Raw genomic sequence first — 115343 nt, forward strand, 5'->3', positions numbered from 1 at the left:
CCTATTTGTTGTACCCTTTTTTATCTGTTTTCATTGAAATCTTTTTTTATCACCTCTTGACATATCACCAAATTGCTATAATAGATAGTAAAATCAAAAACAAAAGAGGAATTTGGTATGAATTTTTTAGAGGAACGCATTGTAAAGGATGGAATTATTACAGAAGGGAACGTGCTGAAGGTGGACAGCTTTTTAAATCATCAGATGGACATTGAGCTGTTTGACCAGATCGGGGCGGAGTTCAAGAGGAGATTTGAGGGCAAGCCCATCAACAAGATCCTCACCATTGAGGCCTCCGGCATAGGCATCGCCTGCGTGGCGGCCCAGCACTTCAAGGTGCCGGTGGTGTTCGCCAAGAAGACCCAGAGCATCAACCTGGAGGGAGAGATGTACGTGGCGGAGGTAGAGTCCTTTACCCACCGCTGCAAGAACCAGGTCATCGTGTCCCAGAAATTCCTGAGTGAGGAGGATCACGTGCTGATCATCGATGATTTCCTGGCCAACGGCTGTGCTCTCCAGGGACTGATCCAAATCGTCCAGGCGGCGGGTGCCACCGTGGAGGGAATTGGAATTGTCATCGAGAAAGGCTTCCAGGCAGGAGGCAGCATTATAAGAAATCTGGGATATCAGCTTGAGTCCCTGGCCATTGTGGACGCCATGGATGAGAAGACCGGAACCTTTGTATTCCGGGAACAGAAATAGGAATAGACGAAAAGGAGCAAAGACAGAATATGAACACATCAGTGCAGCTGGAACAGCAGCTTATGAGCATACACAGGAAAAGCTATCCGGCATACAAGAGCCTGGCCGGGAGCTGGCAGTTCCCCGGCTTTATCCTCCACATCGACCACGTGCAGGGAGATCCCTTTGCGGCGCCCTCCAAGGTGAGCGTGGAGGTGTCCCAGAAGACGGCGGCCTTCCCGGAGGCGCTTTTTGACAGAAAGGACAAGAGGATTGCCCTGCAGGATCATCTTACAAGGGAGTTCTCCCGGCAGATCGGCGAGTACATGTTCCAGGCGAAGGGCTCCGGCAAGAGCGGTCTTATCAGCATCAGCCGCTGCGGCCAGGAGGTGCTGGAGCGGACAGCCCTGGAGATGAACGGAAAGCGGATCCTGGTGCGCTTTGAGGTGGGATTTCCCGCAAACGGCCGGACCATCAACGCTCCGGAGCTGAAGAAGATCCTGTTTGACTACGTGCCCCAATGTGTGAAGAGAGCCCTGTATTACAAAAATCTCAATCCGAAGGTGCTCCGGGAGGTGGCGGACCTGGCGGAGGACCAGACCTTTATCCGGGAGGAGCTAAGAAAGAGAGGCCTGGCCGCCTTTGTGGCCAACGGCTCTGTCCTGCCCCGGCAGAGCGGCGTCTCAGACAAGCCCATGAAAGGGGCGGTGGTGTTTGAGAGCCCGAAGAGCATGGAGGTGGAGCTTTCCCTTCCCCATAAGGGTGCGCTGAAGGGGATGGCGGTGCCAAAAGGCATCACCCTCATTGTGGGCGGCGGCTATCACGGCAAATCCACTCTCCTGAAGGCGCTGGAGCTGGGCGTGTACAACCATATCAGGGGGGACGGAAGAGAGTACGTCATCACAGACGACACGGCTATGAAGATCCGGGCGGAGGACGGAAGGGCGGTGGCCCATGTGGACATCTCGCCTTTTATCAACCATCTCCCCAACGGGAAGGACACGGTGGACTTCTCCACAGAGGATGCCAGCGGTTCCACCTCCCAGGCGGCCAATGTGGTGGAGGCTGTGGAGGCGGGAGCAGGCGTGCTCCTCATCGACGAGGACACCTCGGCCACAAACTTTATGGTGCGGGACGCCCTCATGCAGTCCGTCATCGCCAGAGAGCAGGAGCCCATCACCCCCTTTATCGAGCAGGCCAGGAAGCTCTACGAGGAGAAGGATATCTCTGTCATCCTTGTGGCGGGCAGCTCGGGAGCCTACTTCTACATCGCGGACAAGATCATCCAGATGGACACCTACCGGGCATACGACATCACGGATCAGGTGAAGGATATATGCAGCCGGAATAAAGAGGAGATGGATTTTGTGACAGCCCACAGGAAGGAGTCCGAGGGTATCGCCAGATGGGGTGTCATGTCCCGCCATCCCCGCCTTGGAAAGATCGACAAAAAGCACGGCCAGATCAAGGTAAAGCAGTATGGAAAGGACAGCTTCTCCATCGGAAAGGACACGGTGGAGCTCAAGTATGTGGAGCAGATCACGGACAGCGAGCAGACCACTACGCTCAGCTATGTGCTGAAAAATGTCATCGAGGAGATGGAGACAAAAAAGAACGCCAGCCTGGAGGAGCTGGCGGAGAAAATCTGGAGAGAGATAGAAGGCAGGGGACTTTCCTGCCTGGTGAAGGGCTCCTATATCCCCTCCTCCCTCGCTATGACGAGGAAGCAGGAGATCTATGCGTGTCTGAACCGTTATAGAGGGTTCCGCTAGGAGCCAGCATGGACAGGTACTTTTCGTAATTGACGCCGTCATTGCGAGGTACCTGTTCTTTTATGGAGTCAGCCATGGCCAGGCTGATGAATTTCCCGGCCAGCCGGACCGTGTCCTCCACAGAGTCCCCTCTTGCCATGCCAGCCGCGATGCAGGCGGCAAAGAGGTCCCCGGTGCCGGAGTAGCTGCCCCCGATGAGGGGGAAGGGGAGCAGGGTGTGACCGCCAGCGGTCACGGTCAGGTTGCCCATCATGGGGACGCCGTCCCCGTCCGTGTAGCGGATGCCAGTGACGAGCACCTCCCGGAGCCTCTCGTGGAGGAGAGAGCGGGCCAGCTCACTGATTACCTCCATGAGGAGAGAGATATTTTTGATGGATCCCAGCTCCTCATAGTCGGCTCCTGTGAGGAGGCACAGCTCAGTCAGGTTTGGGGTGATGATGTCCGCCCTTTTGCACAGCTCCTGCATTTTCTTCAGGAGCCCTTCCGTGAAGAGGCCGTGGGGCTTTCCGTCCCCGCCCAGGACCGGATCCACCAGGAGAAAGGTGTCTTCATTCAGGAAACTGTCCAGGAACATCTGGATCTGCTTCACCTGTCTTTCATCTGCCAGAAAGCCGGTGCAGATGCCGTCGAAGCGGACCCCCATCTTTTCCCACTCGGAGCGGATGAGAGGCATCTTGTCTGTATAGCTGTCAAAGTAGTAGTGGGGATATCCGGTCTGCCCGCTTAAGATGGCTGTGGGCAGGGGACAGGGCTGCACTCCCATGACAGAGATGACGGAAATAGCGGCTGTGAGAGAGCATCGCCCAAATCCGGAGAGGTCGTTGATAACGGCTATTTTTTTTGTCATTTTCTTCAGTCCTTTTCATTTGATGTAGAATGACTCTCGTGTCAATTCATTCTATTGTATACCAGGGGAAGAGGGCAAGTCAAACAAAAGGGCATAAAAAGACCAGAGTGAAAACACTCTGGCCGGAGGGGGAAATTATGAAAAAGAAAATTGAATAAAGGTTTCATTCCTTTGTTCGATTATTACTATACCGGGAAAATGTGATGAAAATGTGACTGCGATATTAAATAAATGTGAAATGAAAATGAAGGTTTTCTGATGAAAAGCATCCGACAGGAACAAAAAAACGGGCTCCATCCCGGAACCCGTCTCCAAAGCGTGGGCAAGAGGATTCGAACCCCCGACCTTCTGGTCCGTAGCCAGACGCTCTATCCAGCTGAGCTATGCCCACATTGCTGCGTATCTCTCACAGCAAAAATTATTATATTATACTTTGGCAGGCCTGTCAAGAAAAAAATGAAAAAACTTGGCAGGCCGTCGAAAGAAAAGGGGAAGGCCTAGCTGTCCGCCGCAAACTGGCTGTAGTACAGGTCCGCGTAGAAGCCCTTCTTTGCCAGAAGCTCCTGGTGCGTCCCCTGCTCGATGATGTGCCCCTGGTTCATGACAAGGATCACGTCTGCCGTCTGGATGGTGGAGAGGCGGTGTGCTACCACAAAGCTGGTGCGCCCCTTCATCAGCGTCTCAAAGGCCCGCTGGATGCGGATCTCCGTCATGGTGTCGATGGAGGAGGTGGCCTCGTCCAGGATCAGCATGGGGGGCAGGCAGAGCATGATCCTGGCGATGCACAGGAGCTGCTTCTGTCCCTGGGACAGGTTGCCGCCGCCCTCGGAGATGATGGTGTCATACCCCTCCGGCATACGCATGATAAAGCTGTGGGCGTGCGCCTTTTTGGCTGCCTCAATGATCTCCTCCTCTGTGGCGTCAGGCCGGCCGTAGGCGATGTTGTCCCGGATGGAGGCGGATTTCAGCCAGGTCTCCTGGAGGACCATACCGTAGCTGGTGCGCAGGGAGTGGCGGGTGATCTGGCGTATGTCGTGGCCGTCCACCTGGATGGAGCCCTTCTGCACATCGTAGAACCGCATGAGCAGGTTGATGAGAGTGGTCTTTCCGCAGCCTGTGGGCCCCACGATAGCAATCCGCTGCCCCGGCTCTACGGACAGGTTCAGCCCCTGGATGAGAGGCACCTGGGGCATGTAGGAGAAGTCCACATCCTGCAGGAGAATGCGCCCCTCCGGCTCGGTAAGGACAATGGCGTCCGCAGGCTCAGCCGGTGCAGACGGCTCGTCTATGAGCTCAAACACCCGGGCGGCGGAGGCGATGGAGTTCTGGAACTCGGTCAGCACGCTGGTGATGTCATTGAAGGGCTTTGTGTACTGGTTTGTGTAGCTCAGGAAGCTGGAGAGCTGTCCCACGGTCAGCATGCCGCCTATGACAGAAAAGCACCCTGCAATGGCCACGCCCGCGTAGATAGCCGAGTACATGAAGCGGGTGGCGGGGTTGGTGATGGAGGAGAAGAAGGTGGCCTTCAGAGAGTACTCGGAGAGCCTTCTGTTGATCTCGTCAAACTCCTCATTTGCCTCGTCCTGATAGCCGAAGGCCTGGACCACCTTGATGCCGCCCAGCATCTCGTTTGTAAAGCCTGTCAGCTCCCCCCGGGTCTCGGACTGTTTTTTGAACATGGTGAAGGACTTCCTGGAGATGAAATTGGCTACCAGGAAGGACATGGGGCTTAAAATCACCACGATCAGGGTGATCCAGGGGTTGATGCCCAGCATGAAGATGATGGTTCCCACAATGGTGGCCACCCCTGTAAAGAGCTGGGTGAAGCCCAGGAGCAGTCCGTCGGAGAACTGGTCGATATCCGTGATGACACGGCTTAACAGGTCTCCCGAGGAGTGCCGGTCCACATAGGACAGGGGCAGCTCCTGGAGATGGCCAAAGGCTTGGATCCGAAGATCCCGGACTATACGGTAGGTGATCTTGTTGTTGATGTGGTTCATGATCCACTGGGCTGCCGCGGTAATGGCGATGGAGATGAGAATCCCCGTGATCACGGCCATGAGCCCTTTGAAATCCACCTGTCCTTCTCCCACGATGTAGTCCACGCCCCGCCCGGTCAGGATGGGGATGTAGAGTGTCAGCCCCACGGTCAGAGCTGAGAGAAGGAGGGAGAGGATGACGAGAGCTGTGTAGGGCCGGATATAGAGGAGGATCCGTTTCAGCGTCTTCTGGCTGTCCACTTTTTTTTCTGTTTTTTCTTTATGCATTTGCAGATGCCTCCTTTCCGGCAGACTGGGATGCGCAGATCTCCTGGTAAACGTGGTTGGAGGAGAGAAGCTCCTCGTGGGTGCCGTACCCGACGGGACGTCCGTCGTCCAGGACAAGGATGTGGTCCGCGCTGCGGATGGCGGACACCCGCTGGGAAATGATGAACACGGTCATATTTCCGGTATTCTCCCTGATAGCCTTCCTGAGCCTTGCGTCTGTGGCGAAATCAAGGGCTGAGGCGCTGTCGTCCAGGATGAGGATATCAGGCTGCCCCGCCAGGGCGCGGGCGATGGTGAGCCGCTGCTTCTGTCCGCCGGACAGGTTGCTGCCGCCCTGCTGGATCATCAGATCCAGGCCCTTCTTCTTGCTGTCCACGAACTCCCTGGCCTGGGCGATGTCCAGCGCCCGGTAGATCTCTTCGTCCGTGGCGTCCCGCTTGCCCCACTGCATGTTTTTCCTGAGCGTGCCGGAGAAGACTGTGGCCTTCTGGGGCACGATGCCTACCCGCTTCCGGATGGCGGAGGGCTTAAGAGACCGCACGTCCTGTCCGAAAAGGCGGATCGTGCCGGAGGTGCAGTCATAGAACCGGGGAATCAGGTTCGCCAAGGTGGATTTCCCTGAGCCTGTCCCCCCGATGATGCCGACGGTCTCGCCAGGCATGGCGGAGAAGCTGATGCCGTGGAGAGTCTCCTCCCTGGAACCGGCGTAGGTGAAGCCTACATTTTCAAAGGAGACAGCAGGCTGGCAGGTTCCCTGGCCCGGGACAGAGGATGCTTTCTCCCCGTCCGGGACAGAGGGAACCACCCCCTCGTCTGGGATGGAGGGCTCCACGTCGAAGATGGCGTCTACCCGGGCAAGGCTTGCCAGAGCCCTTGAGAGGAGGATGATCAGGTTGGCCAGCTTCACCAGCTCTGTCAGAATCTGGGACATGTAGTTGATGAGGGCGATGACCTGTCCCTGGGTCAGGTCTCCCGCATCCACCTGGCGCCCTCCGAACCAGAGGACCGCGATGATCCCCAGATTGATGATGACGTAGGTGAGGGGATTTAAGAGGGCTGAGATTTTTCCCACGAAGATCTGCTTTCTGTACAGCCCGTCCGCCTCCCGGCTGAACCGCTCCTTCTCCTCCTCCTGCCTGGCGAAGGCCCGGACCACCCGGATGCCAAGAAGGTTTTCCCTGGTCGCGAGGAGCACTCTGTCAAGCTGCTTCTGGACCTTATGGTAGAGGGGCATGCTGGTAAGAAGGATGGCAAAGACCACCACCAGGAGCACAGGAATGGTGACGGCAAAGGGAAGGGCTGCCCTGACATCCACTGTGAAGGCCATGATCATGGCGCCCAGCACCACAAAGGGGGAGCGCAGGAACAGGCGGAGAAACATATTGACTCCGTTCTGCACCTGGTTCACGTCGTTGGTCATCCGGTTGATGAGGGTGGAAGTGCCGATGGTGTCGATCTCCTGGTAGGAGAAGGTGCCGATGTGGGCAAACAGGTCGCTGCGCATGGCCATGCCGGCACTGACGGCAGATTTGGCCGCAAAGTACTGGGCGGTCAGTGAAAAGGAGAAGCCCACGATGCCAAGGAGAATGAGGAGTGCGCCCATTCTCCAGAGATAGGGAGTATTGTTCCCGGCAATTCCCACGTCGATCATCTGCGCCACTACCAGGGGGACAAAGAGCTCGAAGGTGGCCTCCAGCATCTTAAAGAGAGGGGCCATGACCGTGATGATGGGATGGGGCCGCAGGTAGCTTAATAATCGTGTCATTGTATGTTCCTCCTTCGGTAGTCACGCGGGGTCAGACCCGGCATTTTTCTTTCAGTTTCCTGTACATGTCCGCAGATACCGGAGCATCTACTCCAAGGCGCCGGGCCTCCCGGACGATATAGCCGCTGAAGGTCTCAAGCTCTGTAGGACGCCCGGCGCCTACGTCCCGCTGGAGAGAGCTGGTGGCATCGTACTGCAGCTTGTAGTAGAAGCGGTAGATGATGGCGTCCCGGTCTGCCTGCGTCACGTGGATGCCCTTTGCCAGAGCCACCCGCCATGCCTCGTCCACGAGAGCTTCATAGATGGCGGCCTTCTTGGGGTCCTCCCGGAGCTGCCCGATGGAGTTGTCGTAGAGAGCTGTCTCTACATTGTAGGCGCAGTTCAGTATGTATTTTTTCCAGATCTCAGCCTGGATATCCCGGGAGGCGGTGCAGTCCACGCCGGCGATGTTCAGCAGGTCTGTCACATCACAGCATTTTTGCCAGCAGGGAGCGCTGGCATCCTGGATGCCCACGTAGAGGTTGGCAAATTTGTCCTGCTGGGTGATGGAGAAGTCGGCGTTTGCAAAAGCCACGATGTAGATGAGAGAGTCGACGACCGTGCCTTTTGGCAGGTACTCCCGCACCCGGTCACCGGGGTCTGCGCCGTTCATGACAGGGACGATGACCGTATCCTCAGACACGCAGCCTGTGAGGGAGCGGCAGGCCTCCTCCAGGGAATAATTCTTGACGCAGATGAAAATGTAGTCCTGTATCTCCAGGCCCTCTGCTGTCTCCACTACTCTCTCCGGGCGCACGGTGCGCTCTCCCCGGTAGTCGCTGTGGAGGACAAGGCCGTTCTCCCGAATAGATTTTCCCCGTTCTCCCCTGGCCACAAAGGTGACGTGGGGGTAGGCGTCCGCCAGCAGGGCTCCCACGTAGCCGCCTACGCCGCCCAGCCCCAGGACTGTGATCTTCTTGTCGTCTGATGCTCTCATAGGTACATGCCTTCTTTCCCGTTTTTTCTTTATTAAAATGAAAGTCCGAAAGCGCCGCCGCGCCTTCTGCCTGCATTTACATACGCATGAATTATAACACAGGCAGGGGCCGGCGGGGAATATTTTTTGGAAGGGGGAAAAGAGCGCTTGCAATTCCGGGCGGCTTGCCATATACTATATGTAATCCTTTCGGGCCATTCCGGCCTGGAAAAGCATTCTGTATGAGATCTGATCGTATCTGACTGTCAGAAACATCTTTCAGAAATCCAAAAGAAACCAGGTCAACCAATTAAAAAGAGAAACGCTCCCTGGCAGTTGGCAGAAGGCGGGAGATACAGGGGATAAAAACTGTCTTGTTTTTCCTGAGTTATGTTGATACAATGGCACTGTAGATATGTCCCGGAATGTGCTCCCGGCAATCCTGCCTGTCAGGAGAAGCTGTGAAAGGAGGAGCAATGGGGGACGCAAACAACAGAATACGGAACATGAAGCCAAAAGACAGCAGTGCAAAGCTGATCTTTGACGACCATGTCCTGTGTGCACAGTTCCTGCAGGACTATGTAGACGTGGGGATACTAAGAAATGTGGAGCCGGAGGATATTGAGGACATCTCGGAAAGATTTCTGTGGATATGGCAGGAGAACAGAGACTCTGACTCTGTAAAGAAAATCCGGATAAAAGATGTTCCCGGTATGGAGGAAGTGTATGTGATCGCCATGATCGAGCATCAGTCAAAGGTGGACTACGACATGTCGTTCCGGACACTGCGCTATTCTGTCCAGATCTGGACGGATTACGCCCAGGAGCAGGAGGCGAAGAGGAAAGGTGCGACAAAGCTGAAAGATTTCCGCTATCCACCTATTCTCCCGGTAGTCTTTTATGATGGCCCCGGTGGATGGACGGCATCCGCTGATTTTAAGGAGAGAGTGTATCTGGGTGATGTGCTTGGAGAATATATCCCGTCATTTCGCTATATGGTGGTGCGCCTGTCGGGATACTCGAACCAGGAACTGCTGGACAAGAGAAATGAGCTGTCGCTGATCATGCTGGTGGACAAGCTGCGGAGCGCAGCGGATTTCCAGACTCTCAAAGATATCCCGGAGGAATACTTTGAGGATATCAGCCAGAAAGCGCCTGAGACTGTCTTAAAACTGATCGGGAAGATCATTTCTGTCCTTTTGCTGCGGCTGAATGTTCCAAAAGGAGAGGTGGAGGAATTCACCGATCGTATTGAGCGGAGGGAGTTTCATATGCTATTTGAAAATTTTGAGGCATACGATGTGCAGGAGACCCGGAGAGTCAGCAAGGCAGAGGGAAAAGCAGAGGATGTGCTAGAGCTTCTGGAAGAGCTCGGCCCTGTGCCGGAAAAGGTCAGGGAGCAGATCATGAAAGAACAGGATCTGCCGACTCTCAGCAAATGGCACAAAGCAGCGGCAAAAGCCGGCAGCGTGGAGTGCTTTTTGGAGGAGATGGGGCTGGAGTGATCCACTCTTTTGATCCCGGCGCTGTGGAAGCGGGATAGACCAGGCGGGAAAACTGCCGGATAGACAAAGAGAGATGCCAAATGGACAGTCTGCATTGACGGCTGTCCATTTTTCTTTTACTTTATGCAGATAGGTGCCGGGACTCAAGCGCTGCAAGGAGACATATCGCCCCCCTTTTTTGGAAATCAGTTATCTTTGCAGACAGATGCTCCCGGCATCTGGACAATAGGATAAAGATTGCAAAAGTAATGACACAGTAAGGAGAAAAAAGGATGGACCTGAAAAGACAGAAGACAGAGCAGGCGGCTGCGGCCCACGGCTTTGTCATAGATACAAGGAGAGAGCTGCCGCAGATAGGGGCTGTTCTCTGGCAGATGCACTTTGCGAAAAACGGCGCCCGGCTTTTGTGGCTGGAGCGCAGGGAGGAGAACAAGACATTTGCAGCGGCGTTCAAGACGCTGCCGTCGGACGACACAGGCGTCTTCCACATATTGGAGCACTCGCTTTTGTGCGGATCCCGGAAATACCCGGTGAGCAAGCCCTTTGTGGAGATGATCAAAAGCTCCCTGCAGACCTTTATGAACGCCTTTACCTTCCCGGACAAGACCATGTATCCGGTAAGCAGCCGCAACCAGAAGGATTTCCTCAATCTGGTGGACGTGTACCTGGACGCTGTGCTGCATCCGCTCTGCCTGGAGAAGGAGGAGACCTTCCGCCAGGAGGGCTGGCACTACGAGCTGGACAGCCAGGAGGGAGAGCTTTCTTGCAACGGCGTGGTGTACAACGAGATGAAGGGGATGTACGCGTCGCCGGACACGCTGATCGACAGCGCCTTGAACCGGGCCCTCTTCCCGGACAACTGCTACCAGTTCCAGTCCGGCGGGGACCCTGCCTGCATCCCGGCGCTCACCTACGAGGAGTACAAGGCGCAGTACCGGGAATACTATCACCCGTCAGGCGCATGGTTCCTCTTGGACGGGGAGATGGAGATCGGGCCGGTGCTGGAGAAGATCGGGCAGGTGCTGTCCGGCTTTGGACCCCAGCAAAAGGATCATCCGATCCCCTTCCAGAGCCCGGTACACCCAGGGGAGGTACGTATTCCCTATGAGGCCGGGGAGGAGGACGTGGAAAGGAAGACGATCCTGGCAAAGGGATGGGTCTACGGGCGGTTTGATGAGCCGGCAAAGGACTTAGCCTGCCAGACCTTATGCGAGATGCTCTGCGGCTCTGACGAGGCGCCTCTTAAGAAGGCGCTGCTGGAGAGAGGGCTGGCTGAGAATGTGGAATTTTCCAAGGTGGACGGCGTCCAGCAGCCCTTTGCCGTCCTGGTGGTAAGACATGCCGCCAAAGAGAAGGAGCAGGAGATCTGGGATACCGTGCGCACAGTGCTGGAGCAGCTGGCCGCCCAGGGGCTGGACCACAGAAGGCTGGAGGCGGTCATCAGCCGGATGGAGTTCCGCTATCGGGAGAAGGAGACAGGAGGCTTTCCCCAGGGGCTTTTCAACTGCATGAAAATGCTGGAGAGCTGCCTCTACGGAGGGGATCCGGCCCAGAATCTCTGCCTGGGGGACGCCTTCTTGCGCCTGCGGGAAGGAATAGAAGACGGATATTTTGAGCAGTTTATCCGGGAGAATTTCCTGGAGAACCCACACTGTGCCCAGGTGGTGCTTTTCCCCTCCAGGGAGCTGGGAGAGAGGAAGAGAAAGGAGGAGGCAGAGCGTTTCCGCAGGATAAAAGAGAGCTGGAGCAGCCAGGAGAGGGAGCAGGTCATCCAGAAGCTGGCAGCCCTTAGGGCCTTCCAGAATAGGCCGGACCGCCCCCAGGACCTGGCCGCGCTTCCGGTGCTGTCCCTTGCGGATATAGAGGAAGAGACGCCGGACATCCCCCAGCAGGTGACAGAGGAGGCGGGGGTCAAGGTCCTTTGTCATCCTCTGGAGACAGAAGGCATCGCCCATCTTGTCTGGTACTTCCTGGCCGGGGACCTGACAGAGGAGGAGCTGCACCTTCTTTCCTTCCTGCAGACCCTGCTGGGGCAGACCAGGACGGCGCGTTTTTCCGTCCTGGAGCTTGCGGCGTCTCTGGAAGGAGAGCTGGGGCGTTTTCAGACCAGTGTGGAGGTGTTCGCGCCAAGAGGGGAGACGGCAACGTGTAAGCCCTGCTTTGCCGTCCATGTGTCAGCCCTGGAGGAAAAGCTGGAGGAGGCAAAGGAACTGACAAGGGAAGTGCTGCTGGACACGGATTTTGGTGATCTTGCCTACCTAAGAGGCCGTCTGCGCCAGCTCAAGCTGTCGCTGGAACAGCACGTCCTCATGCACGGTGACAGCTATGCCTCCCTGCGCATCGCCGCCGGGTGCTCGGCGAAAGGCGGGGCCAGGGAGGCGCTGCGGGGCGTCAGTATGCTGGACTGGCTGCGGGAGATGGACAGCCAGTTTGAGGAGAGAGGCGCGGAGCTGGCAGGCAGGCTGAAAGAACTGTGCAGACGGCTCTTCGTGAGAAGGCGCGCCGTCCTTTCTGTCACAGGACAGATGCCAAGAGAGGAGCTTCCCGGTCTGGCCTCCTTCCTGCCAGAGGGACGGGCCCCGAAAGAGGCGGTCTCCTGGTCTTGGGAAAAGCCGGCGAGGAAAGAAGGTATCCTTGTCCCGGCCGCGGTGGGCTTTGCCGGCAAGGGAGGACATCTGGCCCAGTGCGGGGCCAGGTACAGCGGAGCTATGGCAGTGGCAGCCCGCATCCTGTCCTACGGGTATCTGTGGAACACCGTCCGGGTCAAAGGGGGAGCCTACGGCACCCGGCTTGCCATCACGCCTGGCGGGGACGTGGCCTTTACCAGTTTCCGAGATCCTTCTGCCGCCGCCTCCCTGGCCGTCTTTGACAAGGCCGGGGCCTCCCTTCGGGAACTGTGCGCCAGCGGGCAGGAGCTGACCTCCTATATCATCAGCACCATCGCGGCCACAGAGCCTCTTCTTACAGCAAGGCAGAAAGGGATGCAGGCAGCGGAAGATTACATGGAGCAGGTGACAGGGCAGATGCGCCAAAGGGACCGCAGGCAGATCCTTTGTACGACCAAAGAGGATTTAGAGAAGGTCAGCCGTATCCTGGATGAGATCTGTGAAAAAGGAGGCTCGTGCATCGTAGGCGGCCAGGAGATCCTGGAGGCGGCAGACGGGGCCTTATCCTGCAGAAGGGACCTGTAAAACTGCCGAACAGACAACAAAAACATCCGAATAGACATGTCGTATTGTGCGGAAAAATGGAGACGTGTTAAGATTGTTAAAATTATTTCAGAAAGAATATGTGCAGCACAGAGGATACAGTTGTCTAAGGAGAGTGGCAGAAGTGGAAAAAGAGGAAAAGGTCCAGGTACAGGAAGGACAGGAGAAGAAGCCGGCAGGGCAGAAGAAGAAAATGAAGACCAGGACAAAGGTCATTGCAGGCGTGGCACTGGCCGCCCTGGCCTGCGGAGTAGGGACAGGCGCTTACCTGATCTCTAAGAACGGCGGGATAGAAGAGCTCCTGGAGGACTCGCCCCTGGCCGACCTGGCGGACAAGATCAAGGGAGATGACGTGGACGCCGGGAGCGCAGGAAATCAGGATAAAGACGGAGCCGACGGCGCGTCGGGAGCCGGCGGGGCCTCCGGAACAGACGGAGCTGTACAGCAGACAGGCTATGTGGACAACGGGGGCGCACAGGTGGGAGGCACCAGCGCCAGCAACAGCTACCCCATCAAGATGAGTGATCTTTGTACGTTCTCGGATCCGTCCGGGCTCAGCTTTGACACCAGGTACGTGCTCCATGGAGGCTCCGACTGCATCCCGGCCAAAAGAGCGAATGCGCAGGGGTATAGCTGCAAAGAAGCGTATGTGGTCCTCTATGCGAAGGGGGGCCAGGCGGCAGGCGAATATGTCTGTTACGTCATGAGTAGCGAGGCGGAGGCACAGAGGATGGCTTCGGCCTATGCGGGAGTATATAATGGAGGCGGACAGAGCGCCGGACGCTGGGGGGATGTCGTGTATGTGTACTCATCAGGAGACTACGTGCAGACTTCGATCCGGACATATTACGATCAGGGCGTTATCAAGTCCGAGACTCCGGCAGCTTACCTTGGCATGCAGTTCTACTTTGGCGGCATGAGCGAGTACCAGCCGCCTGCATCCTCCGGAAACGGCAGCGGCGGCAGTGGCGGTGGAGGCGGCGGAAGTACGCCGGGCGGCTCCACGCCAGGGGGAACTACACCGGGTGGTAATACGCCGGGAGGAAATACGCCGGGAGGGGACACCCCGTCAGGCCCGGAAGAACCTGACCAGCCAGATAAACCGGACGACCCGGATACACCAGATCCCTCCGGGGAGACGAGCGTGGCCGTGACGGATGAGCAGCTTACCGACAAGCTGGAGGAAGCTCTGGCGACGGCGGACAATTCCTTCCCTGTGGAGATCACAGACAAATATACCTTTGAAGATCCAAAAGGACTGGAGTATGATACAAGGTATGTGCTCTACGGCGGAGAGGACAGCGGGGCGGTCTCGGCAGCAGGCCAGATCGGAAGTCAGGTTAAAGGGGTCTATGAGATCTATTACTTGAAAGACGGAAAACTGGCGGCCGTGTACCGGTGCTACGATGCGGCCAGTGCAGATGACGCGGCCCAGATCGAGAGCATGTACGGCGGCATGGGAGAAGTCGAAGTCACAGGCAGAGTGGCCTGCATCGATATGGATCTTGCCATGATCGAGAGCATGATGGAGATGTACGTGCAGATGGGCTATGCGGACGAGGCGACCCCGGAGGCATATATGGCGGCTCTTTACAAGAATGAGGGCTATCAGTATTTCCGCAATCCCAACCCGGCAGAGGAGCCGGAGGAGCCATCTGGCGGACTGACAGGCACCACGCCGGATGAGGCGTTCAGCGTGAAAGTGAGCGACAGCTACACGTACGATGAGGCGCAGGTGCTGCCGGGTCCAGAGTATGACAGACGATATGTACTGTATGGAGATGAGACAAACGGATTTGCGGCTCAGCAGGGAGCCAATGCATTCTATGAGGTCATCTACGAACAGGACAGCCGTGCGCTTTACGAAATCAAGATTTACGTCATGCCGAGTGCAGAGGAAGCCGGAGTTCTGGCAGGGCAGTTCGTGGACGCGGGCCTGTATGCGGTGGCAATGCCGGGGACAGATGCGGTGCTGGTGATCGGGACGGATCTGCAGGACACGATTGATATGTATGCACAGTACGGACAGATCGCAGAGGCAACGCCCCGGGCCTACATAGAAGGATTTTTGATGAAGCTGGGCATGACCGAGGTGACGGCAGACGGAAAAGCGCTTACCTGCATCTGCCTGCCTCAGGCAGATATGAACCGCCTGCTCTACGAGGCGGAGGGACTGCTGGATACGGGAGCCGCGCAGTGGGCGGAGACGGAGCCCACGCCGGTGATCCCCGTGACGGGCGTGCTGGACCCGGAGGCGGATCTGTCGGCAGAGAGCGTAGCCCGGACCGCCAGGGAGGCGGAGGCCTTTGACCCGGCAGACGCAGGGACCGTCGCAGGCGAGACCGGGCAGCAGGAGGGATTTGACCCGGCAGCAGCCGGAAATGCGGCTCAGGCGGCAGATGGTCAGCAGGCAGATGGCCGGAGCGAAGCAGGGCAGGCAGAAGACAGCTTATCACAGGCAGGGACATTTGATCCCTCCACGGCAGGCAGTATGCCGGCAGGGACTGACGGGACAGGAGATGAAGGAGCGGCGTCCGGGGCCGGAAGTGAGACGGCGGCAGACGGCGGGATGGCCGGAGAGTCCGGCGGGACAGCACTGACGGTCGGCAGCACGGCACAGTGGAACGATGCGGACTTTGACGACGCGGCGGACCGTCTGAGAGCTGGCAGCCCGGCAGGTCCCCAGGAGCTTACTGTGGGGGAGGGTGTCTGTTTTGCAGATCCCCAGGATCTTGATTTTGACACGCGGCTTGTGTATTGGGGAGACGCCCGGAGCGCTCTGGCGGCCCAGGCGGCAGGCCAGGGCCAGATAGCAGTGACTCAGGTGTACGAGATCCTTTACGCGAAGGATGGCCAGGCGGTGGCCCAGTACCGGTGTATCGTGGCGGGAGATCATATCTTCTGCCAGAGGATGAAGCCGGAAAAGCTGGCGGAGCGCATCAGCGCCCTGCCGGCCGGACAGCCGGCCTTTGAGGCCTCCTTGCAGGGATACACAGGATGGATGAAGCAGATAGAACAGCTTGAGGAATATAAGGAAGGAGAGGAAACAAGATGAAGAAGAAACTGATCACAGTCCTGCTCTGTCTCACCCTTGGCCTGGCGGCCACAGCCTGCGGCGCCGGCAAAGACAAAGGGAGCTCTGACGCGGGAGACGCGGGGCAGGAGACAACGGTGGACAAGGATTTCAGCCTTGCCATGACGGACACCTATACTTACACAGACCCCCAGGATCTGGACTTTGACCAGCGCTTTGTGCTGAAGGGGGATGAGAGCTGCAAGCTTCTGTCAGATATGAAGAACTTTGGCTATACCGCTACGAATGTATACCAGATCATCTACGCCAAGGACGGGGAGGGCGCGGCGGAATACGACTACTACGTGACGCCGGACGAGGCGTCCGCCCAGGCGCTGGCCCAGTTCTACACCTCCCAGGGGCAGCAGGTGACGCAGGAGGGCAATGTACTCTACTCGGTGATGGACGGCGACACACTCCAGGCGACCATCATTACCCTGTCATCCCAGGGGGCTATGTCCGGTGACACAGTGGAGGACTATGCGGAGATGATGAAGAATTCTTACGGACTGACAGATTATTAGGCACCTTCCGGACGGCGGGCAGAAAAAAGAATGTTCTGTCTGCCGTCTTTTCATATACGGGATCTGAAAGGAGATACGACAGTGAGTAAAGTTAAAAAAGAGGGACACAAGGGCGGGGGAAACTGGAAGGATTTCTTCCATGTGATCCGGAAGATGCGCCTGCCGTGGCACTGGATCATCATTGCCTTCCTGTGCAATTTCCTGTACAACAGGGTCATGCTGGACCTTCCCACGGTGACAGCAGGCCTGATGAGCGGCAGCACGGACAGCCAGGCTCTGGTGGACGCGGTCTGGTTCTATGTGCTGTTCACCCTGGTGCTCTGCGGGGATGTGGCCCTGCGCTCGCCCGCCAGGCATGTGGCGGCCAGGAATATAAGGAGGGTGATTTGGAAGAAGATGCTCCGCATCCGCATGGATTACTATGACGGACACAATCCTTCGGATCTGATGAGCACTATGACAAACGACGCTACGACGGCGACAGAGTATCTGGTGGAGTTCCTGGTGGGCTTTCTCCCCACGATCTACTATGTGGCGGCAGCCCTGCAGACCATCTCCTCCTACAATGTGTGGCTGATGGTGTCGGTCTTTCTCCTCCTTCCTCTGAAGCTTATTTACGCAGTCTTTGTGGGAAGATGGCAGTACAGGACCCAGTTCGGCGTGTTTAAGGAGATCGGCAGCCTGACCGCGTACCTGGCGGAGAGGGTGCGCAACCTGATGCTCATCAAGACTTACACCAACGAAGAACGGGAGCTGAAAAACGGGGAGAAGACCTCTTACGGGCTTTTTGACGCCAACATGAAGGTCAATAAGCTGAACTGTGTGATCACAGCCCTCACCACCCTCCTTGGCATGGCCCAGGTGATGGTGGTCATGGTGTTCGGCGTAGTGCTCCTGAAAAGAGGGGACATTGACATCCAGCAGTGGGTGGCTTTCTATATGTTTTCCGGCACGCTCTCCACTTCCTTCAGCAATCTGATCGACTATTGGATGAAGCTTAAAAGCGTGCAGGGAGCCATGGCCCGCACGGCGGAGCTTTTGCGCGCCCCTGAGGAGGAAGAAAAAGAAGGGCAGGGGGAAGGAAAAAGCGCTGGCACCGAGGTGCGTTTTGACCATGTCTCCTTCTCCTACGGGGACAAGGAGGCCCTAAGGGACGTGTCCTTCACTATCCCGGAGGGCAGCTCCGCGGCAGTTATCGGCCTGTGCGGCAGCGGCAAGACCACCTCCCTGAGTCTGCTGGAGCACTTCTATGAGCCCCAGGAAGGGACCGTGTCCTTAGGCGGAGTGCCGGTGGCGGACATCCCGCTTCAGGCGCTGCGGGGGCGTATGGGCTATGTGCAGCAGGGGGCGGATGTCTTCAGCGGCACCGTGCGGGAGGCTCTCACCTACGGGCTCCACCGGGAGGTGCCGGATGAGGAGATCTGGGAGGCAGCCCGCAAGACGGGCTTTGCGGAAATCCTGGAGAAATGGGACGCAGGCCTTGACACGCCGGTGGCCCCAGGCGGCACTTCTATGTCCGGCGGACAGAGGCAAAAGCTGGTGCTCACCAGGGAGTTCATGCGGGGCGCAGACGTGCTCCTGTTTGATGAGCCCACCTCAGCTCTGGACGCTGCGGCGGCCAGGATGGTACAGGATACGATCTTTGATACATTTCCAGATCAGACGAAGATCATCGTCACTCACGACCTGTCTCTTATCAGGCGGGTGGACCAGATCATTGTCCTGGACAGAGGCGTACTGGCCGGGTGCGGGAGCTACAATGACCTGTATGGGAAGTGCGGGGCTTTCATGGAGCTGATCGCAGCCTGTCAGGCAGAGAAGGAGGCGGCGCAATGCTAAGACAGATCAAAGACTACACAAAGATATTTAAGGGCATCCGGCTGCCCTGGTTCCTCATCCTCCTGGTGCTTGTCATCTCCATGATCAAGTCCCATGTGAAGGTGGAGGCCATCACGATCACGGCCTCCATCATCGACGGGACCCAGAACTCCATCAAGACAGACGAGCTGATCCGCTATATCGAGTTCCAGCTCATTACAGGGGGCATCACCATCGCTTTTACCTACCTGACCGGACTGCTCCTGCAGAAGATCAACCTGGCGGTGAGGCTGCGGATGTGGAACAAGATGATGCGCCTGCCCACCAGCTATTATGACTCAGACAATGTGAACGAGCTGGTGACCCGTGTGACTACGGACGCGGAGAGTGCGGGAAACTATTTCCAGCTGCTGATCGACATTTTCACTGCTGTGTACGCAGGCATTGTGGCCTACCAGAAGCTGTTCAGTTTCCAGTTCCAGATGGCCCTTGCCAGTCTGCTGGTGATCCCGGTCATGGTGTTTATCACCTGGCTCTACGGAAGGCTGACCTACACGGCGGGAGCTGCCGCCAGGACAAGGCTGGCCTCTGTCATGGGGTACCTGGCAGAGCACGTGCGCAGCATCCGCCTTATGAAATCCTTCTGCACGGAGGGAGAGGAGCAGAAAAAGGCAAGGGGACTTTTTGGAAGACAGTGCAAGGCGGACATCCTCCTAAGCTACACATCCATGATCCAGCTTGCCGGCATGGAGGTCATGGGATGCCTCAACATCGTCATCTCCTTTGTGCTTGGAAGCCGCATGATCGCCTCCGGCGACCTGACCGTGGGCAAGCTGATCGGTTTCTACACCCTGTGCGGCCTGGCGGTGACCCGGCTTGCTACCTTGTGCACCAGCGTGGGGACTTTCTCCCAGAACGCGGGTATCATGAAGAAGATCGGGCAGGTCTTAGATGTGCCTGACGAGAAGGAGGAGGGCTGCGAGATGGACGTGGCGGACGAGGACATTGTCCTGGACCACGTGGACTTCTCCTACCAGAGCGCCAAAGTGCTGCGGGATCTAAGCTGCTCCATACCAAAGGGGAAGGTCACGGCCATCGTAGGGACCAACGGCGCCGGCAAGACGACCCTCTTTAAGCTGCTGGAGCGGATGTACGATCCCACAGAGGGGACTATCCTCTTTGGGGACCGGGATGTCAGGGACTTTAAGCTGTCCGCCTGGCGCAAGAGCTTTGCCATCGTGTCTCAGGATAAGCCTCTCCTATCTGGCACTGTGCGGGACAATATCCTCTACGGCGTGGAGCGGAAGGTGACGGAAGAAGAACTCATCCACGTGGCGAAGATGGCCAATGTCTATGACTTTGTCATGGACACGCCGGGACAGTTTGACGCCCAGGTGGGGCCGGGAGGCTCCAACTTCTCCGGCGGCCAGCAGCAGTGCATTGCCATCGCCAGGGCCATGATGCGCAACCCGGATTACCTGCTCCTTGACGAGGCTACCAGCAACCTGGATGTGAAGAGCGAAAAGACGGTGACAGAAGCCCTAAGCAACCTGATGAAGGGCCGCACCACCATCCTCATCGCCCACAACTATTCCGCCACTGTGTTCGCGGACCAGGTGATCGTCCTGTGCGACGGCCAGATTGAGGCCTGCGGCACGCCAGAGGAGCTGCTGCGGACAAACGACTACTACCGGACCTTTGCCCACCAGGCGGCAGAGGCGGGGAAATAATATAGACAGACGGAAGGCGAACAGCAGAAAGGAAAGGATACAAGATGAGATCAAAGTTGACACAGTGTTATGACTACCGGCAGCTTGCGGTGCCGGAGGAGTTAAAGAAATGGCGTTTCCCGGAGAGCCAGATCGACGAAGAGCTTGAGGCCCTGGCCAGGGACCACTCCAGCGAACAGCAGATGGAGGGGCCTGTGAAGGACGGGCACAGCGTGCAGTGCACCTGTCTGAAGGATGAAAAAGGAAACTGGGAGGGGCGCACGGTGCTCCTCTATCCAGGCCGCAGCCTGCCGGGGGCCCAGGAGGCAGAGCAGGCTGTGCTGGGCAAAAGACAAGGGGAGACCTTCTCCTGCCAGCTGAAAGCAAGGACCCTTGTGCTCAAGGTGGAAAAGGTAGTGGAGAAGCGCACCCTCACAGTGGGCGATACGCTGGTGGGCCTTTTGGGACTGCCAGGCGTGGAGACCGTGGAGGACTACCGGCGCTGGTACCACGAAAAGCACGACCAGGCGTACCGGGACAAGGCCAGCATCCGCATCTGCCAGTTCTGGCTGGAGGCGATCCTAAGGGAGAGCACCTTCGATGTGGACGAGGCAGAGAAGGCGGCCTGGTGCCATCACCAGGCCAAGACCCGCTACGACGCCCTGGAGGCGGCAGGTGTGGACCCGAAGAAACAGCCGGACGGCACATCCCTCACAGAGGAGGAGACTATGAAGGTCATGGAACAGGAGCAGGAGAAATACTACCTTCCCAATGTCATCTACTGCTATTTCTGTGAGAAGGATGGCTTTTCTGTCACAGAGGAGGACATGGAAGAGATGGTCCGGCAGATGGCGGCAGAGAGAAAGGAAGATGTGGAGGAGCTTAAGAAACAGGCGGATTTTGAGATATTTAAGAGTGTGAAGCTCCAGGAGCACACATTCCATATGCTGATGAGAGAGGCCAATACATATCTGGAGGTGTAAGAAGATGGCAGTGATAGAAGCGACAGAGGAAAATTTTGACCAGCTGGTACAAGGCGCAGAGTACGTGATGGTGGATTTCTACGGGGACAACTGCGGGGCCTGCGTCGGCACGGCTCCCTACTACCGGGAGGTGGCGGACGATATGGCGTTCATCCGCTTCATCCAGGTGAACACGTCTGTGTACCGGAAACTGGCCAGGAGATACAAGATCATGGGCATCCCGGCCTTCCGCTATTTCCACAACGGGCAGGTGGTCCACCAGTCCGTGGGGGGCATGGACACAGAGCGGATCCACAGGGAGTTGGCAGAGCTCCTCTACCACGATGAAAAGATTGAAAAGTAGCAGAGGGGATGCTATACTAAAACATATTTGAGGAAACGATCACAGAAGAAGGAGGAGGTACCATGCTGTTTGCCGATTACGCACTTCTTGGACTGGGCGGAGCCGTGTCATGCTTTGCGGCTCTGCGCTGGGAGAGGGAGAGAGTACGGCGCAGCCTGGTACTTTCTTTTATAGGCGGAGCTGTCTGCGGGCTGGCCTGGTGCCTGGACGCAGGGATCCGTCTGGGCAGCGGGGCCTGCCTTCTCTTTCTGGTCTCCTACATGGCGGTGCTGCTGCGCCATGGGGCGGAGCAGGAGAAATCCCTGGTCGATATCCTGGCAGCCGTGTCTCTCGCCTGCGGCTGCTTTGGCATGCTGCGGGTGGTGTCGGGAGCGCTCCTTGGGATTTCTTACCTCTCCCCTTTCTTCCGGACGATGCTGGCGCTGATGTCCGTCCTGGGTGTCTGCGCAGGCCTGGCTTATTTGTCCCGGGAGTTCCCGGAGGAGGGATGGCAGCAGTACTTCTGTAAGGAGGGGACGCAGGATGGGGACAGGCCGGGGAGGCGTGCGCTGCTCTTTGCAGCCTTTGGCCTGTGCCTATCGCTCCCCGTCCTGGGAAAATGCTCTCTGCCCACGGCAGCCCTCGCCCTTTTCGCCTTCTTCGGAGGCCTGCGGCTTTTCTGCCTGGTGGTGGCAGCCAGCAGGGAGAGGGAGTCCCTGCGCACGGAGAAACAGTACCGGGATGACATGCAGACCTACATGAGCGTGGTCCGCTCCCAGAGGCACGACTACAATTTCCATGTGCAGACTCTCCACGGCCTGCTCCTCAGGAAGGACTACGAGGCCTGCGAGAAGTATCTGGAGGAGCTTTTGCAGGATTCGGTGGCCATGAACCGGTTGCTGCCGCTAAAAGACGCCGCGGTCAGCGCCCTCATCCTCTCCTTCCAGAGCCGGGCCCAGCAGGAGGGCATCCGCCTGGAGATCACGGTGGAGAACGACCTGTCCCAGATCGCCACCAATGTCTATGAGACAAACAAGATCATCGGCAACCTTCTGCAGAATGCCCTGGACGAGACGGAGCGGCTGCCGGACCGATCCTTTGGCATCCATCTGACGATCCTAAAAAGGGGCGAGTTCTGCATCATCAATGTGGCCAACAAGACGCGGCAGGGGGACCCCATGGCATCCTACCAGGCAGGCGCCTCCTCCAAGAGCGGGCACGAGGGCATCGGCATCGCCTCCATCCAGGCCCTGGCGGCCAGGTACGGGGGCGTGGTGTACTCCCGCATGGAGGGCCAGGTCATCCATTTCGTGGCAAAGATCCCGCTTAGACTTGTGAAGGAGGCATCGTGATGTTTGAGGGAAAGATACTTCTGGTGGACGACCAGCCTGTGGCGGCGCAGGACTCCATCGCCGCCTTAGAGCATTTTGCAAAGCCGTCCCAGATCCTCTTTGCCGAGGACGCCAAGGCGGCCAGGCAGATTCTGGATACGGAGCCGGTCCGGCTGGCCTTTCTGGATATAGAAATGCCTGGCGGGGACGGCTTTTCCCTGGCGGCTTACATTGAAGATAGGCATCCGGGTCTGCCCTATGTATTCCTCACCGGGCACGCGGATTTTGCCTTGGAGAGCTACGAGTATGAGCCGGTGGATTTCCTCACTAAGCCAGTGGATATCCGGCGGATGGAGCGGACCTTTGAGAAGGTGCGGAAAAAGGCAGGTGTGCCGAGAAAAGAGAAGATTGCTGTCAGGAGCGGGGCAGACTATCTGTTCCTGGAGCCAGATCAGATCCTCTACATATGCAAAGAGAAACGGAAGGTGCAGATCCACAGGAAGGACGGAGGGACCTGGCAGACCTCCCACACGCTGGAGGAGCTGGAGCGGATCTTCCTAGACTACCATTTCTTTCGCTGCCATCAGTCCTTCCTGGTGCCCCTTGCCAATATACGGGCAGTAGGCGCCAGCCGTTTCGGTCAGACTTACGAGGCGAAGTTAGAGGGAGGGACATCCGTCCCGGTCAGCAGAAGCCGGTACGGAAAGCTTAGGGAGGAGATGGAAAAACTGGGTATCTCCTTCCTAAGAGGAACAGGAAGAAAAGGAGAGACAGGGCAAGGTGGACCACATACTGATCATAGACGATGACACAAATATCAACAATCTTTTAAGGGAGGCCCTGGAGAAGGGCAGTTACACCTGCAGCCAGGCCTACTCCGGCACTGAGGCGCTTTTGCGCCTGGACATGGAGCCCTTTGACCTGGTCCTCCTGGACCTGATGCTGCCGGGCATGTCCGGGGAGAGGGTGCTGGAGGAGATACGCAGAAAGAGGGATATCCCGGTCATTGTGCTGACTGCGAAGGACCGGCTGGACGACAAGGTGGACCTCTTAAAGAGCGGGGCGGACGACTATGTGACAAAGCCCTTTGAGATACGGGAGGTGCTGGCAAGGATCGAGGTGCAGCTGCGCAGGCGGGGGACAGCCGAGGCTGCCGGGGACACTCTGAGCCACAGGAAGATGACCCTGGACAAGGAGACCTTTAAGGTCTTTGTGAGGGGAAGAGAGCTGCCCCGGTTTACACGCCAGGAGTTTGCCATCCTGGAACTCCTCCTGTCCCACCCGGGGCGGGTCTACAGCAAGGAGGAGATCTTTGAGTACGCCTGGGAGGAGCCCTACATGGGGGAGACCAAGACGCTGGATGTGCACATCAGCAATATCCGCAGGAAGATAAAGAAGGAGACGCAGGAGGAGTACATTGAGACTATATGGGGTATCGGCTACCGTATGCCCCGGTAAGCTTTACCTTTTCTTTAGATTTTATTTGCGAAGGATTAAGGAAAGGTCCTTAGAATGTAAGACAGATCGAGAGAAAAGGAGTGAGACATATGAGTGAGCTGCTGCTGCAGACAAGAGCATTGACAAAACAGTACGGCAGGCACAGGGCAGTAGACCAGGTGAGCATGCATATAAAGAAGGGGGCGATATACGGTTTTATCGGCAGGAACGGAGCGGGCAAGACCACTACCCTGCAGATGATCAGCGGTCTGGCCTCCCCCACGGCGGGAGAGATCGAGCTGTTCGGGTGCAGGGGCCGCGAGCTGAGCCGGATACGCTCCAGGGTGGGCTGCCTTATCGAGGGGCCGGGCCTCTATGGAAGCATGTCTGCCAGAGACAACCTGAAAATGAAGAGCATGCTCCTTGGCGTGTACAAGAGGGGATACGAGGAGGAGCTTCTGGATATCGTGGGCCTTGGGGGCGTGGGCAAGAAGCCGGTGAAGAGGTACTCCCTGGGCATGAAGCAGAGGCTGGGCATCGCCCTGGCCCTGGTGGGAGAGCCGGACCTGCTGGTCCTCGACGAGCCCATCAACGGCCTGGACCCACAGGGGATCGCGGAGGTGCGGGATACGGTGCTGAAGCTGAACAGGGAAAGGAATATGACGATCCTCATTTCCAGCCATATCCTGGAGGAGCTCTCCAAGATAGCCACAGACTACGGGATCATCCACAACGGGACTCTTCTCCAGGAGTTGACGAACGAAGAGCTGATGGAAAAATGCAGCGAGAGGCTGGAGGTCACACTGGATGACCCGGAGCGGGCTGTTCCGGTGATGGACCGCCTGGGAATAAAACGATACCAGGTGGCAGACAGGGAGCACATCTATATTTTTGAGAGGCTGGAGGAGAGCGCGGCGCTCAACATGGCCTTCGCAAAGGCAGGAATCCCTGTGCGGGGCATCTCTGTCACAAACGAGGAGCTGGAGACCTATTTCTTAAAACTGACAGGAGGCGGGGCAAATGCTTAATATGATAAAAATGGAAACATACCGGATGCTCCACACAAGGAGCGCCTATGTGATCCTCATCGTGCTGACGGGGTGCGTGCTTTTTACTAATATCATGAGCCGGGATGAGTATCGGGCAGACACAAGGAAGGCGGCCGAGGCATCGGTGGATATGGTGCAGGTGAGTCCCTCCTCGCCGGATGAGAGCGGGGAGGAGACGCCCAATCTGGGTATGACTGTCACTCTCCCCACCACACCTGGAGAGCAGGTGACTGTGTTTGACCTGTTTGCGGCAAATATACAGGGGCGATTTATAGCTCTTTTTATTGCTATATTCACGATTTTGTTTTCCGGGGCGGACATGAGCAGCGGCTATGTGAAGAACACAGCGGGACAGGTGAGGAGCCGGGCGGCCCTTGTGGCGGCCAAGGCGGTGGCTGTGATGGTGTACACAGTGTTTACCATCCTCTTTTTCGTGGCCATTGAGGCGATTTCTGATGCCTTGCTTTTTGGAGCTTTGGCCTGGGGTGACCCGGGCGAGTTCCTCCCTTATCTGGGAGCGCAGACAGCGCTGCACTGTACCTTTATGGTGGTCCTGTGTGCCCTTACAGTGATCATACGGAGCAGCGTGCTGAGCATGGTGCTGGGGGTGCTGCTCTGCCAGAACCTGGCTATCATCCTGTACGGCGGGGCGGAGACACTGCTGCGCAGGATGGGGGCTGGAGATGTTGACATTATCTCCCACACCATCACGGGAAAGATTGCCATGCTCCCCCTGGCGCCCTCCGCGTCAGACGTGACAGGAGCGCTGCTGACAGCGGCCCTGTTCCTTGTCCTGTCGGCAGGCCTGGGGGCTCTTGTGTTCCAGAAGAGGGATGTGTAGGGGACAGGAGAAGTCAACAGGAGGAGCATTTACAGAAGGAGAGAGACAGGATGCTGACTATTATCCTTATAACAGGTATCGTGATCCTGGCGGCAGTGCTGTGGAAATACCAGCGGCAGATGAAAGACATCTGCCGCCAGATTGCGTTCCTGCGGGAGCACGACAGCAATATGCTCATCACGACCCAGATCCGGGCCGGCGGGGTGGGCGAGCTGGCAGAAGAGCTCAATGAACTATTGCTGGAGATGAAAAGTGAACATAGAGAGTACATGGAAAAGGAGGGAGAGATTGCCCGCATCTACACGGACCTGTCCCACGATATCCGCACGCCTCTCACCTCCCTGGACGGGTATTTTCAGCTCCTCCGGGAGACCAGAGACCCGGAGGAGCAGGAACGGTATATCCGCATCATCCAGGAGAGGATCGGCAGTCTGAAGGAGATGCTGGAGGAGCTGTTCACTTACACGAAACTCCAGGGCGGGCGCTATGAAATAGAGAGGACAGCCTGCCGGCTGAACCGGATCCTGAAGGAGACGCTGTTTTCCTACTACGAGGAATGGCTGGCGCTTGGGATCAGACCGGAGTTTTCCATTCCTGAGGAGGAAATCTGTGTGGAGGCAGACCCCCGTGCCCTCAGGCGGGTCATCCAGAATCTCATTAAGAACGGGATGGACCACGGCGAGAAGAAGATCCGCATTGCGCTCAAGAGGCAGGGGGACAGGGCTGTCATGACCTTTGCCAACCAGGTGTCCTGTCCGGACAAGATTGATACAGAGCATGTGTTTGACAGGTTCTACAAGGCAGATGAGGCAAGGAGCCGGACCTCCACGGGGCTGGGCCTCTCCATTGCCAGAGAGCTGGCCCGCAGGATGGAGGGAGATATCGCCGCCCGTATGGAGGAAGACTGGTTTGTGGCTGAGGTGCAGCTTGCGGCGCTGCCATGTGGAGCAAAGGGGTATACAGAGGACGTGTGAAAAGAAAATAAAAAAGGGCTTGACTTTTCTGCGTATCTCTGTATAATTTATTTCATAAATACTTTAGCACTATAAAGTGTAGAAGTTTTAAGCGATAAAGCGACAGGAGGAAAAGGACATGAAGTTAAAAAAGGTAACAGCGATCTTACTGACAGCAGTCATGACAGCCGCACTTGCAGCCTGCGGAAGCAGCTCAGGAGACAGCTCTGGAAGCAGCGGAGATGACGCAGGCGGAAGCGGTACATATACTATAGGAATCTGCCAGCAGATGGAGCATGCGGCTCTGGATGCGGCCACGGAAGGGTTTCAGGATGCCTGCCGGGAGCTGTTTGGCGAGGACAATGTAGAGTTTGACGTGCAGAACGCACAGGGAGAGCAGACTATGTGCTCCACCATCGTTAATAATTTTGTTTCTTCTGATGTAGATTTAATTCTTGCCAACGCTACCCTGCCTCTCCAGACAGCAGCCCAGGCGACGTCAGACATCCCGATCCTGGGAACTTCCGTTACTGATTACGGCAGTGCGCTGGGCATCGATGACTGGACAGGAGCCACGGGAGTGAATATTTCAGGAACCAGCGACCTGGCGCCTATCGAGGAGCAGGAGGACATGCTCCTGGAGCTTGTGCCGGAGGCGAAGACAGTGGGGATCCTTTACTGCTCCGCAGAGTCCAACTCCAAGTACCAGGCAGAGCTTTTTGAGGCAGAGCTGGAGGCGGACGGCATTTCCTACAAGGAGTACACAGCGGCAGACTCCAACGAGATTCAGTCTGTGACTCAAAATGCGGTGGAGGACTGTGATGCCATCTACATCCCCACGGACAACACTATGGCGTCCAATACCCAGATCATCAATAACATCTGTCTTCCTGCCAAGGTTCCGGTGATCGCGGGGGAGGAGGGCATCTGCAGCGGCTGCGGCGTGGCCACGCTCTCCATCAGCTACTACGACCTGGGATACCAGACGGGCGAGATGGCCTACAAGATCCTGGAGGAGGGCGCTGACGTCTCCACCATGGACGTAGAGACAGCAGCCCAGGTGACGAAAAAGTACAATCCCACGATCTGCGAGGAGCTGGGCATTACTATCCCTGAGGGCTACGAGGCCATAGAAGCCGAGTAGAGGAAGAAAGGCTATTGACTTTTCACGGGAAAATGAGTATATTGGAACATGTAAATTGCATATGGGGAGCTTGTAGACAGGCTGAGAGGAAGTTGTGAACTTCGACCCGGGAACCTGATTTGGATAATGCCAACGTAGGGAGAAAGATGAGAGACTGCGGGAAATGGCATGATGCCATTTCCCTTTTCTTATTCTATAGAGAAATCCTTTCGGCAAAAAGGGGCGGACCTGCCCCGCTTTGTCTGGCAGAAAGGTCAGGAGATTTACAGACAACAAAATACAGCAGGACTATGTGAGTGAACAGGAAATGGATTAAGACGGTTCACGAAGGGGTGCACCACCGCGGGTGTATTCTTTCGTGAACCTTTTTTCTTGGGAAATCTCGGGGAATATCCTGGAAATAGCCGGGAATAGCCCGGGGAATCTCGGAGCAATATCCCGCTTCGGTTCCGGCGCAGCGGCCTGCTTAGGGAGAAAGGAGGAGAGCTTTATGATCACAGCGCGCATAAACGGGCAGGAAGAGATATTTTCGTCTTCTCTTTCTGTCAGCGCATTTCTGGAAGAGAAGGGCTACCGGTCGGACCGGGTGGCCGTGGAAAAAAACGGAGCCATCGTACCAAAAAGAGAGCATGAGAGCTGTCTTATCGATGACGGAGATACACTGGAGGTCGTGAGCTTTGTGGGAGGAGGCTAGAGAAGATGAGGGACATCAGGATCACAGAGGAGGAGATCTCTCAGGCGCTCATTGACCGTCACACGGAGGAGGTTCAGGCCCGGATCCGCGCGGCCCGGGTGGCCGTGGCTGGACTTGGGGGTCTGGGATCCAACATAGCGGTCAGCCTGGCCAGAATCGGAGTGGGGCATCTCCATCTCATTGATTTTGACCGGGTGGATGTGACCAACCTGAACAGGCAGCAGTATTTTGCAGACCAGGTGGGCATGTACAAGACCGAGGCCCTCCGGGAAAATCTGCTGCGTATCAATCCGTGGCTTGAGCTGCGGACCGACTGCCTGCGTGTGACAGAGGAAAACGCGGCAGAGCTGCTGCGGGATGACGCCTATATCTGCGAGGCCTTTGATATTGCGGAGAATAAGGCCATGCTTGCGGGGGAGGTGCTGGAGCATTTCCCGGAGAAATATCTGGTGGCCGCCAGCGGTATGGCCGGATATGGGGACAGCAATGAGATTCGCACAAGACGGGTCACCTCCCATTTTTATCTGTGCGGGGATGAAAAGACCGAGGCGGAGGCAGGGCGGGGCCTTATGGCTCCCAGGGTGGCTCTCTGCGCGGCGCACCAGGCCAATATGGTGCTGCGGCTTATACTGGGAGAGAGGTAGATCACGCCCCTGGCAGACTATAGTAGGAGAAACAGAAGAAAAGAAGACAGAACTGAAGAGAAAGGCGCCGCCTGTTCCGGCGGCAGAAAGGAGAAAAAATGGAGACAAATACAGAAATCAAAAAGGATACGTGGAAGCTGGGAGACCATACATTTACCTCCAGGTTCATCCTGGGGTCAGGCAAGTATTCCCTGGAGTTGATCCAGGCGGCAGTGGAGCACGCGGGGGCTCAGATCGTCACGATGGCCCTGCGGCGGGCAAACGAGGGAGGACTTGCCAACATCCTGGATTACATACCGGAGGGCGTCTCTATCCTGCCCAACACGTCGGGAGCCAGAAATGCCCAGGAGGCGGTGCGCATCGCACGGCTGGCCAGGGAGGTCTGCGGAAGCGATCTTATCAAGATCGAGATCATGCGGGACAGCAAATACCTCCTCCCGGACAACTACGAGACGGTCAAAGCCACGGAAATCCTGGCAAAGGAAGGGTTTACCGTGATGCCCTACATGTATCCGGATCTGAATATGGCAAGGGACATGGCGGACGCGGGTGCTGCCTGCATCATGCCTCTGGGGGCGCCCATCGGGTCCAACAAGGGACTGTGCACCAAGGAATTTATCCAGATCCTTATCGATGAGATCGATCTTCCCATCATTGTGGACGCCGGGATCGGGAAGCCCTCCCAGGCATGCGAGGCCATGGAGATGGGGGCTGCCGCCGTTATGGCCAACACTGCCATCGCCACATCGGGAGACATTGCGGCCATGGCCGGAGCCATGAAGCTGGCCGTGGAGGCGGGCCGCGCCGCTTACCTCGCGGGGATGGGAAGCGTCCGTGCAAAAGGAGGAAGCGCTTCGTCACCCCTTACCGGGTATCTGAGAGATTAACATTGGACGCAGAAGGAGGCTTGCGAAAATGAGCGCAGAAAACCATGTAAATGAAAGCATTTTAAGCGATGAGATCCGGGAGCACCAGAGGAAGAACCGGATCGACCATATGACCTACCTGCCGGACATGGAGGACATTGGCTCGGAGGTGATGGACAAGGTCATCTCCGAGGTGAAAGGATACGACTATGACAGCTACACGGAGGCTGACGTGCGAAGGGCACTGGCAAGGGACAACCGGTCCCTGGAGGATTTCAAGGCCCTCCTCTCCCCGGCGGCCATGCCGCTCCTTGAGGAGATAGCCCAGGCAGCCCAGGCGGAGACGAGGAAGCATTTCGGCAATTCCGTCGCCATGTTCACCCCGGCCTACATTGCAAACTACTGTGAAAATTACTGTATTTACTGCGGCTTTAACTGCCACAACCGTATCAAGAGGGCGCAGCTTGACGAGGCGGAGATCGAGCGGGAGTTTGCGGCCATCGCAAAGACCGGACTTCAGGAGATCCTGATCCTGACAGGGGAGAGCAGAAAGAAGTCCACGGTGGAGTACATCGGAAGGGCCTGTCAGATTGCCAGGAAATATTTCCGGGTCATCGGCCTGGAGGTCTACCCCATGAACTCAGACGAGTACGCCTATCTGCAAAAATGCGGGGCGGACTATGTGACGGTCTTCCAGGAGACCTACAATTCAGATAAGTACGAGACTCTCCATCTGGCCGGGCACAAGAGGATTTTCCCCTACCGGTTCAATGCGCAGCAGAGAGCTCTCATGGGCGGCATGAGGGGCGTGGGATTTGCGGCGCTCTTAGGACTGGATGATTTCCGAAAGGACGCGTTCGCCACAGGCATGCACGCCTGGCTGCTGCAGAAGAAATATCCCCACGGGGAGATTGCCTTTTCCTGCCCCAGGCTTCGGCCTATCATCAACAATGACAGGATCAATCCCATGGACGTCCACGAAGCCCAGCTCCTCCAGGTGGTGTGCGCCTACCGGCTCTTCATGCCCTTTGCCAGCATCACCATCTCCAGCCGGGAGTGCGCCAGAGTGCGGGACAACCTGGTGCAGATCGCTGCCACCAAGATCTCCGCGGGAGTCAGCACCGGCATAGGGGAGCACGGCGAGGAAGTGGCGGACAAGGGAGACGAGCAGTTCGAGATTTCAGACGGCCGCTCTGTGGACGAGGTTTACCACGCACTGGAGGCCAATCATCTGCAGCCTGTGATGGCGGAGTACATCTATGTGTAGGACACACAGGGAAGAGGGCGGAGAAAATATTATGTCCCGGGTGGCGGCTGTGACAAACCGCCACCTGGCCGCCAGGCCCTTCCTTGAGCAGATCGAGCGGGTGTGCAGGCTGCACCCGGCGGCTGTGATCCTGCGGGAGAAGGATCTGGCGGAGAGGGACTACACCCTCCTGGCTGGACAGGTGCTGGAAGTGTGCAGAGCCTATCAGGTGCCCTGCGTTTACCACACCTACCCGGAAGCCGCGCTGAGAGCAGGGGTGAAGGCCATCCATCTGCCTCTGCCTTTGCTGCGCGCCTACAGAGAGCAGGGACTTCTGGAGTCCTTTGTGCATGTGGGCACTTCCGTTCACTCCGCGGCTGAGGCGGGGGAGGCTCTGCGTCTGGGAGCTACCTGTCTGACGGCCGGACATATTTACAGCACAGACTGCAAGAAGGGGCTGCCGCCCCGGGGGCTTTCCTATCTAAAAGAAATCTGCAGACTGTCGCCGGCGCCTGTCTGGGCCATCGGCGGTATCCATACAGGCCAGGGCCAGGTGGAGGAGGTGCTCTCCTGCGGGGCGGCCGGGGCCTGTGTCATGTCGGAAATGATGCGGATATAAGGAGCTGCAAGCTGTTTTGCTCTGCCTTGCGCTGCCAAACCACTTGTCAGTCCAGGGAAAAGGATTTACAATAATAACAATATACAAAAACAAGTGACAGGAGGAAGACATGGCTGAAGTCAGAAGGAGATTGAATTTTCGCGGGAGGGTGCAGGGCGTAGGCTTCCGCTACAAGGCAAAATACCTGGCAAAATCCATGGGGCTGACAGGATGGGTGAGAAACGAGATGGACGGCACAGTGACGCTGGAGATCCAGGGGCGCCCCCAGCTCGTGGACAAGCTTCTGCAGGGACTGAACCACGACAGCTTTATTGAGATTGACTGGGTCGACGGGAAGGATATCCCTGTAGAAGAGGAAGAAAAAAGCTTTAAGGTCCTGATGTGAGAAAACAGATGCAAAGAGAGGGATAAAAAGGATGAGCGAGAAGATGTGCGGGGACAGAGACAGGAGAGAGGAGCTTACGCCGGAGAAAGCAGGTGCCGGTTACGGGAGACTGCTATGGGAGGAGCTTAAGGGCCTGCTGGAGAGCGCAGGGGCGGCTCTGGCAGGCTGCGGCGATCTGAGAGGACAGGCGTATTCAGTGGGCGTTGCCGTGGCCCTGCCGGTCCCGGATCCAATCATCCGGCAGCTTCTGGAGGGCCCCACGAAGGAATATTATGAGACTTACCATGCCATGAACCGGAAGCTCAATGAGATCGTGCTCGCCGGGGAGGCTTTCCTGAGGGGAAAGGGGTTCCAGGCCTGGGCCCAGACTACGGACAGGGTCAGCCAGGACGAGGAGTGGAGAACGCCCCTTCCCCACAAGACAGTGGCCACAAGGGCCGGGCTTGGATGGATTGGAAAGAGCTGTATTCTGGTGACAGAGCAGTACGGCTCCGCCATCCGCCTGTCCTCCCTTCTCACAGACGCGCCTCTTCCCTGTGCCAGGCCGGTCACTGTCTCCCGGTGCGGGGACTGCCGGGTCTGCGTGGACAGCTGTCCGGCTCAGGCTCTGAAGGGGACGCTGTGGCGAGCCGGTATGGAGAGAAAAGAGCTGTTTGACAGAGAGGCCTGTTACCGCAAGCAGGTGGAGATCATGCGCCGGCGGACCGGAATAGAGGCAGATCTGTGCGGCAAATGCTTTGCCGTGTGCCCCTATACCCGCCGATATCTGGCCAGAAAGCAGGCAGATAATTCCATAGAATAAAGGAGGACAATTATGAAACAGTTTGTGATGGCGCTGGACGCCGGTACCACCAGCAACCGTTGCATTTTATTTGACCGCCGGGGAAATATACGCAGTGTGGCGCAAAAGGAGTTCACTCAGTATTTTCCGAAGCCGGGCTGGGTGGAGCATGACGCGGATGAAATCTGGTCCACCCAGCTTGGAGTGGCGGTGGAGGCCATGACCAAGATCGGGGCCGAGGCGGCGGATATTGCGGCGATCGGGATCACCAACCAGCGGGAGACAGTCATCGTATGGGATAAGAAGACAGGGGAGCCCATCTGTCACGCCATCGTTTGGCAGTGCCGAAGGACAGCGGGCTTCTGCGATAAGCTGATGGCGGACGGGCTGGAGGATATGATAAGGCAGAAGACAGGACTCAAGATAGACGCCTACTTTTCAGCAACCAAGATCAAGTGGATCCTGGACCATGTGGAGGGGGCCAGAGAGAGGGCGAAGAAGGGTGAGCTGCTCTTCGGGACGGTGGAGACGTGGCTGATCTGGAAGCTGACAAAGGGAAAGGTCCATGTGACGGACTACTCCAACGCTTCCCGGACTATGCTTTTTAACATCAACACCCTTCAGTGGGACGAGGATATACTGAAGCTTCTGGACATTCCGGCCTCCATGCTGCCGGAGGTGAAGCCCTCCAGCTGCATTTACGGGGAGAGCGATCCCTCCTACTTCGGCGGCAGCATCCCCATCAGCGGGGCGGCGGGAGATCAGCAGTCAGCTCTCTTCGGGCAGACCTGCTTTCAGCCCGGGGAGGCAAAGAATACCTACGGCACAGGCTGTTTTCTTCTCATGAATACGGGTGAGAAGCCGGTTTTCTCCGACAACGGCCTTCTCACCACCATTGCCTGGGGTCTGGACGGAAAGGTAAGCTATGCCCTGGAGGGATCCATTTTCGTGGCGGGAGCCGCCATTCAATGGCTCCGGGATGAAATGCGCCTGATTGACTCCTCCGAGGATTCCGAGTACATGGCAAACAAAGTGCCGGACACAAACGGCTGCTACGTGGTGCCTGCCTTCACCGGCCTGGGCGCGCCCCACTGGGATCCCTATGCGAGAGGAACCATCGTGGGCATCACCCGCGGAGTGAACAAATACCACATCATCCGGGCTACCTTGGAGTCACTGGCCTACCAGGTCAATGACGTGCTCAGAGCCATGGAGGCGGACGCAGGGCTGACCCTGAGCTCCCTGAAGGTGGACGGAGGAGCCAGCGCCAACGATTTTCTGATGCAGTCCCAGGCGGACATCAGCAACGCGCCTGTGAACCGGCCGAAATGCGTGGAGACCACAGCCATGGGAGCTGCCTACCTGGCCGGTCTTGCTGTCGGATACTGGAAAAATAAGGAGGAAGTGCTGCGGAATTGGGCCAGTGATCAGATTTTTACACCCCAAATCCCGGAGGAGGAGAGAGTGAAGAAAATAAGGGGCTGGAACAAGGCGGTCCGCTACTCCTACCACTGGGCGAAGGATGAAGAATTGTAAAAATAAACAAAAAAACCTTATTTTTATGGACATATATGGATAAATATACTAAAATAGATATATTAAGAGCCTGACAGCGGCCACATATTATGTCCGGGTTTTCGTGGCGGAAAGGATGCGCCGTGGGCAGGCAAAAAGGACGGAGGTAGCATAACATGAAACGAAATGTAATCGTAGGTCAGTCTGGCGGTCCCACAGCCGCCATCAATTCCAGCCTTGCCGGTGTGTACCGCACAGCAAAGGACCGCGGGGCGAATAAAGTGTACGGCATGCTTCACGGCATACAGGGGCTTTTGCAGGAAAGGTATCTCGATCTGTCTGAGTATATCACCACAGAGCTGGACGCGGAGCTTCTGAAGAGGACTCCCGCTGCGTTTCTTGGATCCTGCCGCTTTAAGCTGCCGGAGATCCACGAGGACAGGGGGGTATATGAAAAAATATTCGGCATCCTTGACAAGCTGGACATAGAGGCCTTTATCTACATCGGCGGAAACGACTCCATGGACACCATCAAAAAGCTTTCCGATTATGCCATTGTGACCGGACATCCGACCCGCTTTATCGGCTGCCCAAAGACCATTGACAATGATCTGGCTCTGACGGACCACACCCCCGGCTATGGGAGCGCCGCGAAATATATCGGAACCTCTGTAAAAGAAATCATCCGCGACAGCTTCTGCCTGGAGTACAGCAAGGGACTTGTGAGCATTGTGGAGATCATGGGAAGGAATGCGGGATGGCTGACCGGAGCGGCTGCATTGGCAAAGGGCGAGGACTGCGAGGGCCCGGATCTGATCTACCTGCCGGAGCTTCCCTTTGACCTGCACGCCTTCAGCGACAAGGTAAAGGAGCTCCTGTCCAAGAAGCCCTCTGTCGTAGTGGCAGTGTCAGAGGGAATTCGGACGGCCGATGGCACCTATGTGTGCGAGCTGGGAAGCAGCATTGACTTTGTGGATGCCTTTGGACATAAGCAGCTGTCCGGGACAGCGTCCTATCTTGCCAGCTTTATTGCCGGGGAGATCGGATGTAAGACCAGGGCTATCGAGCTGAGCAGCCTCCAGAGATCCGCATCCCATGCGGCATCCAGAGTGGATATCCTGGAAGCCTACCAGGTGGGCGGTGCGGCCGTGAAGGCGGCGGATGAGGGAGATTCCGGAAAGATGGTGGTTCTCCAGAGACTGTCCGATGATCCGTACCAGTGCGGCACAGAGGTGAAGGACGTGCACAAGATCGCCAACGACGAGAAGCTGGTGCCAAGAGAGTGGGTCAATGAGGAGGGCACAGGTGTGACAGATGAGTTTGTGGCCTATGTGCGGCCCCTCATCCAGGGAGATGTGTCTCCTGTTATGGTAGACGGAATTCCGAGACATCTGTTCCGGCCTTATAATTTGTAAACTCTGTAAACGAAAAAATTTCTTTTATACCATGTGAATATCTGTTATGGAGATCCCGCAGATGCTGATGAATGTATCTGCGGGATTTTTGTACGGAAAAGGGGAAGGTTCACCGGAACTGAAGACATAGAAAAACAGTCCGGCCTGCCTTTACACCTTGGTTTTGCCGCGTTATAATATTCCCTGGACATCATTGAACGACAAAAGGAGGAATATAAATTATGAAAAAGAGAATGAAGAAGATCAGCGCCATCCTGCTGGCCTTTGCCATGACCGCTTCCATGCTGGCCGGCTGCGGCAGCAGCGCGGCTGACAGCAGCAGTGAGGAGCAGACCCAGAGTGAGTCACAGAGCGGGGCTCAGGAGACGGAGAGCGAGCCTGTGGATGTGAACGTGACAGCCCTCAAGGGCCCTACAGCTATGGGGATGGTCCAGATGATGGACGATGCTGACAACGGAAAGATTGACAGCGAAAATTATCAGTTTACCATCGCGGCTTCCATCGACGAGGTGACGCCGTCCATCTCCCAGGGAGAGACAGACATCGCGGCAGTGCCCGCTAATGTGTCCTCTGTCCTCTACAATAAACTGGAGGGCGGCGTACAGGTCCTTGCCATCAACACGCTGGGTGTCCTCTACATTGTGGAAAACGGGGATACGGTTCAGTCCGTGGCTGACCTGAGGGGAAAGACGATCTACGCAAGCGGCAAGGGAGCCACACCGGAGTATGCCCTCAACTATATCCTGCAGGAGAACGGCATTGACCCGGCGTCGGATGTGACCATCGAGTGGAAGAGCGAGCACTCTGAGTGCGTGGCGGCTCTGGCCCAGGATCCGTCCGGCATTGCCATGCTGCCCCAGCCCTTTGTGACTACAGCCCAGGCCCAGAACCCGGACCTGCGGGTAGCCCTGGATCTGACAGAAGAGTGGGATAAGATCCAGGAGAATGCGGAAAATCCAAGCGCCCTCCTCACTGGCGTGGTGATCGTGAGGACAGAGTTTGCCAAGGAGCATCCGGAGGCTGTGTCCGATTTTATGGAGAGATATAAGTCATCCGTTGAATTTGTCAATGAAAATGTGGACGAGGCGGCCCAGCTTGTCGGAAACTATGATATCGTTCCTGCGGAGGTGGCAAAGAAGGCGATCCCCGCGTGCAACATCGTCTGCATCACAGGGGATGAGATGCAGGAGAAGCTGTCCGGATATCTTGCCGTATTAAACGAGCAGAACCCGGAGGCTATAGGAGGACAGCTGCCAGATGATGATTTCTACTACACCCAGGAATAAGATAAAGCTGTGGGCGGTACTTGTATGGCTGCTCATATGGCAGGCAGTGAGTATGTGGATCGGACAGGAGATACTTCTCGTATCTCCTGTCACTGTTGTCTTTACCCTCTTTCAGCTGGCTGCCACGGCACAGTTCTGGCTCTCTATTGCCTCATCCATGCTCCGGATCGTGGGAGGATTTCTGCTGGCTGTGATCCTGGGAGTGGCGCTTGCGGGTCTCTCGGCCGCTTCGGCGCGGCTTAAGGAATTCCTCCTTCCCTTTGTGGTGACCATCAAATCCATCCCGGTGGCGTCCTTTGTCATCCTCGTCCTCATCTGGGTGTCGTCCCGGAACCTGTCTGTGCTGATCTCATTTCTCATGGTATTTCCGGTGATCTACACGAACGTGCTGGACGGCATCAGCCAGATGGACGGGAAGCTCCTGGAGATGGCGCAGGTCTTTGACATCCCCTTTGGCAGAAGGCTGCGGAGCATTTACGTCTCCCAGGTCCTCCCCTATTTCCGGACCGGCTGCTCCCTGGCTCTGGGATTGTGCTGGAAGGCCGGCGTGGCGGCGGAGGTCATCGGCATCCCTCAGAATTCCATAGGAGAAAATCTCTACAATGCGAAGATTTATCTGGATACGCCGAAGCTCTTTGCCTGGACGCTGGTCATCATCTGTATCAGTGTCCTCTTTGAGAAGGGATTTTTAAGGGGTGTGGAATATCTTGTCCGTTGTATGGAGCGGATGGGATAAGGTATGCGGACGGCTGGCGGCCAAGGCGGTAAAGAGAAAGAGAGGAAAAATCATGCCTGACATCACAGATATAAATAAAACATACGGGGAACACAGGGTGCTGGAGCATTTCTCTCTTCACATAGAGGAGGGGAGAACCACCTGCATCATGGGCAGGTCTGGCTGTGGCAAGACGACTCTCCTCCGGATCCTCATGGGACTTGAACAGGCGGACGAAGATTTCGGCGGATCCAGGGAGATGGCTGCCATGAAAAAGAGCGCTGTCTTCCAGGAGGACAGGCTGTGCGAGAACTTAAGCGTCATGGCCAACATCCGCCTCACATGCCCGGACAGAACGAAAGCGCAGATACAAGAAGAGATGAGGGAGGTGGATCTGGAGGGCTGCGCGGGACAGCCTGTCCACGAGCTGTCCGGCGGCATGAAGCGCAGAGTCGCCCTGCTGCGGGCGCTGCTGGCCCCCGGTGACATCCTGTTCCTGGACGAGCCCTTCAAAGGGCTGGACGAGGAGACCCGGCAGAAGGTCATCGCCTACACAGCCAGGAAATGTCAGGGGAGGACGGTTCTCTTTGTGACCCACGATGAGAGAGAAGCCGGGCTTATGAAAGCTGCGGCGGTCATTTCCATGGAGGCCCTCTGTTGACGGCGAAATGCTGCCAGGAAAATAGAAAGATCATATGGAGAAAATAAGAAAGAACAAGCAGGAGAAAATATGGAAATGAACACAGCTGTACAAACACAGGAAAATCCGCTGGGATACAAGAGCATACCGGAGCTTTTGCGCGGCTTTGCCATCCCCAGTATCATCGCCATGGTGGTGAGCTCCCTCTACAATATCGTGGACCAGATTTTTATCGGACAGGGAGTGGGCTACCTGGGAAACGCGGCCACCAACGTGGCCTATCCACTCACCACCATCTGTCTTGCCATCGCCCTTCTCATCGGCATCGGCAGTGCCTCGCGCTTTTCCCTCCATCTGGGAGCGGGGGAGAAGGACAAGGCGCGGCTGGTGGTGGGAAACGGCATCAGCATGATGGTGGCCTTTGGAGTCATTTATGCGGTGCTGATCGAAGTATTTCTTCATCCTCTTCTGATGGCCTTCGGGGCTACAGCGGATGTACTTCCCTATGCTATCGACTACACAAGGATCACGGCGGTGGGCATGCCCTTCCTCATCGTGACCAACGGCATGAGCAACCTGGCCAGGGCGGATGGCAGCCCCAAATACTCTATGACAAGCATGCTCATAGGCGCTGTGGTCAACACCATCCTGGACCCGGTGTTCATCTTCATCTTTCACTGGGGCGTGGCGGGCGCTGCCTGGGCTACGGTCATCGGACAGGTCTGCTCCTTTGTGGCCGCTGTGCGTTATATCTGGAAATTTAAAAACATTGAACTGAAGAGGGAGGACATCCGCCTCGTCCCCCGGGAATGTCTGAGTACCGCCTCCCTGGGCATGAGCAACAGCCTGAACCAGGTGGCCATCACGTTTGTGCAGATTGTCCTGAACAATTCTCTGACCTATTACGGGGCCTCCTCTCCCTACGGGACGGACATCCCCCTGGCCGCCTGCGGGATCGTCATGAAGACAAACGCCATTCTGCTGGCGTTCATCATAGGGATTTCCCAGGGAAGCCAGCCCATCATCGGCTTCAACTACGGGGCGAGAAAATATGACCGGGTGCGCAGCACCTACAAGCTGGCGATCTGTGTCAACCTGGCAATCTCTGCGGTGGGATTTATTCTGTTCCAGTTTTTCCCCAGGCAGATTATCTCTCTGTTCGGGACAGGGGATGAGCTGTATTTTACCTTTGCGGTACGTTTCATGAGAATTTTCCTCTTTATGGTCATCGCAAACGGCGTGCAGCTTATCTCATCCAATTTCTTTGCCGCTATCGGCAAGCCGGTGAAGGGACTGCTCCTGTCCATGACAAGACAGGTCTTCTTCCTGATACCGCTGCTTTTGATCCTCCCGGTCTTCCTCGGCCTGGACGGCATCATGTTTGCGGGGCCTGCGGCAGACTCCATTGCCTTTGTGACAGCAGTTATCCTCGTGGGGAGAGAGATGGGGCATATGCGCCGGCTCCAGGAGGAGCAGCAATAAAAAATTCACATAATTTTATCTTGCATTTTCCTCTGGTCTGTGCTACTATCTGTATAAGCTTCAAAAAGCGGTCGCTTTTTTCATTCTTCGGCACTTCGCCGAGTCTATTCCTTTTCAATGCAGAGTACAGTACAGACTGGAGGTGTGCATATGGAGCAGCAGACAGAATATGACATCCTGAAACTTGTGGAAAACCAGGGGCGGTGCTATGTCAGTTCAGACTGCATGCCGGGCGTACTGCTGGCATCCTGTCTGAAATACCGGCCCAGCCTGCCCAGAGAGCAGCTTCTTGCATGGATGCGGCAGATCCTTGAGGAGCTGGAGAAATTTCACCGGTGCAGGGGAAACCCCTGTTATCAGTACGTAAATCCCTACAGCATGATCGCGGGGGAGGATGGGAGGATCCATCTTCTCGACCTGTCCGCCGCAGGGCAGCAGGAGCTCAGAAAGAAGCTGACGAGAAGGAGCGTAAGGGAGAGCTTCCTGATGCCGGACAACCAGTACTGCCAGCGGGAAAGCCTGGCGGACGACATATACGGGATCGGCCGGACCTTCCAGTATATGCTGGCAGCGGTAGAGACAGACCCGCCCATTCAGGGGGGGACAAAGCGAAAGCTGCAAAAAATCATTTTCAGATGCCTCAGTCAGACTCCTGGTCAGGAGAAGAGAGGCAGATCCAGAAAACAATATCATTCGGTTCGAGAAATATCAGAACAATTTCCAAAAGACAGACAGGAGACAAAAAAGACAAGAAAAGCTATGGTCATTGCCGCCGCGGCAGTTTCCTTTACAGCAGTCATGGTCATCACAGCAAAGGATCCCGCAGATAAAAGTGTGCAGGAAAATTCCAAGAGCCCGCAGGAGAGTTCAGAGGGCGGTGCAGGTGAGAGCCCCAGGAATAGCACAAAAGCAAAGACAGAAGGAGAGACGGAGGAGGCCGCTCAGACAGCGGATCAGCTGAAATTTGATATGGCCATGCTCTATTTTCTGGAGCTTGAGGTCTACCGGGAGAGCCGGCAGCTGTTCCGGGAGGCGGGCCAGGACAATTTTCTGGCAGCCGGTTACGCCGAGCTCTCCGCCTGCATGCTGGATGCGGATTACATGGATGCGGAGGAGTTGGAAACGCTTCTGAAGGAGCTGCAGGAAAATATGCCGGACAGGGCGGACTACAGATACTATCTGTCCATCCTGCGGGGATACGGGCTCCTGGAAAAGGACGAGGCCAAGGAGGAGATCATTCGGCTGGGGGAGCAGCTTTTTGCCCTCCGGGACTGGACGGAGGCGGACAGAGACCACGAGAAGGAAAAGGAGGCCAGGTGGATGCTGGCCGGGGCCTTTGAGGCGGCGGGGAAGCCGGAAAAGTCGGCAGAGCAGTACGGGTACATACTGGAGCTGGAAGAGGAGGAAGGGATACGGGAGCAGATATACAGCAGTCTGATCTCTCTCTGCGGGGAAAGCGGGGACATGGAGGCTGCTTGGGAATACTGCCAGAGAGGGCTGGAGGAGCTGACAGACTCTGTGCTCCTTCGCGTTCAGTATATCCGTATGCAGTGCGCCTCGCCGGAGACAGACAGGCAGGTCTGCGCCCAGACGATACAGAAATTTCTCCGTGAGGTTCCAAAGATAGCGGATGAGCCGGAGTTTAAGAAGCTGCAGGAAGAGTATGAGATCAAAGTGGAGGGTGAGGAAGTATGGGTAGGAAAATAGCAGCTCAGTTCCTTCTGCTGGTTCTTCTTCTGGCTGCTCTGTACGGGCAGCAGGAGACATTTGCCCAGGAGGACAGACAGGAAACGTATGAGGAAAGTCAGGAAACATACGAGGACGGGAAGCAAACATACGAGGAGAGGGAGGAGACAGACAGCGGAGATGAAGGTGAGGAACAGCATGAGCAGCCGAAGGGGGATACAGAGCAATCAGGAGAGGGAGGCGAAAACCCGGGAGAGGAGCAGACAGACCAGCCCCAGAAGGGGGAGGACGGTGATGGCCAGAAGGAGGATCCGCCTGTTCCGTATGAGATTACATATGGGGAGCCGGACGGGGAGGATCAGTACTATACAGTAAAGCCGCAGGTGACGATCCTGCACCAGGGAGAGACAGGGGAGACTGTCTACAGCCTGGAAAACGCCTCGGGAGTCTCGGCCGGGGGCCGCATCAGCCAGCCGGACGGGCAGGCGGTTGTGGAGCCGGAGGCCTTCGGGGAGGGGGAGAACCATCTTCGGGTCTGGATCGAGTACACGCCGCCGGGGGAAGAACTCCGGATTCTCTATGAGAAGGAGTTCTTATTTAAAATAGATACCTGTCCGCCTGCCCTGGATATGTGGGTGGAAGGAGGAGAGGACTGGCATCAGTATCAGGCTAATGTAAGATACAAAACAAGAGAAAGCAGTGATGGAAGCGGAATAAAATACATTGTATGCTATATAAATGGACAGCAACAGGAAAGAACAGAAAAGAGTGAGGGAGCCTTCTCTGTCCGCCAGGCATCCAGAGGAGGACAGGGAATCCCTGTGGCGGTTGCTGCTGTTGACCAGGCCGGCAACCGGACCTATCGGGAGAGCCAGGTGTATGTGGATGATGCCCCTCCTGCTGTGGAGATCAGAGGAGTGCAGGACTATATGATCACCAGCAGGGACGTCCAGGCTCTTTTCGAGGCATCCGATGACAACGGGCTGGCCTCCTGCAGCGTGCACACTATCTGGATTTCCCCGGAGGGGGCCAGTACTGTGCTTGAGGAGGGGGAATGGAGGGATGAAAATGGCAGCAGCAAGCTGAGCCAGATTTTCAGCCAGGACGGCATTTACCGGATGCGGATCAGGGCTGTGGACAGGGCCGGGTTCCAATCGGAGACAGAGACCCAGGTCATTGTGGACAAGCAGAACCCGGTGATCGCCTATGTGGATGAGATAGATGGAACCTGGGTGAAGGAATTTTGCTGGGACAGGCCTGTATCCGAGATATTCACGGATTTTACCAGCTACACCTACAGGCTGACACTGGACGGCGTTCCCTATCTTCCGGGACAGACGGTGAAAAAGGAAGGCAGGCGTATTCTGGAGGCCGAGGCAGTGGACGCGGCGGGCAACCGCTCCCGGGCAGCGGCGGAGTTTGTCATCGACCACACGCCCCCAAAGATCGTATTTGAAGGGGTGGAAAACGGCGTGGCCTACGAGGAGCGCAGGACCTGCACGGTCCGCCTGGGAAACAGCGCGGACTGGATAAAGGAGATCCGGGTCAATGGTGAAAGGCAGAGCCTGGCGCCGGGCACAGATGAATACACCTGCACATTTGAGGAGTATCAGGTTCACAGTATCCGCGTGACCGCTGTGGATAAGGCTGGAAATGAGAAAAAGGATTCTGTGGTGTTCCAGGTGGTGCCAAGGCAGTCGCTGGCGGGCCGGCTGCTGTCCCCTGTCAGGCAATCCCTGGGACTGGAGAAGGATGGCTTTAAGCAGCATGAGGACGGGACAGGGGCTGCTGTGGAAGGAAGGGAAGAAGAGAGCGGTGCGATGCCTGCCGTGACGGTGGCTGTCCTCCTGCTTATCTTTCTTGTCCTTCTCCTGCCGGGCTTTGCCCTGTACAGGCGTATCGCAAAAAGGAAGGGAGTGTGATAGAATGGACTAAAACAGACAGGGAGGGAGAAGCATGCAGGCAGTTGTATATAGAGGAAAAGGTGAGATAGGCATGGAAGAGCGGCCCATGCCGCACATAGAGGAGGACACGGACGCCATCCTTCGGGTGACGCTGACTACCATCTGCACCAGCGATCTTCATATAAGAAACGGAGCAGTTCCCAGGGCCGTGCCGGGGATTATCCTGGGGCATGAGTTTGTGGGCGTTGTGGAGGAGACAGGGAGGAGGGTGAAAAATGTGCGCCCCGGACAGCGGGTGGCGGTGAATGTGGAGACCTTCTGCGGGGAATGCTTTTTCTGCAAAAGAGGATTTGTCAACAACTGTGAGGACAAGAACGGCGGATGGGCGCTGGGCTGCCGCATAGACGGGGGCCAGGCTGAGTACGTGCGCATTCCCTTTGCGGACCAGGCCCTGACGCCTATACCGGACCAGGTGACAGACGAGCAGGCGCTCTTTACAGGGGACCTTCTGTCCACCGGGTACTGGGCGGCAAAGATCGGGGAGATCAAAAAGAGAGACACAGTCCTTGTGCTGGGGGCAGGGCCGGCAGGCATGTGTGCCATGATGTGTGCGGCCCTCTACAGTCCTGCCAGGATCGTGGCGGCGGATATAGATGAGAGCAGGCTGGCTTTTGCGAGGAGACACGGACTGGCGGACGATTTTCTGAACCCTGCCAATGTCTCTGTGCCGGATGCGCTGAGAGAGCGGACACAGGGCAGGGGGGCCGATGTGGTCATCGAGGCGGCTGGAGGAAAGGACAGCTTTCAGCTTGCCTGGCAGGCGGCGAGGCCTAACGCGGTGGTGGTTGTTGCAGCCATGTACGAGGAGAACCAGATTCTGCCTCTCCCGGAAATGTACGGGAAAAATCTGATCTTCAAGACAGGGGGTGTGGATGCCTGCAGCTGCAGGGAAATACTGGAGCTGACAGCGCAGGGAAGGCTGAAGGGAGAGTGTCTGATCACCCACAGAGCACCCCTGGCGGACGCCATGGAAATGTACCGGCTGTTTGAAAGAAAAGAGGACGGGGTGATAAAAGTGGCGCTGACCCCGTAAAGGGCAGCGCCGTTATAAATTGCTGCTTTCATCTGTATGGTTTTAATCTACATAGCCTGTGGCCTGGCCGATCATATAGGGAGTGCCGGTGCTGTCCACAATGTAGGCGTCTATATAGTAGACACCCAGCTTGAAGCCGTAGTTGGCCACATTGATGTTAGCGCCAAAGCTTCCGTCTTCCCGGGCCCCCAGCTGTATCCACTGCAGGTCGCTCTGGTCCTCATTGGTCCAGACCGCGATCTGCACGCTCTGCACCTCGTCCGGCAGATTGGCCAGGTCTGTCACCGTGACAGGAATTCCTCCGATGTCCCGCAGATAGGGATCCGCGTAGACAGTGCCTGTGGGAACACGCCCCTCTCGCACTTTCAGAGACTCGGAGTCATAGTCGATATCTGCCAGCTTCTCGATGAGCTGAGAATTTTTCTTCAGCTCCCTCTCCTCTGTTTCCCGCCCAAATCTCTCAGTCAGCGTGGGCTCGGAGGAGAAAAGGTTGGTACCCAGCCCCAGGCGGTTGCCCTCAATCTGCACGCCCAGGGCGGCCAGAGTGGTGGGAAACTGATCAAAGGTGGTGAAATCCCGCCTTGTCTCCGTCTCCTTCTGGGCCGCGGCATTGATGTAGGCGGTGTAGGTCTTCCGGGTGTAGCCGCTGTCAATATCCTCGCAGTAGTCGCTGTCCATGGTAGGATGGTCTCCGCAGAGGATGATGGTGGTGTTCTCGTAAAAATCCTGCTGCTGGAGCCACTGTACGAAGGCGGAGACCTGCCGGCTGGAGCAGCGCATGACATTGGAATACTGGTCATCACCGTAGAGCTGCGGGCAGCGCTCGCACACATACCCGTCCTCAAAGTGTGTGTCCACTGTCAGCATGGTGAGGTTAAAGGGCTCCGGCTGGGCGGCCAGCTCGGTCACCTTCTGCCTGGCGAACTCAAAGAGCTTCTCATCTTCATAGCCCCACCATACATGGTAGTCCTCCGGGATGAGGCCGTTTTGCACCGCGTATTTATAATCCATCATCTCGTAATTCCCGTGCTCGGTGAAGTAGAGCTCCCGCCCTCCGAAGGCTGCGTCTGAGCCGATGAGGAGAGTCTGGGAATAGCCCTGGCTTTCCAGGATGTCGCCAAGAGTCACGGCCCCGGCAAAGAAGCTGGTCTGGGTATCCATGCTGTTCCCGTCGATGGAGACGCTCAGTGGCAGGCCGGAGGTCTGGGCAAACATGGCGCCGATGGTCCAGGTAGTGCCGGGCATGGAGTATCCGCCGTTCAGGTCAGCGGTCTCTCCGGAAAAGTCTTCATTTTCCTGGGCAATCTGTGTCAGCTCAGGGATCACATTGCGATCAAAGGCGCCGCCGCTTTGTGTGTCAGCGTAGGTGGTCTCCATGGACTCAAGGAAGATGTAGATCAGGTTTCTCTTCTCCTGAGGGAAGGTCAGCTCCACATCCGACGGACTCACATAATTGTCGTCGATAAAGGTGGAGTAGGTTCCCCTGTCCGCCACATAGTTTCCCACATCCAGATCCTGCCAGGCGCCTCTCACCGACAGAGCGCCCACTGATACGGACAGGACGATAGCCCCTGCCATGACAATATAGTAGCGCTTCTTTTTCCGGAAAGCGGCAAAAAGCACGAGGAGGAAAAGAAGAACGATGACAGCCGGCACAATACATGTATCAATGTACTCCCTGATCATGGCATCGTTGGTTCCATCCAGTGGGGATGTCAGATGGTAGATGAGCTCGTCCATGGTCAGGTTGCTCCAGGTATCGAACATCCACCGCAGGCTGCAGGTGATGACAGTGGCAAGGACAGCCAGCAGCACAGCCAGGATTGTGAACAGGATGCGGAAGAAGGCTTTTACAAAAACAGACAAATTTCTCATTTTTTACACACATTTCTCCTAAATTTTACATTTGTCAACTTACTTATTATAAAAGGTTTGGGGAAGGCCTTCAAGAAAAAATCTCTAAAATGTGTGAAAATACAGATATACCTGAAAAACCCCGTAAAACGGGAGGATGCCGGGTGACCGATTTCTCAGTCCCCGGCATGTATTATGAAAAAGTTTATTCCAATAGTATTTCTACTACGAAGCGTCTTGATTTATTTGATAGTTTTAGTATAAGACAGAGCTGTGAAGAAATGGTGTTCAAGAAATGAAACTTTTTTAAATGATAAATGAACAAATTATGAACGAAGGAAATTTTACGTAGATTTTACAGGATCTTGATTTTGAGAAAAGGAAAGAACGATATACTGTAGGTAAAATATAATCCGGAAAGGGGATACTCTATGGTAAAGATTTATGTGCTTGATACGAATGTCCTGATCCAGGCACCCTACGCGGCCGAGTGCTTTGAGGACAACCAGGTGGTGCTTCCCATGGCTGTGCTGGAGGAGCTTGACCATCTGAAAAAAGCGGAAGGGGAGAGGGGCGCAAGCGCCAGGCGGGCTATCCGGTTCCTGGAGCAGCTCCGCCACAGGGGAGATCTGCTCACCGGCGTACCGCTTCCCGGCGGAGGAAGCTGCCGGGTGGAGAGAAACTATGTGGATGTGAAGCTGCCGCCGGAGCTGTCCGAGGAGGTCATGGACAACCGGATCCTGAAGGTGTGCCTGGGCCTTAAGAACACCCACGAGGAGCAGGTGACTCTCGTGACCAAGGACATCCTACTTCGCATCAAGGCGCAGATCCTGGGGATATCTGCCGAGGACTTTACGACAGAGCAGGTGTTTGACAACGAAAACCAGTACAAGGGCAGGACCGAGGTGTACGTGCCTGAGGAGATTTTCAAGGATTTTAAGAAAAAAGGCATCCCGGCCCAGTGCGTGTACGTGACGGACAGTGAGGGCAACCGGTTTGCGCCGGAGCTCACAGAAAATCAGTTTGTCATACTGCGGGCGGATCAGTCCGTGAAGAAGACCCACCTGGGAAGGGTGGAAAAAGGAGTCATCCGGAAGCTGGAGTACAAAAAGAGCGCGCCCTACGGTATCCGACCGAGAAACGCAGGGCAGTATTTTCTCCAGGAGGCTCTCATGCAGCCGGCGAAGACGGCGCCCCTTGTCATCGTCAAGGGCATGGCAGGCACAAGCAAGACCTTTTACTCACTGGCAGTGGGGCTTGAGAAGGTGCTGAACAATCCCACAGGCGAGTACAGGCGGATACTGGTGTGCAGGCCTAACGCCCAGTTCGACTCGGACATCGGCTTTCTGCCGGGGGACGAGCAGGAGAAGATTTCTCCGCTGATGAGGCCCATTATCGACAACCTGGAGCAGCTGATCGACTCCAACGAGGAGGAGCGGTACGCGGATGAGGACGAGCTGAGGGGAAAGATTGAGGAAATCTTTGCCAGAGGACTGATCCAGACAGAGGCCATGAATTATATCCGGGGCCGGTCCATCATCAAGACCTACCTTATTATAGATGAGGCCCAGAACATGACGCCCAACCAGATCAAGGGCATCATCACCAGGGCGGGAAAGGACACAAAGATTATCCTTCTGGGGGACCCGGATCAGATAGACCGGCCTTTTCTGGACGAGAGGACCAACGGCCTCAGCTACGCCTCAGAGCATATGAAGGGCAGCCCCCTATGCTGGCAGGTGACCATGACAGCGGAGGAGTGCGAGAGATCCGCGCTGGCCATGGACGCCATCCGGAGGCTGTAACCCATATGAGTTATATAGTCTGAGACAGATGGCTGTAAGATACATAGAGATATTGGAGGAGAAGAGTTTGTCAGTCACATTTAAACAGATCAGGAGTGATGAGGAGATAGGTCTCCTGATCGAGCAGGGAAACGAGATACTCAATGAGCTGGGATACACGGAGCATTCCAGGAAGCACGCCGCCAAGGTGGCGGACACGGCGGGGAAAATCTTAAAGGAGCTGGGCTACGGGAAGCACAAGATCGAGCTGGGCCGTATTGCGGGGTACATGCACGATATCGGCAACAGCGTGAACCGGCATGACCATCCCCACAGTGGGGCAGTGCTGGCCTACCAGATCCTGAAGGAGAGGGGAGCAGAGCTGTCGGACGCTATGACTGTGATGACGGCCATCGGCCATCACGATGAGGACACAGGGGCGGCTGTGGACGAGGTGTCGGCGGCCCTGATCCTGGCGGACAAGACGGATGTGCGGAGGAACCGGGTGCAGAACCCGGTTCCCGCGAATTTTGACATTCACGACAGGGTCAACTATGCGGCATTGTCGTCCACTCTCACTATAGATAAAGACAAGAGAGTGATCCGCATGGAGATTGAGCTGGACGACACTATGTGCACGGTGATGGATTACTTTGAGATCTTCCTGCAGCGGATGATCATGTGCAGGCGGGCGGCGGAGCGGCTGGGATGCAAGTTCAAGCTGGTGGCAAACGGGAGCAAGCTGTGCTGATTGTATTTTTTTCGGTACAATCCCCAAAGTGAAAAAATGATAACAAAAAGCGGTCGGAGGGACGGCATCCGGCAAAAGTTCAAAATGAACAAAAATCGTAGAGTTTCTACAGAGAGGATAACAGGAAATATGGTAAAACAGAAGATACAGAACATCTATGCGGCTCTGCGGCCGTCAGAGCGCAAGGTGGCCGACTACATTTTTTCCTACCAGGGAAAGGCGGGAGAGCTCCTTATCGAGGAGCTGGCGCGTGAGGCAGAGGTAAGCCAGCCCACAGTGGTGCGCTTTGTGAAGGCTGTAGGATACAAGAGCTTTAAGGATTTCAAGTACGCCATGCTCCAGGACGAGATGCGGGAGCGGGCAGAGGAGAAGGAGGAGGAGATCGGCCTCTACGGATTCCGGCTTTCCGGCAAGGACAGGCTGGAGGAGATACCCGGGAAGATCATCACTACCTCCATCCAGATGCTGGAGGAGACCTTAAAGAGCATACGGAAAAAGGAATTTGAGAGGGCGGTGGACGCCATCCTGGGGGCGGACAATATCGTGATCTACGGGGTGGAGAACTCCCTTTGCACGGTCAACGACCTGCTCACCAAGCTCACCTACCTGGGACTGAACTGCAGGACCTACACAGACTCCTACCTGCAGAACGTGAGCGCGGGCAATCTGACGAAGAAGGACCTGGCCATTGGAGTCTCCTACTCCGGGTATTCCAGGAACACGGTGGAGATGATGCAGACGGCAAAGAGGGCGGGGGCCAGGACGCTGGTGCTGACCAATTTTGAGAACGCCCTCATTGCAAAGTACGCGGACATCCTGCTTTGCGCCAGCCACAGGCAGTTCTTCTATGGAGATACGATTTTTTCCCGCATTTCCCAGCTGGCGCTGGTGGACATGCTCTATGCGGGGGTGCTGAACCGGAACTATCCGGTCCTTTCAAAAAAGCTGAAAAAGACAAACGAGATCGTGGCCCGGAGGGCCTACAGCCAGGATGAAGAGGTTTTGTAGAAAATCTACAAACCTCTTTTTCTGTTTTACATTCCCTTTACAAAGAGTTCACCCCGATTTGATTGAAGATAGAAAAATGAAGCTCCTATAATATGGGCGTGACAGGAACGAAACAAGAGGACACCGGCACGGGAAGAACGGGTGCCGCGGGAGAAGAAAGGAGTTTCAATATTATGCTGGAACTGAAAAATATCAAGAAGTCATTTGGTGGAAAGACAATACTGAACGACATCAGCCTGGATGTGCAGGACGGAGAGATCATTTCCATATTAGGGCCCTCCGGAAGCGGGAAGACTACACTGCTGAACCTGATCCTGGGCATCACGGAGGTGGACGGAGGCAAAATTATCTACAATGGGGAGGATATGACAAACGTTCCCATGGAGCAGAGAGGATTTAACATCGTGTTCCAGGACTACGCCCTGTTCCCCAATCTGAATGCCTATCAGAATATTACCTACGGACTAAAAAACAAGCCAGGCATCTCCAGCCAGGATGAAGTGGACGACCTGATCGAGCTCCTGGGGCTGAAGGAGCATCTGGACAAGAAGATCGAGCAGCTCTCCGGAGGACAGAAGCAGAGAGTGGCGCTGGCCCGGACCATGGTTATGAAGCCGAAGATCCTTCTTCTGGATGAGCCCTTAAGCGCCCTGGACGGCGTCATCAAGGAGTCCATCAAGGACAGGATCAAGACCATCGCCAGGGAGTATCACCTGACTACCATCATCGTGACCCATGATCCGGAGGAGGCCCTGACGCTGTCTGACCGTGTCCTTATTATAAATGAGGGAAAGATATCCCAGTACGGAAAGCCGGAGGAGATCATCAACAGGCCCAGCAATCCGTTTATCAGGGAATTTATCTTAAACCAGCTTGAGATCAAGAGAAGCAATATCTTCACCCTGTTTCAGTGTGAAGCGACAGCGTAGAGGGCGGACAGATGAAGACAAAGCTTGAGAGACTGATAAAATCTCAGATAGAGATCAAGATCATTTTCATCGCAGTGGCAGTCCTGTTTCTCTGGTTCCTGGCAGCGCCCATCATCCTGCTGCTCTTAAAATCCTTCCAGAGTACAGGGGGAGACTTCTGGGTTCACTATGTGGATGTGTTCACGGAGAACGGCTTCTGGACATCTGTGGGAAACAGCTTTAAATCAGCCGGCCTGAGCGCCGTCATCACCACGGTTCTGGCCTTTTTGCTGGCCTACACGGTGCACTACACCAACCTTCCGAAGCCCTTAAAAAAGCTGATCCACGGCGGGGCGGTGCTGCCCATGCTGCTGCCCACCATCACCTACGGATTTGCCATCATCTACTCCTTTGGGAAGCAGGGGCTCATCACCCGGCTCCTGGGCCATCAGCTTTTTGACATCTACGGGTTCACAGGGCTGCTGCTTGGCTATGTGATCTACACGCTGCCGGTGTCCTTCCTGCTGATCCATAACACTATGGGGTACATTGACAAGAAATTTATGGTGGTGTCCAGGATCATGGGAGACGGAGGGATGAAGACCTTCTGGATCACCATCATCCGTCCGCTTCTTGGCACCCTGGCGGCCTCCTTTGTACAGTGCTTCTTTCTGTCATTTACAGATTTTGGTATCCCGGCCTCCGTGGGAGGACAGTACGAGGTGGTGGCCTCTGTCCTGTACGATGAGATGCTGGGGAGCCTGCCTGACTTTAACAACGGCGCTGTGGTGGCTATGGCCATGCTGGTGCCCTCTGTGGTGAGCATCCTTCTCCTCCATTATCTGGAGCGGTACAATGTGCGGTACAGCAAGATTTCTATTGTGGAGAACCTTAAGAACAGAGGAAGAGATATTGCCTGCGGTATCTGCTGCGGAGTGGTCCTGCTGATGATCGTCATTATCTTTGCGGTGGTGTTTATCGTTCCCTTTGTCAGCGAGTGGCCCTACCAGATGACATTTACCATGGCACATGTGCGGGATGTGTTCAGTGACAGTGTGCTGGCCAGCGTGTTCAGAAACTCCCTGCTGGTGGCGGCGCTGACGGCGGTGATCGGCTCCATTGTGGCCTACGGCGCTGCCCTTGTGACGGCCAGAAGCAAAATCTCGGCGGGATGCAAGGGAGTGATTGAGAGCATCGCCCTTGTGACCAACACCATCCCCGGCATGGTCATAGGTATCGCCTTCCTTCTGATGTTTTCGGGCACATCCCTGCAGAACACATTTGCCCTCATCATCATCTGCAATGTGGTGCACTATTTCTCCACGCCCTATCTGATGATGAAGAATTCCCTGGAGAAGATGAACGCCTCCTGGGAAACGACAGCCCTGCTCATGGGAGACAACTGGATGAAGACCATCTTCCGCATCGTGACGCCCAACGCCCTGCCCACCATCCTGGAGGTGTTCAGCTACTACTTTGTGAACGCCATGGTGACAGTCAGCGCGGTCATCTTTATTGCCGGGGCCAGAACCATGGTCATCACCACAAAGATCAAGGAGCTGCAGCATTTTGCCAAATTCAATGAAATATTTGTGCTGTCCCTGTGCATCCTCTTTACGAACATTGCGGCCAAGCTGCTCTTCCAGGCAGTGGCGGCCTGCACAAGGAGTGCCAAAAAGAGGGCAAGCAGGCCGGGGAAGCCGGCCGGCAGGCTGGCCAGGGCGGCGGCCATCTGTGTGGCTCTTGTACTGGTAGCGGGCACCGGGTATGTGGTGGCCGGATCCGGAAAGGATGGCTCCAACCACACAGACCAGGTGGTTATCTACTCCAACGCGGACGACGAGGCGGTGGCAGCCATGAAACATGCCCTGGATGAGAACGGCTATCAGGGGAAATATATGTTCCAGACCTTTGGCACCTCCGAGCTGGGAGGCAAGCTCCTGGCGGAGGGGACAGACATCGAGGCGGACATTGTGACCATGAGTTCCTTCTACCTGGACAGCGCCCAGGAGGAGAACGAGATGTTCCAGGAGATCACATTTGACGCCCCCACGCTGGAGGAGACGCCCTCCTTCTACCGGCCTATTACCTCCCAGGAGGGAACAATTATCTACAATACGCAGGCACTTAGAGAGGCGGGGCTTCCCGTGCCGGAGAGTATCGCCGACCTGGCGGAGCCTGCCTATAAGGGCCAGATCTCCGTCACGGACATCAAGAGCTCTTCCACAGCCTGGCTCCTCATACAGGCTCTTGTCAGCGAGTACGGGGAGGACGGAGCGGCGGAGGTGCTGTCCGGGATCTATGAGAACGCAGGCCCTCACATCGAGGACTCCGGCTCCGGCCCCATCAAGAAGGTGCGCTCCGGGGAGGTGGCCCTTGGATTTGGCCTGAGACACCAGGCGGTGGCGGACAAGAACGAGGGTATGCCCGTTGACTATGTGGATCCAAAGGAGGGGAATTTCTCCCTCACCGAGTCCGTGGCCGTTGTGGACAAGGGGGAGAACGAAAATCCCCTTGCCATGGAGATGGCGGAGTGCATCATCAAAAACGGCCGGCAGGAGCTTCAGCAGACCTATCCGAACGCCCTCTATGAGGGGGAGACGACGGATGAGGCTAACCAGTCCGCCTATCCGAAGAAGTTCCCGGAGCCGCTGACAGCCCAGCTCCTTCAGAAGCATCAGGAGCTTTCGGAGAAATGCATGCCGTAGGGCACGCCCGCAAAAGAACGCGGACAGGCTGTGCGATGGCATTGAATTAATAAAAAACTATGTATAAAGAGAGGTAATAAAAAATGGTAAACTACAAACTGCTCACACCGGGCCCACTTACAACAACAGACACTGTAAAAAGAGAGATGCTGGCAGACCACTGCACATGGGATGACGACTACAAGCAGATTACACAAAAAATCCGCAGGGAGCTCCTTGAACTGGCTCATGTGACGGAGAAGGACTATACGGTCGTGCTGATGCAGGGCAGCGGCAGCTTTGGCGTGGAGTCCGTTATCACAAGCGTGGTGGGGGACGATGAGAAGCTACTGATCGTGGCCAACGGGGCCTACGGGGAGAGAATGGTGGATATCGCAAAGCACGCCCGGATCAGCTACGCCCTCTACGAGGAGGAGTACGACAAAATCCCCTCCGCCGGAAAAGTGGAGGAGATGCTGAAGAATGATCCCTCTATTACTCATGTGGCTATGGTGCACTCAGAGACAACCTCCGGCATTCTCAACGACATTGCCTCTGTGGCAGAGGTGGTGAAGGCAGCGGGAAAGACCATGATTGTGGACGCCATGTCCAGCTTCGGGGGTGTGGACATTGAGGTCGGAAAGCTGGGCATCGACTTTATCATCAGCAGTGCCAACAAGTGTATTCAGGGAGTGCCCGGATTTTCCTTTATCATCTGCAACAGGCAGAAGCTGATGGAGAGCGCGGGAAAGGCCAGAAGCCTGTCCCTTGACCTCTATGACCAGTGGAAGACAATGGAGAAGGACGGAAAATGGAGATTTACCTCCCCCACGCACACCGTGCTGGCCTTTGCGAAGGCGATCGAGGAGCTGAAGGAGGAGGGAGGCATCCCTGCCAGGTCAAAGAGGTACTATGACAATAACCGCCTGCTGATCCGCAAGATGAAGGATATGGGCATACAGGCCTACATTGGGGAGGAGCACCAGGGCCCCATCATCACCACCTTCTTCTACCCGGAGCACCACAATTTTTCCTTCCAGGAGATGTACCAGTTCATCAAGGAGCGAGGCTATGCTATCTACCCCGGAAAGGTGACAGACGCGGACACCTTCCGTATCGGCAATATCGGGGAGATCTACGAGGAGGACATCCTGAAGCTGTGTGACATCTTTGAGGAATTCTTTGCCCGGATGAAGAAAAAGAAAGCAAGCTAATAATAAAAAACAGAGGAAGCGAAGGAGAACGCAAATGAGCAAGATAGAGGCAGTGATCTTTGACTGGGCGGGCACGACTGTGGATTACGGGTGCTTTGCCCCGGTCAAGGTCTTTACAGAGGTATTTAAAAATGCAGGCGTGGAGCCCACTATGGAGGAGGTGCGTGAGCCCATGGGCATGCTGAAGTGGGCCCACATCCGGACTATGCTGGAGATGCCCAGGATCAAGGCGGCCTGGAAGGAGCTGTACGGAAGAGAGCCACAGGACGCGGATGCGGACAAAATGTACGAGAGCTACGAGCCCTCTCTTCTTAAGATACTGGATCAGTACTCGGATCCCAAGCCCTATGTGCTGGAGACAGTGCAGGCCTTGAGGGACAAGGGGATCAGGATCGGGTCCACCACAGGCTACACAGATGTGATGATGGGCATTGTGGTTCCCAGGGCAAAGGAGCTGGGATACGAGCCGGACTGCTGGTTCAGCCCCGACTCCACCGGCGGCATGGGCCGTCCCTATCCCTACATGATATTCAGGAACATGGAGGAGCTGAAGGTGAGCGCTGTGGACAGGGTGATCAAGGCGGGAGACACCATCTCTGACATCAAAGAGGGAAAGAACGCCGGTGTCTTCACCATCGGCATCCTGGAGGGGAGCTCCCTTCTGGGACTGTCCAGGGAGGAATATGAGTCTCTCCCCGAGGAGGAGAAGGAAAAGCTCCTGAAAGAGGGAGAGGAAAAGTACAGGGCCGCAGGGACGGACGCTGTGGTGAGAGATATCCGGGGGATCCTGGAGTACGTATGATGCCAGGGTAGGATTGTGAGAGTGCGCAGCACGGAACAATCCGTAGGCATCATAGTATCTATTTATAATAAAAAGGCAGGCAGAGGTTTCACTCTGCCTGCTTTTTCATCAGCTCCAGGAACAGCCTCATCTGGGGAGTCACGTACTTGTTCCGGTGACAGATGAGCTGACTCCACATGACGATCTCCGGACATTCCGTGTCCAGCACTGCGAGGCGGCCGGCCTGTACGTCTTCCTTTACCACGTATTCCGGGAGGAAAGAAATGCCTTTATTTTGCAGGAGAAAGCGGGTGATCACATCTGTGTTTCCCACCTCCAGCCGGGGATGGAGCTCATAGCCCTGGGCGGCCAGTGCCTGCTCCATGGCATACCGGTAGCTGATCCCCCTCTCGGTCAGATACAGAGGCTCCTGGATCAGACGGCTGACCGGAATTTGCTTCATACCCGCCAGAGGGGAGCTGGAGGAGGCCACGAAATAGATTTTCTCCGGCCGCTCCAGCACCTTGACCCACTCCGGGAAGAAGAGCTTTTTGTCCAGGAAGAATAAAATGTCAATATCGTTCTGGCGCAGCATGTTGACCAGATCAGGCACGGGAGCAGTGTGGGTGCTGATCTCCACGCCGGGACAGCGCTCTCCCAGCTCCATGAAAACAGGGGGAAGAACGCTGATCACGTAGGACTCGCAGGTGCCGATGCGCAGCTTTCCGGAGATCTGCTCCGGCTCCCTGGCGATGTCCTCCGCTTTCCTGGCAGAGTCCAGTATATTAAGAGCCAGGGGGAGAAGCCGCTCGCCGGCCTGCGTCAGCTTGGCTCTTTTTCCGATCCGCTCGAAGAGCTGTGCCTGCAGCTCTGCCTCCAGCTGCTTGATCTGCATGGTGACAGCGGACTGGGAGTAGCCCAGCTCCTGCGCGGTCTTTGAAAAATTCCGGAGCTCCGCAATGCGGACGAAGGTTATGAGATTGCGTATTTCCATGACAATGCCTTTCTGCTTTCTGACAAGAATGTTCAAAATTATTGAATGTTTCTATAAAAACTATGAATTTTACAGTGGTTTTTATTCATGTTAGCATGATAATCAGAAGCGGTCAAGGAGGTACAAGAAATATGCGTATAGACACGAGAGAACAAAATCGGGAGATTGGAGAGCTGTTGAGAGCGTTTGTTTCCAGAACCGTGGATTTTTATGAGCACATAGAAAATGAGGCTGTCTGCCGCCCAGCTGCCGAGGACAGCCTTTCGCGCATAGAAAAGCAGGCTATCCCGGCCGGAGGGCGCTCTGTGGAGGAGGTTTTCCGGGAGATGGAGCAGGATATTTATTCCAGCACACTCCTGGGGCAGCACCCACGCAGCTTTTCCTGCGTTCCGTCCACCATGTCCCTCCTCTCCTGGATGGGGGATGTGATGACCAGCGCCTACAATCCCCACGCCAGCTGCCGGGTCAACGGACCAGTAGCAGATCTGGTGGAGAAGAAGCTGATCCGATGGATGTGTGAAAAAGCCGGGTATCCGGAGGGGAGCGGAGGACTCTTCGTGTCCGGCGGCTCTATTGCCAATCTGACTGCCCTGACAGCGGCAAGAGACGCAAAGCTGGCATGGGAGGACCGGGGGAGGGCTGTAGTCTACCTGTCCGGGCAGACCCATGCCTCTGTGTCCAAGGGGCTTCACATGATCGGGTTTTGCAGGGAGCAGATCCGGATCCTCCCCGTGGACGAGAGCTTCCGCATGGATATGGCCGCGCTGCAGTCCTCGGTCAGGAAGGATCTTGCGGACGGGAAAATCCCCTTTGCGGTCATCGCCTCTGCGGGGACAACGAATACGGGGAGCGTGGATCCTCTGAGGCCGATCGGGGGTATCTGCCGGAAATATGATATGTGGATGCATGTGGACGGGGCCTTCGGGGCGTCAGCCCTCCTGTCTGAAACATACAAAAAAGAGCTGGACGGGATCCAGCTGTCGGACAGCTTAAGCTGGGATGCCCACAAGTGGATGCTGCAGACCTACGGGTGCAGCGCGGTTCTGGTGAGAAGAAGGGATGATCTGGTCCGCAGCTTTGCCGCTCATCCGGAGTATTTAAAGGACGCGGAGACCTCGGAGGGAGGCGTGGAATTCTGGGATCTGGGGCCGGAGCTGACAAGGCCGGCCAGGGGACTGAAGCTGTGGCTTACGCTCCAGACTATGGGGACAGAGGAGCTGGGACGTGTGGTGGAACACGGCTGTGAGCTGGCAGAGCTGGCGGCGGGGATCATCAGAAAAGAGCCGGAATGGGAGCTCCTGTCCGGCCCCTGGCTGGGGATCGTGAACTTCCGCTACAGGGCGGACGGCTCTCTGTCTGAGGCGGAGCTGGACGCCGTGAACCAGGAGATATCCGCGGAGATAACCGACAGCGGCTTTGCCCAGATATTTACGACAGAGCTGCGGGGGAGGAAGGTTCTTCGCATGTGCACCATCCATCCTGAGACGACAAAGGAGGATATCCGGCGCACCATCGAGAGGCTGATGGAGACAAAGGCTGTCTCGGACCGGAGACAAGAGCAGAACAAAAGCAGGACAGCGTAGCCTATGGGGCTGCGCTGCCCTGCTTTTTCTATAGCTTCTTATGGATCCGGAGCTGCCCTCTGTCCGGTACGTGTCCCTTTCTATGCCTTGCGGTAGGCGAAAAGAGGGATGCCGTTCTTTGTGGGAAGCTCCACGTGTCCCTGGGTCAGGGGGCGGACATAGTCGATGAAGGCGTCGCTGATGTCGGAGCCATCGTTTGTGATCCACTCCAGAGGTACGCATTTCTCCTTGTTGCAGATGATGTTGACGTCCGCGGTGCTGTAGGAGAGCTCATAGGGTACACTTTTGTTTCTTATGAAAGTAATCATTTTCCCGCTCTCCCCTGCAAGGGCTGCCTGTACGGCGTAGACACCCGCGTTGACAGCCTCGTCCAGATCCACCCGGGACAGGTGTGAGCAGGAGCATCTCTGGCAGACATTCAGCTCTACGGAGCGAACCTTGACGCCCAGCCGCTCCTTTACCAGGTTCTCCAGATATTTTCCGGAGCCGGTGAGCATCTTGTGGCCGAAGGTGTCTGTGCCCACCTCGCTGGCGTACTCACAGATAAAGGTGCCCTTTCCGTCGTTGATGCCCTCGGAGATGCAGACTACCAGGTTGGGTGTGGTCTCCAGGGAGGTGCGCACCTTCTCGATGAAGGCATCCTGGTCAAAGGCCACCTCCGGCAGGTAGATGAGCACCGGGTTGTCCCCCTCAAACTTCCTGGCCAGCATGCTGGCGGCTGTGAGCCATCCGGCGTGGCGGCCCATGATCTCCACGATGGTGACAGACTGCTTGTTGTCGTACACGGAGGCGTCGATGGCGATCTCCCGCACGGTGGTGGCCACGTACTTGGCGGCGCTTCCATATCCCGGTGTGTGGTCTGTCTCCACCAGGTCGTTGTCAATGGTCTTGGGAACGCCGATGAAGCGGATGGTACTGTTCATAAATCCGGCGTACCGGGACAGCTTGCTCACCGTGTCCATGGAGTCGTTTCCTCCTATATAAAAGAAGTAGCCGATATTCAGCTCCTCAAAGCATCGGAACAGCTCCGGGTACACTGGGTCGTGCAGGTCCTCCGGCAGCTTGTAGCGGCAGGAGCCCAGGTAAGCGCCCGGCGTGGTGCGCACAAGCTCCAGCTCGTTGGTTGTGTCCAGGGCTCCCAGATCCATGTAGTGGCCCTGGAGAAATCCCTCTATTCCGTTGATCATTCCGTATACCGTGTCGATGTGGTCTGTCATTTTGATACCCTCAGACACAACACCGTAGAGACTTCCGTTGATGACTGCCGTGGGACCTCCGGACTGTCCCACAATGATATTTTTTTTCATGTTCTCTCCTCCAAGCTTTTGTTCAGCGGCCAGGGCCCTGCCAGGCAGGGGCAAGGGGCCCGTCGGCCTTCTACACATAACTATACCGGAAAACCCTCCTTTTTACAATTGTGTGATGAAGATTTTGCAAAGTTTAAGTTGGAAAAACCGGAGGAATACTATATACTATAAAAGTCAGGAGGAAGAAAAATATGAAGTACATTTCGTTTGCGATCCCGTGCTATAATTCCCAGGATTATATGGCGCATGCGATCGAGAGCATCCTTCCGGGCGGGGAGGACGTGGAGATCATCATTGTAAATGACGGATCCAGCGATGACACATCAAAGATAGGACATGAGTATGCGGAGAAATATCCGGATATCGTAAAAGTGATCGACAAGGAGAACGGCGGACACGGAGACGCAGTAAACTGCGGGCTTTCCAACGCAACAGGAAAATATTTTAAGGTTGTGGACAGCGACGACTGGGTGAATGAGGAATCCCTTCACAGAATCCTTCAGGTCCTCAGGAACTTCGAGGACGAGGGCGAGGAGGTGGATATGCTCATCGCCAACTATGTGTATGAGAAGGTCGGAGTGGAGAATAAAAAATGTATCCACTACCGGAACGTACTGCCCCAGGACGAGATATTCCACTGGTCGGATATAGGGCATTTTCATCTGGATCAGTACATCCTTATGCACTCGGTGATCTACCGGACAGAGCTGCTGCTTCTGTGTCAGCTGAGGCTGCCCAAGCACACCTTTTATGTGGATAACATCTATGTATATTATCCGCTGCCCCATGTGCGGAAGCTCTACTATATGGATGAGGATTTCTACCGCTACTATATCGGGCGTGAGGATCAGTCGGTCAACGAGAAGGTTATGATCAAGAGACTGGATCAGCAGATCTTTGTCACAAAGAAGATGATCGACATGTATCAGATGAGGGAGATCACCAACAAGAAGCTGAAAAAATACATGATCAACTATCTCGCCATCATGATGACCGTCTCTTCCATTCTGTGCATCCGCTCCAAGGAGAAGGAGAACCTGGACAAGAAAAAGGATCTGTGGCTGTACCTGCGGAAGAAGGACGCCAGAACCTATGTGAAGATTCGCTACGGCATCCTTGGACAGACCATGAACCTGCCGGGAAGATCCGGAAGAAAGATCTCTTCTCTGGCCTACATGGTGGCCAGAAGGCTGATCGGTTTCCAGTAGATAGGCAAAGTGACAGCCGGGAAAACGTGGAATACAAGGTATAAAATCACTGCCATGGTACATACTCTATGTAAAAAGGTAAAGGAGTATGTATCATGGCAGTTGATTTTTGTAAGAGCAGGACAAAGGAAAATCTGATGAAGGCGTTTGCCGGGGAGAGCCAGGCCAGAAACCGGTATACCATCGCGGCGGAGATGGCCATGGAGCACCACATGTACTCGGTGGGGCAGATCTTTCTCTTCACCGCGGACCAGGAGAGAGCCCACGCCCAGCGCTACTATGAGCTCTTGAAGGAGGCCGAGGGGGAGACGATAGAGATCTGCGGCGGCTTCCCGGTGGATACCTACGACTCCCTGACAGACCTTCTGCGGGCGGCGGAGCACAACGAGACGGAGGAATATAAGGACGTGTACCAGGCCTTTGGCGACCAGGCCAAGGAGGAGGGATTTCTGGAGGCGGCATCCGCTTTTTACCAGATCGCCGAGGTGGAGAAGACCCACGCCAAGCGGTTCGGGAAAATACGGGAGCTGATGGAGACAAACACCTACTTTGAGCTGGCGAAGGAGGGAGCCTGGATGTGCCTGAACTGCGGCCATATCCACAGGGGAACAAAAGCGCCCGAGGTATGCCCGGTCTGCCGGCATGAAAAGGGCTTTTTCATTCCCCTCTCCCTGGCTCCCTACACGGACAGCGGGATCGTGGTCATGTAGAATATCATGCAAAATAACTTGTCAAAGGAGTGAGGGAAGATGGCGGGACAGAAGATCGAGGATCTTTTGAACCTTGCGCTGGATGTTACCCAGGAGGAGAGAGAAAAGTCGCTGGAGCTGGATGTGGGGTACGATCCCATCGAGAGGGAGTGGGACGTGATCGTGAAATACTCCGGGAGTCTGGATGATATAAAGGCCCTGTCGGTCCGGATGACAGAGCTCCTGAACGAGTATGCCATCGTCACTGTGAAGGAGTCCCGGCTGTCCGCCCTGGCGGCGCTGCCGGAGGTGGAGTATATTGAAAAGCCAAAGCGGCTGTTTTTTCAGACCGCTGACGGGAGGCGCGTGTCCTGCATCGATACAGTGCAGGGCGGGCGCCTTTCCCTTTTCGGACAGGGAGTCCTGGTGGCGGTCATAGACTCGGGGATTGACTATATGCTGCCGGATTTCCGGGATGAGGAGGGCCGTACCAGGATCCTTGCGCTGTGGGATCAGTCCGCGGTTCCCAGATCGGATCGGGGAGAGGGACCGCCGCCTGGATATGCCCTGGGGACGGAGTACACAAGAGAACAGATCGATGAGGCCATCGCGGCTCCCGGGGAGGCGGAGCAAAGGAGCATTGTCCCCAGCGTGGACACCTCAGGACATGGCACCTCCGTGGCAGCTATCGCGGCGGGAAACGGGGGAGGAGAGAGCAGGTACAGGGGAGTGGCCTTCCGGAGCAGCCTTCTCATCGTGAAGCTGGGCGTGCCACGGGCAGAGGGATTTCCCAGAACCACAGAGCTGATGGCGGGCATTGACTATGCGGTGAGAAAATCGCTGGAGTACCGGATGCCCCTGGCCATAAACATCAGCTTTGGAAATACGTACGGGGCCCACGACGGCTCCTCCCTTCTGGAGCGGTACATAGACGATGTGGCCAACCTGGGCCGTACCTCCATCTGCGTGGGGGCGGGCAATGAGGGGAACGCAGCCGGCCACACCACGGGGAGGCTTGCAAGCTATGAGACAAAGGATATTGAGCTGGGGGTGCAGCCCAGGCAGACGGCCATGAGCATCCAGATCTGGAAGACCTACGCGGATCAGGTGCGCATCCTACTTATCACCCCCTCCGGGGTCCGCAGCGATCCCATCCAGGAGATAAGGGGCACCCAGAGGATGCGGATCGGCCCCACGGAGATCCTCGTCTACTATGGGGAGCCCAGCCCCTACAGCCTGGTGCAGGAGATCTTCATCGATCTTCTGCCGGTGGAGACCTACATCGCCTCCGGGGTGTGGACCATCCGGCTGGAGACGGGAAGGATCGTGGACGGACGGTATCAGATGTGGCTTCCGTCAGAGGCTGTCCTGAACCCGGGCACAGGCTTTCTCCTGCCCTCGGAGGAGGCCACCTTCACCATTCCCTCCACCGCTTCCCGGGTGATTACGGTGGGGGCCTACGATGCCCTCACCTTTACCTATGCGGATTTTTCCGGGCGCGGGGGCGAGGGGGAGGGCTACCGGACCAAGCCGGATCTGGCGGCTCCCGGCGTGGGGATTATGACGCGGGCGCCGGGAGGCACAGTGACGGCAGTCACCGGCACCTCCTTTGCCACCCCCTTTGTGACGGGCGGGGCAGCCCTCCTCATGGAGTGGGGGATCATAAAAGAAAACGACCCTTATCTCTACGGGGAAAAGATAAAGGCCTATTTGAGAAGAGGAGCCCGGCAGCTTCCGGGCTTTGCTGCTTACCCCAACAACCAGGTAGGGTATGGGGCGCTGTGCGTGGAGGAGAGTATACCGGATTAAGAGGAGGGCAGCTGTACCATCTGCCCTGTCAGCAGTCTGTACAGCTGGTCTGTCAGCGCCTCCGGGTCAGCCTGGCCGCTGCGGCAGCTCTCAATCAGTACGCCGGAGATCCCGTAGGTGAAAAAGTCCAGGGCCATGGTCAGATCCCGGTAGCTTAAGGATGCGTCCAGTGCCGTGTGTCTGTAGAGGCTTTCCAGGTAGCTGTGGAAGTTCTTGTGGATGATATGTTCCATCTGCTCCCGCTGCCGGGATCGGAGCAGGTGGTGGATGAAGCTTCTGTTTTCCATGGAAAAATCAATGAAGAGGCGGAGGGCGGCCTTGGGGTCTTCTGCCTGCAGGCTGCGCCGCAGGAGTTCGTCCGCGCTTCTTTGCATGATCCATTCAATAACCTCCAGTATATCCTGGAAATGATAGTAGAAGGCCTGGCGGGAGATGCCGCACTCCTGTACCAGGTCTTTGATTGTGATCTTGTCAAAATTCTTTCTGGCGGTCATGGCCAGAAAGGTCTCCGCGATTTTTTCTTTTACGTTCTCAGCCAAAATCCTGCCTCCTGTCGTGAACCTATGTATGTGAGCCTGCACGGGCCCGTGCTGCCGTGAGGGGCTGTTTCCCGTCCATGATAGCATGGGGGAGCTGTTCTTGTCCAGCTTTACAAATCCCGGGATCTGTCTAGTCAGCTGGAAAAGATTGAAAATGGAAAAAGGGTTTCAGCTCTGGTAAAGTAAAATACGGAAAGGAGGCTGACAGAAATGAGTGTACAGCAGGGGATTTTTTCGGCGAAGCTCTGTGAGATGGAGAAGCAGTATGAGAAATTCCAGGCTCATCTGGTGACGTGTCAGCAGATGGAACACGAGGCTATCAGAGAAGAGTGCCGCCGTATGGATCAGGAGTGTATGGAAAATGAGTACATCCTGAAGCAGGGCATGAAGGGGTGCCGCTCCCGCTCTGCCAGGCGGCTGGCTGACATCCAGCTCGAATATATGAAAAAAGCGGACGATATTTTAAAGAACGAGATGGCGGACGATATGTCCGATATAGAAGACCGTGCGGAGAGGAGGGCTGAGGCCAGCACTCTGTACGCGGAGTTCAGTATGGATTTCGCCGTTCAGGCCATGAGGCACGCCATGCGGGCGGCCCTGTCGGCCATCGATGCCCAGATGAGCTGTGAGGAACAAAAGACACAGGAACAGGAGGAAGCATAATGAAAGAAGTAAAGACACCGAAGAAACCGCTGATCTACTACTATATGATCGTGATCATCGCCCTCCTGCTTTTCAATTTCCTGGCCGTGCCCTTTATCACTGAGAGGGAGATCAAGGACGTGGACTACGGAACGTTTATCGATATGACGAATGAAGGGAAAGTAGGGAAAGCGGAGATACAGGAGCAGGAGAATACGATCCTTTTTACAGACAAAGATGAAGAGCATATTTATCGGACTGCCATGGTGCAGGACGAAGGCCTGACCCAGCGCCTCTATGACGCCGGAGTGTCCTTTTCAGGACAGGAGATCCAGCAGACGTCGCCCATCGTGACGGCCATCTTTTCCTGGCTGATCCCCATCATCATCTTCATCGCCATCGGACAGTACATGTCCAGGAAGCTGGCCAAGAGGGCGGGGGGAGGCCCCAACTCCATGATGTTTGGCATGGGAAAGAGCAATGCCAAGATTTACGTGAAGTCCTCTGAGGGGATTAAATTCTCCGATGTTGCAGGGGAGGACGAGGCAAAGGAAAATCTGACTGAGATCGTGGAGTATCTCCATGACCCCGGCAAATACAAAGAGATCGGAGCCTCCATGCCGAAGGGCATCCTCCTTGTGGGCCCTCCGGGAACCGGCAAGACTATGCTGGCCAAGGCCGTGGCAGGCGAGGCAAACGTGCCCTTCTTTTCCATTTCGGGCTCTGAGTTCGTGGAAATGTTCGTGGGCATGGGCGCCTCCAAGGTGAGAGATCTGTTCAGTCAGGCAAAGGAGAAGGCGCCCTGTATCGTCTTCATCGATGAGATCGATGCCATCGGAAAGAAGAGGGACGGCCAGCTGGGCGGAAACGACGAGAGAGAACAGACACTGAACCAGCTGCTTACAGAGATGGACGGATTTGAGGAGAACACAGGCGTCATCATCCTGGCGGCCACCAACCGTCCGGAATCCCTGGATCCCGCCCTCCTGCGGCCGGGACGGTTTGACCGGAGAGTGCCGGTGGAGCTGCCGGATCTGAAGGGCAGGGAGGATATTTTAAAGGTGCACGCCAGAAAGATCAAGGTGGCGGACAATGTGGACTTCAACAAGATTGCCCGCATGGCATCCGGCGCCTCGGGGGCAGAGCTGGCCAACATTGTCAATGAGGCGGCCCTCCGGGCGGTCCGGGATGGCAGGAAGTTTGCCACCCAGGCGGATCTGGAGGAGAGCATCGAGGTGGTCATCGCAGGCTACCAGAAGAAGAACGCCATCCTGACAGACAAGGAGAAGCTGGTCGTGGCCTACCACGAGATCGGTCACGCCCTTGTGGCTGCCATGCAGACCCAGTCGGCTCCGGTGCAGAAGATCACCATTGTGCCAAGGACGTCCGGGGCTCTCGGCTACACCATGCAGGTGGAGGAGGGCAATCACTACCTGATGACCAAGGAGGAGATCGAGAACAAGATCGCCACTCTGACAGGCGGAAGGGCAGCTGAGGAGGTGGAGTTCCACTCCATAACGACAGGCGCCTCCAACGACATTGAGCAGGCCACCAAGCTGGCCCGGGCCATGATCACCCAGTACGGCATGAGCGACACATTTGACATGGTGGCCATGGAAACCCGCACAAATCAGTACCTGGGCGGGGATACCTCCCTTGCCTGCTCTGCCCAGACCCAGGCAGAGATAGATCAGAAGGTTGTAGAGCTGGTGAAGCAGCAGCATGAGAAGGCCATCCGGATCATCCGCGAGAACAAGAAGAAGCTGGACGAGCTGGCGCAGTACCTCTATGAGAAGGAGACCATAACAGGCGAGGAGTTCATGAAAATACTGACAAAGAAAGGTGAGGAGGGGCCGCAGTAACAGGAACAATAAATTACAATAAGAGAGCAGGAATTCAGATTGCACCGACCGCCGTGATAGGATACTATAGATGTAACTATCTAAAATTCTACACGGCAAAAGGAGAAAATTTCTATGAGACCGGAACTGCGATTTGAGACAAAGAAAATGAGAGTGGCAGGACTCGGAGAGGAGTCCTGCCTTCCTGATCTTCTGGGGGAGAAGATCCTGCAGAACGACCTTGTCTTCCGGCTGAGCGAGGAGGATGAGATCTATGAGGGCTACGGCAGGCGGAAGAACGCCTACCCGTACAGACAGTACAGCTGCTACACCCGAAAGCTTGAGGAGAGGGACGTAGAAAGCGCTGTGCTGGAAAATGACTTCCTGAGAGCGGTCTTTCTTCCAGGGTACGGGGGACGGCTGTGGGAGCTGTGGGACAAGGAGAAGGGCCGCAACCTTCTCTACACAAACGATGTCCTTCGGTTCAGCAACCTGGCAGTGCGGAACGCCTGGTTCAGCGGAGGCGTGGAGTGGAACATCGGCGTTATCGGCCACACGCCCCTGACCACAGAGCCGCTGTATGCGGCCCGGACGGCTCTTGAGAGCGGGGAGCCCGTGCTGCGCATGTACGAGTATGAGAGGATAAGAAAAGTGACGTACCAGATGGATTTCTGGCTGGGGGAGAAGGATCGGTTCCTGAACTGCCGGATGCGGATCGTCAATGAGAGCAGCCAGGTCATTCCCATGTACTGGTGGAGCAATATGGCGGTTCCCGAGTACGAGGGCGGGCGTGTGATCGTTCCCGCAAAGCAGGCCTTCACCTACGCGGACGGCGCTGTGTTCAAGGTGGATATCCCGGTGGTGAACGGGGTGGATATCACGGACTATAAGAAAATTCCCCGGTCTGTGGACTACTTTTTCGACATCCCGCAGGAGTCGCCCAAGTACGTGGCCAACGTAGACAGGGAGGGCTTTGGCCTTCTCCAGATGTCCACCAAAAGGCTGCGCAGCCGGAAGCTTTTCTCCTGGGGCAGCCGGGAGGGCTCGGACAGGTGGCAGGAGTTCCTGACAGACAAGGCGGGCAGATATATCGAGATCCAGGCGGGGCTTGGAAAGACCCAGTACGGCTGTATTCCCATGGCGCCCCACACGGCCTGGGAGTGGCTGGAGAGATACGGCTCTGCCTGTGTGGAAAAGAAGGTGCTGGACCTTCCCCACGCCGCAAGGAGCGCCGCCCTGACAGCGGCCATACATAAGTCCGGGGAGCCGGAGCGGATGGAGCGGCTCCTGGCAGACACAAAGGCCATGGCCAAGAGCCCGGCCTGCCTGGTTCGCGCAGGGAGCGGCTATGGCGCTATGAGAAACCAGGGAAGGTGGACAGAGCATCTTGCCTTCCAGGTGCCGGAGGGGCCGCTTCAGAGCTGGCAGCGGTTCTTTGAGACCGGGGAGCTCAAGGCGCCGGATGTGACAGAGCGGCCCGATGAATTCCTCATAGACGGGGACAGTATCGGATTTCTGGAGAGCACCCTTGAGGGCTGTAACCGGGACAACTGGTACGCCTTTTACCAGGCCGGCGTCTGGCTGGCTCAGGCCGAACAGGGGGAGAGGGCCCGGACTATGCTGGAGCGGTCCCTGGAGCTTGAGGAAAATCCCTGGGCGTACCACGCCCTGGCCTGCGTCAGCCTGAGAGAGGGGGAGGAGATAAGAGCACGGGAGGAGATCCTGCGGGGCATGCATCTGGCGGCAGGGCTGCCCCGGCGGGCGGACCGGCTCCCCTACATGAAGGAGGGCTTCCGGATGCTGCATATGATGGGCGCATCGGAGGAGATCCGGACATTTTACAGAGAGATGGAGGCAGAGCTGAAGGCGAACGGCCGACTGAAATTCATCTATATTTTCGCTCTCCACAGGCTGGGGGAGGACCGCGAGGCAGAAAGACTTCTGGAGGAGAAGGGAGGCCTTCTTTTAGAGGATATCCGGGAGGGGGAGGACTCCATCGGGAAGCTGTGGCAGTCTCTTCACCGGGATGAGGCCGGCAGGGAGGCGAAGCTGCCCCGCCAGTATGATTTCTCGGCCAGCTAGAGGAGCCGCCTCCAAGCCCTGTAAAAGAGCCCGCCGGAAGACCCTGCGTCCGGTTGAATTTCCTTTCTAAATGATGTATGATAAATAGCGGATTACGTACTGAAACAGCAGAAAGGAATATCCCTATGAAAGAAGAGAACAATACAAAAAACAGCCCGGACAGGCAGAAGGCGCTGGCCCATCTGCGAAACGCAAAGGAGCTTTTTGTCATCATATCCATGCACACAAGGATGCCCTTTGTCTTCTGCGATCCGGAGACCTTTGACGACGAGGTGCTTCTCTACAAGACGGAGGAGGAGGCCCAGAAGGGCGGGAAGCTCCTTCTGGCGCAGAAGGACCCGGTCAACATCGCAAAGCTGGAGAACAGGCATCTTTTGTCCTTCTACTCGAACCTGTTCACCATGGGAGTCAACGCCATGGCGGTGAACAAGGGGTTGGAGGATGAGATCCATCTGCAGCTGGGAGAGCTGGTAAAGAGGCCGGATATGGACAACCTTCCCGATGGGAGGAAATGGGTGGAAAACCCCCAGTTTCATCTCACCGCCCTCTATTTTATGCAGCAGATGAGAAAGGACCCGAAGCAGCAGATGACAGAGGAGCTCAAAGAGATGCAGGAGGAGCTGCTGGTTGACCTGCAGAGAGGAAAGTATCTCGTGCCGGCGGAGCCGGACAAGGGCCTCCTTGTCATGAAGCAGAAGGACGGGTCTGTGTTCCTGCCCATCTTCACCGATCCCGACGAGCTGCGCAAGTTCAACAGGGACAATAAGTACAGGACGGCGGTCATCGAGTACGCCAAGATCCCGGAGCTCCTGCCGCCTGAGGCCAAAGGGGTGATCGTGAACCCCCTGGGAGTCAATATCCCGTTCAATATCGCCCGGCCGAAGAAGACGGAGACGAAATAGGGGTCGGCGTCATATGATATATTAATCACAATGTGCGGAGGAGATAAAGGAATGATTTACGAGAATATACTTGAGGCAACCGGGAACACGCCTCTGATCCGGCTGAACCATATGACCGGACCTGAGGACGCCCAGATCCTCGTGAAATTCGAGGCTATGAACGCAGGCGGCTCCATCAAGACGAGGACCGCCCTTAACATGATAGAGGCAGCGGAGAAAAAGGGGCTGATCCAGCCCGGTAAGACTACCATCGTGGAGCCCACAAGCGGCAACCAGGGCATTGGCCTTGCCCTCATCGGCGCGGTCAAGGGCTACAGGACCATCATCATCATGCCCGACTCGGTGAGCGAGGAGAGGAGAAAGCTGGTAAGGCACTACGGGGCGGAGGTAAAGCTGATCCACGACGCAGGAAATATCGGAAAATGTATTGATGAGTGTCTGGAGACCGCCATGAAGATGGCGGCGGAGAATCCGGACGTGTATGTACCCCAGCAGTTTGAAAATGAGGCCAACAGCCAGGCCCAGAAGGAGCAGACGGGTCGGGAGATCCTGGAGCAGGCAGGTATCACTATTGATGGGTTCTGCTCCGGAATCGGAACCGGGGGCACTATCACAGGCGTGGGGGAGGCCCTGAAGGAGGCCAACCCGGACGTGGAGATCTGGGCGGCGGAGCCGGAGCACGCGGCCATCCTCTCAGGAGGAGAGGTGGGCACCCACATCCAGATGGGCATCGGCGACGGTGTCATCCCGGCCATCCTGAACCAGAAGATATACAGCCACATTGAGATCGTGACAGACGAGGAGGCCCTGGAGACAGCCAGAGAGCTGGCCTCAAAGGAGGGACTCATGTGCGGTATCTCCAGCGGGACGAATGTGGCCGTGGCAAAGCGCATGGCAAGAAAGCTGGGAAAGGGAAAGACGGTGGTGACGATCCTGGCGGACACGGCGGAGAGGTATTTTTCCACACCTCTTTTTGAGGGACAGTAGAGATGCTGCGAACACTGCTTTCCTATTTTAAGCCCCACATAGGCATCTTCCTTCTGGATATGTTCTGCGCCGTCCTGGTGGCGGCGGTGGATCTCGCCTTTCCCCTGGTGTCCAGGCACGCCATGTACGAGATGCTGCCGGATAAGCTGTACGGCACCTTCTTCACGGTCATGGCCATTGTGGCGGTCAGCTATGTGCTGCGGTCCGGCTGCAACTACATCATGACCTACTGGGGACACACCTTCGGCGTCCGGGTGGAGGCGGACATCCGGAGGGATTTGTTCCGTCACCTCCAGGATCTGGACTTTGAATTTTACGACGCTAACAGGACGGGAAAGCTGATGAACCGGCTGACGGGAGACCTCTTTGAGATCACGGAGCTGGCTCACCACGGGCCGGAGGACCTGCTGATCTCTGTCCTCACCATTGTGGGAGCCCTGGGAGTCATGTTTTCCATCGAGTGGCGGCTGGCCCTTGTGGTGGCGGTGATCATTCCGGTCTTCCTTGTGGTGGTCATGCTCTGTAAGAGAAGCATGTCGGACGCCTCCCTGCAGGTGAAGCAGAAGATGGCCTCCATCAACGCGGACATAGAGTCCTGCATCTCAGGCATCCGCACCTCCAAGGCCTTTGCCAACGAGGAGGTGGACCAGGCCCGGTTCGATCAGTCCAACGACATGTTCAAATCCTCCAAGAGCGGTTACTACAAGGCCATGGGAAGGTTTAACGCCTCCCTGGAGTTTTTCATGTGCATCATGCCCGTGGCGGTGATCACCTTCGGCGGATGGCTGATCATGCAGGGGCGGATGAACTATGTGGACCTGATCACCTTTAATCTCTACATCAGCACCTTCATCACCCCGGTACGGAAGCTCTCCAACTTTGCGGAGATCTTCACCAACGGCACGGCGGGGCTTCGGCGCTTCCAGGAGCTGATGGCCATAGAGCCGACGGTGAAGGAAAAGGAGGGGGCTTTGGACCTGACTGTGAGGGAAGGGCGGATCGATATGGATCATGTCAGCTTTTCCTACAATGGAAACGGGGAGGTGCTGACGGACGTGGATCTTCACATCGAGCCGGGACAGACCGTGGCCGTGGTGGGACACTCCGGCGGCGGGAAGACCACCCTCTGCCAGCTCATTCCACGGTTTTACGATGTGACAGGCGGCTCCATCAGGATCGACGGGATGGACATCCGGGATGTGAAGAAGAGATCCCTGAGGGACAACATCGGCATGGTGCAGCAGGATGTGTTCATGTTTGCGGACACGGTGTACGAGAACATCCGCTACGGAAAGCCTGACGCCTCCTACGAGGAGGTGGTACGGGCGGCGAAGAAGGCGGAGATCTTTGAGGATATCATGGAGATGCCAGGAGGCTTTGACACCTACATCGGGGAGAGGGGGACCATGCTCTCCGGCGGGCAGAAACAGAGAATTGCCATCGCCCGCATTTTCCTGAAGGACCCGAAGATCCTCATCCTGGACGAGGCCACCTCGGCCCTGGACACGGTGACGGAGAGCTATATACAGAAGAGCTTTGACGAGCTGAGGGCTGGCAGGACAACCCTCATCATCGCCCACAGGCTGGCCACTGTGCGGGACGCAGACCGCATCATCCTGATCGACGACGGAAGGATCCAGGAGAGCGGCACCCACGAGGAGCTCATAAAAAAAGACGGGCAGTACGCCCGTCTGTATCACACGCAGGAGCTGAAATAAAAGCTTCCGCTGAAAGAACAGCTTCCCGGAATAAATCAGATGCTTTACAGGAGATTTTGCATGATGAGTGCATAGATCTCCTGGTTTTTTTTACTCCAGTTGTTGGAGATAGTCTCCGCCTCCGCCTCAGAGGGGACGGTCAGGGTCAGGTCGATGAGAGGCTGGTTGTTCTCGATGACCTGGCAGCGGACCGTGAATTCCGCGCCGGAGCCGGGGAAATAGTCGGACTTCACGGACACTTCATTTTTCAGCTCATAGTGCTTTTCCTTCAGGAATTCGTTGATGTCCTTCTGGATGGCATCGGAGATCTTGTTCCGGAAGAAGTGGATGGTCTCCTCGCCGTCCTCAGTCAGATGGTAGAAGGTCCTGCTGTGGGTCGCCTCCTCCCGGATAAATCCGGACTCAGTCAGCTCGGAAAGAGCCTGCTGGAGTTTGAAGTAGGTGGTGTAGCCCTTGTCCAGGATAAACCCGGAGATCTGGGCGTTTGTCAGCGGAAAATCCACTTTGTCCAGCATGTACAGTATGATCAGCTTGTATAGTGTAAATGGTTCAGACATGTATATAACTCCTTCCCTGCCAGATATGCTGGCGTTTCAGATAGGCGTGGAACTGGTTCAGCACGTACCGCTTGTTTCCGGTCCACAGGGGTGCGATGAGAAGCTCCTTTGGACCGTCTCCCGTGAGCCTGTGGATGACGATGTCGGGGCGCAGCATGCCAAGGCAGCCCCCCAGCACCCGGAAATAGTCCTCCATGCAGGGGATGAAAAAGGGGTGCGACTCATAGAAGCCAGCCAGATCTGTCCCTTTTAAAATATGCAGAAGCTGCAGCTTTATGCCCTGGATATCCATCCGGTTCAGCTGACGGATGGTCTGGTACATATCTTCCTGCGTCTCCCCCGGGAGAAAGAGGATCACGTGGACGATCACATCCAGCCCGGCGGCCCGCAGGTCCCGGACAGCCTGCTCAAACACGGGAAATGTGTAGCCTCTGCGGATGAAGGCGGCAGTCCTCTCGTGGATGGTCTGCAGGCCAAGCTCCACCCACACCGGCTTGATCTGGTTTACCTCTTTGAGGAGCTCCAGCACCTTATGTCCCAGGCAGTCCGGCCTGGTGGCGATGGAGAGGGCCCGGATATCCGGGTGGGAGGCCGCCTCCAGGAAGAGGCGGCGCAGCCGGGACACAGGCCCGTAGGTGTTGGTGTAGGCCTGGAAGTAGGCGATGTAGCCGCTTCCTTTAAATTTTCCGGCTGACTGCTGCTTCCCGGACTCGATCTGCTCCGTGATGGACAGGCGCCGGTCCGAGGCGAAATCCCCGGAGCCACCCTGGCTGCAGAAGATGCAGCCCCTCTCGCCCAGGGTGCCGTCCCGGTTGGGGCAGGTGAGACCGGCGTCCAGGGAGATCTTGTAGAGCTTTTCCCCGAAGGTCTGCCGGATGTGGTAGTCCAGGCTGTGGTAGGGCCTGCCGCTCCAGTATACGGGCTTTCTCGCCAGAGCTTCCGTCAGATTTTCCACTAGATCAGTTCCTTTACGGCTCTGCTCACCACGTCTGCCACGCGGGGGTCAAAGGCCTCCGGAAGGATGTTGTCCTCGCTCAGCTCCTCGTCCGGCACCAGGCCTGCGATGGCGTGGGCGGCGGCCAGCTTCATCTCCTCCGTGATCTGGGTGGCCCGCCCCTCCAGAGCTCCCTTGAAGATGCCCGGGAAGGCGACTACGTTGTTGACCTGATTGGGGAAGTCAGAGCGGCCTGTTCCCACGACTCTCGCGCCGGCCTCCTTGGCCAGATCCGGCATGATCTCCGGAACCGGGTTTGCCATGGCAAAGAGGATAGAGTCCTTGTTCATGGACGCCACCATCTCCTGTGTCACGATGCCGGGTGCGGACACGCCCACGAAGATGTCGGCTCCTTTGAGAGCGTCTGCCAGTGTGCCGGTCTTCTTTTCCAGGTTGGTGACCTTGGCCATCTCCTTTTGCATCCAGTTGAGATTTTCAGAGTGCTCCCCGATGATGCCGTTAATATCGCACATGGTCACATGGGGGAAGCCGTAGGTGAGGAGCAGCTTGGTGATGGCCACGCCGGCGCTTCCGGCGCCGTTCACTACCACCTGCACGTCTTCCTTTTTCTTTCCCGTCACTTTCATGGCGTTGATGATACCTGCCAGCACTACGATAGCTGTCCCGTGCTGGTCATCGTGGAACACCGGGATATTAAGGAGCTCTTTTAAGCGGGACTCGATCTCAAAGCAGCGGGGGGCACTGATGTCCTCCAGGTTGATGCCGCCGAAGGCGGGGGCGATGTTGACCACTGTTTTGATGATCTCCTCCGTGTCCTGGGTGTCCAGGCAGATGGGCACCGCGTTGACGCCGCCGAACTCCTTGAAGAGGACTGCCTTCCCCTCCATGACGGGCATGGCTGCCAGGGCGCCAATGTTTCCGAGACCAAGGACCGCGCTCCCGTCAGACACCACGGCCACTGTGTTGGCCTTCATGGTGTAAGTGTAGGCCGCCTCCTTGTTCTCTGCGATCACTTTGCAGGGCTCCGCCACGCCAGGTGTGTAGGCGATGGACAGATCCTCCCGGGAGCTGACGTGGGCCTTGGCCGTCGTCTCCAGCTTTCCGTTCCATTCTCTGTGCATTTCAAGGGCTTTTTCCTGTAATGTCATATGAATTCCACCTTCTTCTTTTCGTCTTTTTATACCGCTTATAATCATAACATTCATTTATTTGCGGCGCAATAAAAAACATTTCTATAAAATTGGGGGTTTAAAAATCGGGAAAGGTATTGTATAATAAGCCTATATTTCAGTTCGGTCAAGTCAGACTAACAATCCCGAAAACATAAAGATAAACAAACAGTGAAAGAAAGGATTAGTTTATATGCGAGAAAAATATGAGTCTCTTTCCCTTGCCACGCTGAAGGATCTTGCGAAAGCGAGAGGACTGAAAGGTATCTCCGGCCTGAAGAAGGCGGAGCTTATCGAGCGTATGCTTGAGGAGGATGAAAAGGATAAACAGAAAGCGGAGAAGGCGGAGGAGAAATCTGCCGACAGACCTGCGGAGAACAGAAGCGCCTCGCGGGGGGACAGGCATGAGAGGTCTGATCAGCACCGCCAGGAGGGGCATCGCAAAAATATGAAAAATGTGAACGCAAACCACTCTGATATGAACCAGGTGAAGCTGACTGAGGACAATGTAAAAGAGCTGTCCGCCAACACGGGAGACCGGGAGATCCATGACATAGACCGCCTGGACAGCGGCATTACAGCCCACGGCATCCTGGAGGTCATGCCCGACGGGTACGGTTTCATCCGGTGCGAGAACTATCTGCCCGGGGACAACGACGTGTACGTGTCCCCCTCCCAGATCCGCAGATTTAATCTGAAGACCGGGGATATCCTGGAGGGAAACACGAGGATCAAGACACAGCAGGAGAAATTCAGCGCTCTTCTGTACCTGTCCAGGATCAATGATATCCATCCCGCCGTGGCGGCCAGAAGGCCCAACTTTGAGGATCTGACCCCCATCTTCCCCAACGAGCGGCTGTCCCTTGAGAGCGGCATGAGCAGCACAGCCATGCGTATCATGGATCTGCTCTCCCCCATCGGAAAAGGGCAGAGAGGTATGATCGTGTCCCCGCCGAAGGCAGGAAAGACTACCCTCCTCAAGGAGGTGGCCCTCTCTGTCAAGAGGAATAATCCGGAGATCCATCTGCTCATCCTCCTCATCGACGAGCGCCCCGAGGAGGTGACAGACATCAAGGAGACCATCGCGGGAAAGAACGTGGAGGTCATCTACTCCACCTTTGATGAGCTGCCGGATCACCACAAGAGGGTGTCCGAGATGGTGATCGAGCGGGCCAAGAGGCTTGTGGAGCACGGCAAGGACGTGATGATCCTTCTGGACAGCATCACCAGGCTGGCCAGGGCCTACAACCTGATCGTGCCGCCTTCAGGGCGCACCCTCTCCGGAGGTCTGGATCCGGCGGCCCTGCACATGCCCAAGAGGTTCTTCGGAGCGGCCAGAAACATCCGGGAGGGCGGAAGCCTGACGATCCTGGCCACAGCCCTTGTGGACACGGGAAGCAAGATGGACGATGTGATCTACGAGGAGTTCAAGGGAACAGGAAACATGGAGCTTGTGCTGGACAGAAAGCTGTCTGAGAGGCGTATGTTCCCGGCTATCGACATTCCCCAGTCCGGCACAAGGCGGGAGGATCTGCTTCTTTCAAGGGAAGAGCAGGAGGCCGTCACATCCATGCGCCGTGCTCTCAACGGCATGAGGGCGGAGGAGGCCGTAGACAATATCCTCAACATGTTCACACGCACCCGGTCCAACAGGGAGCTTGTGCAGCTTGTAAAAAAGACAAAAATAATCTAGACAAGAGTAAAGTTTTGTGATACAATTACAGAGCTGTTTAGAAAAAGAATAAGATTATTGCGCTCTGGCGCGAGAGAATAAAGAAGAGGTGAAAGGCAATGAAAGAAGGAATACATCCAGCTTACTATCAGGCAACTGTAACATGCAACTGTGGAAACACATTTGTGACCGGTTCTACAAAAGAAGATATCCACGTAGAAATCTGCTCCAAGTGCCATCCGTTCTACACAGGACAGCAGAAAGCCGCTCAGGCTCGCGGACGTGTAGATAAGTTCAACAAGAAATACGGCCTGGACAAATAAGATGACAGTGAAAGGGTTGAGATTTTACGATCTCAACCCTTTTTCATAGCAGGAATTAAGGAGGACATCTATGAAATCTTCGAATATAGGCGGCCAGGCGGTCCTGGAAGGGATCATGATGAAGCACAGAGAGGAGTATGCCGTGGCGGTGAGGAAGCCGGACGGACAGATCGAGGTGAGCCGGGACCGCTACACGGGGATCGCCGGCAGAGTGGGCGCCCTGGCAAGGGTTCCCTTTATCCGGGGGATTTTCAATTTTGTAGATTCCCTTGTGCTGGGGATGAAGACCCTCACCTGGTCGGCCAGCTTTTTTGAGGACGAGGAGGAAGAGAAAAAGGAGCTGACAAAGGACCAGGAGGAGCAAAAGGAGAGACAGGAAAAGTGGATCATGCGGGGCGTTGTGGCTTTCTCCGTTGTGTTGGCGGTGGGCATCTTCATGGTGCTTCCCTATTTCCTGTCCGGACTTTTGGAGCCCCTTGTCCCCTCCTATCATGTGCGAACCGTGATCGAAGGCTTCGTGCGCATCGGTATCTTTATCGTCTATATCCTCCTCATTTCCAGGACGGAGGATATCCAGCGCACCTTTATGTACCACGGGGCGGAGCACAAGTGCATCAACTGCATTGAGCACGGCCTTCCCCTGACGGTGGAGAACGTGCGGATCAGCTCCAGGCAGCACAAGAGATGCGGCACCAGCTTTCTCTTCTTTGTCCTGCTGATCAGCATCATCCTGCTGCTCCTCGTCCAGGTGGAGTCCCCGGTCATGCGGGGGGCCGTGCGCATCGCCCTTCTGCCGGTCATCGCGGGGATTTCCTACGAGGTGCTCAAGGCCGCGGGAAATTCAGACAATCCGGTCATTAATCTGCTCAGCATGCCGGGACTTGGCATACAGAGACTGACCACAAAGGAGCCGGATGACAGTATGATCGAGGTGGCCATCCAGGCGGTGGAGGCTGTCTTTGACTGGAGGGAATATGAGAGAGAAAACTTTGGCACAGACCGGGCAGCTTAGGGCCCTTGTGAGGGAGGCGGCGGAAAAGCTGTTTGAGGCCGGGATCGAGGAGGCGCACCTGGACGCCAGACTTCTTCTGGAGTATGCCGCCGGCATCACTGTCCAGGACTACATGATGGATCCCTTCCAGGTGCTGCCGGAGGAGAAAGTGCGGGCCTACCACGAGGCGGTGGAGAAGCGGGCCGCCAGGATCCCTCTGCAGCACATCAACGGGCAGCAGGAATTCATGGGATATCCCTTCCGTGTCAATGAGCACGTGCTGATCCCAAGGCAGGACACGGAGACGTTGGTGGAGTGCGCTCTGGAGAAGCTGGAGCCGGAGATGGAGGTACTGGATCTTTGCACCGGTTCCGGGTGCATCGCCGCCAGCCTCTATTTAATAGGAAAAAAGCAGGGGAAGGTGTTCCCGGATCGCTGTTTTGACGCGGCAGACATCTCGGCGGAGGCCCTTGACACAGCGAGGGAGAACTGCCGGGCGCTGGGGGCGCAGGTACGCCTGATACACAGTGACCTTTTTGAGAGGATCGAAGGCTCCTACGACATGATCGTGTCCAACCCGCCCTACATCAGGCGCGGCGTCATAGAGGGGCTGCAGGAGGAAGTGCGGCTGCACGACCCCTACATCGCCCTGGACGGCCACGAGGACGGCCTTTACTTCTATCGCCGGATTGCCGATGAGGCGGGCCGGCATCTGAAGCGGGGCGGATGGGTTCTCCTGGAGGTCGGACATGACCAGAGTAAGGACGTGTCCCGGCTCCTTGCGGAGGCCGGATTTACCTGCATCCAGGGGAAAAAGGATCTGGCCGGACTTGACCGTGTTGTCATGGGCATGTACAATAAATAAAGTGCAATGAATAGTAGGAGGAGAGAACATGTTTGATAAATTGGACGATCTGCTCGTGCGCTATGAGGAAATCATGAACGAGCTGTCAGAGCCGGGCGTGGCGGACAATCAGGACCGCTTCCGGAAGCTGATGAAGGAGCAGAATGACCTGGCCCCTATTGTGGAGGCATATAAAGAGTACAAGGCAAACAACCAGGCCATCGAGGACAGCCTGGTGATGCTGGAGGAAGAGACAGACGAGGAGATGAAGGAGCTGGCCAAGGAGGAGCTGAGTGAGTCCAAGGCCAGAGTGGAGGAGCTGGAGCAGAAGCTGAAGATCCTCCTTCTCCCCAAGGACCCCAACGATGACAAGAACGTTATCGTGGAGATCCGCGCCGGAGCGGGCGGCGATGAGGCGGCTCTCTTCGCAGCCGAGATCTACCGCATGTACGTCCACTACGCGGAGAGCCGCAGGTGGAAGACAGAGCTGATCTCTGTCAATGAGAACGGCATCGGCGGCTTCAAGGAGGTGGTCTTTATGATCACCGGCCAGGGGGCCTACTCCAGGCTGAAGTACGAGAGCGGCGTCCACCGTGTGCAGAGGGTGCCGGAGACAGAGAGCGGCGGCCGCATTCACACATCCACCATCACCGTGGCCATCATGCCCGAGGCGGAGGATGTGGACGTGGTCATCGATGAGAAGGATATCCGCATCGACGTCATGCGAGCCTCCGGAAACGGCGGACAGTGCGTCAACACCACGGACTCGGCTGTCCGTCTGACCCACTACCCCACAGGCATCGTGATCTACAGCCAGACAGAGAAGTCCCAGCTCCAGAACAAGGAGAAGGCCTTCCGGCTCCTGAGATCCAAGCTCTATGACCTGGAGCTGGAGAAGCAGCAGGCATCCCAGGCGGAGGCCCGCAGAAGTCAGATCGGCACAGGGGACCGGTCCGAGAAGATCCGGACCTACAACTTCCCCCAGGGACGAGTGACAGACCACCGGATCAAGCTTACCCTCCACAAGCTGGACAGTGTGATGAACGGGGATCTGGACGAGATCATCGACAGCCTGATCGCGGCGGACCAGGCGGCCAAGCTGGCGAATATGAACGAAGAATAGACAGAGTTTAAGGAGAATAAGGACTGATATTGTATGTTGGAATTTGATTTTAAGAGGCCCCAGCTGGAGGACAAGGAAGTGATTTCCCATTATTTTAAGCATCACACCAGCCGCAGCTGTGAGCGGACCTTTGTGAATGTATTTCTCTGGGCAAGGTTTTACAATGTGACCTTTGCCATCATTGAGGACACCCTCGTCTTCAAGAGCGAGGATGAGGACAGCTTTGCCTTCGCCTACCCGGCGGGAGAGGCGGGCAACGTAAGGAAAGCTCTGGACAGGCTGTATGAGTACAGCCAGGAGCGGGGCGTGCCCTTCCGGCTGTACAATGTGACGCCGGACCACTTTGACCAGATAGAGGGCTGGTATCCGGGACGCTTCCAGATTGAGTACAACGAGGACATTGCGGACTATGTGTACGAGTCGGAGAAGCTGTGCACTCTGGCGGGCAAGAAGCTTCACGGCAAGCGGAACCACATCAACAAGTTCAAGTCTCTCTACGAAGGGCGGTGGAGCTATGAGACCATGTCAGGCGACAATGTGGAGGAGTGCTTCCAGATGGCGCTGAAGTGGAGGAACCAGAACGGCTGTGACGACGACCCGGAGAAGAACTCCGAGATGTGCGTCACTTTGAATTCCCTGCGGCTTTTCAGGGAGCTGGAGCTGACAGGGGGTATCCTCAGGGTGGATGGCCGGATCGTGGCATTCACCATCGGGGAGCCGGTCTGTTCGGACACCTTTGTGGTGCACATCGAGAAGGCCTTCCCGGATGTGCAGGGCGCCTACACCATGATCAATCAGCAGTTTGTGGAGCACGAGTGCATGGATTACAGGTATGTCAACCGTGAAGAAGACACGGGGGACGAGGGGCTTCGCAAGGCAAAGCGCTCCTATCGGCCTGTGTTCATGGTGGAAAAGGGCGTTGTGACAGAAAAAAAATAGGGACGGCGCCGCCGGGGAGGCGGACGCTGCCTGTGCAGGATAAGGAGGAAAAAGAAATGATCGCAGATAAGATGAAGGGAATGGTGGCCAACAGCTCGGCTATCCGCGCCATGTTCGAGGAGGGCACAAGGATGGCAGAGCTGTATGGTGCGGAGAACGTGTATGATTTCAGCCTGGGCAACCCCAATGTGCCGGCTCCCGCCTCTGTGAAGAAGGCGATTATCGAGCTTCTTGATGAGGAGGACCCGGTGGTGCTCCACGGCTACACCAACAGCAACAGCGGCTACGCGGACGTGAGAGAGACAGTGGCCCAGTCCTTGAACCGGCGTTTCGGAACCTCCTTTGAGGGAAAAAACATAATCATGACCGTTGGGGCAGCAGGGGGGCTCAACGTGATCCTGAAGACATTGCTGAACCCGGGGGACGAGGTCATTACCTTTGCGCCCTACTTTGGAGAGTACCGCTCCTACACGAACAACTATGACGGAGTTCTCGTAGAAGTATCTCCCGACACAGCCACCTTCCAGCCCAAACTGGACGAGTTCGAGACAAAGATCACCCCGAAGACAAAGGCGGTTATTGTCAACACCCCCAACAACCCAACCGGTGTCGTGTACTCTGAGGATACCATCAAAAGGCTGGCGGCCATCATGGAGGCAAAGCAGAAGGAGTTCGGAACAGATATTTACCTCATCTCCGATGAGCCTTACCGTGAGCTGGTGTACGACAAAGTGGAGGTTCCCTATCTGACGAAATACTACGCCAACACGATTGTCGGCTATTCCTACAGCAAGTCCCTGTCCCTGCCGGGAGAGCGGATCGGCTACCTGGTCATCCCGGACGAGGTGACGGACAGCGAGACCGTGCTCTCTGCCGCCAATGTGGCCACCCGCATCCTGGGATTTGTGAACGCCCCCACTCTGCAGCAGAAGGTGGTGGCAAAGTGCATCGACGAGGAGACAGACATCTCCTTCTACGACAGGAACCGGGAGACTCTCTACGGCGGCCTGAAGGAGTGCGGCTTTGAGTGCATCAAGCCGGAGGGGGCCTTCTACCTCTTTGTAAAATCTCCGGTGGAGGATGAGAAGGAATTCTGCGCGGCGGCCAAGAAATACCACATCCTCATGGTGCCGGGAAGCTCCTTTGCCTGCCCGGGCTACGTGCGGCTGGCCTACTGCGTGTCCCACGAGACCATTGTGAATTCGCTTCCGGGGTTCAGGGAGCTGGCCAAAGAGTATTTCTAGAGAGGACGGACAACGCATGGAAGCATTTGAGCGAAATATACGGAAAGTGGAACCCTACGTGCCGGGTGAGCAGCCCCGGCAGAGGGTGGTCAAGCTGAATACAAATGAAAATCCCTACCCCCCGGCGCCGGGGGTGGAGCGGGCTCTTAAGGAGCTTGACACGGCGGATTTCCGCCTGTATCCGGATCCGGCCTGCAGCGTGCTGGTGGACGCCATCGCGGATTTCTACAAGGTGGGAAGAGATCAGGTGTTCGTGGGAGTGGGCTCCGACGATGTCCTGTCCCTGTGCTTCCTCACCTTTTTCAACTCGGATAAACCGATCCTTTTTCCGGACATCACCTACTCCTTCTACAAGGTATGGGCCCAGCTGTACCGCATCCCGTATGAGTGCAAGAGGGTGGATGAGCAGTTTCGGATCGTTCGGGAGGACTACTACGGGGAGAACGGGGGCGTCATTTTTCCCAACCCCAACGCACCCACGGCCCTCTACGAGGATCTGGAGCTTGTGGAGGATATCCTTCGCCACAACCGGGATGTGATCGTCATTGTGGACGAGGCCTACATAGACTATGCGGGGCCGTCGGCTGTGGAGCTGGTGGACCGGTACGACAATCTTATCGTGACCCAGACCTTCTCCAAGTCCCGGTCCATGGCGGGCATGCGCATCGGATATGCCATTGCGAATCCGAAGCTGATCCGGTATCTGAACGATGTGAAATACTCATTCAACTCCTACACTCTGAACCGTGCCTCCCTCGTGTGCGGGGCGGAGGCGGTAAAGGACCGGGCCTATTTTGAGGAGACGGTGGAGAAGATCAAAGCCACGCGGGAGAGAGCCATGGAGAGGCTTGGAAGCCTTGGCTTTTCCTGTACAAGGTCTAGCGCCAACTTCCTCTTTGCTACCCATCCGGACTGCGACGCGAGGGAGCTCTTTGAGGCGCTGAAGAGAGAGGGCATCTACGTACGCTGGTGGGATAGCGAGAAAATCCGCCAGTACATGCGCATCACAGTGGGAACGGATGAGGAGATGGAAAAGCTCTTTGCCTTCCTGGAACAATATCTTTCAAAAGGGGAATAAAACATGTTAAGACTTATATTACAGGGAGTTGTGGTCGGAGTGGCCAATATCATACCGGGAGTCAGCGGCGGAACCATGATGGTCGCCATGGGACTTTACGACAGGCTGATCCACGCCATCACCCATCTGAAGAGTGAATTTGGAAAGAGCATGAAGCTGATCCTTCCCATTCTGATAGGGGCGGCGCTTGCCATTGTGATCCTGTCCAGGGTGTTCGAGTTTCTTCTGGAGGTGTATCCGATCCCGACGAACTTTGCCTTCTGCGGACTCATCGCCGGCAGCCTTCCCTTTATCTTCCAGAAGGTGAAGGGCCACAGGCCGACCGTCAGCAGGATGATTCCGCTTCTCGTGTTCTTTGCCATTGTCATCCTGATGGCTGTCATGGGGGAGACAGGGGGAAAGGCGGCGGATGTGAGCTTTACCCTGGTCAACGAGATCAAGCTGCTGCTGGTGGGGATTATCGCCGCGGCCACGATGGTTATTCCGGGTGTGAGCGGCTCCATGATGCTGATGCTGCTGGGCTATTACGATACGATCCTTCGGACCATCAACCAGTTTATGGACGCCCTGTTTGCCTTTGACGTGCCGGAGCTTCTGGTGCGGTGCGGCATACTGATTCCCTTTGGCATCGGCGTGCTGCTGGGAATTTTTCTGATCGCCAAGATCATAGAATTTATTTTTGCCCGGGCAGAGATCCACGCGTACTACGCCATCATCGGCCTGATCGTGGCGTCTCCCCTGGCGATCCTCATCAAGATCGACTGGAGCACGTTCTCGATCCTCACACTTGCCGCGGGCATTGTGGCATTTGTGGCCGGCTGGTTTGTCGCAGGGCGCCTGGGAGGAGAATAGACTGACTCACAGAAACAGCCGGAGGTGCTTTTATGGAATATTCCCACGAGATCATAAGACCCAACGAGGACATCCCCTTCAAGCTTTTTGTGTTCGAGGGGAAGGACGGAAACTACATAAGGCAGAAGCACTGGCATCGGTCCATAGAGATATTCGCCCTCTTTGAGGGGGAGCTGACGTTCTTCATCAATGAGGAGGAATATCCCTTAAGGCCCGGTGAGTTTATGCTGGTCAATTCCAACGAGGTACACTCTGTATTTTCGCCAAGGGCAAACCAGACTATCGTGCTGCAGATACCGCTCTCTACGTTTGAAAATTACTACACTGATGAGCGGTTTATTTATTTTTCCCGCAGCTCCAGGCTCCAGGACGACGAGGTGATGAAGCTCATCGAGGATATGTACCGGACCTACAGGGCCAGGGAATGTGGCTACGAGCTGAAGGTACAGAGCCAGTTCTACATGCTGATCTACATCTTGGTGACAAAGTACCGGAAGATGGAGGTCAATCCGGAGATGGTGCGCATTGGGAAAAAGCTGAACCGCCTGTCCGCCATCACGGATTATATGAAAAAGAACTATAATAAGGAGCTGTCCCTGGAGACGCTGGCCAGAACCTTTGGCTACTCGCCCACCTATCTCTCCAGGATGTTCCGAAAGTATGCCAAGACAAACTATAAGGCCTACCTGGACGGCATCCGCCTGGAGCACGGCATGGAGCAGCTTGAGAGGACGGATCTCTCCATAGGGGAGATCGCGGTGCGGTGCGGCTTCCCAAACAGCAAGTCCTTTTCCAGAGCGTTCAGGGAGAAGTATGGGGTGCTGCCGAGCAGATTTCGAAAAGGGGACTGACAGGGAATGAAGTATTTTAAAGATAACAACCGGCTGATGTATGTGGTCATGGCAGCCACGGTCCTCCTTGCCCTGAGTATCATGGTCGGATTCAGTGTGTTTCTGAACCAGGACAGAGACGGGAAGAAGGGGGACGCGGACGATGGACAGAGATATGCCTACCATGTGGCCATGGTCAGCGGAGATACATCGGACGTGTTCTGGGAGTCTCTCTATGAAGAGGCCAGAAGCACCGGCGCCAGTGCCGGCATCTACGCGGAGAATTTCGGCGCTCTGCTGAACGAGGACTACACGGCCTCGGAGCTGATGCGCATGGCGATAGACTCAAGAGTGGACGGGATCATTGTGGAGACGGACGACACGGAGGATATAGAGGAGTTGATCGGCCAGGCGGAGGAGGCGGGCATCCCCGTCGTCACGCTGATGGAGGATATGCCGGAGAGCGGCCGTGTCAGCTACGTGGGGGCCAATGATTATACTCTGGGTGAGATGTACGGGCAGGAGGTGCTGAAGGCGGTGGGAAGTGACAGGACCAGCGCGAGCGCCGCGGTGCTCGTGCCGGTGAACGAGGAGGAAACCTCACCCAGCTTTATCTACACCGGCATCAGTGAGACGGTTGGCCGTGCCTCCGGAGCTATATCCGTGTCCACGGTGCGGACAGGGGAAGACAGGGAGTTCCTGTCAGAGGAGCGGGTGCGCAGCCTTCTGCTGGACGAGGAGAGCCGCCCGGATGTGCTTGTCTGCCTGAATGTGGTGGACACCATCAGCGCCTACCAGTGTGTCAGGGATTACAACCTGGTGGGGAAGGTGAAGATCATCGGCTACTACTCCTCCCCGGAAATACTGGAGGGTATCCAGAAGGGCATCATCGAGTCCACCATTGTGGTGGATGCCAGGGAGGCAGGGGAGCTGTGCATGCAGGCCATGGAGGAGTATCTGTCCCAGAGATACACAAGCGAGTACTTTCCGGTGTCTGTGAAGCTGGTCAATGAGGCAAACGTGGAAGAGTATATCCAGGAAGAAAGCGGGGAGTAAGAGATGGAGGGATCCCAGTCAAAGTCAATACGTGTGAAGCTGGTGGAGATATTCCTCATTGTGTCGGTCACGGTTTTTGTCATTGTGATTTTTATCTACTATAATCTGAACAGGACTATACGGGAGATGGATACGGTCTACAACAGCAATATCCAGTTTAACGACCTGTCAGAGAACGTGGGGGAAATCCAGAATTCTCTCTATCAGTATCTGAGCACAAAGAGCTCGGACTCCCTGGAGGACTATTACCGGTACAGCCAGGACTATCAGGAGCTTCTGGACGGACTGAACAATCAGGTCAGCGGCGATCCGGTGAAGCTGGCGGAGAAAAATATCTATTACCTGTCCCAGACCTATCTGGAGGTGGCGGACGAGGCGGTGGACAGAAAGAGGGGAAGGGACGCGGCGGGAGTCCGCGAGTCCTACCAGGAGACGGAGGAGATATACGGCTATATCCAGGCCAACATAAGCAGCGTCAATACCTCGACGTTTGTGAGCAACGCCAAGAACTATTCTACGCTGCGGGTGATCTTAAGCTATACCACCGGCTTCAGCATCTGCGTTCTCTTCGGAGTCATGGCGATCGCGGTGGGATGGATCATCATGATGACCAGGAGCATTACGAAGCCCCTGATCGAGCTGGCGGGCGTGGCCACTGAGATCGCCCAGGGAAATATGGATGTGGATTTCCCTATTGTGGAGACCGGCGATGAGGTGACTGCCGTGGCCAAGGCCTGCAACAAGATGATCGGCAGCATCCGCAATTATATAGAAGAGACAAAGAGAAACTATGAGAGGGAGAATGAGCTTGTGGCCAATGAGCTGCGGATGAAAAACGACCTGAAGGAGGCCCAGCTCAAGTACCTGCAGGCACAGATCAACCCCCATTTCCTTTTTAACAGTCTGAATGCCGGCGCCCAGCTGGCCATGATGGAGGGGGCAGAGAAGGCCTGTATGTTCATCCAGAACATGGCGGATTTCTTCCGGTACAATGTCCGGAAGATGGAGAAGGACGTGACCCTGCGGGAGGAGCTGCAGCTTGTGGACAGCTACATTTACATCCTGAACGTAAGGTTTGCGGGGGATATCCACTACAGCAGACAGATCGATGAGAGGCTTCTGGACATTTCCATGCCCAGCATGATCCTGCAGCCCATCATCGAAAATGCTGTCAACCACGGTATCCGTGAGATGGAGGGTGAGGGAGTCATCCACCTGTCTGTCTTTGGGAATGAGGCCGAGGTGTGCATAGAGATCACGGACAACGGAGTGGGGATCGAGCCCGAGACCGCGGCTAAGGTCATGCGGGGAGAGAGCGTCCACAGCATGAGCGGCCGGGACTCGGAGGGAATCGGCCTGGACAATGTGATCAACCGGCTGCGCAGCTACTATGGCAGACAGCATGTGTTTGAGATCAGGAGAAGAGAAGAGGGGGGAACGGCGGTAACGCTGTACATTCCGAAGAAAGGGGAGGAGCTAGAGGATGACGAGAATACTGATCTGTGACGATGAGGGAATTGTCAGGCAATCTCTTCAGTTTATGATCGAGAAGGCCTTCGGTGATGAGTGCGAGCTGGAGTTCGCGCGAAACGGAAGGACGGCCATAGAGCTGGCTGAGAGCTTTCACCCGGATATCATCCTGATGGATATCCAGATGCCGGGTATCAATGGGCTGGAGGCCATGCAGGAGATACGAAAGGAAGACAAGCATGTGGTCTTTATCGTGCTGACTGCCTATGATAAGTTTGAGTATACCCAGAAATCCATCGACGTGGGCGTCCTGTCCTATCTGACCAAGCCCATCAACCGGGATACGCTGACGGACACCCTGAGAAAGGCCATGAAGCAGGTGCGGGACCGCCGGGAGAAGGCCAGAAACGACCTGCGGATCAAGGAAAAGCTGGAGGCCGTCGTCCCCATGATCGAGAGCGGTTTTGTGTACAGCGTTCTCATGGAGGGAACCGGCAAGGAGGAGTACGTCGGATACCGGGACCTCCTCAACGTGGAGGAGGAGTACGGCTACGTCATGGTGATCGAGTGCGGTGATGAGCTGCACAGAGGAGAGCTGACCAACACGGTGGGCTCGGGCATTAAGCTGCAGAAGCATTACATGGTCTTCCGGGAGACAGTAAAGGAGGCCACCGGAGGAATCGTGGGAGCCCTCATGGCCAACAAGGTGATCGTGCTTATTCCGTGTCAGAGCGAGGAGGAGGAGTACAGCCAGCGGGTCATGAAGATCGAGAACACCCGGGCTCTCCTGCGGAAGCTGGAGCAGCAGACGGAGCTGAAGTTCAAGGCCGGTATCGGCACGGTGAAGAGCTGGAAGGAGATGGAGGAGTCCTATCGTGAGGCCCTGGAGAGCGTGCACCAGACAGTGGGAAAGGTGATCCACGCGAAGGATATCTCCACGAGCTGCGGCTATGCCGACGACTATCCCGTTGATCTTGAGAAGCAGCTCTTTGAGGCCGTCCGGGAGGGGGATGTGGAGAACACCCGAATCCTGGGCGAGCGGTATATGGACTGGATGCAGGGCTACGAGCCGAAGCTGAAGAACGTGGTCCGGCTGAAGGCTATGGAGTTTGTCCTCTGGGCGGAGCATCTTGCCTATATGCAGGGAGGCCTCTCCGAGTACCGGTTTGAGGACAGAGAGGGGTATATGGAGCTCCTCCTCTCCTTTAACTCTTACCAGGAGCTGCGGCACTGGTTTTTGAAAAAGCTGGACGAGAGCGTCTGCCACATTGCCCGGAAGCAGCAGACAAAGACAGACAGCGTGGTGGAGCAGGCAAAGCAGTACATTGCGGAGCATTTTAACAAGGAGCTGTCCCTGGAGGAGATGGCCAGGGAGGTGGGGATCAGCCCCTACTACCTGAGCAAGCTCTTTAAGGAGTCCGAGGGGACGGGCTACATAGAGTACACGACAAAGCTGCGGATGGATTACGCCAAGGAGCAGCTGGGGACCACCGACAGGAGCATCAAGGAGATCTGCCATGACGCGGGCTACCAGGATCCCAACTATTTCAGCCGCATTTTTAAAAAGTGGACAGGCATGACGCCGACAGAGTACCGAGGGGGTGTATCTATATGATGAAACTAAAAAGACTGGCTGCAGCTGCAGCCGCCCTGATCGCGGCGGCGGGTCTCCTTCTGACCGCCTGCGCGGACACCTCTCAGGAGACCTCCCAGGAGCCCTCCGGGGAGATGGAAAAGGAGACGGACGAGGGGATCCGCATCGGCATCACCTTTGACACCTTTGTGCTGGAGCGCTGGACGAGGGACAGGGATGTGTTCGTGGACACGGCCCGGAAGCTGGGAGCCACAGTGGACGTGCAGACAGCCAACGGGGACGTGGAGAAGCAGAAGGCACAGATCCGCAAATTCACGGAGGAGAACATGGACGCCATCGTCGTTGTGGCGACAGACTGCTACGCTCTGTCAGAGGAGGTCAAGGACGCCCGAAACAAGGGAATTCAGGTCATCTCCTACGACAGGCTCATCCAGGGGGAGCAGACGGATCTGTACATCACGGTGGACAACGAGATGGTGGGTGCCCTGATGGCCCAGAGCATCAAAGAAAATCTCCCGGATGGAGGAAATGTAGTCATGATCTGCGGCCCGGAGGCAGACTCCAACAGCATGGACGTGGTGAACGGCTTTGAGGCGGAGCTGGGCGAGGGGCCCTGGAAGATCGTGTACAAGAGCCATGTGAAATCCTGGACTCCGGAGAACGGCACCCAGGCCGTGGCGGATGCCTTTGCGGGGACGGAGGAGCAGATCGATGCGGTTATGTGCGGAAACGATGGGCTGGCCGGCTATGTGATCCGGTCCCTGAGCGAGAGACAGCTTGCCGGGGATGTGGTGGTGGTTGGCCAGGACGCGGATCTGGAGGCCTGCCAGAGAATCGTGGAGGGAACCCAGGCCATGACCGTCTTCAAGCCCATCAACGATCTGGCCAAGGAGGCGGCGGAGTGCACCGTAAAGCTGGCAAAAGGGGAACAGATCACGGGAGACCTGCTGGATGCTTCCGACGTGAAAGAAAATGAGGATGGACAGAAGGTTCCCTACTACGGGCTGGAGCCGGTGGCCGTGACAAAGGAGAATATGGACAGGGTGATCATTTCCTCGGGCTTCCACTCCAGGGAAGAGGTATACCTGAATGTAGAAAACTGACAAAAAGAGACGGGAACAGCACGTGTCAATAGGACATTTTTAACAGGGACAAGCACAAAAATGTGCTAGTCCCTTTTTTGAACCTGAATTTTCGTAAATTTGTGCAGACCTTTGCAAACATGTCCAGATGACATCCTGTTATAGTAATACCATCAAATAATTCTTAAATGAATGGAGGAACGATATTATGAAAAACAGAACAAAGAGACTTCTGGCAATCGGCCTGATCGCTGCGATGACAGCATCTCTGGCTGCATGCTCAAGCGAGGGAAGCGGCGGAGCTACCTCCGGAAGCGATGACAAACAGACTGAGGCCGGATCAGGAAAGATCGGCGTTGCCATGCCGACAAAGGATCTGCAGAGATGGAACCAGGACGGCGAGAACATGAAGAAACAGCTGGAGGATGCCGGATACGAGGTTGACCTTCAGTTCGCGAACAACGATATCGCCACACAGGTTTCCCAGATTGAGAACATGATCTCCGGTGGCTGCGACCTTCTGGTTATCGGCTCCATCGACGGCGAGTCTCTCGGAACACCTCTGGCAACAGCAGAGGAGCAGGGTATTCCGGTTATCTCCTACGACCGTCTGATCATGAACACGACAGCTGTTAAATACTATGCCACATTCGACAACTACTTAGTTGGCCAGAAGCAGGGCGAGTACCTGGTGGACGCTCTCGACCTTGAGAACCAGGCAGGACCTTTCAATATCGAGATCTTCACAGGTGACCCGGGTGACAACAACGTAAACTTCTTCTTCGGCGGCGCTATGGATGTCCTTCAGCCCTACATTGACGAAGGAAAGCTGGTTGTTCAGTCCGGACAGACGACAAAAGAGCAGTGCGCTACAGCAGACTGGTCCACAGAGAAGGCTCAGTCCAGAATGGATGCGATCTTAAGCTCCAACTACGCAGACAAGCAGCTTGACGCTGTACTTTGCTCCAACGACTCCACAGCACTTGGTGTTGAGAACTCTCTTGAGGCAAACTACACAGGCGAGTGGCCGATCATCACAGGTCAGGACTGCGATATGCCGAACGTTAAGAACATTGTAGCCGGCAAGCAGGCAATGTCTGTATTCAAAGACACACGTCTCCTTGCAGAGCAGACCGTTAAGATGGTAGACGCCATCATGGGCGGCGAGGAAGCAGAAGTAAACGATACAGAGTCCTACGACAACGGAACAGGTGTCATTCCTACATACCTCTGCGAGCCTACAGTTGTAACCATCGACAACTACGAAGAGATGCTGATCGACTCCGGATACTATGAGGCATCCGATATTCAGTAAGAGTGAAAATGTAACTTGTGAAAATGCAGGCGGGAACGAGTGGCCCGCCTGTTTTATGAAGGAAAGGGAGGGAGAACATTGGCAAATATCCTGTTGGAGATGAAAAATATTACCAAGACTTTCCCCGGCGTCAAGGCACTTGACAATGTAAATCTGCAGGTGGAGGAGGGCGAGGTCCACGCTCTTGTGGGTGAGAACGGAGCCGGGAAATCCACACTGATGAACGTCTTAAGCGGTATCTACCCGTACGGCAGCTATGAGGGAGATATCATATACAACGGAGAAGTTTGTAAATTTAACAAGATCAAAGACAGCGAAGAAAAAGGCATCGTTATCATCCACCAGGAGCTGGCTCTTGTACCGGAGATGACGATCGGTGAAAATATGTATCTGGGAAATGAGCAGGGAAAATCCTTTGCCATCGACTGGAGCAGAACATACGGGGAGGCGGACAAATACCTGAAGCAGGTAGGACTGAAAGAGTCCTCCCGCACACTTATCAAAGACATTGGAACCGGCAAGCAGCAGCTTGTGGAGATCGCCAAGGCTCTGGCCAAGAACGCGAAGCTGCTCATTCTCGATGAGCCCACATCTTCTCTGAACGAGGAGGATTCCCAGGCGCTCCTGGATCTTCTGCTGGAGTTCAAGAAGCAGGGCATGACTTCGATCATTATCTCACACAAATTAAATGAGATTGCCTATGTGGCAGATAAAATCACTGTAATCCGTGACGGCTCTACCATTGAGACGCTGGACAAAAAGAAGGACACCTTTACGGAGGACAGGATCATCAAGGGGATGGTTGGCCGTGAGCTGACGGACCGTTTCCCCAAGAGGGAGAAGAAAAATATCGGGGATGTGGCCCTGGAGGTAAAGAACTGGACCGTGCATCACCCGCTGTATTCTGAGAGAAAAGTCGTGGACAACGTATCCATGTACGTGAGAAAGGGAGAGGTTCTCGGTATCTCCGGACTGATGGGTGCAGGACGTACCGAGCTGGCCATGAGCATCTTTGGAAAGAGCTACGGCAAAAACATTTCCGGACAGCTGTTTATAAATGGAAAAGAAGTGCATCTCCACTCTGTAAAGGATGCTATCAAACATAAACTGGCCTACGTGACAGAAGACCGGAAGGGGAACGGACTGATCCTGAGCAATCCTATCCGTGTCAATACCACTCTTGCCAATCTGGAAGGAGTCAGCAGCCACGGCGTCATCGACAACGACAAGGAGATCGCCGTTGCGGAGGAATACCGCGAAAAGCTGCGGACAAAATGCCCCTCAGTGGAGCAGAACGTAGGGAACCTGAGCGGTGGTAACCAGCAGAAGGTGCTCCTGGCAAAATGGATGTTCGCTGAGCCGGATGTGCTGATCCTGGACGAGCCCACAAGAGGTATCGACGTGGGAGCCAAGTATGAGATCTACTGCATCATCAACGATCTGGTGGCGCAGGGGAAATCCGTGATCATGATCTCCTCCGAGCTTCCCGAGGTCCTCGGCATGTCAGACCGCATCTACATCATGAATGAAGGAAAGATGGTGGGAGAGCTGAGCGGGGAAGAGGCAACCCAGGAACTGATCATGTCACGCATCTTGAAATCGAGCAAAGGAGAATAGCTATGGAAAAGAGTAAAGTATCAGAATTTTTGAAGAAGTATACAATGGTCATTGTCCTGGTCATTGTGGTATTGTTTTTTGCATGGCAGACAGGCGGAAGGATGCTCCTGCCGCAGAACGTCAACAACCTGATCGCGCAGAACGCGTATGTATTCATCCTGGCAACAGGTATGCTGCTCTGTATCCTGACAGGCGGTAACATCGATCTGAGCGTGGGATCTGTAGTCTGCTTCGTGGGCGCTGTGGGCGCTACGGTCATGGTTAACATGAAGATGAATGTGTTCATCGGTATCATTGTCATGCTGGCGGTAGGACTGGCCATCGGCGTATGGCAGGGCTTCTGGATCGCCTACAGGCGTATCCCTCCATTCGTTGTAACTCTGGCAGGTATGCTCATGTTCAGAGGTCTCTCCAACATCGTGCTGGACGGCTTCACCATCGCGCCTATGCCCCAGGGCTACCTGAACCTGTTCAACAGCTACATCATTGACTTCTTCGGAGGTCAGGGACTGAACATTACCTGTGTGCTCATCGGTGTGATCGCGGCAGCTGTCTTTATCTTCATCACATTCAAGGGAAGAATGTCCAAGGTCAAGAAGGGCTACGCGGTGAACAAGGCAAGCAACGACATTATCCGCTGCGCTATCATCAGCATTGTTATCATCGGCTTTATGTGGAGACTGGCACAGTACAAGGGTCTTCCCAACATGCTCCTTTGGATCGCTGTGATCGTCCTCATTTACGGGTACATCACATCCAAGACAACCATCGGACGTCACCTGTACGCCATCGGTGGAAATGAGAAGGCTGCACAGCTCTCCGGTATCAACACAAACAAGGTGTACTTCTTCGCCTACGCCAACATGGGACTTCTGGCAGCAGTTGCAGGTATGGTGACCATCGCCCGTCTGAACTCTGCTAACCCGACAGCCGGTGACAGCTACGAGATGGACGCCATCGGATCCTGTTTCATCGGCGGCGCATCCGCATACGGCGGAAGCGGAACTATCCCCGGCGTTATCATCGGTGCCACGCTGATGGGTGTCATCAACCTTGGTATGTCTATCATGGGTATCGACATGAACTGGCAGAAGGTTGTAAAGGGTCTGGTTGTTCTGGCGGCTGTTATCTTCGACGTGGAGTCCAAGAAGAATTCCAGATAAACAGAGAACAAATGTTACATGCAGAGGGAACGGCAGTTTTGCAGACCGCCGTTCTCTTTTTTGTGTATCCATGTGTTATGTGAAGCTGGACATCTGCCTCTCCCTGTGCTATAATCCATTTACTCAAAAGATTTACGGCAAGGAGGTGAACAGAATATGACAAGCCAGGAATTGTTGATCTCAATAGGAGAAATGCTGGAAGCAAAAATCAGTCCCCTTCGTGAAGATATCCGTGAACTCAGGCTGGATATGAGCGATGTAAAGCAGGATATCAGTGGCCTGAAGCAGGAGATGGGCTCCATGCGGTCAGAGATTGGTTCCATGAGAGAAGAAATGGGTGGAGTGAAGCAGAGGTTGACCCGGATCGAGACCACGCTGGAGAACGAGACAAACCGCGGGATCAGAATAATTGCGGAGGGACATCTTGACTTATCGAGAAAGCTGGATGACGCGCTGAAAGTAGACAATGAGAAGGAACTGCTGCTTCTTCGGGTTACACATCTTGAAAATGAAGTACACATAATCAAAGAGCGGATGGCTCTTTAGCTTTATCCTGCCCCAAAACAGGTATCTGTTAAATATCTTTATCTTTTCGTGTAAGCGGCATATGCTGCTGTCAGATGATGTGAGTTGTTGTTTTTTATTTTCCCCAAAACAATGTGATACAAAATAGCAGAGAGAAGAGTGCAAAAAGATAAGAATTTGCCATAAAGAGCACAAAAAATTGGTGGTATTCAATAAAAAATGTTGATATACTGACTTTAGTGAATAAAAGAAGGAGGAGATGGACATGCAGATCCAGAAAGTGACGGATGCGTCCTTCAGGGCATACGGCAAGGTGCTGGAAGGCTATGATTTCGGCCGCCTGTTAAAGGAGATGGAGCACACGCCCCTGCCCGCTGACGATGTCATCTATGTGCCCTCTGTGGAGGAGCTGGAGACCCTTCCGGTGGCGGAGGAACTGAAAAACCGTGGGTTTGGCGGTCTGCCGATCGAGATCGGATACTGCAATGGAAACAATAAAAAGCTCAACGCATTGGAGTATCACCGCTCGTCAGAGATCAATGTGGCAGTGACGGATGCTATCCTGCTGATCGGAAAGCAGCAGGATGTGGAGCCGGATTACACCTACGATACATCGAAGGTGGAGGCATTTCTTGTTCCTGCCGGGACAGCCATAGAGGTGTATGCCACAACGCTTCACTACGCTCCCTGTACAGTGGGGGACAAGGAAGGCTTCCGCGTGGTAGTCGTGCTGCCTAAGGACACCAACACGGACCTGACCTTCCCTGTGGGAAAAGACGGGGAGGACAGGCTCATCACCGCAAAGAATAAGTGGCTTATCGCCCACGAGGAAGCAAAGATCGAGGGCGCGTTTAACGGATTAAAAGGAGAGAACATCACACTGTAGAATGTTTGATAAAATTTAAAGGAGGAATGAAACACTATGAACAACATGCCAGAAGTAAAAATCGGAGTTGTGGCTGTAAGCCGTGACTGTTTCCCGGAGAGTCTGTCTGTGACGAGAAGACAGAACCTGATGAAAGCCTACACAGAGAAGTACGGCTCAGAGGAGATCTATGAATGTCCTATCTGCATCGTGGAGAGTGAGATCCACATGGTGCAGGCTCTTGAGGATATCAAGAAGGCAGGCTGCAATGCTCTGTGCGTATACCTTGGAAACTTCGGACCGGAGATCTCCGAGACACTGCTTGCAAAGCACTTTGACGGACCGAAGATGTTCATCGCTGCTGCGGAGGAGTCAGGAAATGACCTTCTGGACGGAAGAGGAGACGCATACTGCGGTATGCTCAACGCAAGCTATAACCTGAAGCTGCGCAACGTAGGAGCCTACATTCCGGAGTATCCGGTAGGCGACGCTGAGGACTGCGCGGACATGATCCACGAGTTTGTTCCGATCGCAAAAGCAATTGTGGGACTGAACAACTTAAAGATCATCTCCTTCGGACCCCGTCCGCTGAACTTCCTCGCCTGCAACGCACCTATCAAGCAGCTCTACAACATCGGCGTGGAGATCGAGGAGAACTCAGAGCTCGACCTGTTCGAGGCTTTCAATAAGCACGCAGGGGACGAGAGAATTCCCGCCATTGTCAAGGAGATGGAAGAGGAGCTGGGAGCCGGAAACAAGAAGCCGGAGATCCTGTCCAAGCTGGCTCAGTATGAGCTGACTTTAAAAGACTGGGTGGAGGAGCACAGAGGCTACAGAAAATATGTGGCGATCGCCGGAAAATGCTGGCCTGCATTCCAGACACAGTTCGGCTTTGTGCCCTGCTATGTAAACAGCCGCCTGACAGCCCAGGGCATTCCGGTGTCCTGCGAGGTGGATATTTACGGAGCTCTCAGCGAGTTCATCGGAACCGTTGTGAGCAACGATACAGTCACCCTGCTTGACATCAACAACAGCGTGCCCAAGGATATGTACAACGAGGATATCAAGGGCAAATACAACTACACACTTCAGGATGTGTTCATGGGCTTCCACTGCGGAAACACAGCCTCCTCAAAGCTGTCCTTCTGCGAGATGAAGTACCAGAAGATCATGGCAAGAACGCTGCCTGAGGAAGTGACACAGGGAACTCTGGAGGGAGACATCGTTCCAGGCGATATCACATTCTTCCGCCTGCAGAGCACATCAGACAACATCCTCCGTGCGTACATCGCGCAGGGCGAGGTGCTTCCGGTGGCATCCAGATCCTTCGGAGCAATCGGCGTGTTCGCTATTCCGGAGATGGGACGCTTCTACCGCCATGTGCTGATCGAGGGAGGCTTCCCGCATCACGGGGCAGTCGCTTTCGGACATCACGGAAAAGCGCTGTATGAAGTGTTCAAATACATAGGCGTTCCGGTGGACGAGATCGGATACAACCAGCCGGCGGGCGTGAGATATCCGACAGAAAATCCCTGGAGATAAGTAAAAGAGCAGCTATATTGACAATACAACAGGGCGGGGTGACAGCATAACCCCGCCCTCTGTTTCAGGAGGTACATATGTTATATATTGGCGTGGATCTCGGCACATCAGCGGTGAAGCTCCTTCTGATGGACGAGACAGGAGATATCAAAAATATTGTGTCAAAGGAGTACCCTTTGTTCTTCCCTCATCCGGGCTGGTCTGAGCAGAACCCGGAGGACTGGTTTGAAAAGTCCATGGAGGGGATTCGAGAACTGACAGAAGGATTTGACAGGTCAAAGGTGGCGGGCATCAGCTTTGGCGGGCAGATGCACGGCCTGGTGGCCCTTGACAAGGATGATCAGGTGATCCGGCCGGCCATTCTCTGGAATGACGGCCGCACCGGGGAGGAGACCGACTACCTCAACAATGTGATCGGCAAGGACAAGCTTTCCCAGTACACAGCCAACATCGCCTTCGCGGGATTTACAGCCCCCAAGATCCTCTGGATGAAAAAGCACGAGCCGGAGAATTTTGCGAAGATTGTAAAGATCATGCTGCCCAAGGATTATCTGGCCTACAGGCTGTCCGGCTCCTTCTGCACAGATGTGTCAGACGCCTCAGGCATGCTGCTGATGGATGTGAAGAACCGCTGCTGGTCCAAAGAGATGATGGAGATATGCGGCATTACAGAGGAGATGCTTCCAAAGCTTTATGAGAGCTACGAAGTAGTAGGAACTTTAAAGGAAGACGTAGCGGAAGCGCTGGGACTTTCAGCCGACGTAAAAGTGATTGCGGGCGCCGGGGACAATGCGGCTGCCGCTGTGGGAACCGGCACAGTAGGAGACGGCATGTGCAACATTTCCCTGGGCACATCCGGAACGATCTTTATCTCCAGCGAGAATTTCGGCGTGGATGAGAACAATGCCCTCCACTCATTTGCCCATGCGGACGGAAACTACCACCTGATGGGATGTATGCTCAGCGCTGCCTCCTGCAATAAGTGGTGGATGGAGGATATTTTAAAGACAAAGGATTTCGGAAAGGAGCAGGAGGGGATCCAGAAGCTGGGAGAGAACAATGTGTTCTTCCTTCCCTACCTTATGGGAGAGCGCTCTCCTCACAATAATCCGGACGCGAGAGCCATGTTCATCGGCATGTCCATGGACACCACAAGAGAGGATATGACCCAGGCTGTGCTGGAGGGTGTTGCCTTTGGCCTTCGGGACTCCCTGGAGGTGGCCAGAAGTCTGGGCATCCAGATCGAGCGGACGAAGATCTGCGGCGGAGGAGCCAAGAGCCCTCTCTGGAAGAAGATCATTGCCAATGTCATGAATCTGAAGGTGGATGTGATCGAGAGCGAGGAGGGCCCGGCCCTGGGCGGCGCCATGCTGGCGGCTGTGGGCTGCGGCGAGTACCCGGATGTGAAGACCATCGCGGAGAAGATCGTGAAGGTCGTGGACACTGTTGAGCCGGAGGAGGAGCTGGTGAAAAAGTACGAGGAGAAGTACCAGAAGTTCCGCACCATCTATCCCACGGTGAAGTGTCTGTATTAAAAAACAGGATGAAAAAACAGCAGGCTCCAAAATCCCTCATACGGGTTTTGGAGCTTTTATACTCTTGTTATCTGTCAAAAAACGGATTATAATGAGGTCATGCGGCGGTAAAGTGAACAACAGACAAACACAGAGCCGCAAAAATAGATCAGAAAAGATTGGAGATATCATCATGCCCGCATTTTACGCACATGACCGGTTTGGGAGAAAGGTGTATTCCAGACTGGACGGAGAGATAAAACAGACGATCAAAAAGCACAGCCGGCAGTTCCGGATCGGGCTGCAGGGACCGGATCTCTTTTTCTTTTACCGGCCCTGGCATCCAAATAAGGTCTCCAAATATGGAAATCATCTCCATGAGATATCTGCCTATCCCTTTTTCCGACACGGGGCGGCTGTAGTCAGGGAGAAAGGGCGAACAAGTAAGGAGTATGCCTATCTTCTGGGCTTTGTGTGCCATTTTATCCTGGACAGCGAGTGCCATCCCTTTGTGGAGGCCTATATAAAGAAGAGCGGCGTACAGCACCTGGAGATCGAGGAGGAGTTTGAGAAGCTGCTCCTGCGGATGGACGGGAAGGATCCCTTTGCCTATCCTCTGGCAGATCTGGTGCCGGCGGACGAGACCACGGCGGAGGCCATCTGCCCCTTCTACGATGACATCACAGAGGAGACGGCCCTCACGGCCCTCAGAGATATGCGACTGGTGAAGAGAATTTTCACCGCGCCGGGAAGACTGAAGCACGACACCATCAACACAGTGATGAAGCTGACTGGGAAGTACCCCTACATGAAGGGACTGATGAACCAGCACAGGGATAACCTGCGGTGCAGAAGGAGCAGCCAGGAGCTGCTGCGACGGTTTGACGGAGCGGTAAAGATCGCTGTGGATATGATCTACAGCCTGGATGAGACGATACAGACCGGAAAGGAGCTGAACAGGCGGTTTGACAGAACATTCGAATAGGAGAGAAGGACAGAACCGCGGAATATGGAAATACAGGAGAAGAACGGCCGGCGCATATGTTCTTGCGCTGGCGGTTCTTCTCCTTTCTTCCTGCCAGAGCATACCGGAAGCTGGCTTGCCCGGGACCCCCACCGCTCCCGTCTCGTCTGCCGGCACGGTCTCTGTCACGGAGGAGGAGATCGCTCTCGGGGATATACCGGAGTACAGCGGCGACCCCTACGTGGAGGTGGAGAACGGCCAGCCGGACTTTGCGGAGGAGGAGATGACGGAGGAGCCCTACGAGTCCTACAGTGACCTGGACGAGCTGGGCAGATGTCAGGAGGCCCAGGCCTGTGTGGGACAGGAGACCATGCCTGACGGGGAGCGGGAGAGCATCAGCGAGGTGAAGCCTACCGGGTGGCAGTCCGTGGAGTATGACGGGGTGGACGGAGGCTACCTCTACAACCGGTGCCATCTCATCGGCTACCAGCTTACCGCGGAGAACGCCAATGAGAAAAATCTGATCACAGGCACCCGATATATGAACACAGAGGGAATGCTTCCCTTTGAGGACGAAGTGGCCGACTATGTGGAGGAGACAGGGAACCATGTCCTGTACCGGGTGACTCCTGTGTTCGAGGGGGACAATCTGGTAGTCTCCGGTGTGTGGATGGAGGCCGAGTCCGTGGAGGACGACGGCCAGGGCGTCTCCTTTAACGTGTACGTCTACAATGTGCAGCCCGGCATAGAGATCGACTACGCCCAGGGGGACAGCCGGGAGGCGCAGGACGGCAGCCAGGCGCAAAGCGGCCAGGCCGATGCCAGCCAGGCACAGGGGGCGGACGACGGCCAGGAGCGAACCTACATCCTCAACAGGAATACCCGCAAATTCCACGACCCGGGCTGCGCCAGCGTGGAGGATATCAAGGAAAAGAATAAAGAGGAGTATACCGGGGACAGGCAGCAGCTCCTTGATGAGGGATATGAACCCTGCGGCAGATGCTGCCCGTAAAAAAATTGAAAAAAACTCTTGTGTTATCTATCATAGGTGTTATAATATACGTGTAACAAGAAAACATACTTAACTGACCTCTTTGTTTTGCAAAGTTGAAGGCTGCTAAGCATCATCAGATTTTGGAGGAAAAGATAAATGAATACTTTAAAAGCTGAAAAGAGAAACATGCAGACAAAAGCAAAGAAATTAAGAAGAGAAGGATTTGTTACCGGCAATGTATTTGGCAGGGAAATGAAGGAGTCCATGCCGATCCAGATTTTGAAGGCCGATGCGGAGCGTCTTGTAAAGACACACGGAAAGGGAAGCCAGATTATGCTGGAGGTAGACGGACAGACCATGGACGTCCTTGTAAAAGAGATTGATTTCAACCCCCTCAAGACAGAGATTTACGAGATTGATTTTCAGGCTCTGGTGAGCGGTGAGAAGGTACACTCTGTCGCAGAGGTGATCCTGCTGAACCATGAGAAGGTCAACACAGGGCTTGTGAACCAGATGCTCCATGAGATCGCCTTCAAGGCTGTTCCCGCTGCGCTGGTAGAGAAAGTCGAGATAGATGTAGGAGATATGAAGCTGGGAGACTCCATCCAGGTTAAGGATCTGGATATCGCGAAGAATAAAGATATCGATCTGATCACCAATCCGGAGACAACGGTTGTGGCTGTCACAGAGATTCACAACCAGCCGGTGGAGGATGCCGAGGAGGACGCCGAGGCGGAAGCATAGGAGTGCGGCAGATATTCTCCGGCTACAGGATAGAATAAGGAAAAGACTGTGTGTGAAAGCACAGTCTTTTTTTGCGTTTTATGGTTACAAACCGCGGTTTCTGTGATAATATCTAAAGATAGACTGAGAAAAGGAGTACAGCACATATGGATCTGAAGAAAAAGATCATGGAGGCAGCCTGGGAGCTGTTCCAGGAGAAGGGGTACACAGCGACCACAGTCAATGAGATCATCGAGAAGGCGGGGACGTCCAAGGGCGGATTTTACTACTATTTTCATGCCAAGGACGAGCTTTTGAACTCTCTGTACTATTTCTTTGACCGGGAATATGAAAAGTATTATCAGAGCATGGACAAATCCCTGAACTACATCATGCAGATCAAGCTGCTGAACCAGTATGTGTTCTACTTTATCGAGGGGAATGTAAAGGTAGATCTTCTGGCGTCCCTGTACAGGTCTCAGCTGGCTGAAAAGAAGCAGACCCACTTTCTGGATCCGAACAGATATTATATCAGACTTGTCAAAAGACTGATCACGGAGGGGCAGAAGAAGGGAGAGATACGGTCAGACCTGACTGCGGACGAGCTGGTCAAGCATATACTCCTCGTGGAGCGGGGACTCCTCACAGACTGGTGTGTGGAGGACGGGGGGTATTCTCTGGGCTATTTCGGCGCCCACAGCTTTAATCTTTATATGGAATTTCTGGAGCCATCCGGGAAGGACGCAGAAGAGTAGAGGCAATCTTCTCTTCTGCGATTTTTTATCTATTAGCAAACCGCGGTCTTTTTTTCAAGGGTAAATATACACAAAATATTATCTGAAAATTATCTAATATTCACAAATAAAATAGAAAATATTTCACAAAAATCCATATTATAGGGACAACATACTTGTATGAAAGCGAAGATCGTGATACAATTAACGAAAATCAACAGACCACGGTTTCTAAAGGAAGGAGTGATACTATGAGTTATAGTGATATATGCAACGCACCGTGGATGTACATCTGGGTAGGAGTTTTATTGATCGCAGTGATTGTCCAGTGCCTGATCTTCATGAAAAAGGCGTGGACGAGGGCGAGGGGGCTGGGCCTTTCCAACCAGCAGATAAGAAAAGGCCTGACCACGGGAGTGACCATCAGCATTGTGCCGACTCTGCCGGTTCTGGTCGTATTTCTGTCTCTCATGCCTCTTCTCGGGGCTCCTCTGCCCTGGCTTCGGCTCTCAGTGATCGGATCCGCGTACTATGAGACCTACGCGGCTACTACCGCACTGGAGTGCGTGGGCGAGTCCCTGACGGTAAACGGGTACTCGGCTGTAGGCTGGATCGCGGCTGCCTGGGTCATGACAGTGGGAGGAAGCGCCTGTATCCTCTGGTCCACCATCATGATCAAGCCCATCTCCTCCCTTTACAATAAGGCGGAGAAGATTGATATGGGCCTTGTGCTCGCTATCGGAAGCGGCTGCCTGGCCGGTGTAATGGCATATGTCTCTGTGGCATACGGCTTCGGACAGATGTCCACCCAGGGCGTGGTCTTCCTGATCAGCTTTGCGGCGGGCGCGGTTTTAGTTATTCTACATAAGAAATTTCCACAGCTGAAATGGCTCTCTGATTATATCATGGCTATCAGCATGCTGATCGGAATGGCGGCAGCGTGCATCATTTTTTAAGGAGGGAACGGTATGAAGCTACAGTCTAGAGAAGATTTCAACAAGTGGACACACAGATTTGGCATACTGTCCAGCCTGATACTTTTTGTGGGAATGACCGCATTCCCGGTAGTGGCCAGCGCAGTGTACGGCCTGTGGCCGGACTTCAGAGCGCTGTGGCCCGGGTTTATCGCGGTGATCCTGTTCATGGCCCCCTACTGGCCGGCTGAGACCATCGGGTACATGCCCGTCATGGGACCGGGAGCTCTGTACATGTCCTATATCACGGGCAATGTCACGAACCTGAGGATGCCCGCCACGGTAGGGACCATCAATTCCCTGGGGATCAAGCCCAACACAGATGCCTGCCACACAATGGCTATCATTGCCTGCGGCGCGTCGGTTATCACTACAGTGGCCATCGTGGCCATCGGCGTTGTGGTCGCGGCGCCTCTCTCGCCGGTGCTCAACTCGCCTACGCTGCAGCCGGCCTTTGACTACGTAGTGCCTGCCCTCTTTGGAGGACTGGTGGCCCAGACGATACTGAAGGGGAAGAAGCAGTTCGGATTTTACCTTGTTCCCCTGGCGGTCTGCCTTGTGTGCTGTTATTTCACCCCTATCAGCGGGGCCTACTATATGCTGATCGCTATCGCTGTCTCTGCGGCGATCTACATCGTGGATTATAAGAAAGGAAAAGAAAAGGAGGAGTAATCATGGGAAAACTGACGTACATTATCTGCGGAAAGCTCTATGACGGCATAGACCGGGAGCTGAAGGAAAATCAAAAAATCCTGATCGAGGACGACAGGATCGTGGAGGTGGGACCGGAGGTACAGCAGCCCGAGTCAGCCCAGGTCATTGACCTGTCAGACACCACAGTCACACCGGGCATGATCGATGCCCACATGCACATGGACAATATTGACTGGCATACGATCCGCCAGGAGGTCTACTACACCTCCGAGGAGCACAAGGCGCTTGGCATTCTTCGGACGGCACAGAAGGCTCTCTCCCGCGGGTTTACGACGGTTCGTCATCCCGGCGGGATCACCTCCAATGGGTTCGGCGTGCTGGATGTGAGAGATATGATCAACCAGGGATATTTCTCCGGATCCAGGATCGTGGCGGCCGCAAGGCTGATCTGCACGGCAGGGAGCCACGGGGATCTCTCCCAGACCTTTGCCAGGAGGCCGGAGTTCTCCTTTGCTGTCCAGAATATGATCAGCTCCCTGGGGGCAGGAAAGGACTTCTTCGCAAACGCGGTCCGCGAAGAGATCAAGGCAGGATCAGATTTTATCAAGATCATGGCCACAGGCGGCTTCTTTACACCCTACGACAATCCGCGGCAGCAGCAGATGAATGACGAGGAGATGGAGGCAGTCATCCGCACCGCCCATGAGTGGGGTAAGACAGTCACCGCCCACGTGTACAGCCCGGACCATATCCGCAAGCTGGTGGGCTTTGGCATCGACGGACTGGAGCACTGCTCCCTTCTGGACGAGGAGACAGCCCAGATCGTAGAGGAGGCAGGAGCCTACATTGTTCCTACCTTCTGCCCCTACGAGGAGGCGGTCCACTATGATCCGGTGAAGATCCAGACCAAGCAGCCGGAGTTCCGGGCCAAGCTGGAGTACTACAAGGACGCTCTTCAGGCCGGGCGTGAGGTCATCAAGAACTGCAAGTGTAAGCTGGGCTACGGCACAGACCAGGTGGCTACCCACCAGAACTATGAGAGCGGCTACGAGTACAAGGCATGGCTGGAGAGCGGCATGGATCCCTTCCGGGCCCTGGAGGCAGCCACTAGGATCAACGCTGAGATCCTGCAGCTGGACGATAGGATCGGCACCATCGAAAAGGGCAAGCTGGCGGACATCTCCGCATGGAAACGGGATCTGATGACAGATCCCAAGGCGCTTCTCGACTGCGCCTTTGTCATGAAGGAGGGCGTGGTATATCCCACAGAGAGATGCGAGGATATGGACGAGGACGCATAGATATTTGCGGCATATGAAATCGGATACATAAAAGGAAACAGGATAAAAGGGCCTGCGGAGCTTTTCCCCGCACGCCCTTTTATCTTGTGCGCCGGAGAGAAAAAAGCTATAATGCAGATAAAGAAAAAAATGGGAGGTGTTTGCATGTTCCCTCGTATGGCACTCATCCACAATCAGGACTACAACAGCGTAAGACTTGGGGATGTGGAGGAAGAATTCAAAAAAAGACTGAAGGGTCTTCAGCTTTCCACAGAGGAGATTCGTGGGAAGAGAGTGGGGATTGCTGTGGGAAGCAGGGGCATTGACAAGATACATCAGATCGTCCGCATGACTGTGGAGGCGGTGAGAAAGTCAGGGGGAGAGCCGTATATCTTCGGCGCTATGGGCTCCCACGGAAATGGCACGGCCCGGGGGCAGCGGGAGATTTTGGCCTCTCTGGGCGTGACGGAGGAGGAGACGGGGGCTCCGGTGCTCTGCAGCGCCGACACGGCCCTGTGGGGCGTTACCCCGGAGCACGGCTACAGAGTCTATGGCAACGTGCTCTGTGATCAGTTTGACGCCATTGTCCTCATCAACAGGGTGAAGATGCACACGGATTTTGAGGATGTGACCGAGAGCGGCGTCCTGAAGCTGATGGCCATCGGCATTGGCGGCCCGGCGGGCTGCCAGAACGTACATGCTCTGGCCCTGAGGGATGGATACGGGACTGTGATCCGGGAGACGGCAGCCTTTATGACGGAGCGGCTGCCGGTGCTCTTCGGCGTGCTCCTGACAGAGAATGCAGTCCATGAGCTGAACGGTATCTATATGGAAAGACCGGAGAATTTTCTGGAGACGGAGAAGAGACTCTTGGAAGAGGTGAAAAGCGGCCGCATGAAGCTTCCCTCAGACAGGATCGATGTGCTGATCGTGGATGAGATGGGGAAAAATATTTCCGGCTCCGGCATGGACACAAAGGTCATAGGGCGGGTGTACGTGACCGGTCAGAAGGAGCCAAAGAGCCCCAGGGTAAAAAGGCTGGCGGTGCTGGGCCTTACAGAGGAGTCCCACGGCAATGCCATCGGGATCGGGCTGGCGGACTTTTCCACCAGGGCCGTGCTGGAGAAAATCGATTTTGCCGCCACGGCAAAGAACGCGGTGGCCTCTATGGCTCCGGCACAGGGAAAGATCCCCTGCATTTTGGAAAATGACAGGGAAGCCATCCGGGCGGCTCTGGAGACGGCCGGGCTGGAGGACGCGGAAAAGGCCAGGGTGGTCCGCATTGGGAACACGAACCAGATTGCACGGCTTTATGTGTCGGAGGCGCTGTATGAGGAGCTGAAGGACAACCCGCAGATCCGCCTGCTGGAAGGGCCGGCAGCGCTGGAGTTTGACGGGCAGGGTAATCTGAATCCCGGCCATTACGGGAAAGGAGATAAATGAGAATGGAATACACATGCGGGTACAGCTCCCCCATTGGCGAGATGACCATGGCCTCGGACGGTATACATCTGACGGGCCTCTGGTTTGACGGGCAGAAATATTTCGGAAGCACGCTGGATAAGGAGCGCGAAGAGCTGCCGGAGCACAGGGCGGGGGAGGATATCCCTGTGTTTGGGCAGACGAAGAAATGGCTGGACGCCTATTTCGCGGGGGAGCGCCCTATGTCCCGGCCTCCTCTTGCCCCCAAGGGTTCCGCTTTCCGGCGGCAGGTGTGGGAGCTCCTCCTTGCAATCCCCTACGGGGAGACGAGGACATACGGAGATCTGGCGAAGGCCCTGTCCAGGGAGAAGACAGGCATGTCCGCACAGGCTGTGGGCGGAGCTGTGGGACACAATCCCATCTCCATCATCATTCCCTGCCACCGCGTCCTGGGAAGCGGCGGACAGCTTACCGGCTACGCGGGGGGACTGGACAAAAAGGAATATCTGCTGAAGCTGGAGAGAAGGGAGAGACACTGAACCTATGACTATCAAGGAAATCGCGCAGCTGGCCGGTGTGTCCAGCGCCGCCGTGTCCAGGTATTTGAACGGGGGCTATGTCAGCGAGGAGAAGAAGGACAAGATCAGGCGGGTTATCGAGGAGACGGGCTACCAGCCTTCCGCCCAGGCCAGGATGCTGCGGACAAAGCGGGCCTGCCTTGTGGGGGTGGTGGTGCCCAAGATTAATTCCGAGTCCATCAGCCGGATCACAGCGGGCATCGAGAGCGTCCTCTCCTCCAGGGGATATCAGATGCTGCTGGCCAGCACAGACAACGATCCGGCAAAGGAGCTCACATACCTGAAGCTGTTTGAAAATTACCCGGTGGACGGTATCATCCTTATCGGCACGGTGATCACGCCAAAGCACCGGGAGTTCCTGAAGGGCGCCAGGGCGCCGGTGGTCGTGGTGGGGCAGTACACCAGATATGCCAATTGCATCTATCACGACGACTACGGCGCCGGGAAGGCCATGGGGAAGCTGGCGGCAAAGGAGGCGGCCGGGCGCGGCCGGATAGCCTACATCGGCGTGACAAGGGAGGACCGGGCCGTGGGTGTATCCCGGGAGGACGGCTTCCGGGCCGGACTGCGGGCAGCAGGCATGGAGATTGAGGATGACTGCTTTCGGCGGGCTCAGTTTACCATGGACTCGGGCTTTGCGGCGGCTCTGGATCTTCTGCAAAAAAAGCGGGATATAGGTGTTCTGTCCTGCGCTACAGACACCATCGCGGCGGGGGCCATTGAGGCCCTGCTGGCCTACACCCGGGCGGAAATTCCCAGGTCCGCCGTACAGTCCGGCGGCAGGATGGAATATATATTGAACCGCACCGGGATCCGGGTGACTGGCTTTGGGGACAACCAGTTCCTGAAGGCTGTCACAGGGGGGATTCCCACTGTACATTTTGGATATAAGACGAGCGGCATCCGGGGGGCGGAGCTGCTCCTGGACGTGATCGAGAGGGGAGAGCAGATCCCTGTGGAGATGAAGCTGGGCTTCCGGCTGGTCAGTGGTCAGGAGAATGGAAATAATATCGATTTCACAAAATAGTGCAATATGCACAAAACAGGGAAACCAAAATCGGCAAAAATTCCGTCTTTACAAACAGGAGTTTTGCCGATATTATTTTATATGGAAAATATGAAATCGATTACATATAAAGGAAGGAGAGAACTTATGGATTACAGAAAGACCGCGCAGGAAATTCTGGACAAAGTAGGCGGCAGCCAAAATATCGTGTCCGCCGCCCACTGCGCCACCAGGCTCCGACTTGTCATCGCTGACAATTCCAAGGCGGACAAGGAGGCCATTGAAAATGTGGAGGGAGTCAAGGGCGTGTTTGAGGCCTCCGGACAGCTCCAGATCATTCTGGGAACCGGAACCGTAAACAAAGTGTTTGACGAGTTTATTGAAATCGGCAACATCACAGCCAGCACGAAGGCCGAGGCAAAGGAGGCGGCGGCCCAGAGGCAGAACGTGTTCATGCGGGCTATCAAGCTGCTGGGTGACATTTTCGTGCCCATCATTCCGGCCATCGTCGCCAGCGGTTTCCTGATGGGGATCATGAATTCCCTGGACTTTATGATCAACAACGGATTTATTAACATGGATACGAGCAGCTCTATCTACGTGTTTGCCAGCCTGTTCAGCAACACGGCCTACACGTTTCTGCAGATCCTGATCGCCTTCTCGGCGGCCAAGGCATTTGGAGCCAACCCCTATCTGGGAGCGGTCATCGGCATGATCATGATCAACCCGTCCCTGCAGAACGCCTACACAGTGGCCACGGAGGGAGTGCAGCAGACTCAGTCCGTGTTTTTCGGGCTCTACGATATTGACATGGTGGGATACCAGGGCCATGTGATCCCTGTGGTCATCGCCGTGTGGCTTCTGTCCGTCATCGAGAAAAAGCTTCACAAGGTGGTGCCGGAGGTGCTGGACCTGTTTGTCACACCCCTTGTCAGCGTGTTTGTCACCGGCTATCTGACGCTGTCCATCATCGGCCCTGTCTTTGTCTGGGCTGAGAACGCCATCCTGGGAGGCATCCAGTGGCTGCTGACCCTGCCCCTTGGGCTGGGAAGCCTTGTCATGGGAGCGCTCTACGCGCCCACCGTTGTCACCGGCATTCACCAGATGTACACGGCCATCGATATCGGGCAGATCGCCCAGTACGGCGTCACCTACTGGCTGCCCCTGGCGAGCGCGGCCAACATCGCCCAGGGAGCGGCGGCTCTGGCTGTGGCGGTTAAATCCAGGGACAATAAGATCAAATCACTGGCTCTGCCCTCTTCCCTGAGCGCTTTCATGGGCATTACCGAGCCCGCCATCTTCGGTGTGAACCTGCGGTTCTTCAAGCCCTTCATCGCAGGATGTATCGGTGGAGGCTGCGGAGCCCTCTACGCCTCCATCGTCCATCTGGGGGCAAAGGGGACCGGCGTGACCGGTATCTTCGGCATCCTGCTCTGTCTGGACACACCGGTGCAGTACCTGATCGAGATGGTGATCGCTGTGGGCGTTGCCTTTGTCATCTCCTTTATCCTGTATAAGGATGCGCAGCCGGCAGATGTACAGACAGCGGACGCTCAGGAGGAAGAGACAAAGGAGGAGACAAAGGAGGAGGAGACGAAGGAGGAGGAGCTCCACAGCCCGGCCGTGGGAAAGCTGATCCCCCTCACAGAAGTGAAGGATGAGACATTTGCATCGGAGATCCTGGGCGCTACCGTGGCTGTGGTCCCCTCAGACGGAAGGATCCTGGCACCCTGCGACGCCACCGTGTCCAGCATTTACGACACAGGCCACGCCGTGTGCCTGACCACAAGGACAGGCGGAGAGCTTCTGATCCACATCGGCATCGACACGGTGAAGATGGAGGGAAAAGGATTTACAAAGAAGGTCGCTGACGGCGACCAGGTGAAGGCGGGAGATGTGCTGGTGGAGGCGGATCTTGACGCTATCCGGGACGCAGGCTACGACACGGCCACCATGATGATCCTGACCAATGCGGACGACTATGCCAGCACGCAGAAGGCCGAGCCGGGCCAGGTGGATCCGTCCAGCATTGTCATGAAGATTGAGAAAGCATAAAAAGCAGGTGAGCATATGAACGCATTGACGAGAGATTTAAAGCAGCTGGTGGAGCTGGCGGAGAAGGCAGCGCCGGCCGGGGGGCACTTCCGCCAGAAGATCCACCTGATACCCCCCACAGGGTGGCTCAACGATCCCAATGGGCTGTGCCAGTTCAAGGGCCTTTTTCACGCGTTTTTTCAGTATTCTCCCTTCAATCCGGAGGGGGGCGTGAAAATGTGGGGACACTGCACAAGCAGGGATATGGTGCACTGGGAGTACCAGGGCACAGCCCTCTACCCGGACCAGCCCTTTGACTGCCACGGCGCCTACTCCGGATGTGCTCTTGTGGAGGACGGAAGGATGTACCTCTATTACACCGGTAACGTGAAGCTGGAGGACCGGGAGTACGACTATGTGCTGGCCGGACGGGAGGGCAACACCGTGCTGGTGGAGAGTGAAGATGGCTTTAGCATGGGGAGAAAGCAGCTCCTCATGAGAAATGAGGATTACCCTGCGGATCTCAGCTGTCACGTGCGGGATCCGAAGGTGTGGAAGCAGGACGGCCGGTACTACATGATCCAGGGAGTCAGGACAAAGGAGGATGTGGGGGAGGCCCAGATCTTCGTGTCCGGTGACAGGCTGTCCTGGAGCCCTCTGAAGCGGATCCGCACAGAGGAGCCCTTTGGCTACATGTGGGAGTGCCCGGACTACATGGATGTGGACGGGCAGAAGCTCCTCTCGGCCTCCGTCCAGGGTCTGGAGGGAGATAAGTGGAGGGACCAAAATGTGTACCAGTCCGGTTATTTCTATATAGAAGGGGATATCCTGGGAGAGTACAGCCTCTCAGAGTACCAGCTCTGGGACTGCGGATTTGACTTCTATGCGCCTCAGAGCTTTGTGACAGAGGATGGCCGGGTGGTCGCAATGGCCTGGATGGGCATGCCGGACTGCCCGGAGTACGGCAACGAACCGGCTCTCGCGGAGGGGTGGCAGCACTGCTTCACCTTCCCAAGGGAGATTTTTATCAGGGACGGCGCTGTGCGCCAGAGGCCCGTCCGGGAGCTGGAGAAGCTTAAGAGAAAGGTGAAGGAAGCGCAGGACCGCCTTGAGGCGGAGTGCCCGTCGGCCTGGGAGGCAGACATCACAGGCATCCAGGGCGGAGCCTTCCGGGCGGTGCTGGGCGGCGGTCTGGCGCTGACATACACCGGCAGCCGCTTTGAAATGCGCTTTGAGGGCCCGGAGGGAGAGAGGATCTCCGGCGGAAGGAGACTCAGGTATCAGGAGATGAAAAGCCTGGACAGCGTGAAGATACTGGGGGATGCCTCCTCTGTGGAGGTGTTCGTGAACGGCGGAGAATATGTCTTTACCACCAGGTACTATCCGGAGACTCGCACCCTGGAGGCGGAGGCAGACGGGGCAGAGATTTCCCTGTACTCTGTTGAGTTGTAAAAAAAGAAAAGGGATGGGAGAGGCGATGTGCTTTCTCCCATCCATTTTTTATCTCTTCTTCTATTCTTAAAGAGCTATCCCGCGCTTCTGGCCTGTGCCGGCTCCGGCGCCCGGCGCACCGCGTTATCCTGGAACCGGAAGTAGTCCGGCCGATGGCGGGACTGAGTGAACTCGAACATGACGCCGTCGCTGTTGTAGGTGTGGCTGCTCACCACGGCCACGCAGTTGTAATCGTTGACATCCATCTCCAGATATTTCTCATCGATCTGTGTGATCTTCTCTACCGTCATGACCCGCTGGCTGTTGGCGATGGTCATGTGGAGCTCCTTTTCCAGATACTCGTAGATGGAGTCGGAGGCGATCTGGGGTGTCAGTCCCGGAACCGCGTCCTTCAGAAAGTAGTTGTGGTTGATGATGAGGGGCTTCCCGTCCAGGTAATGGAGGCGCTGTATGTAGTACAGCTGGGTCCCCGCGGGGAAGCCGGTGCGCCTCTCGATCTTCTCGTCTGATGTCAGCTCCATGAACTGGAGAACTCTGGTGACGCCCCATTTGTGGTTCCTGGCGGAGGATTCCTTGAAGGACTCGATCCCCCCTATGGTGAAGGCGGCCTGATCCACCGGGCGGTAGATGTTGCGCACACCCTTTCCCTGCAGTGTCTGCACATACCCGTCTGATACAAGCTGGGCTATGGCCCGGCGCACCGTGTTCCTGGAGCAGTCGTACTCCTGCACAAGAGCGTGCTCTGAGGGAAGCAGGGCATGGCTGGCAAATTCGTTGTTCTCAATCTTCTGTTTTAAATCTCTGTAGATAGCTTCATATTTACTTCTAGGCAATCGCTTCACATCCAGTCATGAATAATCCTGTTTAAACAATTTAATACTATTATAGAATATACAGAAGAGGGAAGTCAAGAAAAACAGTCAAACTTGTTTAAATAAGTTGTGATTGACATGTTTAAACAAGTGTGTTATTTTATGCTTGTTCAAACAAGTTGGAACGGATTATCGTGGAAAAAGGAGAGGAAACAATGGCAAAGTATGAAAATGATGTCAAACAGCTTCTGACCCTCATAGGAGGGAAAGAGAACATCCAGGCTGTCTCACACTGCATGACAAGGATGCGGTTTGTCCTGATCGATCCGAAAAAGGCAGATGAGAAAGCCATCGAGAAGATCCCCAGCGTAAAGGGAACCTTTACACAGGCGGGACAGTACCAGGTCATCATCGGAAACGATGTGGCTGTGTTCTACAATGAATTTACCGCGTACGCAGGCATTGAGGGAGTCAGCAAGGACGCGGTGAAGGCAGCGGCAAAGACAAACCAGAACCCGCTGCAGAAGATCATGAGCGCTCTGGGCGAGATCTTCGCTCCCCTGATCCCGGCCCTGATCTGCGGAGGTCTTGTCCTAGGCTTCAGAAACGTGATCGGTGAGATCAACTTCTTTAACGACGGTACACAGAGTCTGGCAGATATCTCCCAGTTCTGGGCAGGTACATACAACTTCCTGTGGCTCATCGGTGAAGCGGTATTCCACCTGCTCCCCGTCGGTATCGTCTGGTCAATCACAAAGAAGATGGGAACCACCCAGATCCTCGGTATTGTCCTTGGACTGACGCTTGTGTCCTCCCAGCTTCTCAACGGCTTCAGCGTTGCGGACACCCCCGCGGCGGATATTCCGGTGTGGGATTTCGGCTTTGCCAAGGTGGAGATGATCGGCTATCAGGGACAGGTCATCGCGGCCATGATGGCGGGCTTTGTCCTTGTCTACCTGGAAAAATTCTTTAAGAAGCACTGTCCGGAAGTGATCAGCATGATCGTTGTCCCCTTCTGCTCCCTTGTGCCCGCGGTCATCATCGCCCACACTATCGTAGGACCCATCGGCTGGAAGATCGGTGATGCCATCGCAAACGTAGTTTACAATGGACTGATGTCACCCTTCGGCGTGGCCTTCGCAGGACTCTTCGGTCTCCTGTATGCGCCTATCGTCATGACTGGTCTGCACCACATGACAAACGCCATCGACTCACAGCTCACAAGCCTTTACAAAGGCACCATCCTGTGGCCCATGATCGCTCTTTCCAACATCGCCCAGGGCTCCGCTGTTCTGGCTATGTCCATCCTGCAGAAGAAAAATGAGAGAGCGCAGCAGGTCAACATCCCTGCGTGCATTTCCTGCTACCTGGGTGTTACGGAACCGGCCCTCTTCGGTGTCAACCTGAAATACGGGTTCCCCCTTGTGTGCGGCATGATCGGCTCCGCCATCGCGGCCATGATCTCCGTGGGAAGCGGCGTGCAGGCCTTCAGCATCGGCGTGGGCGGCCTTCCGGGCATCCTGTCCATTAAGCCGGAGTTCTATCTGTACTTCCTGCTGGCCATGGCAGTAGCCATCGTAGTTCCTTTTATCCTGACCATGATCGTCGGCAGCAGAAAGCTGTCCAGGGAGGCCCTCCTCGGCGAAGACGCAGTGGCAGAAGAGGAAGCTGGCACACAGAGCGGGTCTGAGATACAGTCTGATGAGTCTGTCAGGGCGGCAGAGGAGAGCGACGGGGAGACGGCAGAGCCCCTCACAGAGCTTAAGGCCGGCCTGACCGGAAAGGTTATTCCTCTTGACGATGTGCCGGACAATGTATTTTCCCAGCATGTCATGGGGGACGGCATTGCCATTGAGCCGGAGAGCGACACAGTGGTGGCGCCGGCTAACGCCACAGTGAATGCGGTCATGGCAGACACAGGCCACGCCTGTGGACTCACCTTCGCCAACGGCATGGAGCTGCTCATCCACATCGGTGTGGACACAGTGGATATGAACGGAGACGGATTTACTCTGCTGGTAAGTGAAGGACAGAAGGTGAAGGTGGGCACTCCGCTGATCCGCTTTGACAAGGAGAAGATCCACGCGGCAGGACATCCGTCCGTGACAGTATTTATCGTGACAGAGGAAGGAAACGCAAAGGGGATCCAGTACCTGTCCGGCATGGAGGCCGTGGCAGGGGAGACACCGGTGATCCGCTTTCAGTAGACAGGAGGAAAAGTAAGATGGCAGATTTTAAGAAGAGCGTTGTATATCAGATTTATCCGAAATCCTTTTACGACACAAACGGCGACGGGCTGGGCGACCTGAAGGGCGTGACGGCAAAGCTGGACTATATCAAGGAGCTGGGTGTGGACTACATCTGGATGACCCCCTTCTTCGTGTCCCCCCAGAACGATAACGGCTACGACGTGGAGGACTACTACAACATTGATCCAAGATACGGCACCATGGAGGACTTTGAGGAGCTCTCCAGGGAGGCCGCCAGGAGGGGCATCAAGCTGATGCTGGACATGGTCTTCAACCACACCTCCAGCCATCACGAGTGGTTTCAGAAGGCGCTGGCGGGAGACCCCAAATACAAGGATTACTACATTTTTAAGAAGGGGAAGGCCAACGGAGAGCCCCCCACAAACTGGGAGAGCAAGTTCGGTGGAAACGCCTGGGAGTACGTGGAAAAGTTTGACGAGTACTACCTCCACCTCTTCGATGTGTCCCAGCCGGATCTGAACTGGGACAACGAGGAAGTGAGAAAAGAGATCCAGAAGGTGGTGAAATTCTGGATGTCCAAGGGCGTGAAGGGCTTCCGCTTTGACGTTATCAATCTGATCAGCAAGGATCGGTTTGAGGACGACTACGAGGGAGACGGCCGCCGCTTCTACACCGACGGACCCAACATCCACAAATACCTGCAGGAGCTCAATGCGGCTACCTTCGGCACGGACGCTGAGAT

The 115343-nt window shown here is 55.7% G+C and carries 97 protein-coding genes, 1 tRNA gene and 1 riboswitch (1 of these 99 running past the window's edge); of the genes, 85 read left to right on the forward strand and 13 right to left on the reverse strand.

Annotated features, from left to right (window positions below; genetic code table 11):
* Window positions 1-117 precede the first annotated feature (117 nt).
* Window positions 118-702 carry a xanthine phosphoribosyltransferase gene (locus FGQ86_RS05945; protein WP_033124338.1) on the forward strand — a complete coding sequence of 195 codons (585 nt, stop codon included), beginning with the start codon at window positions 118-120 and terminating at the stop codon, window positions 700-702.
* A gap of 29 nt (window positions 703-731) precedes the next feature.
* Window positions 732-2453 (forward strand): ABC-ATPase domain-containing protein, encoded by a 1722-nt coding sequence (locus FGQ86_RS05950; RefSeq protein ID WP_138303208.1) that lies wholly within the window; start codon window positions 732-734, stop codon window positions 2451-2453.
* Here FGQ86_RS05950 and FGQ86_RS05955 read toward each other — a convergent pair.
* From FGQ86_RS05955 to FGQ86_RS05975, 5 genes are all read right to left on the reverse strand, one after another.
* Window positions 2395-3300 carry a pyridoxamine kinase gene (locus FGQ86_RS05955; protein ID WP_052083740.1) on the reverse strand — a complete coding sequence of 302 codons (906 nt, stop codon included), beginning with the start codon at window positions 3298-3300 and terminating at the stop codon, window positions 2395-2397. The genes FGQ86_RS05950 and FGQ86_RS05955 overlap by 59 nt on opposite strands.
* 317 nt (window positions 3301-3617) lie before the next feature.
* Window positions 3618-3691 (reverse strand) — tRNA-Arg (locus FGQ86_RS05960).
* 106 nt (window positions 3692-3797) lie between these two features.
* A complete protein-coding gene (locus FGQ86_RS05965) occupies window positions 3798-5567 on the reverse strand; it encodes an ABC transporter ATP-binding protein (RefSeq protein ID WP_138303209.1) in 1770 nt (589 codons plus the stop codon).
* Window positions 5560-7332: an ABC transporter ATP-binding protein gene (locus FGQ86_RS05970; protein WP_138303210.1), complete on the reverse strand. Its 1773-nt coding sequence runs from the start codon at window positions 7330-7332 to the stop codon at window positions 5560-5562. Before FGQ86_RS05970 ends, FGQ86_RS05965 begins: the two co-directional genes overlap by 8 nt.
* Before the next feature lie 31 nt (window positions 7333-7363).
* Window positions 7364-8308: a 2-dehydropantoate 2-reductase gene (locus tag FGQ86_RS05975; RefSeq protein WP_138303211.1), complete on the reverse strand. Its 945-nt coding sequence runs from the start codon at window positions 8306-8308 to the stop codon at window positions 7364-7366.
* Window positions 8309-8748: 440 nt separating this feature from the next.
* Between FGQ86_RS05975 and FGQ86_RS05980 the strand changes: the two genes are divergently transcribed.
* From FGQ86_RS05980 to FGQ86_RS06130, 31 genes are all read left to right on the forward strand, one after another.
* Window positions 8749-9792, forward strand: a complete 1044-nt coding sequence (locus FGQ86_RS05980) for an Rpn family recombination-promoting nuclease/putative transposase (RefSeq protein ID WP_171031518.1) — start codon at window positions 8749-8751, stop codon at window positions 9790-9792.
* Between the two features lie 272 nt (window positions 9793-10064).
* Window positions 10065-12983, forward strand: coding sequence for an insulinase family protein (locus tag FGQ86_RS05985; protein WP_138303213.1), 2919 nt, complete (start codon window positions 10065-10067; stop codon window positions 12981-12983).
* Between the two features lie 142 nt (window positions 12984-13125).
* Window positions 13126-16056: a hypothetical protein gene (locus tag FGQ86_RS05990; protein ID WP_138303214.1), complete on the forward strand. Its 2931-nt coding sequence runs from the start codon at window positions 13126-13128 to the stop codon at window positions 16054-16056.
* Window positions 16053-16598 carry a hypothetical protein gene (locus FGQ86_RS05995; protein WP_033124330.1) on the forward strand — a complete coding sequence of 182 codons (546 nt, stop codon included), beginning with the start codon at window positions 16053-16055 and terminating at the stop codon, window positions 16596-16598. The genes FGQ86_RS05990 and FGQ86_RS05995 overlap by 4 nt, the downstream gene beginning before the upstream one ends.
* 81 nt (window positions 16599-16679) lie before the next feature.
* Window positions 16680-18437 (forward strand): ABC transporter ATP-binding protein, encoded by a 1758-nt coding sequence (locus FGQ86_RS06000; protein ID WP_033124329.1) that lies wholly within the window; start codon window positions 16680-16682, stop codon window positions 18435-18437.
* A complete protein-coding gene (locus tag FGQ86_RS06005; RefSeq protein WP_138303215.1) occupies window positions 18431-20146 on the forward strand; it encodes an ABC transporter ATP-binding protein in 1716 nt (571 codons plus the stop codon). Before FGQ86_RS06000 ends, FGQ86_RS06005 begins: the two co-directional genes overlap by 7 nt.
* Before the next feature lie 44 nt (window positions 20147-20190).
* Window positions 20191-21108: a hypothetical protein gene (locus FGQ86_RS06010; RefSeq protein WP_138303216.1), complete on the forward strand. Its 918-nt coding sequence runs from the start codon at window positions 20191-20193 to the stop codon at window positions 21106-21108.
* Between the two features lie 4 nt (window positions 21109-21112).
* Window positions 21113-21451 carry a thioredoxin domain-containing protein gene (locus tag FGQ86_RS06015; RefSeq protein WP_052083739.1) on the forward strand — a complete coding sequence of 113 codons (339 nt, stop codon included), beginning with the start codon at window positions 21113-21115 and terminating at the stop codon, window positions 21449-21451.
* Between the two features lie 62 nt (window positions 21452-21513).
* Complete coding sequence (locus FGQ86_RS06020) at window positions 21514-22782, forward strand: GHKL domain-containing protein (RefSeq protein WP_138303217.1); 1269 nt, start codon at window positions 21514-21516, stop codon at window positions 22780-22782.
* Window positions 22782-23570 carry a LytTR family DNA-binding domain-containing protein gene (locus FGQ86_RS06025; protein WP_033124325.1) on the forward strand — a complete coding sequence of 263 codons (789 nt, stop codon included), beginning with the start codon at window positions 22782-22784 and terminating at the stop codon, window positions 23568-23570. The genes FGQ86_RS06020 and FGQ86_RS06025 overlap by 1 nt, the downstream gene beginning before the upstream one ends.
* Window positions 23542-24219 carry a response regulator transcription factor gene (locus tag FGQ86_RS06030; protein WP_138303218.1) on the forward strand — a complete coding sequence of 226 codons (678 nt, stop codon included), beginning with the start codon at window positions 23542-23544 and terminating at the stop codon, window positions 24217-24219. Before FGQ86_RS06025 ends, FGQ86_RS06030 begins: the two co-directional genes overlap by 29 nt.
* Window positions 24220-24308: 89 nt before the next feature.
* On the forward strand, window positions 24309-25226 hold the full coding sequence (locus tag FGQ86_RS06035; RefSeq protein WP_138303219.1) for an ABC transporter ATP-binding protein: 918 nt from the start codon (window positions 24309-24311) through the stop codon (window positions 25224-25226).
* Window positions 25219-26088 carry an ABC transporter permease gene (locus FGQ86_RS06040; RefSeq protein WP_033124322.1) on the forward strand — a complete coding sequence of 290 codons (870 nt, stop codon included), beginning with the start codon at window positions 25219-25221 and terminating at the stop codon, window positions 26086-26088. Before FGQ86_RS06035 ends, FGQ86_RS06040 begins: the two co-directional genes overlap by 8 nt.
* 50 nt (window positions 26089-26138) lie before the next feature.
* The gene (locus FGQ86_RS06045; RefSeq protein ID WP_052083737.1) at window positions 26139-27062 is read left to right on the forward strand and encodes a HAMP domain-containing sensor histidine kinase; all 924 of its coding nucleotides are present in this window, start codon (window positions 26139-26141) and stop codon (window positions 27060-27062) included.
* 118 nt (window positions 27063-27180) lie between these two features.
* On the forward strand, window positions 27181-28185 hold the full coding sequence (locus FGQ86_RS06050; RefSeq protein ID WP_138303220.1) for an ABC transporter substrate-binding protein: 1005 nt from the start codon (window positions 27181-27183) through the stop codon (window positions 28183-28185).
* Window positions 28186-28237: 52 nt separating this feature from the next.
* Window positions 28238-28344: riboswitch (TPP riboswitch) on the forward strand.
* A 331-nt stretch (window positions 28345-28675) separates the two neighbouring features.
* Complete coding sequence (gene thiS, locus FGQ86_RS06055) at window positions 28676-28879, forward strand: sulfur carrier protein ThiS (protein ID WP_033124320.1); 204 nt, start codon at window positions 28676-28678, stop codon at window positions 28877-28879.
* 5 nt (window positions 28880-28884) lie between these two features.
* Entirely contained in the window at window positions 28885-29523 is a 639-nt protein-coding gene (thiF, locus tag FGQ86_RS06060) for a sulfur carrier protein ThiS adenylyltransferase ThiF (protein ID WP_033124319.1), read from the forward strand.
* A 116-nt stretch (window positions 29524-29639) separates the two neighbouring features.
* Window positions 29640-30410 carry a thiazole synthase gene (locus FGQ86_RS06065; protein ID WP_347562485.1) on the forward strand — a complete coding sequence of 257 codons (771 nt, stop codon included), beginning with the start codon at window positions 29640-29642 and terminating at the stop codon, window positions 30408-30410.
* Window positions 30411-30519: 109 nt separating this feature from the next.
* The gene (thiH, locus tag FGQ86_RS06070; protein WP_347562486.1) at window positions 30520-31656 is read left to right on the forward strand and encodes a 2-iminoacetate synthase ThiH; all 1137 of its coding nucleotides are present in this window, start codon (window positions 30520-30522) and stop codon (window positions 31654-31656) included.
* Window positions 31649-32254 (forward strand): thiamine phosphate synthase, encoded by a 606-nt coding sequence (locus FGQ86_RS06075; protein ID WP_033124316.1) that lies wholly within the window; start codon window positions 31649-31651, stop codon window positions 32252-32254. The genes thiH and FGQ86_RS06075 overlap by 8 nt, the downstream gene beginning before the upstream one ends.
* 109 nt (window positions 32255-32363) lie before the next feature.
* Window positions 32364-32639, forward strand: coding sequence for an acylphosphatase (locus tag FGQ86_RS06080; protein ID WP_033124315.1), 276 nt, complete (start codon window positions 32364-32366; stop codon window positions 32637-32639).
* 31 nt (window positions 32640-32670) lie between these two features.
* On the forward strand, window positions 32671-33441 hold the full coding sequence (locus FGQ86_RS06085) for a 4Fe-4S double cluster binding domain-containing protein (protein ID WP_242842787.1): 771 nt from the start codon (window positions 32671-32673) through the stop codon (window positions 33439-33441).
* Between the two features lie 12 nt (window positions 33442-33453).
* On the forward strand, window positions 33454-34956 hold the full coding sequence (gene glpK / locus FGQ86_RS06090; RefSeq protein WP_138303221.1) for a glycerol kinase GlpK: 1503 nt from the start codon (window positions 33454-33456) through the stop codon (window positions 34954-34956).
* 155 nt (window positions 34957-35111) lie between these two features.
* Window positions 35112-36350 (forward strand): 6-phosphofructokinase, encoded by a 1239-nt coding sequence (locus FGQ86_RS06095; RefSeq protein WP_033124313.1) that lies wholly within the window; start codon window positions 35112-35114, stop codon window positions 36348-36350.
* Window positions 36351-36583: 233 nt separating this feature from the next.
* Window positions 36584-37636 (forward strand): ABC transporter substrate-binding protein, encoded by a 1053-nt coding sequence (locus tag FGQ86_RS06100; RefSeq protein WP_033124364.1) that lies wholly within the window; start codon window positions 36584-36586, stop codon window positions 37634-37636.
* Complete coding sequence (locus FGQ86_RS06105) at window positions 37608-38372, forward strand: ABC transporter permease subunit (RefSeq protein ID WP_138303222.1); 765 nt, start codon at window positions 37608-37610, stop codon at window positions 38370-38372. The genes FGQ86_RS06100 and FGQ86_RS06105 overlap by 29 nt, the downstream gene beginning before the upstream one ends.
* On the forward strand, window positions 38344-39012 hold the full coding sequence (locus FGQ86_RS06110; protein WP_330635906.1) for an ATP-binding cassette domain-containing protein: 669 nt from the start codon (window positions 38344-38346) through the stop codon (window positions 39010-39012). Before FGQ86_RS06105 ends, FGQ86_RS06110 begins: the two co-directional genes overlap by 29 nt.
* Before the next feature lie 75 nt (window positions 39013-39087).
* On the forward strand, window positions 39088-40473 hold the full coding sequence (locus FGQ86_RS06115) for an MATE family efflux transporter (protein ID WP_033124312.1): 1386 nt from the start codon (window positions 39088-39090) through the stop codon (window positions 40471-40473).
* A 150-nt stretch (window positions 40474-40623) separates the two neighbouring features.
* A complete protein-coding gene (locus tag FGQ86_RS06120) occupies window positions 40624-42180 on the forward strand; it encodes a serine/threonine-protein kinase (RefSeq protein ID WP_138303223.1) in 1557 nt (518 codons plus the stop codon).
* Window positions 42165-44081, forward strand: coding sequence for a hypothetical protein (locus FGQ86_RS06125; protein WP_033124310.1), 1917 nt, complete (start codon window positions 42165-42167; stop codon window positions 44079-44081). Before FGQ86_RS06120 ends, FGQ86_RS06125 begins: the two co-directional genes overlap by 16 nt.
* Before the next feature lie 34 nt (window positions 44082-44115).
* On the forward strand, window positions 44116-45156 hold the full coding sequence (locus FGQ86_RS06130; RefSeq protein ID WP_033124309.1) for a Zn-dependent alcohol dehydrogenase: 1041 nt from the start codon (window positions 44116-44118) through the stop codon (window positions 45154-45156).
* 42 nt (window positions 45157-45198) lie between these two features.
* On the opposite strand, the gene FGQ86_RS06135 is transcribed toward FGQ86_RS06130, so the two are convergent.
* Window positions 45199-47031, reverse strand: coding sequence for a GBS Bsp-like repeat-containing protein (locus FGQ86_RS06135; RefSeq protein WP_052083736.1), 1833 nt, complete (start codon window positions 47029-47031; stop codon window positions 45199-45201).
* Window positions 47032-47441: 410 nt separating this feature from the next.
* On the opposite strand from FGQ86_RS06135, the gene FGQ86_RS06140 reads away from it, so the two are divergent.
* The 7 genes from FGQ86_RS06140 to phnX all read left to right on the forward strand — a co-directional run bounded on the left by FGQ86_RS06140 (window position 47442) and on the right by phnX (window position 56164).
* Window positions 47442-48815, forward strand: a complete 1374-nt coding sequence (locus tag FGQ86_RS06140) for a PhoH family protein (protein WP_138303224.1) — start codon at window positions 47442-47444, stop codon at window positions 48813-48815.
* Between the two features lie 28 nt (window positions 48816-48843).
* Window positions 48844-49545, forward strand: a complete 702-nt coding sequence (locus FGQ86_RS06145; RefSeq protein ID WP_052083735.1) for an HD domain-containing protein — start codon at window positions 48844-48846, stop codon at window positions 49543-49545.
* Window positions 49546-49674: 129 nt separating this feature from the next.
* A complete protein-coding gene (locus FGQ86_RS06150) occupies window positions 49675-50553 on the forward strand; it encodes a MurR/RpiR family transcriptional regulator (RefSeq protein WP_033124307.1) in 879 nt (292 codons plus the stop codon).
* Window positions 50554-50726: 173 nt separating this feature from the next.
* On the forward strand, window positions 50727-51482 hold the full coding sequence (locus FGQ86_RS06155; protein WP_033124306.1) for an ABC transporter ATP-binding protein: 756 nt from the start codon (window positions 50727-50729) through the stop codon (window positions 51480-51482).
* An 11-nt stretch (window positions 51483-51493) separates the two neighbouring features.
* Window positions 51494-54169, forward strand: a complete 2676-nt coding sequence (locus FGQ86_RS06160; protein WP_243127177.1) for an extracellular solute-binding protein — start codon at window positions 51494-51496, stop codon at window positions 54167-54169.
* Window positions 54170-54252: 83 nt separating this feature from the next.
* Entirely contained in the window at window positions 54253-55362 is a 1110-nt protein-coding gene (locus tag FGQ86_RS06165; RefSeq protein WP_033124305.1) for a 2-aminoethylphosphonate--pyruvate transaminase, read from the forward strand.
* A gap of 34 nt (window positions 55363-55396) precedes the next feature.
* Complete coding sequence (gene phnX, locus FGQ86_RS06170) at window positions 55397-56164, forward strand: phosphonoacetaldehyde hydrolase (protein ID WP_138303225.1); 768 nt, start codon at window positions 55397-55399, stop codon at window positions 56162-56164.
* Between the two features lie 88 nt (window positions 56165-56252).
* Here the strand turns inward: phnX and FGQ86_RS06175 are convergent, their stop codons facing one another.
* Complete coding sequence (locus tag FGQ86_RS06175) at window positions 56253-57137, reverse strand: LysR family transcriptional regulator (RefSeq protein WP_033124358.1); 885 nt, start codon at window positions 57135-57137, stop codon at window positions 56253-56255.
* 131 nt (window positions 57138-57268) lie between these two features.
* On the opposite strand from FGQ86_RS06175, the gene FGQ86_RS06180 reads away from it, so the two are divergent.
* Window positions 57269-58720 carry an aminotransferase class V-fold PLP-dependent enzyme gene (locus FGQ86_RS06180; RefSeq protein WP_207670733.1) on the forward strand — a complete coding sequence of 484 codons (1452 nt, stop codon included), beginning with the start codon at window positions 57269-57271 and terminating at the stop codon, window positions 58718-58720.
* An 80-nt stretch (window positions 58721-58800) separates the two neighbouring features.
* Here FGQ86_RS06180 and FGQ86_RS06185 read toward each other — a convergent pair whose 3' ends face one another.
* Window positions 58801-60027: a 6-phosphofructokinase gene (locus FGQ86_RS06185; protein WP_138303226.1), complete on the reverse strand. Its 1227-nt coding sequence runs from the start codon at window positions 60025-60027 to the stop codon at window positions 58801-58803.
* 191 nt (window positions 60028-60218) lie between these two features.
* Here FGQ86_RS06185 and FGQ86_RS06190 point away from each other — a divergent pair, with 191 nt between their 5' ends.
* From FGQ86_RS06190 to FGQ86_RS06200, 3 genes are all read left to right on the forward strand, one after another.
* Window positions 60219-61235 (forward strand): glycosyltransferase family 2 protein, encoded by a 1017-nt coding sequence (locus tag FGQ86_RS06190; protein WP_138303227.1) that lies wholly within the window; start codon window positions 60219-60221, stop codon window positions 61233-61235.
* 95 nt (window positions 61236-61330) lie between these two features.
* Window positions 61331-61945, forward strand: coding sequence for a rubrerythrin family protein (locus tag FGQ86_RS06195; RefSeq protein WP_033124300.1), 615 nt, complete (start codon window positions 61331-61333; stop codon window positions 61943-61945).
* Between the two features lie 39 nt (window positions 61946-61984).
* A complete protein-coding gene (locus tag FGQ86_RS06200) occupies window positions 61985-63733 on the forward strand; it encodes a S8 family peptidase (RefSeq protein ID WP_033124299.1) in 1749 nt (582 codons plus the stop codon).
* Here the strand turns inward: FGQ86_RS06200 and FGQ86_RS06205 are convergent.
* On the reverse strand, window positions 63730-64272 hold the full coding sequence (locus FGQ86_RS06205) for a TetR/AcrR family transcriptional regulator C-terminal domain-containing protein (protein ID WP_171031519.1): 543 nt from the start codon (window positions 64270-64272) through the stop codon (window positions 63730-63732). The genes FGQ86_RS06200 and FGQ86_RS06205 overlap by 4 nt on opposite strands.
* 210 nt (window positions 64273-64482) lie before the next feature.
* Here FGQ86_RS06205 and FGQ86_RS06210 point away from each other — a divergent pair, with 210 nt between their 5' ends.
* The 6 genes from FGQ86_RS06210 (at window position 64483) to FGQ86_RS06235 (ending at window position 72444) form a co-directional block, all read left to right on the forward strand.
* Window positions 64483-64935, forward strand: a complete 453-nt coding sequence (locus FGQ86_RS06210) for a hypothetical protein (protein WP_138303229.1) — start codon at window positions 64483-64485, stop codon at window positions 64933-64935.
* Entirely contained in the window at window positions 64935-66776 is a 1842-nt protein-coding gene (gene ftsH / locus FGQ86_RS06215; protein WP_033124296.1) for an ATP-dependent zinc metalloprotease FtsH, read from the forward strand. The genes FGQ86_RS06210 and ftsH overlap by 1 nt, the downstream gene beginning before the upstream one ends.
* A gap of 114 nt (window positions 66777-66890) precedes the next feature.
* The gene (locus FGQ86_RS06220; protein ID WP_138303230.1) at window positions 66891-68837 is read left to right on the forward strand and encodes a DUF5107 domain-containing protein; all 1947 of its coding nucleotides are present in this window, start codon (window positions 66891-66893) and stop codon (window positions 68835-68837) included.
* A 125-nt stretch (window positions 68838-68962) separates the two neighbouring features.
* On the forward strand, window positions 68963-69739 hold the full coding sequence (locus tag FGQ86_RS06225; protein WP_033124294.1) for an SseB family protein: 777 nt from the start codon (window positions 68963-68965) through the stop codon (window positions 69737-69739).
* A 51-nt stretch (window positions 69740-69790) separates the two neighbouring features.
* Window positions 69791-70726: a cysteine synthase A gene (gene cysK / locus FGQ86_RS06230; protein WP_033124293.1), complete on the forward strand. Its 936-nt coding sequence runs from the start codon at window positions 69791-69793 to the stop codon at window positions 70724-70726.
* A gap of 2 nt (window positions 70727-70728) precedes the next feature.
* The gene (locus FGQ86_RS06235) at window positions 70729-72444 is read left to right on the forward strand and encodes an ABC transporter ATP-binding protein (RefSeq protein ID WP_033124292.1); all 1716 of its coding nucleotides are present in this window, start codon (window positions 70729-70731) and stop codon (window positions 72442-72444) included.
* A 44-nt stretch (window positions 72445-72488) separates the two neighbouring features.
* On the opposite strand, the gene FGQ86_RS06240 is transcribed toward FGQ86_RS06235, so the two are convergent.
* The 3 genes from FGQ86_RS06240 to FGQ86_RS06250 are packed head-to-tail and all read right to left on the reverse strand — an operon-like array spanning window position 72489 to window position 75104.
* On the reverse strand, window positions 72489-73001 hold the full coding sequence (locus FGQ86_RS06240; RefSeq protein ID WP_138303231.1) for a DUF4364 family protein: 513 nt from the start codon (window positions 72999-73001) through the stop codon (window positions 72489-72491).
* Window positions 72994-73956 carry a TIGR01212 family radical SAM protein gene (locus FGQ86_RS06245; RefSeq protein WP_347562484.1) on the reverse strand — a complete coding sequence of 321 codons (963 nt, stop codon included), beginning with the start codon at window positions 73954-73956 and terminating at the stop codon, window positions 72994-72996. The genes FGQ86_RS06240 and FGQ86_RS06245 overlap by 8 nt, the downstream gene beginning before the upstream one ends.
* Window positions 73956-75104, reverse strand: coding sequence for an NADP-dependent malic enzyme (locus FGQ86_RS06250; RefSeq protein WP_138303232.1), 1149 nt, complete (start codon window positions 75102-75104; stop codon window positions 73956-73958). The genes FGQ86_RS06245 and FGQ86_RS06250 overlap by 1 nt, the downstream gene beginning before the upstream one ends.
* Window positions 75105-75318: 214 nt before the next feature.
* On the opposite strand from FGQ86_RS06250, the gene rho reads away from it, so the two are divergent.
* From rho to FGQ86_RS06415, 33 genes are all read left to right on the forward strand, one after another.
* Window positions 75319-76818: a transcription termination factor Rho gene (gene rho, locus FGQ86_RS06255; RefSeq protein ID WP_138303233.1), complete on the forward strand. Its 1500-nt coding sequence runs from the start codon at window positions 75319-75321 to the stop codon at window positions 76816-76818.
* A 98-nt stretch (window positions 76819-76916) separates the two neighbouring features.
* Window positions 76917-77120: a 50S ribosomal protein L31 gene (gene rpmE / locus FGQ86_RS06260; protein WP_033124288.1), complete on the forward strand. Its 204-nt coding sequence runs from the start codon at window positions 76917-76919 to the stop codon at window positions 77118-77120.
* A 70-nt stretch (window positions 77121-77190) separates the two neighbouring features.
* On the forward strand, window positions 77191-78132 hold the full coding sequence (locus FGQ86_RS06265; protein WP_033124287.1) for a DUF1385 domain-containing protein: 942 nt from the start codon (window positions 77191-77193) through the stop codon (window positions 78130-78132).
* Window positions 78095-78976 (forward strand): peptide chain release factor N(5)-glutamine methyltransferase, encoded by an 882-nt coding sequence (gene prmC, locus FGQ86_RS06270; RefSeq protein ID WP_138303234.1) that lies wholly within the window; start codon window positions 78095-78097, stop codon window positions 78974-78976. Before FGQ86_RS06265 ends, prmC begins: the two co-directional genes overlap by 38 nt.
* A 28-nt stretch (window positions 78977-79004) precedes the next feature.
* A complete protein-coding gene (gene prfA, locus FGQ86_RS06275) occupies window positions 79005-80078 on the forward strand; it encodes a peptide chain release factor 1 (protein ID WP_033124285.1) in 1074 nt (357 codons plus the stop codon).
* Window positions 80079-80111: 33 nt separating this feature from the next.
* Complete coding sequence (locus FGQ86_RS06280) at window positions 80112-81017, forward strand: phosphatidylglycerol lysyltransferase domain-containing protein (RefSeq protein ID WP_138303235.1); 906 nt, start codon at window positions 80112-80114, stop codon at window positions 81015-81017.
* Window positions 81018-81073: 56 nt separating this feature from the next.
* A complete protein-coding gene (locus FGQ86_RS06285; protein WP_138303236.1) occupies window positions 81074-82261 on the forward strand; it encodes a pyridoxal phosphate-dependent aminotransferase in 1188 nt (395 codons plus the stop codon).
* 16 nt (window positions 82262-82277) lie between these two features.
* Window positions 82278-83339, forward strand: a complete 1062-nt coding sequence (hisC, locus tag FGQ86_RS06290; protein ID WP_138303237.1) for a histidinol-phosphate transaminase — start codon at window positions 82278-82280, stop codon at window positions 83337-83339.
* 3 nt (window positions 83340-83342) lie between these two features.
* Entirely contained in the window at window positions 83343-84191 is an 849-nt protein-coding gene (locus FGQ86_RS06295; RefSeq protein ID WP_138303238.1) for a DUF368 domain-containing protein, read from the forward strand.
* A 32-nt stretch (window positions 84192-84223) separates the two neighbouring features.
* Window positions 84224-85042, forward strand: a complete 819-nt coding sequence (locus FGQ86_RS06300) for an AraC family transcriptional regulator (protein ID WP_138303239.1) — start codon at window positions 84224-84226, stop codon at window positions 85040-85042.
* Window positions 85043-85048: 6 nt separating this feature from the next.
* Window positions 85049-86077: a substrate-binding domain-containing protein gene (locus tag FGQ86_RS06305; RefSeq protein ID WP_138303240.1), complete on the forward strand. Its 1029-nt coding sequence runs from the start codon at window positions 85049-85051 to the stop codon at window positions 86075-86077.
* 3 nt (window positions 86078-86080) lie between these two features.
* The gene (locus tag FGQ86_RS06310; protein ID WP_033124278.1) at window positions 86081-87583 is read left to right on the forward strand and encodes a histidine kinase; all 1503 of its coding nucleotides are present in this window, start codon (window positions 86081-86083) and stop codon (window positions 87581-87583) included.
* On the forward strand, window positions 87561-89162 hold the full coding sequence (locus FGQ86_RS06315) for a response regulator (protein ID WP_033124277.1): 1602 nt from the start codon (window positions 87561-87563) through the stop codon (window positions 89160-89162). Before FGQ86_RS06310 ends, FGQ86_RS06315 begins: the two co-directional genes overlap by 23 nt.
* Window positions 89159-90244: a substrate-binding domain-containing protein gene (locus FGQ86_RS06320; RefSeq protein ID WP_052083733.1), complete on the forward strand. Its 1086-nt coding sequence runs from the start codon at window positions 89159-89161 to the stop codon at window positions 90242-90244. Before FGQ86_RS06315 ends, FGQ86_RS06320 begins: the two co-directional genes overlap by 4 nt.
* A gap of 187 nt (window positions 90245-90431) precedes the next feature.
* Window positions 90432-91538, forward strand: a complete 1107-nt coding sequence (chvE, locus tag FGQ86_RS06325; RefSeq protein ID WP_033124276.1) for a multiple monosaccharide ABC transporter substrate-binding protein — start codon at window positions 90432-90434, stop codon at window positions 91536-91538.
* 78 nt (window positions 91539-91616) lie between these two features.
* Window positions 91617-93155 (forward strand): multiple monosaccharide ABC transporter ATP-binding protein, encoded by a 1539-nt coding sequence (mmsA, locus tag FGQ86_RS06330; RefSeq protein WP_033124275.1) that lies wholly within the window; start codon window positions 91617-91619, stop codon window positions 93153-93155.
* Between the two features lie 2 nt (window positions 93156-93157).
* Window positions 93158-94318, forward strand: coding sequence for a multiple monosaccharide ABC transporter permease (gene mmsB / locus FGQ86_RS06335; RefSeq protein WP_033124274.1), 1161 nt, complete (start codon window positions 93158-93160; stop codon window positions 94316-94318).
* Window positions 94319-94510: 192 nt separating this feature from the next.
* Window positions 94511-94864, forward strand: a complete 354-nt coding sequence (locus FGQ86_RS06340; protein ID WP_171031520.1) for a hypothetical protein — start codon at window positions 94511-94513, stop codon at window positions 94862-94864.
* Between the two features lie 244 nt (window positions 94865-95108).
* Entirely contained in the window at window positions 95109-95729 is a 621-nt protein-coding gene (locus tag FGQ86_RS06345; RefSeq protein ID WP_033124272.1) for a DUF4867 family protein, read from the forward strand.
* Between the two features lie 36 nt (window positions 95730-95765).
* Window positions 95766-97250, forward strand: coding sequence for an L-fucose/L-arabinose isomerase family protein (locus tag FGQ86_RS06350; RefSeq protein WP_033124271.1), 1485 nt, complete (start codon window positions 95766-95768; stop codon window positions 97248-97250).
* 77 nt (window positions 97251-97327) lie between these two features.
* Window positions 97328-98785, forward strand: a complete 1458-nt coding sequence (gene xylB / locus FGQ86_RS06355; RefSeq protein WP_033124270.1) for a xylulokinase — start codon at window positions 97328-97330, stop codon at window positions 98783-98785.
* A 172-nt stretch (window positions 98786-98957) separates the two neighbouring features.
* On the forward strand, window positions 98958-99749 hold the full coding sequence (locus FGQ86_RS06360) for a zinc dependent phospholipase C family protein (protein WP_052083731.1): 792 nt from the start codon (window positions 98958-98960) through the stop codon (window positions 99747-99749).
* Entirely contained in the window at window positions 99730-100740 is a 1011-nt protein-coding gene (locus FGQ86_RS06365; RefSeq protein ID WP_330637129.1) for a DNA/RNA non-specific endonuclease, read from the forward strand. The genes FGQ86_RS06360 and FGQ86_RS06365 overlap by 20 nt, the downstream gene beginning before the upstream one ends.
* Before the next feature lie 138 nt (window positions 100741-100878).
* On the forward strand, window positions 100879-101466 hold the full coding sequence (locus tag FGQ86_RS06370; RefSeq protein ID WP_033124268.1) for a 50S ribosomal protein L25: 588 nt from the start codon (window positions 100879-100881) through the stop codon (window positions 101464-101466).
* A 146-nt stretch (window positions 101467-101612) separates the two neighbouring features.
* Entirely contained in the window at window positions 101613-102200 is a 588-nt protein-coding gene (locus FGQ86_RS06375) for a TetR/AcrR family transcriptional regulator (RefSeq protein ID WP_033124267.1), read from the forward strand.
* Between the two features lie 230 nt (window positions 102201-102430).
* Complete coding sequence (locus FGQ86_RS06380; protein WP_138303242.1) at window positions 102431-103135, forward strand: DUF5058 family protein; 705 nt, start codon at window positions 102431-102433, stop codon at window positions 103133-103135.
* A gap of 12 nt (window positions 103136-103147) precedes the next feature.
* Window positions 103148-103825: a hypothetical protein gene (locus FGQ86_RS06385; RefSeq protein ID WP_033124265.1), complete on the forward strand. Its 678-nt coding sequence runs from the start codon at window positions 103148-103150 to the stop codon at window positions 103823-103825.
* 2 nt (window positions 103826-103827) lie between these two features.
* Window positions 103828-105108: an amidohydrolase family protein gene (locus FGQ86_RS06390; RefSeq protein ID WP_033124264.1), complete on the forward strand. Its 1281-nt coding sequence runs from the start codon at window positions 103828-103830 to the stop codon at window positions 105106-105108.
* A 144-nt stretch (window positions 105109-105252) separates the two neighbouring features.
* A complete protein-coding gene (locus FGQ86_RS06395; protein WP_138303243.1) occupies window positions 105253-106530 on the forward strand; it encodes a hypothetical protein in 1278 nt (425 codons plus the stop codon).
* A 2-nt stretch (window positions 106531-106532) separates the two neighbouring features.
* Complete coding sequence (locus tag FGQ86_RS06400) at window positions 106533-107048, forward strand: methylated-DNA--[protein]-cysteine S-methyltransferase (protein ID WP_138303244.1); 516 nt, start codon at window positions 106533-106535, stop codon at window positions 107046-107048.
* A 4-nt stretch (window positions 107049-107052) separates the two neighbouring features.
* Window positions 107053-108114, forward strand: a complete 1062-nt coding sequence (locus FGQ86_RS06405; protein WP_138303245.1) for a LacI family DNA-binding transcriptional regulator — start codon at window positions 107053-107055, stop codon at window positions 108112-108114.
* Window positions 108115-108240: 126 nt separating this feature from the next.
* Window positions 108241-110148: a PTS transporter subunit IIBCA gene (locus FGQ86_RS06410; RefSeq protein WP_138303246.1), complete on the forward strand. Its 1908-nt coding sequence runs from the start codon at window positions 108241-108243 to the stop codon at window positions 110146-110148.
* Between the two features lie 15 nt (window positions 110149-110163).
* On the forward strand, window positions 110164-111579 hold the full coding sequence (locus FGQ86_RS06415; protein ID WP_138303247.1) for a glycoside hydrolase family 32 protein: 1416 nt from the start codon (window positions 110164-110166) through the stop codon (window positions 111577-111579).
* A gap of 74 nt (window positions 111580-111653) precedes the next feature.
* On the opposite strand, the gene treR is transcribed toward FGQ86_RS06415, so the two are convergent.
* Entirely contained in the window at window positions 111654-112412 is a 759-nt protein-coding gene (gene treR, locus FGQ86_RS06420; protein ID WP_138303248.1) for a trehalose operon repressor, read from the reverse strand.
* A 194-nt stretch (window positions 112413-112606) separates the two neighbouring features.
* Between treR and treP the strand changes: the two genes are divergently transcribed.
* Entirely contained in the window at window positions 112607-114598 is a 1992-nt protein-coding gene (treP, locus tag FGQ86_RS06425; protein ID WP_138303249.1) for a PTS system trehalose-specific EIIBC component, read from the forward strand.
* A gap of 17 nt (window positions 114599-114615) precedes the next feature.
* A protein-coding gene (treC, locus tag FGQ86_RS06430) for an alpha,alpha-phosphotrehalase (RefSeq protein WP_033124237.1) crosses the window boundary here: on the forward strand, window positions 114616-115343 show its beginning. It continues 919 nt past the right edge of the window; only the first 728 of its 1647 coding nucleotides appear in the window; the start codon lies at window positions 114616-114618; the stop codon falls past the right edge of the window.

It is taken from the genome of Clostridium sp. BSD2780061688st1 H5 (genome assembly GCF_005845155.1).
GTDB lineage: Bacteria > Bacillota > Clostridia > Lachnospirales > Lachnospiraceae > Claveliimonas > Claveliimonas intestinigallinarum.

Excerpts from the sequence above, each read along its gene's own strand:
- FGQ86_RS06040 (WP_033124322.1), top strand. The coding sequence starts at position 25,219 with ATGCTTAATATGATAAAAATGGAAACATACCGGATGCTCCACACAAGG.
- FGQ86_RS06150 (WP_033124307.1), top strand. The coding sequence starts at position 49,675 with ATGGTAAAACAGAAGATACAGAACATCTATGCGGCTCTGCGGCCGTCA.
- FGQ86_RS06225 (WP_033124294.1), top strand. The coding sequence starts at position 68,963 with ATGAAAGAAGAGAACAATACAAAAAACAGCCCGGACAGGCAGAAGGCG.
- ftsH (WP_033124296.1), top strand. The coding sequence starts at position 64,935 with ATGAAAGAAGTAAAGACACCGAAGAAACCGCTGATCTACTACTATATG.
- thiS (WP_033124320.1), top strand. The coding sequence starts at position 28,676 with ATGATCACAGCGCGCATAAACGGGCAGGAAGAGATATTTTCGTCTTCT.
- FGQ86_RS06415 (WP_138303247.1), top strand. The coding sequence starts at position 110,164 with ATGAACGCATTGACGAGAGATTTAAAGCAGCTGGTGGAGCTGGCGGAG.
- FGQ86_RS06250 (WP_138303232.1), bottom strand. The coding sequence starts at position 75,104 with ATGACATTACAGGAAAAAGCCCTTGAAATGCACAGAGAATGGAACGGA.
- FGQ86_RS06220 (WP_138303230.1), top strand. The coding sequence starts at position 66,891 with ATGAGACCGGAACTGCGATTTGAGACAAAGAAAATGAGAGTGGCAGGA.
- FGQ86_RS06160 (WP_243127177.1), top strand. The coding sequence starts at position 51,494 with ATGAAGACAAAGCTTGAGAGACTGATAAAATCTCAGATAGAGATCAAG.
- glpK (WP_138303221.1), top strand. The coding sequence starts at position 33,454 with ATGAAACAGTTTGTGATGGCGCTGGACGCCGGTACCACCAGCAACCGT.
- rho (WP_138303233.1), top strand. The coding sequence starts at position 75,319 with ATGCGAGAAAAATATGAGTCTCTTTCCCTTGCCACGCTGAAGGATCTT.
- FGQ86_RS06385 (WP_033124265.1), top strand. The coding sequence starts at position 103,148 with ATGAAGCTACAGTCTAGAGAAGATTTCAACAAGTGGACACACAGATTT.
- FGQ86_RS06085 (WP_242842787.1), top strand. The coding sequence starts at position 32,671 with ATGAGCGAGAAGATGTGCGGGGACAGAGACAGGAGAGAGGAGCTTACG.
- FGQ86_RS05955 (WP_052083740.1), bottom strand. The coding sequence starts at position 3,300 with ATGACAAAAAAAATAGCCGTTATCAACGACCTCTCCGGATTTGGGCGA.
- mmsB (WP_033124274.1), top strand. The coding sequence starts at position 93,158 with ATGGAAAAGAGTAAAGTATCAGAATTTTTGAAGAAGTATACAATGGTC.
- FGQ86_RS06080 (WP_033124315.1), top strand. The coding sequence starts at position 32,364 with ATGGCTGAAGTCAGAAGGAGATTGAATTTTCGCGGGAGGGTGCAGGGC.
- prfA (WP_033124285.1), top strand. The coding sequence starts at position 79,005 with ATGTTTGATAAATTGGACGATCTGCTCGTGCGCTATGAGGAAATCATG.
- FGQ86_RS06370 (WP_033124268.1), top strand. The coding sequence starts at position 100,879 with ATGAATACTTTAAAAGCTGAAAAGAGAAACATGCAGACAAAAGCAAAG.
- hisC (WP_138303237.1), top strand. The coding sequence starts at position 82,278 with ATGGAAGCATTTGAGCGAAATATACGGAAAGTGGAACCCTACGTGCCG.
- FGQ86_RS06010 (WP_138303216.1), top strand. The coding sequence starts at position 20,191 with ATGAGATCAAAGTTGACACAGTGTTATGACTACCGGCAGCTTGCGGTG.
- FGQ86_RS06035 (WP_138303219.1), top strand. The coding sequence starts at position 24,309 with ATGAGTGAGCTGCTGCTGCAGACAAGAGCATTGACAAAACAGTACGGC.
- FGQ86_RS06235 (WP_033124292.1), top strand. The coding sequence starts at position 70,729 with ATGCTGCGAACACTGCTTTCCTATTTTAAGCCCCACATAGGCATCTTC.
- FGQ86_RS06410 (WP_138303246.1), top strand. The coding sequence starts at position 108,241 with ATGGATTACAGAAAGACCGCGCAGGAAATTCTGGACAAAGTAGGCGGC.
- FGQ86_RS06345 (WP_033124272.1), top strand. The coding sequence starts at position 95,109 with ATGCAGATCCAGAAAGTGACGGATGCGTCCTTCAGGGCATACGGCAAG.
- FGQ86_RS06045 (WP_052083737.1), top strand. The coding sequence starts at position 26,139 with ATGCTGACTATTATCCTTATAACAGGTATCGTGATCCTGGCGGCAGTG.
- FGQ86_RS06400 (WP_138303244.1), top strand. The coding sequence starts at position 106,533 with ATGGAATACACATGCGGGTACAGCTCCCCCATTGGCGAGATGACCATG.
- FGQ86_RS05965 (WP_138303209.1), bottom strand. The coding sequence starts at position 5,567 with ATGCATAAAGAAAAAACAGAAAAAAAAGTGGACAGCCAGAAGACGCTG.
- FGQ86_RS06280 (WP_138303235.1), top strand. The coding sequence starts at position 80,112 with ATGTTGGAATTTGATTTTAAGAGGCCCCAGCTGGAGGACAAGGAAGTG.
- FGQ86_RS06310 (WP_033124278.1), top strand. The coding sequence starts at position 86,081 with ATGGAGGGATCCCAGTCAAAGTCAATACGTGTGAAGCTGGTGGAGATA.
- FGQ86_RS05995 (WP_033124330.1), top strand. The coding sequence starts at position 16,053 with ATGAAGAAGAAACTGATCACAGTCCTGCTCTGTCTCACCCTTGGCCTG.
- FGQ86_RS06285 (WP_138303236.1), top strand. The coding sequence starts at position 81,074 with ATGATCGCAGATAAGATGAAGGGAATGGTGGCCAACAGCTCGGCTATC.
- thiH (WP_347562486.1), top strand. The coding sequence starts at position 30,520 with ATGACCTACCTGCCGGACATGGAGGACATTGGCTCGGAGGTGATGGAC.
- FGQ86_RS05985 (WP_138303213.1), top strand. The coding sequence starts at position 10,065 with ATGGACCTGAAAAGACAGAAGACAGAGCAGGCGGCTGCGGCCCACGGC.
- FGQ86_RS06130 (WP_033124309.1), top strand. The coding sequence starts at position 44,116 with ATGCAGGCAGTTGTATATAGAGGAAAAGGTGAGATAGGCATGGAAGAG.
- FGQ86_RS06165 (WP_033124305.1), top strand. The coding sequence starts at position 54,253 with ATGGTAAACTACAAACTGCTCACACCGGGCCCACTTACAACAACAGAC.
- FGQ86_RS06145 (WP_052083735.1), top strand. The coding sequence starts at position 48,844 with ATGGCTGTAAGATACATAGAGATATTGGAGGAGAAGAGTTTGTCAGTC.
- FGQ86_RS05975 (WP_138303211.1), bottom strand. The coding sequence starts at position 8,308 with ATGAGAGCATCAGACGACAAGAAGATCACAGTCCTGGGGCTGGGCGGC.
- chvE (WP_033124276.1), top strand. The coding sequence starts at position 90,432 with ATGAAAAACAGAACAAAGAGACTTCTGGCAATCGGCCTGATCGCTGCG.
- FGQ86_RS05970 (WP_138303210.1), bottom strand. The coding sequence starts at position 7,332 with ATGACACGATTATTAAGCTACCTGCGGCCCCATCCCATCATCACGGTC.
- FGQ86_RS06240 (WP_138303231.1), bottom strand. The coding sequence starts at position 73,001 with ATGTCTGAACCATTTACACTATACAAGCTGATCATACTGTACATGCTG.
- xylB (WP_033124270.1), top strand. The coding sequence starts at position 97,328 with ATGTTATATATTGGCGTGGATCTCGGCACATCAGCGGTGAAGCTCCTT.
- thiF (WP_033124319.1), top strand. The coding sequence starts at position 28,885 with ATGAGGGACATCAGGATCACAGAGGAGGAGATCTCTCAGGCGCTCATT.
- FGQ86_RS06050 (WP_138303220.1), top strand. The coding sequence starts at position 27,181 with ATGAAGTTAAAAAAGGTAACAGCGATCTTACTGACAGCAGTCATGACA.
- FGQ86_RS06135 (WP_052083736.1), bottom strand. The coding sequence starts at position 47,031 with ATGAGAAATTTGTCTGTTTTTGTAAAAGCCTTCTTCCGCATCCTGTTC.
- FGQ86_RS06005 (WP_138303215.1), top strand. The coding sequence starts at position 18,431 with ATGCTAAGACAGATCAAAGACTACACAAAGATATTTAAGGGCATCCGG.
- FGQ86_RS06075 (WP_033124316.1), top strand. The coding sequence starts at position 31,649 with ATGTGTAGGACACACAGGGAAGAGGGCGGAGAAAATATTATGTCCCGG.
- FGQ86_RS05950 (WP_138303208.1), top strand. The coding sequence starts at position 732 with ATGAACACATCAGTGCAGCTGGAACAGCAGCTTATGAGCATACACAGG.
- FGQ86_RS06395 (WP_138303243.1), top strand. The coding sequence starts at position 105,253 with ATGTTCCCTCGTATGGCACTCATCCACAATCAGGACTACAACAGCGTA.
- FGQ86_RS06295 (WP_138303238.1), top strand. The coding sequence starts at position 83,343 with ATGTTAAGACTTATATTACAGGGAGTTGTGGTCGGAGTGGCCAATATC.
- FGQ86_RS06210 (WP_138303229.1), top strand. The coding sequence starts at position 64,483 with ATGAGTGTACAGCAGGGGATTTTTTCGGCGAAGCTCTGTGAGATGGAG.
- FGQ86_RS06300 (WP_138303239.1), top strand. The coding sequence starts at position 84,224 with ATGGAATATTCCCACGAGATCATAAGACCCAACGAGGACATCCCCTTC.
- cysK (WP_033124293.1), top strand. The coding sequence starts at position 69,791 with ATGATTTACGAGAATATACTTGAGGCAACCGGGAACACGCCTCTGATC.
- FGQ86_RS06190 (WP_138303227.1), top strand. The coding sequence starts at position 60,219 with ATGAAGTACATTTCGTTTGCGATCCCGTGCTATAATTCCCAGGATTAT.
- FGQ86_RS06380 (WP_138303242.1), top strand. The coding sequence starts at position 102,431 with ATGAGTTATAGTGATATATGCAACGCACCGTGGATGTACATCTGGGTA.
- FGQ86_RS06120 (WP_138303223.1), top strand. The coding sequence starts at position 40,624 with ATGGAGCAGCAGACAGAATATGACATCCTGAAACTTGTGGAAAACCAG.
- FGQ86_RS06320 (WP_052083733.1), top strand. The coding sequence starts at position 89,159 with ATGATGAAACTAAAAAGACTGGCTGCAGCTGCAGCCGCCCTGATCGCG.
- FGQ86_RS06105 (WP_138303222.1), top strand. The coding sequence starts at position 37,608 with ATGATGATTTCTACTACACCCAGGAATAAGATAAAGCTGTGGGCGGTA.
- FGQ86_RS06100 (WP_033124364.1), top strand. The coding sequence starts at position 36,584 with ATGAAGAAGATCAGCGCCATCCTGCTGGCCTTTGCCATGACCGCTTCC.
- FGQ86_RS06390 (WP_033124264.1), top strand. The coding sequence starts at position 103,828 with ATGGGAAAACTGACGTACATTATCTGCGGAAAGCTCTATGACGGCATA.
- FGQ86_RS06115 (WP_033124312.1), top strand. The coding sequence starts at position 39,088 with ATGAACACAGCTGTACAAACACAGGAAAATCCGCTGGGATACAAGAGC.
- FGQ86_RS06015 (WP_052083739.1), top strand. The coding sequence starts at position 21,113 with ATGGCAGTGATAGAAGCGACAGAGGAAAATTTTGACCAGCTGGTACAA.
- FGQ86_RS06405 (WP_138303245.1), top strand. The coding sequence starts at position 107,053 with ATGACTATCAAGGAAATCGCGCAGCTGGCCGGTGTGTCCAGCGCCGCC.
- FGQ86_RS06305 (WP_138303240.1), top strand. The coding sequence starts at position 85,049 with ATGAAGTATTTTAAAGATAACAACCGGCTGATGTATGTGGTCATGGCA.
- FGQ86_RS06025 (WP_033124325.1), top strand. The coding sequence starts at position 22,782 with ATGTTTGAGGGAAAGATACTTCTGGTGGACGACCAGCCTGTGGCGGCG.
- FGQ86_RS06315 (WP_033124277.1), top strand. The coding sequence starts at position 87,561 with ATGACGAGAATACTGATCTGTGACGATGAGGGAATTGTCAGGCAATCT.
- FGQ86_RS06155 (WP_033124306.1), top strand. The coding sequence starts at position 50,727 with ATGCTGGAACTGAAAAATATCAAGAAGTCATTTGGTGGAAAGACAATA.
- FGQ86_RS06350 (WP_033124271.1), top strand. The coding sequence starts at position 95,766 with ATGAACAACATGCCAGAAGTAAAAATCGGAGTTGTGGCTGTAAGCCGT.
- FGQ86_RS06185 (WP_138303226.1), bottom strand. The coding sequence starts at position 60,027 with ATGAAAAAAAATATCATTGTGGGACAGTCCGGAGGTCCCACGGCAGTC.
- FGQ86_RS06095 (WP_033124313.1), top strand. The coding sequence starts at position 35,112 with ATGAAACGAAATGTAATCGTAGGTCAGTCTGGCGGTCCCACAGCCGCC.
- prmC (WP_138303234.1), top strand. The coding sequence starts at position 78,095 with ATGAGAGAGAAAACTTTGGCACAGACCGGGCAGCTTAGGGCCCTTGTG.
- FGQ86_RS05945 (WP_033124338.1), top strand. The coding sequence starts at position 118 with ATGAATTTTTTAGAGGAACGCATTGTAAAGGATGGAATTATTACAGAA.
- rpmE (WP_033124288.1), top strand. The coding sequence starts at position 76,917 with ATGAAAGAAGGAATACATCCAGCTTACTATCAGGCAACTGTAACATGC.
- FGQ86_RS06180 (WP_207670733.1), top strand. The coding sequence starts at position 57,269 with ATGCGTATAGACACGAGAGAACAAAATCGGGAGATTGGAGAGCTGTTG.
- FGQ86_RS06265 (WP_033124287.1), top strand. The coding sequence starts at position 77,191 with ATGAAATCTTCGAATATAGGCGGCCAGGCGGTCCTGGAAGGGATCATG.
- FGQ86_RS06340 (WP_171031520.1), top strand. The coding sequence starts at position 94,511 with ATGCTGGAAGCAAAAATCAGTCCCCTTCGTGAAGATATCCGTGAACTC.
- FGQ86_RS06200 (WP_033124299.1), top strand. The coding sequence starts at position 61,985 with ATGGCGGGACAGAAGATCGAGGATCTTTTGAACCTTGCGCTGGATGTT.
- FGQ86_RS06195 (WP_033124300.1), top strand. The coding sequence starts at position 61,331 with ATGGCAGTTGATTTTTGTAAGAGCAGGACAAAGGAAAATCTGATGAAG.
- FGQ86_RS06125 (WP_033124310.1), top strand. The coding sequence starts at position 42,165 with ATGGGTAGGAAAATAGCAGCTCAGTTCCTTCTGCTGGTTCTTCTTCTG.
- FGQ86_RS06020 (WP_138303217.1), top strand. The coding sequence starts at position 21,514 with ATGCTGTTTGCCGATTACGCACTTCTTGGACTGGGCGGAGCCGTGTCA.
- treP (WP_138303249.1), top strand. The coding sequence starts at position 112,607 with ATGGCAAAGTATGAAAATGATGTCAAACAGCTTCTGACCCTCATAGGA.
- FGQ86_RS06140 (WP_138303224.1), top strand. The coding sequence starts at position 47,442 with ATGGTAAAGATTTATGTGCTTGATACGAATGTCCTGATCCAGGCACCC.
- phnX (WP_138303225.1), top strand. The coding sequence starts at position 55,397 with ATGAGCAAGATAGAGGCAGTGATCTTTGACTGGGCGGGCACGACTGTG.
- FGQ86_RS06375 (WP_033124267.1), top strand. The coding sequence starts at position 101,613 with ATGGATCTGAAGAAAAAGATCATGGAGGCAGCCTGGGAGCTGTTCCAG.
- FGQ86_RS06360 (WP_052083731.1), top strand. The coding sequence starts at position 98,958 with ATGCCCGCATTTTACGCACATGACCGGTTTGGGAGAAAGGTGTATTCC.
- FGQ86_RS06175 (WP_033124358.1), bottom strand. The coding sequence starts at position 57,137 with ATGGAAATACGCAATCTCATAACCTTCGTCCGCATTGCGGAGCTCCGG.